Origin of the sequence: Thermomonas sp. (genome assembly GCF_046293095.1) — a bacterium.
In the GTDB taxonomy this organism is placed as follows: domain Bacteria; phylum Pseudomonadota; class Gammaproteobacteria; order Xanthomonadales; family Xanthomonadaceae; genus Thermomonas.
The window spans coordinates 334434-446592 of the sequence record NZ_JBKBPN010000002.1 but is presented as its reverse complement, the minus strand read 5'-3'; the positions used below and the strand labels follow the sequence as shown (position 1 = coordinate 446592).

The following is a 112159-nucleotide window of genomic DNA, read 5'->3' as shown; positions in this document are numbered from 1 at the left end:
GTGCCACCCCGCTGGTGGCGGGGTCCGGCCGCGCGCCCGACCAGTCCGGGGCCTTGCCAGGCACCCGGTCCAAAGTACGCACCACGCCCTCCACGATATCGTCCACGTAAGTGAAGCTGCGTTTGTGGCGACCGTGATTGAACACCCGGATCGGCTTGCCCTCCAGGATGGCACGGGTGAACAGGAACAGGGCCATGTCCGGGCGGCCCCATGGCCCATAGACGGTAAAGAAGCGCAGGCCAGTGCTGGGGATGCCGTACAGATGGCTGTAACTGTGCGCCATCTGCTCGTTGGCTTTCTTGGTGGCCGCGTACAGGGTCAGCGGGTGCTCGGCCGATGCATGCTCGGAGAACGGCATTGCCGTGTTGGCGCCGTAAACCGAACTGGTGGAGGCATACACAAGATGACCGACACCGTGATGGCGACACCCCTCCAGCACATGCAGGAAACCAACCACGTTGCTTTGCACGTACACATGCGGGTTTTCCGCCGCGTAACGCACTCCCGCCTGCGCAGCCAGATGCACTACCCGCTGCGGGCGATGCACCGCAAACACCTGTTCCACCGCTGAACGATCCGCCAGATCTGCGGTGACATGGGTATAACAGGGATTGCCCGTGAGCCTCGCCAGCCGCGCCTGCTTGAGGGTGACATCGTAGTAGTCGCTGAGGTTATCCAGACCGATGACCTCATCGCCACGGGACAGGAGCGCCTGCGCCACGTGTGACCCGATGAAGCCTGCAGTACCGGTGACAAGGATTTTCATGCTGGTTCCAGGAGTACGGGCGCTCAATACTATCGGCAAGCGTACCCGGCTTGGCGGCGATGCACGCAACGCCTTCATCACGCCGTGACCAACTGACTACAGTCAATTCCCGCATACTTGCATACGGCCTATTCCAACAACCCACCATGCCCCCCGAACACCCTCTCCGCATTGCCGTCATCGGCCTTGGTTACGTCGGGCTACCGCTGGCGGTGGAATTCGGCAAGCAATACGCCACCTTTGGCTTCGACATCAACGCCGCCCGCATCGCGGAGTTACGGCAAGGCCGGGACAGCACGCTGGAAGTGGAGCCTGAACTGCTGGCCCAGGCCACTCGTTTGCACTTCACGGACCAGTTGGAAGACATCGCCAACTGCGGCGTCTACATCGTGACCGTTCCTACACCCATCGACGCTGCAAAGCGCCCCGACCTGGCGCCCCTGATGAAAGCGACCGAGGCCATCGGGCAGGTGCTGAAGCCAGGCGACACGGTGATCTACGAATCCACGGTGTATCCCGGCTGCACAGAGGAAATCTGCGTGCCGATCCTGGAGCGCGTCTCGGGCCTGCGCTACGAAGGCACCACCGGCGCGGGAGACGGCACATTCGCCATCGGTTACAGCCCCGAGCGCATCAACCCTGGCGACAAGACCCACCGGGTCACCACGATCAAGAAAGTGACGTCCGGCTCCACCCCGGAGACAGCCAATTTTGTCGATCGACTCTACGCCAGCGTCATTACAGCAGGCACCCACAAGGCGCCCACCATCAAGGTGGCCGAAGCCGCCAAGGTCATCGAGAACACCCAGCGGGACCTCAACATCGCGCTGGTGAACGACCTGGCCATCCTGTTCAACAAGCTGGGCATTGACACCCTGGACGTACTGGAGGCCGCCGGCACCAAATGGAACTTCCTTCCATTCCGGCCCGGCCTGGTGGGCGGCCACTGCATCAGCGTGGACCCCTACTACCTCACCCACAAGGCGCAGGAAGTGGGACACCACCCGCAAGTAATCCTGGCCGGCCGTCGCACCAACGACGGCATGGGCCCCTATGTGGCCGACCAGGTCATCAAGTTGATGGTACGCAAGGGCATCAATCCGGTGAATGCCCGTGTGCTGATCCTGGGCTTGGCGTTCAAGGAGAACTGCCCGGACCTGCGCAACAGCCGCGTGCTGGACATCGTCCACGCACTGCAGGGTTACAACGCCCGGGTGGATGCCTTCGACCCCTGGGTGGACAGGACACAGGCCATCGAGGAATACGGAATCGACCCGTCCGCGATGCCCCCATCGGGCACCTACGACGCCGTCATCCTTGCTGTCGCTCACCAACAATTCGTGGCACTGGGGGGGGCAGGAGTACGCGCTTTCGGAAAGCCGGAGGGCTGCGTGGTCTATGACGTGAAGGGAGTGGTACCGCGGGAAGTCGTGGATGCGAGACTGTAGGAGGCAGCCACGCCCCGGCATCGAGGCGCCCGCACCCCACTAACGATGCAGATATTGCGGCCAGCCCAAGTTGCTGTAGAATGCGCGCCTGCTTCGGGCGGTTAGCTCAGCGGTAGAGCATTGCCTTCACACGGCAAGGGTCGCAGGTTCGAACCCTGCACCGCCCACCATACCAAGCGTGTCCAACGCAAACGCCGGCCATGGGCCGGCGTTTGTCTTTGTTGCCCGCACCGGCCGGCGGCGTTATCAGGACCCGGGGGCGCGCATGTCCAGCCAGAGCGCCGCGACCACCGCGTCGGCCAATGCCACTGGGTCAGCCTCGGTGGTTCGCAGATGCAATTCGGGTGCGACAGGTGCCTCATAGGGCGAATCGATGCCGGTGAAATTGCGCAGCTCGCCGCGCCTGGCCTTGGCATACAGGCCTTTCACGTCGCGTCGTTCCGCTTCCACCAGCGGGGTATCGACGTATACCTCCAGGAACTCGCCGGGATCGAACAGGCTGCGCGCCATCTCGCGCTCGGCGCGGAACGGGCTGATGAAGCTGACCAGCACGATCAGCCCGGCATCCGTCATCAGCTTCGCCACCTCGGCCACGCGGCGGATGTTCTCGACGCGATCCTCCGGCGTGAAGCCCAGATCCTTGTTGAGGCCGTGGCGGATGTTGTCGCCGTCCAGCAGATAGGTGTGCCGGCCCAGCGCCAGCAGCTTTTTCTCGACCAGATTGGCGATGGTGGACTTGCCCGCGCCGGACAGGCCGGTGAACCACAGGCAGCGCGGCACCTGGTGCTTGGCGGCGGCGCGCGCCGCCTTGTCCACGTCCAGATGCTGCCAGTGGATGTTGGCGGCGCGGCGCAGCGCGAAGTCCAAGGTGCCGGCAGCCACGGTGGCATTGGTCTGCCGGTCGATCAGGATGAACCCGCCCAGCGCGCGACTGTCCACGTAAGGCGCGAAGACCACCGGCTGGTCGAGGTGCAGGTTGCAGACACCGACTTCGTTCAGCTCCAGATGTTTGGCCGCCAACTCGTCCTGCGTGTTGACGTCCACCTTGTGCTTGATCTCGGTGACCGAGGCCCCCACGGTGCGCGTCCCGATCTTCAGCAGGTAGGGCCGGCCCGGCAGCAGCGGCTCATCGCCCATCCACAGGACGTGGGCGGCGAACTGGTCGGACACTTCCGGCGGGGCAGCCGCGGCGGCGATCACGTCGCCGCGACTGGCGTCGATCTCGTCCGCCAGGGTCAGCGTGACCGCCTGCCCGGCGACTGCCGCCGGCAGGTCGCCACCGGCGGTGACGATACGGGCCACGGTGGACCGGCGCCCGGAGGGCAGCACGACCACGCCATCGCCCGGCGCAACCGTGCCGGCCACGATCGTGCCGGCGAAGCCGCGGAAATCCTGGTGCGGGCGGCAGACCCACTGCACGGGCATGCGGAAGGCCTCCTGCGCGTCGGCGCGATCGACCGACACGGTCTCCAGCGCCTCCAGCAGCGCAGGGCCGCCGTACCACGGCATGGCCGCGGAACGTTCCACCATGTTGTCGCCGCGCAGCGCGGACAGCGGGATGCACTGGACGTGCGGAATGCCCAGCTGGGAGGCCAGCGCGCGGTAGTCGGCGGCGATGGCATCGAATACGGCCTGGTTGAAGTCCACCAGGTCCATCTTGTTGACCGCCAGCAGCACGTGCCGGATGCCCAGCAGCGACACGATGTAACTGTGCCGGCGGGTCTGGGTGAGCAGGCCCTTGCGGGCATCCACCAGCACCACCGCCACGTCGGCGGTGGACGCGCCGGTGGCCATGTTGCGGGTGTACTGCTCATGGCCCGGGCAGTCGGCGACGATGAACTTGCGCCGCTCGGTGTCGAAGAACCGGTAGGCGACATCGATGGTGATGCCCTGCTCCCGCTCGGCCTGCAACCCGTCGACCAGCAGGGCGAAGTCGATCGCCTCGCCCTGGGTGCCGTGCCTGCGGCTGTCGGCGGCCAGCGCGTCCAGCTGGTCGTCCATCAGTTGGCGGGTATCGTGCAGCAGCCGACCGATCAGGGTGCTCTTGCCGTCATCCACGCTGCCGCAGGTGATGAAGCGCAGCAGGCCCTTGGTTTCATGCTGTCGCAGGTAGGCGGCGACCTGCGCATCGGCAGCTTCCATGCGCATCAGAAGTAGCCCTCCTGCTTCTTCTTCTCCATCGAGTCGGCCGGATCATGGTCGATCACCCGGCCCTGCCGTTCGGATGTACGTGCGGCCAGCACCTCGGCGACCACCTCCGCCGTGGTCGCGGCCTGGGACTCGACGCCGCCGGTCAACGGATAGCAGCCCAAGGTGCGGAAGCGCACCATCCTGTCCTGCGGCACCTCGCCCGGCCGCAGCGGCATGCGGTCGTCATCCACCATGAGCAGCACGCCATCGCGCTCGACCACCGGCCGGCGCCGGGCAAAATACAGCGGCGGCAGCGCGATCTCCTCGCGCAGGATGTAGAGCCACACATCCAGCTCCGTCCAGTTGGAGATCGGGAATACGCGGACCGACTCGCCCTTGTGGATACGGGTGTTGTACAAGCTCCAGAGCTCGGGTCGCTGGTGCTTGGGTTCCCAGCGATGCCGGGCATTACGGAAACTGAAGATGCGCTCCTTCGCGCGCGATTTTTCCTCGTCGCGCCGCGCCCCCCCGATGGCGCAGTCGTAGCCCCCGGCTTCCAGTGCCTGGCGCAGGGCTTGCGTGCGCATCACGTCGGTGTAGACGCTGGCCCCATGATCGAACGGATTGATGCCGCGGCGCACACCCTCTTCATTGATGTGCACGCGCAGTTCCACGTCGCACCTTGCCGGCACCTGGTCGCGGAAAGCATAGGTCTCGCGGAACTCGAAGGTACTGTCGATGTGCAGCAGCGGGATCGGCGGCCGCGCCGGGAAGAACGCCTTGCGCATCAGGTGCAGCAGCACCGTGCTGTCCTTGCCAATGGAATACAGCAGCACCGGGTTGCGGAACTCGGCGGCGACTTCGCGCAGGATGTGGATGCTCTCGGCTTCGAGGCGGTCGAGGTGGGACACAGCGGCAGTCAAGGTCGCGGGAACCAGCTGGATAAAGCGCAAGGGTATCAGCTGGACTTGCTGGTCCGCAGGCGGGCGACGTGCAGTGGCGGCATGAAGGCATCGCTGCGCGCTTCGGCCCAGAAATCGCGGAAGACGGCATGCTCCGGCAAACGCCCATCCCGCAACTCACCCGGCTCCAGGTAGCGATAAAGCGCAGACAGCGAGCGCACCTCGGTCGGTGAGACCCGGCGCAGGATGTGCTCCGGCCCCAACTGCTCGGGATGCGACAACCCCGCCGCACAGAGCAGGTCGCGTAGCGCCACGAGCGTGTGCTGATGGAAGGCATGCACGCGCGCCGCCTTGTCGGTGACGTCCAGATGCTTCCAGCGCGCAGGATCCTGGGTGGCGATGCCGGTCGGGCAGCGGTTGGTGTGGCAACTCAATGACTGGATGCAGCCCAAGGCGAACATGAAGCCGCGCGCGGCATTGCACCAGTCGGCGCCCATCGCCAGCGTGCGGGCGATGTCGAACGCACTGGTGATCTTGCCGGCGGCGCCCACGCGGATGCGGTCCCGCAGGTCCAGCCCCACCAGGGTGTTGTGCACCAGCATCAGGCCTTCCTGCATCGGCACCCCCACATGGTCCACGAACTCGGCCGGTGCCGCGCCCGTGCCGCCCTCGGCGCCGTCCACCACGATGAAATCGGGCAGCAGCTCGGGATTGCGGTCGGCATGCTCGGCCATCGCCTTGGCGATCCCGAACCATTCCCAGGGATGACCAATGGCCAGCTTGAAGCCGACGGGCTTGCCGCCGGACAACCGGCGCAGTCGGGCGATGAACTGCAGCAGCTCCACCGGCGTGGAAAACGCCGAATGGCTGGCCGGAGAGATGCAGTCCTGCCCCATCGGCACGCCCCGAGTGGCGGCGATCTCGGCAGTCAGCTTCGCTGCAGGCAGCACGCCGCCGTGGCCGGGCTTGGCACCCTGCGAGAGCTTCACCTCGACCATCTTCACCTGCGGCTCGCGCGCCTGTGCGGCGAAGCGCTCCTCGCTGAAGTGCCCCTGGTCGTCGCGGCAGCCGAAGTAGCCCGAGCCCAGTTCCCAGACCAGATCGCCGCCGCCTTCGCGGTGGTAGGGCGAGATCGAGCCTTCGCCGGTGTCGTGGTAGAAGCCGCCGCGCGCCGCGCCCGCGTTCAACGCACGGATGGCCGCGGCGGACAGCGCGCCGAAGCTCATCGCGGAGATGTTGAACACGCTGACGGAATACGGCTGGGCGCAACCGGCGCCTATGGTGATGCGGAAGTCGTGATCGGCAATCTCCGTGGGCGCCAGCGAATGGTTGATCCATTCGTATTCAACGCCATACACATCGCGCAGCGTGCCGAACGGGCGCACATCGCTGGCATGCTTGGCCCGCTGGTAGACCAGCGCCCGCTGCTGGCGCGAGAACGGCACCTCGGCGGTATCGGACTGGATGAAGTACTGCCGCATCTCCGGGCCAATGGTCTCCAGCCCGTAGCGGAAGTGCGCCAGCAGCGGGTAGTTGCGGCGCAGCGTGCTCTTGCGCTGCAACAGGTCGACGGTGCCCAGTGCCGCCAACAGCCCGAACCCGGCCACGCCCCACCACCACTGCGGATGGACAGCCGCCAAGGCCACCGAAAGCGAAACCAGCGCGAGGCTGGCGAGGTACGGTGTGTAGCGGAGCACGGCATCTCCCCAAGGATGAGGTGGTGCCCGGAGTCGGGATCGAACCGACATGGCCTTGCGGCCGAGGGATTTTAAGTCCCTTGCGTTTACCAGTTTCGCCATCCGGGCCTGCACAGCAAGCTTAACGCGAAGGCTGCGGTGACCGTAATGCACGAAGCGACGGTGGCGGCCCACCGAGTTGGGAACAATCGGCGGCATGGATGCCCCGATCAGCCCACATGGACGTACTCGCGGCGTGCCCCCGGTTCGGCGGCCCGCCGCGGCCGCATGCGCTCGACTGCATCGAACAAAAAGAAAAGCCCCGCTTTCGCGGGGCTTTCGATTGGAGGCCGAGGTCGGAATTGAACCGGCGTACGCGGATTTGCAGTCCGCTGCATAACCACTCTGCCACCCGGCCGGATGACGCGTCTGGTTCCGGATTCTTCCACATCGTGCGCAGGCGCGCGAGAGGCTATGGGCCGGAACGCACCGGACCTGGGTCCGGAAAAAGCGAAGCCCCGCGAACGGGGCTTCGTGAACTTGCTCTGCAAAACTTGGAGCGGGAAACGAGACTCGAACTCGCGACCCCGACCTTGGCAAGGTCGTGCTCTACCAACTGAGCTATTCCCGCGTTGAGCCCGCCATTCTACGGGCTTTTTCTGGATCGTCAACAGGTTTTCAGCAACTTTTTTCATCGTCCGCGCGCAGGGCCGGCCAGGCCGCGCGGAGGTACTCGAACCCGGACCACAGGGTCAGGATCGCGGCCGCCGCGAGCAGCCATTCGCCGATCTGGAACACCGGCACGCCCAGCAGCGGCTCCCGGTACAGCAGGAAGCCCAGGGCGATCATCTGCACCGTGGTCTTGACCTTGCCGACCAGCGCCACGGCCACCTTCGCCCGCTGTCCCAGCTCGGCCATCCATTCGCGCAGCGCCGACACCGCGATCTCGCGGCCGATGATCACGCTGGCCCACAGCGCCATCCACACCGTGTGGTGGTGTTGCACGGTGATCACCAGCGCGGTGGAGATCATCAGCTTGTCCGCGACCGGGTCGAGGAAGGCACCAAACCTGGAGAACAGCCGGTAGCGGCGGGCGATCCAGCCATCCAGCCAGTCGGTCACTGCCGCCGCGACGAACACCGCCGCCGCGGCGATGTTCGACCAGCGGTGGTCGAGGTAGTACACCACCACCAGCACCGGGATCAGGGCGATCCGCGCCAGCGTCAGCCACGTCGGGACGGTCAGGTTCATGCGCGCATTCTACTTGCCGCCCTCGCCTGTGGCCGCATCCGTGGCCAGCCCGTGCAGGCTGTCCCAGAGGCGCTGCGCGAGGGGGCGGTTGATGCCCTCGACCTTGGCGATCTCGTCCACCGGGGCAGCCTTCAGCCCCTGCAGCCCGCCGAAGTGTTTGAGCAACGCGGCGCGGCGGCGCGGCCCGATCCCGGCGATATCCTCCAGCCGGCTGGTGCTGCGCGCCTTCTGCCGCTTGCCCCGATGGCCGGTAATGGCGAACCGGTGCGCCTCGTCGCGGACCTGCTGGACCAGCTGCAATGCAGGCGATGCCGCGCCGGGCTGCACCTCGCAGCCATCCGGCAGCAGCAGCGTCTCCGCCCCCGGCTTGCGCTCGGGGCCCTTGGCCACGCCGACCAGCGCCACGCCGGTCACCCCGGCCTCTGCCAGCACGGCGCGCGCCTGTGCCACCTGTCCCGCGCCGCCATCGATCAGCAGCACATCGGGCAGCACGGCATCGGGTTCGCCTTCCGCCGCGGGCCGGAAGCGCCGCTGCAGCGCCTGGTGCATGGCCGCGTAGTCGTCGCCCGGCGCGATGCCGGCGATGTTGTAGCGCCGGTACTGCTTGCGCACCGGGCCCTGCGCGTCGAACACCACGCAGGAGGCCACCGTGGCCTCGCCCATGGTGTGGCTGATGTCGAAGCACTCGATCCGCGCCGGCGCCTCGGGCAGGCCCAGCAGCTCGCGCAGCCCCTCCACGCGGGCCTGCTGGGCGCTGCTGCTGGCCAGCTCCGTGGCCAGCGTCAACTGGGCGTTGCGGCGCACCAGGTCGAGGTGCGCCGCGCGCTCGCCGCGCACGTTGACGCGCAGCTCGACCTTGCGGCCGGCGTGCTCGGTGAGCGCCAGTTCGATCAATTCGCGCTCGGGGATATCCCCGTCCAGCACGATCTCGGCCGGCGGCGGCTGTTCGGCGTAGTACTGCGAGACGAACGCCGCCAATACTTCACCCGGACTGTCCTCGCCGTTGGTCTTCGGGAAGAATGCCCGGGTGCCGAGGTTGCGTCCGTCGCGGAACGCCAGCAGCAGCACGCAGGCGGCGCCGCCCTGCATGGCCACGCCCAGCACGTCCAGATCAGCGTTGCGGCCGTCCATGGTCTGCCGGGCCTGCAGCTTGCGGATGGTGGCGATGAGGTCGCGCAGGCGCGCGGCTTCCTCGAACTCCAGCGCATCGCTGGCCGCCTGCATGGCGTCCGCCAGCTCTTCGCCCAGCGCCTGGCTGCGCCCCTCGAGGAACAGCGTGGCGCGGCGCACCGCATCGGCGTACTCACGAGGCTCGACGCGCGCCACGCACGGCGCGCTGCAGCGGCCGATCTGGTACTGCAGGCAGGGCCGGCTGCGGTTCTTGAACACGCTGTCCTCGCAGCTGCGCAGGCGGAACAGCTTGTGCATGAGGTTCAGCGTCTCGCGCACCGAGGCGGCACTGGGATACGGCCCGAAGTAGCGGCCCGGGATGGCCCGCGGGCCGCGGTGGAAGCCCAGCCGCGGCCATTCCTCCTTGGTCAGCAGCACGAAGGGATAGCTCTTGTCGTCCCGCAGCATCACGTTGTAGCGCGGCTGCAGGGACTTGATCAGCTGGTTCTCCAGCAGCAGGGCGTCGGCCTCGCTGCGAGTGACCGTGGTCTCGATGCGCGCCACCTGCGCCAGCATCGCCATGATGCGCGTGGCCTTGGGCGTGGCGTTGAAGTAGCTGCCCACCCGGTTGCGCAGCGCGCGCGCCTTGCCGACGTAGAGCAGGCCGCCCTCGGCATCGAACATGCGGTAGACGCCGGGCGCCAGCGGCAGCGCCGCGGCGAACGCGCGGCCATCGAAGTCGGGGGCGGGCGCCTTGCGCTTGGCCATCCGGTCAGAACCGGCCCTGGCGCACCCGCTCGACGATGCCCTGCGCGGCGGCGTCGATCAGCTTGAAGGCGTGCTCGAAGTCGCGGGCATTGCCGTAATACGGGTCCGGCACGTCCTTCTTGCCCACCCCGCCCCATTCCAGCAGCAGCTCCACCTGCGCGTGCGAGGTGCGCGGCTTGCGCATGCGCGCCTCGTGCAGGATCGTGCGGTCGGCGCAGAGGATGGTGTCGAAGGCGTCGAAGTCCTCCAGCGCCAGGCGGCGGGCACGCAGCGCGGCGATGTCGATGCCGTGCTTGGCGGCGCAGGCGATGGCGCGCTCGTCCGGCGGCTGGCCGATGTGCGAGCTGCCCGTCCCCGCGGAATCCACCCGCGCGCGCGTGCCCAGGCCCGCCTCCTCCAGCCGGGCGCGCAGCACGCCCTCGGCCGTCGGCGAACGGCAGATGTTGCCCAGGCACACCATGAGGATGCCGGTCGGTCTAGCCATGGTCATTCCCTGACGCTTGCTCCATGAAGATGCGCTCGGCGCGGGCGAGGTCCTCGGGCGTGTCCACGCCCGGCGGGAACGGCGATGGCGCCAGCGCCACCGCGACCCGCCAGCCCGCTTCCAGCGCGCGCAGCTGCTCCAGCGCTTCGACCTGCTCCAACCGCCCCGGCGGCAGCGCCGCGAACGCGCGCAGCGCGGCAACGCGGTAGCCGTAGATGCCGATGTGCCGCAGCCATTGCCCGGCGGGCATCGTGGCGCGGTCGCGGGCGAAGGCATCGCGCGGCCACGGCACCGGTGCACGGCTGAAATACAGGGCGTCGCCGCTGGCCGCGCGGACGACCTTGACGGCGTTGGGGTCCAGCAGGGTTTCCACGGCCTCGATGGGCGTGGCGAGCGTGGCGATGCCGGCGCCGCTGGCGGCCACTGTGCGCGCCACGCAGGCGATCCCATCGGCCGGTGCGAAGGGCTCATCGCCCTGCAGGTTCACCACGATGGCATCGTCCGCCCAGCCGGCGATCGCCGCGCACTCGGCCAGCCGATCGGTGCCGGAGGCATGGTCGGGCGAGGTCATCGCGATATGCACGCCGCTGCCCTGCAACGCCTCCGCGATGCGCGCATCGTCGGTGGCAACCCAGACCGCGTCGGCACCTGCCGCCAGCGCGCGGCGGGCGACGTGCAGCACCATCGGCGTACCGCCGATCAGGCGCAGCGGCTTGCCCGGCAGGCGCGATGCGGCATGGCGGGCGGGAATGGCGACGATGAAACGGGGCGTGTCCATGCGGGGATTATCGCCCCTCGCCGCCCGGAAGGTCAGCGGTTGGCGGACGCACGATCACGCCCCGCGTGCCGGCAACCGGGCCGCCAGCGCTTGCCAGAAGCCCTCCGGCAGACAGGCCCGCACCGGCACGCTGTGCCAGCCAGGCTGGGCGAACGCCATGCACTTCACCGCGTCCTTCTCGGTCATCAGTACCGGCAACGGGCTGGCGAAGGCGAAATCCTCCGCTGCGTAGGCATGGTGGTCCGGGAAGGCGTGCGGAACCACCGCGATGCCGGCGTCCCGCAACGTGGTGAAGAAGCGCTCCGGCTCGCCGATGCCGGCGACGGCATGTACGCGCTGGCCGGCAAAGGCGGCCAGAGGCAGCGGGCGCCCGCCCAGCAGCGGCTGCGCCGACTCCACCCGCAGCCGCATCGGCCACTCGCCCGCGCAGGATGCCTCGTCCGTGGCTGCCGTCACGCCGAGGTTCATCACCCGCAGCGTGCAGTCGGCGGCACGCTCCAGCGGCTCACGCAGCGGGCCCGCGGGCAGCAGCAGCCCGTTGCCATAGCGGCGGCGGATATCCAGCACCTCGATTTCCACGTCGCGGGCCAGACGGTAATGCTGCAGGCCATCATCGCAGACGACGATGTCACAGCCGGCCGCGGCCAGTGCCGCCGCCGCCGCCGCGCGATCGCGATCCACCCGCACCGGCGCGCCGGTGGCGCGTGCGATCAGTAGCGGCTCGTCGCCACAGAGCGCCGCCGACATGCCCGGCTCGACCCAGCGTGGCGTGGCCGGCTCCGCCCGGCCGTAGCCCCGGCTGGCCATGCCTGGCGTCCATCCGGCCGCCTGCAGGTGCGCGACGACGGCCAGGACCAGCGGCGTCTTGCCGCTACCGCCGGCCACCAGATTGCCCACCACCACCACCGGCACCCCGGGGTGCCGAGGCCGCAGCAAGCCGCGGGCGTAGGCGGCGCGTCGAACGGCGACTGCCGCGCCGTAGAGCGGCGCGACCACGCGGGTCCACGCCGGTGGCGGACTACCGTCAAACCACCAGGCGGGCGTCTGCGGCAACCGCGGACGGCTCAAGCGCCAGCCTCCCGGAACTGCATGGCATGCAGGTGCGCATACACGCCGCCGCGGGCCAGCAGTTCGGCGTGGGTGCCCTGCTCCACCAGCTTGCCATCGTCCAGCACCAGGATCTGGTCGGCGTGTTCCACCGTGGACAGCCGATGGGCGATGACCAGCGTGGTGCGGTCGGGAATCAGGTGCGCCAGTGCGTCCTGCACCAGCCGCTCGGAGGCGTTGTCCAACGCGGCGGTGGCTTCGTCGAGGATCAGGATCGGGGCGTCCTTCAGCATCGCCCGTGCGATCGCCAGGCGCTGGCGCTGGCCGCCGGAGAGCTTGCCGCCCTTCACCCCGATCTGCGCCTGCAGGCCCTCCGGCAGCTGCTCGACGAACTCCATCGCGTTGGCATGACGCAGGGCCCGCTCAACGTCGCTGGAGTGGGCGCCACGCAGTTCGCCATAGGCCACGTTGGCGGCCACGCTGCCGTCGAACAGCATCACCTGCTGCCCCACCATCGCCAACTGGCGGCGCAGATCCGCCAGCCGGTAATCCGTCAACGGGTGGCCGTCCAGCAGGATCTGGCCACCGCTGGGCTCGTAGAACCGGGGGAGCAGCTTGACCAGCGTGGACTTGCCGCTGCCGGAACGGCCCACGATGGCGGTGACGGTGCCTGGCCTTGCGGTGAAGCTGATCCCGTCCAGCGCCGGCCGCGCCTGCCCCGGATAGACCAGACGGACATCACGGAACTCGATCAACCCGCGCGCCCGTGCCAGCGGGCGGGTGCCGGCATCGATCTCGTCCTCGGCATCCAGCACGTGGAACAGGCGCTCGGCCGAGGCGACGCCGCGCTGCAGCATGCCCTGCACGTTGGTGAGCTGCTTCAGCGCCGGGATGATGGCCAGCATTGAAATCATCAACTGCACGAATCCGCCTGCGCTCAGGCGTCCTGCCATCGCTTCGCGACCGGCGAAGAACAGCAGCAGCGCCAGCCCCACGGCCCCGGTGAGTTGCACGACCGCGGAGGAAATGCTGCGCGTGGCCTCGACCTTCAGGCTGAGCCGCAGGTAGTGGTCGGCCAGCGCCGTGTAGCGCTCCATCTCCGCCGCGCGAGCACCATAGACCTTGACTTCCTGCTGGTTGGACAGGGCCTGGTCGGCCGCCAGCATCATCTGCGCCGAGGTCTCCTGCACGCGATGGCCAAACCGGCGGTAGCGGCGCCCCACCTTGTCCATCATCCAGGCGATCAGCGGCCCCAGCAGCAGCACGGCCAGCGTCACCCGCCAGCTGGCATAGAGCATCACGCCCAGCATCGCGACCACCTGCAGCGACTGCTGCAGCATGACCTTGGCAGAATCCACCACCGCCTGCGCCACCTGGTCGCTGTCCGAACCCAACCGCACCAGCATAGAGGGCACCGGCTCCGTATCGAAACGCAGGCCCGGCAGGCGCAGGTACTTATCCATGGCCTGCACGCGCATGTCGCGGGCGATGCCGCGGGCCGCCTTCGCCATGTACACGTCGGTGATGTAACCCGCGATACCGCGCACCACGAAGATGGCGACGATGGCCAGCGGCAGCAGCAGTCCGAACTGCTGGTTCTTGGCGACGAACGTCTCGTCCACCATGGGCTTGGTGAGCATGCCGAACGCGCCGGCGGCCGCCCCCTCCACCACCAGTCCCAGCAGCGCCACCAGCAGGACGGCCCGGTAGGGCTTGGCCAGCGCGGGCAGGCGCCGGTAGATGGCGCGTGGCGAGAGGTCAACGCTCATTGGCCGCTCCCGGCACCCGCGGCCGGCGCCGGCACGGTGGCGTTGGCGACCTTGCGGAAGCCCAGCTGGCCCAGGGCGTCGTAGGCGGTCACCACCGCCTGCCAGGGCGTGCGCGCATCCGCACGCACCAGCACGACCTGGCTGCGGTCGTCGCCGGCCACCTCCCGCAAGGCCTGCTTCAGTGCATCAACATCGGTCCGCAGCACTTCGCGATTCCCGACGAAATAGCGCCCGTCGGCGTTGATCAGGATGCCCAGCGGCTGGGAGCCCGCCTGGGCCGGCTGGCCGTCCGCGCGCGGCAGCTCGAGCTTGAGCACCGAGCGGGCGTCGAACGTGGTGGTCACGACGAAGAAGATCAGCAGGCACAGCACCACATCGATCAGCGGCACCAGGTTGATCTCGGGAATGTCGTCGTCGCGATGGTCGGCGATCCGCATGCGCACCAGGCCTCAGTCCTGCCCGGCCGGCGCCATGCCGGGCGGGACGTCCAGCACGTCCTGCAGCCGCATGGCCTCGTGTTCCATGTCGACGATATAGCCGGCGATGCGGCCGCGGAAATAGCGGTGGAAGGCCAGCGCGGGAATCGCCACCACCATGCCCGTGGCGGTGCAGACCAGCGCCTTGCCGATGCCGCCCGCCAGCTGATTGGCATCGCCGATGCCGTGGTCGAGGATGCCAAGGAACATCTGGATCATGCCGACCACGGTGCCGAACAGGCCCAGCAGCGGTCCGGCGGCGGCGATGGTACCCAGCGCATTGAGGAAGCGCTCCATGCGGTGGACGAGGTGGCGCCCCACGTCCTCGACGCGCTCGCGGATCACCTCGCGCCCGCGGTGGCGGACGTCGAGCTCGGCGGCCAGCAGCGCACCCAGCGGCGAGGTCGCGCGCAGGGATTCGATATGCGCGGGCTCCAGCGGCTTGCCGCGCGCCACCCAGGCGCGCACCTCGTCCCCCAGCCCTGGCGGCAGCACGCGCTCGCGGCGCAGGCTCCAGAAGCGCTCGACAATGATGGCGAGCGCCGCCACGGTCAGCAGCAGCAGCGGGATCATCGGCCAGCCACCGGCCTTGATCAGTTCCAGCACGGGTCGATCCTCCGGCCCTCATGGCCGCGAAAACTCCGGCGCGTAGCATAGCCCAGCCGTTTCCCCGCGCCTGCGCACCGCGTCCCAGGCCCGCGAATGGAACGCACGCTCCTCGCGCACGCGCAGCCTGCCACGCCCCAACCAGACCCGCACGGCGCCGGAACGGGCGGTATCCAGCACCTCCGCGCCGTTATCGCACCAGCGCCGCACCACCTGCGGGCGCGGATGCCGGAAGCGGTTGTCGGCACCGCTGGCCACCACCGCCAGGCGGGCACCGGTGGCGGCGACGAAGCCGGGGTCCGACGAGCCTGCGCTGCCGTGGTGGGGCACCAGCACGACATCGCTGCGCAACGCTGCGCGATCGATGGCCAGCAGCTTGCGCTCCACGTAATGGCCGATATCGCCCGCCAGCAGGGCACTGCCGTGATCGGTCTCGATGCGCAGCACGCACGCGGCCTCGTTGCCGAGGTACGGGAAATCCCGGCCCGGATGCAGCACGCGGAACCGCACGTCATCCCACGCCCAGCGCTGGCCGGCCTGGCAAAACGCGGAACCTTTTGCCGGGCTGCCCGCGGGCGCCAGCACCACCGGCAGTGGGAATGCGGCCGCCACCGCCTGGCGCCCACCCGCATGGTCGTTGTCGCCGTGGCTGATCATCGCCATGTCCAGGCGCGTCACGCCCAATGCGTGCAAGGCCGGCACCACGGCGCGCTCCCCGGCGTCGAACCCGTCCGGCAGCGCCGGCCCCATGTCGTACAACAGTGCGTGGTGGGCGGTGCGCACGAGGACGGACAGGCCCTGCCCGACATCGATGACGGTCAGCTCGACTTCGCCCAATGCCGGCCGCTCGCGCGGTGGAAACAGCAGCGGCAGCCACAGCAGCAAGGCCAAACCCCGGCCCGGCAGTCCGCGCGGCAACAACAGCCAGAACGCTGCCAGCAGGGCCAGCGGCAGGGCGTACCAGCGCGCCGCAGGCAGCCAGGCCATCGCCAGCGGGCTGTCCGCGATGCGGGCCAGCAGCGGCCACAGCGCGTCAAAGCACCATGCCGCCATGCGCCACAACGGATCGCCCGCACCCGCCTGCAGCGTGTCCGCCAGCACGCCGAGCAGGCCCAGCGGCACCACCACCAGGCTCCACCACGGCACTGCCGCCAGATTCGCAAGCGGACCGGCGAACGAGGCCTGCCCGAACAGCACCACGGTGAGCGGCAGCAGCCCCAGGCTGGCGACGGCCTGCGCTGCAAGGAAACCCCGCAGCATCGCCCCTACGCCCCGCTCCTCCCCACCAGGCAGGCACCACAGCAGCCACGCCACGCCAACGAAGCTGAGCCAGAACCCTGCCCCCAGCACCGCCAGCGGGTCCAGCAGGAGCAGCACCCCGCAGCCCAGCGCCAGCGCATCGGCCAACCGCAGCCGCCGACGCAGGCAGCGGGCCGCCACCAGCACGGCGATCATCACCGCGGTGCGCAGGGTCGGCACCGCCATGCCGGTCAGGAGTGCATAGCCGAACGCCCCCAGCACCGCCCCGGCACCGGCAGCGAACGGCCGCGGCCAACGCCGCCCCAGTGCAGGCCACAGCCACCACAGCGCCGCCAGCGGCAACGCACAGAAGCCGGCCACCAGCCCGACATGGAACCCCGAGATCGCCACCAGATGGGTCAGCCCGGCCGCCCGCAACCGCGCCCAGTCCAGGGCATCCAAGCCACGCGTATCGCCCAGCGCCAGCGCGCGCACGTAGCGCGAGGACGGCCCGGGCACCGCAACGCCGATGCGTGCACTCATCGCTTCCCGCCACGCGTCAAGACCGGACGGGGATGCCAACCGGCGAGCCAGGATTGGCGCCGCGATGAATCCTGTGCCCGCGGTGCGTGCGGCCAGCGCGAATTTCTCCGCATCTCCACCGCCCGGGTTGCGCAAACCACGCGGCGCACGCAGCCGCACCGGGAACGACCACCGGCTGCCGGCCTGCAGGCGCTCGCGTGGCCGCGGGTCGTCGTCGTACCAGGCCAGCTGTACGGTGCGTCCGCGTAACGCCTCCGGCTGCCCCGGCGCATCGTCGATGCGGAAGCGGAAGCGGGTCCGGCGCGGCTCATGCAGAGGTAATTCCACGATCTGCCCCTGCAGCTGCAGCAGGCGTCCCTGCAGTGCTGGCGGCAGCTGCTGCGCCAGCGCCACGGTGGCATGCGCACCCGCGAACGCGACCCCGAGCAGCAGCATGCCTGCCGGACGCCATGCCGGCAGCAGCAGGACCGCCAGCCCTGCCAGCGCCAGCAACACCAGCAGGCCAGCAGGCGGCAGCGCGGGCAGCAGCAGGCAGCAGGTGACGCCGGCCAGCAATGCTGCCGCGCAAGCGGGACCGAATAGCGGAAAGACAACGCCTGCGGGTCGGCGAGATGCGCCCCAGACGGGCCACCAGCAGCGAAATGCGGGAACGGCGAAGGCCATGCCCGCAGCCTCGGGCAGTGCCAGCGCGATGTGCATCGGCGCTCCGCCCGCGGGCGGCTCAGGCTTTGCCGCGTGCGGCGGGCCTGCAGCATCCCGGCGCGCGCATCGACAGCCTGCCGGCGGGCGGGCTGCTTCCGGCGAACGCACAACAGCTGTGATTCCCCCCGCGCCGCTGCACCGCTGCCGGACGGCCTCGTTTACCTTCGGCGCAACGGCCGGGCGATGGGCTCAGACGTCGGCAGCCGCCAGCGCATGCAGCCGGCCTTCGCGCAGCTCCAGCACGCGGTCCAGGCGCCGGGCCAGGCGACGATCATGGGTCACCAGCACCAGGCTGGTGCCCTGCGCGCGGTTGAGTTCCAGCATCTGCGCGAACACATGGCCGGCGGTCTTTTCGTCCAGGTTGCCGGTGGGCTCGTCGCCCAGCACGCAGGCCGGATTGTTGACCAGCGCGCGGGCGACGGCGGCGCGCTGGCGTTCACCGCCCGACAGTTCGCCCGGCTTGTGCGCCAGCCGATGCCCCAGCCCCACCGACTCCAGCAGCGCCTGCGCGCGCCGCTGCGCCTGGCCGGTGGACTCGCCGGCCAGCAGCACCGGCATCATCACGTTCTCCAGCGCGGTGAATTCCGGCAGCAGGTGGTGGAACTGGTAGACGAAGCCCAGCGCGCGGTTGCGCAGGCGGCCACGGGCGGCGTCGGACAACGCGCTCATCTTCTGGCCGGCGACGTACACCTCGCCCGCGCTCGGCACGTCCAGCCCGCCCAGCAGGTGCAGCAGGGTGCTCTTGCCGGCACCGGAGGCGCCAAGGATGGCCACGGTCTCGCCCGCCTGCACGGCGATATCCAGGCCATCGAACACCGGCGTGTGCAGCTTACCTTCGGCGTAGGTCTTGCCCAGGCCTTCGGCGCGGATCACGTCCCGCATCGGCTCATTCATAGCGAAGCGCCTCCGCCGGGGCCGTGCGCGATGCGCGCCAGGCGGGATACAGGGTGGCCAGGAAGGCCATCAACAGCGCCGCACAGACGATCGCAACCACATCGCCCGCCTGCATGTCGGTGGGCAGGCCAGTGATGTAGTAGACATCCTCGGGCAGCAGCTGCACGCCGAACACGCGCTCGATGGCCTGCAGCAGGTTGTTGAGGTTGAGGGTCAGCGCGACGCCGCCGATCACCCCGGCCACGGTGCCGATGAGGCCGATCAGGCCACCCTGCACCATGAACGTGCGCATCACCTGCCCGGGGGTCAGGCCCAGCGTGCGCAGGATGGCGATGTCGGCCTGCTTGTCGGTGACCAGCATCACCTGCGAGGACACCAGGTTGAACGCGCCCATTGCCACGATCAGCGACAGCAGGATGGCCATCACCGTCTTCTCCATCTTCAGCGCGCGGAACAGGTTGGCGTTGTCCTGGGTCCAGTCGCTGACCCGGTACGGGCCCTTGAGCTTCAGCGCCAAATCGCGCCCCACGTCGAAGGCGCGGTCCATGTCGTGCAGCTTCAGGCGCACGCCGGTGACGCCGTCGCCCATCCGCAGCACGCGCTGCAGATCGGCCAGGTTGACCACCGCCAAGCCCTTGTCGAACTCGTTGTAACCGACCTCGAAGATACCGCTGACCTTGAAGCGCTTCATGGTCTGGATGCCGCCCACCGGCGTGCTGCGGAACTCGGCCAGGGTGACAATGACGTCATCGCCCACGCCCACGCCCAGCCACAACGCCAGCTCCTTGCCCAGCACAATGCGGAAGCTGCCTGGCACCAGGTCGGCCAGCTTGCCCTGCACCATCCTGCCGGGCAGCACCGATACCCGGCCTTCCAGCGCCGGATCCACGCCGCGCAGCATCGCCGGCTGGTTGCTGGCACCGGATACCAGCGCCTCTTTCTCGATGTAGGGCGCGGCGCCCGCGACGCGCGGGTCGGCGGTGGCCACCTGGACCGCATGCCGCCAGTCCTGCAGCGGCTCGCCGTAGCCACTGACCGTGGCGTGCGCGGCCATGCCCAGCATGCGGTCGCGGATCTCCTTCTGGAAGCCGCTCATCACCGCCAGCGTGGTGATCAGCGCGGTAACGCCCAGCGCGATGCCGAGGATCGAGGCCAGCGAGATGAACGAGATGAAACCGTTGCGGCGTTTGGCGCGCAGGTAGCGCAGGCCGATAGCGACGGGGAGGGGTTTGAACATCGCAAGCCCTTTCGAGTGAGCGCCTATCCTGCCATCGAAGCCCCCTGGCCGGCAGTGGCGCCCCGCTGCAGGGCCAGCCACAGTTCACGCCGCGCCGGGGCAGGCAAGGTGTCGGGCCAGAACACCAGGCGCTCCGGGCGCCTGTCGGGTCCCCGCCAGTGCAGGAACAGCAGCGGCCCGCGCCGGTGCAGCCGGAACTGCCGCATGGGCACGCCATCGCACTGCGGCAGCCCACTCCCCGCGGGCACAGACAGCCGGCACGTCGCCCGGCGCCGATAGCGGCTGGCCTGGCGGGCACCCGCCAGCAGGGCGATACAGGCCAGAGACCAGGCCAGGGGCAGCGGCAGATCCGACGCCAATACCGACAGCGGGGCCAGCGTCGACAGCACCATCAGCGCGGCCAGGCCCAGCCTGGATGGCCGCCAGTCACACTGGAAGCTGGCGGATGCGCTGGACGAGCGATGCGATTTCGACATCGGGCGACACCTCATGGCCGAGGAACCAGCGCCAGAGTTTGTCGTCCTCGGTGTCCAGCAGCCGCAGGAACACCTCGCGTTCGTGGGTCGGACTTTGCCGCCACTGGCGTTCCAGCCAGCGCTCCAGCAACTGGTCCAGCTCGCGCATGCCGCGCCGGCAGCGCCAGCGCAGCTTCCTCAGTTCCGCTTCCTCGTCCATGGCGAAGATCCGTGGGTGGGGTCGCGCTGATTATCGCGCGGGGCGGGCCCGATCAGGCACGCGCCTCGGCGCGCTTGATGCGCTGGTGCACGACCAGCGCCACCACCGTGCTGATGGCACCCGACAGCAGATAGGCGCCGAGGAACGCCAGCCCGAATTTCGCGCATACCCACAGCGCCACCAGCGGCGCGAAAGCCGCGCCGATCAACCAGGCGAAGTCGGTGGTCAGCGCCGCGCCGGTGTAGCGGTAGCGCGAACCGAAATTGCGGGTCACCGCGCCGGAGGATTGGCCGTAGGACAGCCCCAGCAGCAGGAACCCGATCAGGATGAAAGCGTCCTGCGCCAGCTCGCCACCGCCCAGCAACGTCGGCGCAAAGCCGCTGAACATCGCGATGGCCAGCGCCAGCCCGCCCAGCGTGGGCACGCGCCCCACGCGGTCGGCAATCACGCCCGAGGCCAGCACGCCGCCGATGGCGATGAAACCGCCCAGCACCTGCACCCACAGCAAGCCGACGATCGGCTGCTTGTCGAACAGCAGCACCCAGGACAGCGGGAAGATGGTCACGATGTGGAACAGCGCGTAACTGGCCAGCGGCGCGAACGCCCCGATCAGCACATGACGGCCCTTGACCCTGAACAGCTCGCGCAGCGGCACCGGCTCCAGCTCGCGCTGGCCCATTTCCTGCTCATACTCGCGGGCCACCACCAGCCGCAGCCGGGCGAACAGTGCCACCACGTTGATGGCGAACGCGGCATAGAACGGGTAGCGCCAGCCCCAGTCGTAGAAATCCCGCTCGGACAGGTTGGCCATCAGGTAAGCAAACAGCGCAGCGGCGACGATGAACCCCACCGGCGCACCCAGCTGCCCCAGCATGGCGTACCAGCCGCGACGATGCTTGGGAGCATTGATGGCCAGGAGCGACGGCAGACCGTCCCACGAGCCGCCCATCGCCATGCCCTGGAGCATGCGCAGCAACGCCAGCAGCACGATGGCCGCGCCGCCCAGTGTCGCGTAGCCCGGCAGGAAGGCGATGCCGGCGGTCGCCGTGCCCAACAGGAACAACGCAACGGTCAGCTTGGCTTCGCGGCTCCAGCGCCGCTGCAGCTGCATGGAAAGTGCTGTCCCCAGCGGCCGCATCACGAAGGCCAGCGCGAAGATGGCGAAGGAGTACAGGGCACCGGTCAGCGCGTCCGCAAACGGAAAGAACACGCGCGGGAACACCAGCGCGGAGGCAATGCCGTAGACGAAGAAATCGAAGTTCTCGGATGCGCGGCCGATCACCACGCCCACCGCGATTTCGCCCGGAGCGACGTGCGGGTCGCTCTTGGCGTTGTGGTCGTGGGTGGAAGCCATGGCCTGGGGATGGACGGACATCGTGGGCAGATCCAGAGGCAGGGGGAAAGATGCGGCCAAAGGCCGCCCTGTAGCAGCTTAGGCCAACCCGACCAGCGGCGCGATAGGACAAAACGTCCAATCGCACCCGCCATGATCCGGGGCTACAGTGGCGCCCAGACTCCCCCAAGTCCCTTCCCCACCATGCCCAAGCTTCCACGCGCAACGTGGCTGCTGCCCGCGCTTTTGGCTCTTACCGGATGCGCGCGCACCGTAGTCCTGAATCCGTCCGGCGATGTCGCCCGCCAGCAAGGCGACCTGATCCTGGTTGCCACGGCGTTGATGCTGATCGTCATCGTGCCGGTCATCGGGCTGACGCTGTTCTTTGCCTGGCGCTACCGCGCCTCCAACCGCTCAGCGCCCTACACCCCGGACTGGGACCACTCCACCCAGCTGGAGCTGGTGATCTGGGGCGGCCCGCTGCTGATCATCCTCGCCCTGGGTGCCATCACCTGGATCACCACCCACACCCTGGACCCCTATCGCCCGCTCGACCGCATCGCCCCCGGCAAGCCGGTTCCGGCCGACGTCAAGCCACTGGAGGTGCAGGTGGTGTCACTGGACTGGAAGTGGCTGTTCATCTATCCCGAACAGGGCGTGGCCGCGGTCAACGAACTGGCGCTGCCGGTGGACCGCCCGGTGCGCTTCCTGCTCACGTCCTCGACCGTGATGAACGCGTTCTACATCCCGGAGCTGGCCGGGATGATCTACACCATGCCCTCCATGCAGACCCAGCTGAACGCGGTTGCCAACCAGCCCGGTGAGTTCGTCGGCTTTTCTTCCAATTACAGCGGCGCCGGTTTCTCGTGGATGCGCTTTGCCGTGCATGCCACCGACGAAGCCGGGTTCCAGGCCTGGGTGAGCAAGGCACGTGCTGCCGGCGAACGCCTGGACCGCGCGCGCTATCTGGCGCTGGAGAAGCCCAGCGAGCGCGAGCCTGCGCGCCTGTTCGCCGGAGTGGACCCGGGCCTGTACGACGCCGTCCTCAACCGCTGCGTGGATCCGGGCCGGATGTGCATGCACGAGATGATGGCCATTGACGCGACCGGCGGCCGTAGCGCCTCTGGCAGCGGCCTGGCCATGCTCCGCAACCGCAGCCGCGGCGACCTGCGCGGCCGCCCCTACGTGCCGGGCGAGGTCTGCACCGCCGACGCCGCCACCCCGGCCTGGACGCTGGCGCTGCGCGCCCCCTGATTCCGACTTCCGAACGCCATGATGACCTCCCCCACCCTCTCCCCCGGCGCCGCCGACGTCTCGCCCTGGCTGGGCAAGCTGAGCCTGGCGGCGATCCCGTATCACGAGCCCATCCTCATCGCGACCTTCATCGGTGCCGCGCTGGCGGGCCTGACCGTGCTTGGCCTGGTTACCCGGTACCGCCTGTGGGGCGTGTTCTGGCGCGAGTGGGCCACCAGCATCGACCACAAGAAGATCGGCATCATGTACATGGTGCTGGGCCTGGTGATGCTGCTGCGCGGCTTTGCCGACGCGCTGATGATGCGCGCCCAGCAGGCGATCGCCTTTGGCGACAACTTTGGCTATCTGCCGCCGCACCACTACGACCAGATCTTCACCGCCCACGGCGTGATCATGATCTTCTTCGTGGCCATGCCGTTCATCACCGGGCTGATGAACTACGTGGTGCCGCTGCAGATCGGTGCCCGCGACGTGGCGTTCCCGTTCCTCAACAACTTCAGCTTCTGGATGACCACCGCCGGCGCCGGGCTGGTGATGATCTCGCTGTTCGTCGGCGAGTTCGCCAAAACGGGCTGGCTGGCGATGGCGCCGCTGTCGGGGATCGACTACAGCCCTGACGTCGGGGTGGACTATTACATCTGGGCCCTGCAGATCGCAGGCGTCGGCACGACCCTGTCCGGCATCAACCTGGTAGTGACCATCCTGAAGATGCGTGCGCCGGGCATGGGCCTGATGAAGATGCCGGTGTTCACCTGGACGGCGCTGTGCTCCAACATCCTGATCGTGGTCACCTTCCCGGTGCTGACCGCGGTGCTGGCGATGCTGACCATGGACCGCTACCTGGGCACCAACTTCTTCACCAACGACCTCGGCGGCAACCCGATGTTGTACGTGAACCTGATCTGGATCTGGGGCCATCCGGAGGTCTACATCCTGATCCTGCCGCTGTTTGGCGTGTTCTCGGAGGTGGTGTCCACCTTCACCGGCAAGCGCCTGTTCGGCTACAGCTCGATGGTCTACGCCACGGTGTGCATCACCATCCTGTCGTACCTGGTGTGGCTGCACCACTTCTTCACCATGGGTTCGGGCGCCAGCGTGAACTCGTTCTTCGGGATCACCACCATGATCATCTCGATCCCAACTGGGGCGAAGATGTTCAACTGGCTGTTCACCATGTACCGCGGCCGCATCCGCTTCGAGGTGCCGATGCTGTGGACGATCGGCTTCATGGTGACTTTCACCGTGGGCGGTATGACCGGCGTGCTGCTGGCAGTGCCCCCGGCCGACTTCGTGCTGCACAACTCGCTGTTCCTGATCGCCCACTTCCATAACGTGATCATTGGCGGCGTGGTGTTCGGGGCATTCGCCGGCATGACGTACTGGTTCCCCAAGGCGTTCGGTTACCGGCTTGATCCGTTCTGGGGCAAGGTGTCGTTCTGGTTCTGGTTCTTCGGCTACTGGTTTGCCTTTACCCCGCTGTACGTGCTGGGGCTGATGGGCGTCACCCGCCGCATGAGCCATTTCGACGATCCCAGCCTGCAGCCGTGGTTTGTGATCGCTGCCTTCGGCGCCGCGCTGATCGCCATCGGCATCGCCGCCTTCCTGGTCAATCTGGTGGTCAGCTACCGCAAGCGCGAGCAGCTGCGCGACCTCACCGGCGATCCCTGGAATGGCCGCACCCTGGAGTGGTCCACCTCCTCGCCGCCGCCGGCATACAACTTTGCCTTCACCCCGGTGGTGCGCGACAACGACGCCTGGGCCGACATGAAGCAGCATGGCTTCACGCGTCCTGAGTCTGGCTTCCTGCCGATCCACATGCCCAGGAACACTGCGGCCGGTGTGGTGTTGGCCGGCCTCAGCCTGGTGCTTGGGTTTGCCCTGGTCTGGCATATCTGGTGGCTTGCGGTCACCGCCTTCGTGGCACTGGTGATCTCGGCCATCGTGCACACCTTCAACTATGACCGCGACTTCCACATCCCGGCCGAAGACGTGGCCGCGACTGAAGCCGCGCGCACCCAGCAACTGGCCCACACCCATGTCTGACGCGATGTCCCTGCCTGCCACCGGCCGTCCGGCCGACCCCACCGCGGCCTTCCTCGACCTGGAGGGCCACCACCATCCGGAGAACGGCTCTCTGCTGGGCTTCTGGATCTACCTGATGAGCGACCTGCTCATCTTCGCCTGCCTGTTTGCCACCTTCGGGGTGCTGGGCCGCAGCTATGCGGCCGGCCCGTCCGGCGCCGAGCTGTTCGACCTGAAGCTGGTGGCGGTCAACACCACCCTGCTCCTATTCTCCTCGCTGACGTACGGGCTGGCGATGATCGCCATGCAGGCTGGCAGCAAGCGTGGCGTGCTGGGCTGGCTGGCGATCACCGGCCTGCTGGGCGCGGCCTTCGTCAGCCTCGAGATCTATGAGTTCGTGCATCTGATCCACGAAGGCGCAGGCCCACAGCGCAGCGCGTTTTTGACCTCGTTTTTCGCTCTGGTTGGCACCCACGGACTGCATGTCAGCTTCGGTATCGTCTGGCTGCTCACGCTGATGCTGCAGGTCGGCCGGTTCGGCCTGACCGCGGCCAACCAGCGCCGGTTGCTGTGCCTGTCGATGTTCTGGCACTTTCTCGATCTGGTCTGGATCGGCGTGTTCACCTTCGTTTACCTGATGGGCGTGCTGCAATGAGCCAACACCCGCACTCTTCCGACTCCAACGGCCACGGCGCACACCATGGCCACGAGGCCACGCCGGGGATCCACTTCAGCCTGCGCGGCTACCTGACCGGGTTTTTCCTCTCGGTCGTGCTCACCGCCATCCCGTTCTGGCTGGTGATGGGCAAGGTGTTGCCCAGCGCCACCGTCACCGGCGTGGCGCTGATCGCCTTCGCGGTCGTACAGATCCTGGTTCACATGGTGTATTTCCTGCACCTGGATGCGCGCTCCGAGGGCGGCTGGAACCTGATCTCGATCCTCTTCACCCTGATCCTGCTGGTGATCGTACTGGCCGGCACGCTGTGGGTCATGCACCACATGAACACCAACATGATGCCGATGACCCCGCACGACGCGCGGATGGTGGACTGACGCCGGGAGTGCCCGGATGCCCGCGCCCCGCCGCCTGTCTCGCCTGTTGCTGCTGGCGCTGCTGGTGTGCGGCGTGGCGGGCTTCTCGGCACTGGGCGTGTGGCAACTTAAGCGGCTGCATTGGAAACGGGCGCTGATCGCCCGGGTGGAGGGCTACCTGCATGCTCCACCCATCCCGGCTCCACCGCCCGCCTTGTGGCCGACGCTGGACAGCGAACGCGAGGAATACCGGCGCGTTGTCGTGCATGGCCAGTATGTGCAGGGTGCAGAGACCCGCACCCAGGCCGTCACCGAACTCGGCGCAGGGTATTGGGTGCTCAGCCCGCTGCGGACAGCGCAAGGCTGGATGGTGCTGATCAACCGCGGCTTCGTCCCTGCGGATGCACAGGCCGCGCCACCGCCTGCCGGGCCGGTGACGGTGCCGGGCTTGCTGCGCCGTAGCGAGCCCGGTGGCGGTTTCCTGCGTACCAACCAGCCGGCACAGGAACGCTGGTACTCTCGCGATGTCGCGGCGATCGCCCGTGCACGCCGACTGCAGAACGTGGCGCCCTATTTCATCGACGCTGCGGCCAATCCCGCTGCGACCGGCTGGCCGCGCCCTGGCATGACGGTGGTGCGCTTCCGCAACCAGCATCTGCAATACGCGTTGACCTGGTTTGCACTGGCGCTGCTATCGGCATGGGGCCTGTGGCGGGTGCTGTCCGACGGGCGCCGGATGCGGCACCATGGGCCCGATGCCGACTTCCCCCCGCCCCCCGACCGGCATGCCTGACGACGGCCTTGACACCGGCTTCGGCTGGCAGCGCACCGCCCGCGGCAGGAACATGCAGCAGCTGGTGCTGCTGCGCTGGATCGCGGTGGCGGGCCAGCTGCTGGCCATCGTGGTGGTACACGCGGGCATGGGCATCCGCCTGCCGCTGCTGCCGATGCTGCTGGTGCTGGCCGGGCTGTGCGTGTTCAATCTGCTGGCCCCGGCTTATTGGCGTCGGCGCGGCCGCATCACCGATCGCCACCTCTTGCTGGCGCTGCTGCTGGACATGGCCGCCCTCACCGCCCTGCTCCACCTGTCCGGCGGCATTACCAACCCCTTCGTGTTCCTCTATGTCCTGCAGGTGGTGCTGGCCGCGGTGCTGCTGCGGCCGCGCTCGCGCTGGCTGGTGGTGGCACTGACCACCGGCTGCGTGGTGGCGCTGGCCGTATTCCCCGGGCCGGTTCGGCTGCCGGCCAACCCCGCTGCCGGGCTGGCTGACCGCTATGTGCAGGGCCTGCTGCTGTGCTTCGTGCTGGTGGCTATGCTGCTGGTGGTGTTCATCGGCCGCATTGGCGAGATCCTGCGCGCCCGCGATGCCCGCCTCGCGGCGCTGCGCCAGCGCGCCGCCGAGGAGGAACACATCGTGCGGATGGGCCTGCTGGCTTCCGGCGCGGCCCATGAGCTGGGTACGCCGCTGTCCACGCTGGCGGTGATCCTGGGCGACTGGCAGCACTTGCCGCATTTCACCTCCGACCCGGAACTGTTGCAGGACGTGGCCGAGATGCAGGCGCAGGTGTTGCGCTGCAAGGCGATCGTCGGCGGCATCCTGCAATCGGCTGGCGAACCGCGCGGTGAAGCGCCGCACCCGACCGACCTGCACGCCTTCATCGAGTCGCTGGCCGGGCATTGGCGCCAGCGCACCCAGGCCCCGTTGGCGCTGCACAACCAGATCATGCCGGGCATCGGCATCGTGGCCGATGACGGCATCCGGCAGATGCTGTTCAACGTATTGGACAATGCACAGGAGGCCTCGCCGGGCCAGGTGACGCTGGATGCGCGCCTGGAAGCCGACCAGCTGGTGATGGCCGTGGAGGACGCCGGCCCTGGCTTCAGCCCGGGCATGCTGGAACGGCTGGGCACCCCCTACCGCTCCAGCAAAGGTGCGCCCGGGCGTGGGCTCGGGCTTTTTCTCTCCGTTAATGTGGCGCGTACGCTGGGCGGTACCATTGCGGCCCGCAACCGGCCAGGCGGCGGCGCGGTGGTCACCGTACGAATCCCGCTGCAAGCCCTGGCCCCCTACAACCCCGAGGCTTCTTCAGACCCGCCATGATGGGCAACGCCCGCCGCCTGCTGCTGATCGAAGACGACGCCGCGTTCGCACGGACGCTGGCGCGTTCATTCGAACGCCGTGGCTATACGGTACATGTGCTGCCCGGGCTGGAAGCGCTGCAGGCGGCGCTGGACGCCGGCGAGTCCGCCACCCATGCGGTGGTGGACCTGAAACTGGCCGGCGGCGCGTCCGGACTGGCCTGCGTCAAGGCCCTGCACGCGCATGACCCGGACATGCTGATCGTGGTGCTGACCGGCTACGCCAGCATCGCCACCGCGGTGGAGGCGATCAAGCTGGGCGCCTGTCACTACCTCGCCAAGCCGTCGAACACCGACGATATCGAGGCCGCATTCACCCGCGCCGAAGGGGATACCGGCGTCGAACTCGGCGGACGTCCTTCCTCCATCAAGACGCTGGAGTGGGAGCACATCCACGAGACCCTGGCCGCGGCGGACTTCAACATCTCCGAGGCCGCCCGCCAGCTGGGCATGCACCGCCGCACGCTGGCGCGCAAGCTGGAAAAGCGGCGGGTCAAGTAACCCCCGGAAACGCGAAGACCGTCGCCCCGAGGGGCGACGGTCTGGCGATGGCGTTCCAGCTTGCGTGGATCAGGCCTTGCGGGCCAGCATCAGCTTCTTGATCTCGGCGATCGCCTTGGCCGGGTTCAGCCCCTTCGGGCAGGTCCGCGCGCAGTTCATGATGGTGTGGCAGCGATACAGCTTGAACGGGTCTTCCAGCTCGTCCAGACGCTCGCCGGTGTCCTCGTCGCGGCTGTCCACGATCCAGCGGTAGGCCTGCAGCAGGATCGCCGGGCCCAGATAGCGTTCGCCGTTCCACCAGTAGCTGGGGCAGGACGTGCTGCAGCAGGCGCACAGGATGCACTCGTACAGACCATCCAGCTTGGCGCGATCTTCCTTGCTCTGCAGGCGCTCACGGTCCGGCGGCGGCGGCGTCTGCGCGCGGAGCCACGGCCGGATGCTGGCGTGCTGGGCGTAGAAATGGGTCAGATCCGGCACCAGGTCTTTCACCACCGGCATGTGCGGCAGCGGATAGATGGCGATCTCGTTGCCCTTGACGTCCTCGACCGCGCAGATGCAGGCCAGCGTGTTGGTACCGCCGATGTTCATCGCGCACGAGCCGCAGATCCCCTCGCGGCAGGAGCGGCGGAAGGTCAGCGTGGGGTCGATCTCGTTTTTGATCTTGATCAGCGCGTCCAGCACCATGGGCCCGCACTGCGCCATGTCCACCTCGTAGGTGTCGGTGCGCGGGTTCATGCCGTCGTCGGGGTTCCAGCGGTAGACCTTGAAGGTCCGCGGCTGCTTGGCCCCCTTCGCCGGGAAGTGCTTGCCCTTCTGGATCTTGGAGTTCTTCGGGAGGGTGAATTCGGCCATGGTCAGATCTCCCGGATCAGTAGACGCGCTTCTTCGGCGGCACGACGTCGACTTCGCCGGTCAGCGTGTACATGTGCACCGGGCGGTAATCGATGCGGGTGTTGCCCGCCTCGTCGGCCCAGCAGATGGTGTGCTTGTGCCAGTTCTCGTCGTCACGCTCCGGGAAGTCCTCGCGGGCGTGGGCGCCGCGCGACTCCTTGCGGTTCTCGGCGGAGACGATCGTGGTGAGCGCCTGGCCCAGCAGGTTCTGCAGTTCCAGCGTCTCGATCAGGTCGGAGTTCCACACCAGCGAGCGGTCGGAAACCCGCACGTCAGCGAAGCTGGCATGGATGTCGCGGATCGCCTTGACGCCCTCGGCCAGGGTCTCCCCGGTGCGGAACACGGCCGCATCGCGCTGCATGGCGCGCTGCATGTTCAGGCGGATCTGCGCGGTCGGCGTGTCACCGTGGGCGTTGCGCAGCTTGTCCAGATTGGCCAGGGCCTTGTCGCAGGCGTCGCTTGCGAGCGGCTTGTGCGGCGCGCCGGGCTTGATGGTCTCGGCGCAGCGGTTGGCCACCGCACGGCCGAACACCACCAGATCCAGCAGCGAATTGGAGCCTAGGCGGTTGGCGCCATGCACCGACACGCAGGCCGCCTCGCCGATGGCGTACAGGCCCGGCACCACCGCATCGGGGTCGCCGTTCTTCAGCTGCACCACTTCGCCGTGGTAGTTGGTGGGGATGCCGCCCATGTTGTAGTGCACGGTCGGGATCACCGGGATCGGCTGCTTCGAGACGTCCACGCCCGCGAAGATCCGCGCGCTCTCGGCGATGCCGGGCAGCTTCTCGTGGATGTCCTTCGGGTCGAGATGGGTGAGGTCCAGGAAGATATGATCCTTGTGCTCGCCCACGCCGCGGCCTTCGCGGATCTCGATGGTCATCGAGCGCGACACCACATCGCGCGACGCCAGGTCCTTGGCGTTGGGCGCGTAGCGCTCCATGAAGCGCTCACCGTTGCTGTTGCGCAGGATGCCGCCTTCGCCGCGCACGCCCTCGGTGATCAGGCAGCCCGCGCCGTAGATGCCGGTGGGGTGGAACTGCACGAACTCCATGTCCTGCAGGCCCAACCCGGCGCGCAGCGCCATGCCGCCGCCGTCGCCGGTGCAGGTATGTGCCGACGTGGCCGAGAAATAGGCGCGGCCGTAGCCGCCGGTGGCCAGCACCACGCCCTGGGCGCGGAACAGGTGCAGGGTGCCCTCCGCCATGTCGAGCGCGAGCACGCCACGGCAGGCGCCTTCCTCGTCCATGATCAGATCAAGGGCGAAGTACTCGATGAAAAATTGCGCCTGGTGCGCCAGCGCCTGCTGATAGAGGGTGTGCAGGATGGCGTGGCCGGTGCGGTCGGCGGCAGCACAGGTGCGCTGGGCGGTGCCCTTGCCGTAGTGGGTGGTCATGCCGCCGAACGGGCGCTGGTAGATCTTGCCGTCTTCGGTGCGGCTGAACGGCACGCCCTGGTGCTCCAGCTCGATGATCGCCGGGATGGCCTCGCGGCACATGTACTCGATGGCGTCCTGGTCACCCAGCCAATCGGAGCCCTTGATGGTGTCGTAGAAGTGGAAGCGCCAGTCGTCCTCGCCCATGTTGCCCAGCGCGGCGGAGATGCCGCCCTGCGCCGCCACGGTGTGGCTGCGGGTGGGGAAGACCTTGCTGATGCAGGCGGTCTGCAGGCCCTTCTGGGCCAGGCCGAAGGTGGCGCGCAGGCCGGCGCCGCCGGCGCCGACCACGATCATGTCGAAGGTGTGTTCCTGGATCTTGTAGGCAGACATCGGAGATCAGCTCCCGAGCGCGATGCGCAGCACCGCGAGCACGCCGGCGATGGCCGCCAGGGCGCAGACGAAAAGAATGGCCAGCTGCGCCAGCGTGGCCGACAGCGGCGTGTGGACATAGTCCTCCACGATCACCTGCAGGCCCAGACGCGCGTGCCAGAACATGCCGAGCAGGAAAGCCACCAGCACCGTGGCATTGACGGGATCCGCCACCAGGCCGTGCACCACGGCGTAGTCGCCGCTGCGCAGGGTCAGCAGCATGCCCAGCAGCCACAGGCCGGACAGGCCGGTCGCAATGGCGGTAACGCGCTGCCAGATGAAGTGGTGGGTGCCGTCCTTCGCGGAACCCAGGCCGCGCGCACGCTTCAGCGGCGTGCGCAGATCATTCGCGTTGCCGTTCATGCCTGCCCCCAGTGCGACAGCACGATACCCCAGCCGACGGCTGTGAGGACGATGCTGCCGATGATCGAAATCCAGCTGCTGCGAACGAAATCCGGCACCGAGAAGCCCAGCCCGCCGTCCTGCAGCAGATGACGGACGCCGTTGATCAGGTGGTAGGCCAGCGCCCAGCTGAAGCCCAACAGCAACACCTTGCCCAGCGGGCCCTCTAGGCAGTCCGCAAACGCGGCCCAGCGCTGCGGGCCACCGGCCAGCGCCAGCAGGCCGTAGACGAACGCCAGCGCACCGACCGCAAGGATCGTGCCGGTGATGCGGTGGAGGATGGACGATGCCATCTGGACCTGCCAGCGATAGACCTGCAGGTGCGGCGACAGCGGGCGTTCGCGGACGCGTGGTTCGGAAGCAGCCATGATCGGTGCGTTCTCCGGGAGGGGCGGTCAAGACCGCGTGGCGAAAGATCAGAAGTCGATGCAGCGACCGTTTTTTTCCCAGTCCCCGTAACGCGTGGGGTCCGGGCCGTCGCGACCGCCGATTTCTGTACGCACGGACGGCGCGCATGGATCCGGCGACGGCGCCCCGGCCGGCGCGGGCGCGGTGGGCGCGGGCTCCGGCGTGACGGGGGTTTGGCCTATGATCGATGCATTCACGACCCCGCAAGTTTACGTCCGCAAGCCGATGCACGACAAGCCGCAAGCCGCACCAGCCCAAGAATTCGCCCTGCCCGGCCACGCCGCCCTCGCCCTGTCCGGACGGGATGCGGTGGGCTTCGCGCAGGCGCAATTCATGAACGACGTCACGGTACTGGCGGACGGCCAGTGGCAATGGAACGGTTGGCTGACGCCGAAAGGCCGCGTCATCGCGCTGTTTGCGCTGCTCCGGCTGGACGCGGAGACGCTGTGGCTGGTGCTGCTGCCCGAGGCTGATGCCGCGGGATTGGCTGCGCGGCTGCAACGCTTCGTGTTCCGCAGCAAGGTGACGCTGGCCCCGCTGGCCATGCCGGTGGCGGGCTGCTTTGCCGCGCTGCCCGCGGCCGCGGGGGCGCGGATGGGCCAGCTGGACGAGGGCCGCCTTGCGCTGGACGTCGGCGGCGATGGCGGCCCGCGCACGCTCCTGCTGGGTGGCGCCCCGGCACCAGCCGATCCCCGGGCGGAGGCAGCTTGGCTCCGTGCCGATCTGGCCCACGGCCTGCCGTGGCTGCCGGCCGCGCAGACCGAGCAGTGGACGCCACAGCAGCTCTCGCTGGATCGGCTGGCCGCCTTCAGCGTGAAGAAAGGCTGCTACCCCGGGCAGGAAATCGTGGCGCGCACCCATTTCCTGGGCCAGGCCAAGCGCGGGTTGGTCCTGCTGGAAGGCGACGTGCCGCTGGCCGCCGGTGCAGAGCTGCGTCGCAACGATCAGCCGCTTGGCAGCGTGGTCAGCAGCGCGGGGACGCTGTCGCTGGCGGTGCTGCCGCTGGGCCACGGCGACGGCATCCAGGGTCCGGGCGGCGTGCCGCTGCGCGAACAGTCGCTGCTGGCCGGCCTGGCACGCTGAGGGACGGCGCGCACGACTTGCGGCTATCGTGGGGCTGCGACGGGCGGCGTCATCGCGATGCGCGCCGGCCAAGACGGCGTTGAGGGGCACCGCATGGCAAGCCTGCAAACAGACGTGGTGGTTATCGGCGGCGGCCTCGCCGGCATCGTGACCGCGTTGGAAGCCCTGCGTGATGGCCAGCGCGTGGCGCTGGTGGATCGCGACACGCCCGAGCGCTTCGGCGGGCTGGCGCTGTGGGCGTTCGGCGGCATGGCGCTGGTGGACACGCCGCTGCAGCGCCGCCGCGGCATTGCCGACTCGCCCGAGCGCGCGCTGGCCGACTGGCTGCGCTTTGGCGAGCTTGATCCAAGTGACACCCATGCCGTGGCCTGGGCGCGCCACTATGTCGAGCGCTCGCGCACCGACGTGCATGACTGGCTGCAGGAACACGGCATCCGATTCATGCCGGCGGTGAACTGGGTGGAGCGCGGCCGCAACGGCGACGGCAACACCGTCCCGCGCTACCACATTGTCTGGGGCACATCGCGCGAACTGACGGGACGGATGATCGCCGCGTTGCGCGGGGCCGGCGCGGGCGGGAAGCTCACGCTGCTGCATCGCCATCGTGCCACCGCGCTGGAGACCACCGGTGGCCGCATGACCGGCGTGCTGGCCGTGGAGGACGGCACCGGTAAGGAGGTCCATATCGACGCGCCCGTCGTGGTGCTGGCCACCGGCGGCCTCAATGGCAGCCACGAAGCATTGCGCCGCCACTGGCCACCGGAGCGGCCGCTGCCGACCGAGCTGCTCAACGGCGCGCATCCGTTCGCCGATGGCCAGATGCACGACGAAGCAGCCCGGCTGGGCGCGCAGATCGTCCGTCCCGGCGAGATGTGGAACTACGCCGCCGGCATCCCCCACCCATTTCCGCATTTTCCCGGCCACGGGCTGTCGCTGATTCCCTGCAAATCGGCGCTGTGGCTGGATCACACGGGCCGCCGCATCGGCCCGGAACCGTTGGTCACCGGCTTCGACACCCATTGGCTGTGCCAGCGCGTGGCCGAACAGGCAACACCCTGGACCTGGCAGCTGCTCAACTGGCGCATCGCGATCAAGGAATTCGCCATCTCCGGCGCGGAACACAACCCCCGCATCCGCGACCGCCAGTTTGTGCGCTTCATGCTGGAAACACTTCTGGGCAATACCCGCCTGGTGCGGCAGATGCAGCAGGAAAGCCCGCATTTCCTGGTCGATGACACGCTGGCGGGCCTCGCCGCCAAAATGAACGCGCTGACCTGCTCGCACGACATCGACCCGGCGGTGCTGCAGGCCACGGTGGACGCCTTCGACGCGCACTTCGCCCCCGGCGCCAACCCACAGGACGACTGGCAGGTGCGGCGGATCCTGCACGCCCGCCAGTGGGGGCCAGACCGCCTGCGCACCTGCAAACCCGCCCCGCTGCAACTGCACGGCGCCGGCCCCTTCATCGCCATCCAGACCCGGTTGATCACCCGCAAGAGCCTGGGCGGGCTGCGTACCGACCTGTACAGCCGGGTGCTGGATGCCAATGACGCGCCGATCCCGGGCCTGTACTGCGTGGGCGAAGCCGCCGGTTTCGGCGGTGGCGGTGCCTGCGGCAAGCGCTCACTGGAAGGCACCTTCCTGCCCGGCTGCATCCTCACCGCGCAGGCCGCTGCCCGATCCATCACCGGAGTCTGATGCCATGAATGGAGCACACGCCCTGCTCAAAACCCTGGCCGATGCTGGCGTCGAGGTCTGCTTCACCAACCCCGGCACCAGCGAAATGCACTTCGTGGCCGCGCTGGACGCGGAGCCACGCATGCGCGCCGTGCTGTGCCTGTTCGAAGGCGTGGCCACCGGTGCCGCCGACGGCTATGCACGCATGGCCGGAAAACCCGCCGCGACCCTGCTGCACCTGGGGCCGGGCCTGGGCAACGGCCTGGCCAACCTGCACAACGCCCGCAAGGGCAAGGTGCCGGTGCTCAACATCGTCGGCGACCATGCCACCTACCACGTACCGCTGGATGCGCAGCTACAGTCCGACATCGAAACCGTGGCCCGCAACGTCTCGCCCGGCTTCGTGCGCACCGCGCAAGACACGGCAACGCTGTGCGCCGATGCGGTGGATGCAATCCGTGCGGCACGCGGCCTGCCCGGCCAGGTGGCCACGCTGATCCTGCCCGCCGATGTCAGTTGGAGCGAAGGCGGCACGCCCTGCCCACCCCCGCCGCCGCCCGCACCGCCGGCGGCGGACGACGCCACCGTGGCGAGCATCGCCAGCGCCATCCGCAGCGGCGGCAGCGCCGCACTGCTGCTGGGCGGTCAGGCCCTGCGCGAGCCGGGCCTGCTGGCCGCCGCACGCATCGCCGCCCACTGTGGCGTCAAGCTCTTCTGCGAAGTGTTTCCGACCCGGCTGGAGCGCGGCGCCGGCCTGCCGGCGCTAGAGCGGATCGCCTATCTGGCCGAACTGGCCACACTGCAGCTCACCGGCATCGAACACCTGGTGCTGGTCGATGCCAAGCCGCCGGTGTCCTTCTTCGCCTATCCCGGCAAGGCCAGCGAGTTGGTGCCCGCCGGCTGTACCGTGCATGCACTGGCAACCCCCGCCCAAGATGCCGTGGCCAGCTTGGAAAAGCTCGCCGCCGCGCTGGGCGCAACACAGGCCGCGCCCGCCTTGCAGTCCGCCTTCCGCCCCTCCCGCCCACGCGGCCGCCTCACCGCCGCCAAGGTCTGCAAAGCCGTCGGCCACCTGCTGCCGGAGCGCGCCATCGTCATCGACGAGGCCATCACCTCCGGCCTGCTGCTGGGCGCGATGACCGCCGGTTGTCCGCGCCATGACCTGCTCACCCTCACCGGCGGGGCGATCGGGCAAGGCCTGCCTAACGCCGTGGGCGCCGCCATCGCCTGTCCGGATCGCCCGCTGATCGCGCTGGTCGGCGACGGCAGCGCGATGTACACCCTTCAGGCGCTGTGGACGATGGCCCGCGAGCGCCTCGACGTCACCACGATCATTTTCAACAACGCCAGTTATTCGGTACTCAACGTCGAACTGGAGCGCGTGGGCGCCGACACCACCCCAGGCCCCAAGGCCCGCTCGCAGCTCGACCTCGACCAGCCACGGCTGGACTTCTGCCGGTTGGCGCAGGGCATGGGCGTGCACGCGGCCCGTGCCGACACCGCGGAAGCCTTCTGCAAGGCGCTGGAATACGCCCTCGCCCAGCCGGGTCCGCACCTCATCGAAGCCGTGGTGCCGGAGTCCCTGGGCGGCGCCAAGCGCCGCCTGCTGCCGTGGCTGCTGCGCTCGCTGCCGAACCTGCCGCTGCCCGTGGCGCGGGCGCTCAAGCGCAAGATCGCGCCCTGACCCGGCCGGCACCGTCACGCGCGGCCGCCGGGCCACGCGCCGGCGATTACAGCGTGGCCGCCGCCGCGATGATGTCCTCGTCCTTGGGAATCACCAGGAACGCCGCGCCGGCCAGCGGCGTGTAGGTGTCCGCACCCACGACGCGCCGGATCGGCTTGCCGCCGAAGCCGGCTTCGGTGATCGCGGTGATCACGCCCTCGCCGATGCCGGCGCTGAAGCGGCCTTCATCGACGACCAGGATGCGGTCGCACTCGCCCGCATGCTTCGCGATGGCCGCATGGTTCAGCGGCACCAGCCAGCGCAGGTCGACCACGCGCACCTTCCAGCCGTGCTTCTTCTCGATCTCACGCGCGGCGCGCAGGCTCATCGGCATGCCGTTGCCGAAGCTGAAGATCACGCAGTCGGTGGCCTCCGCGTTGTAGACGCGTTCCTCGCCCAGCACCAGCGCCCGGTCGGGCGTCGGGTATTCGGTCAGCCACTGGCCGTCGCCTGGCTCGTACAGGTCCTTGGTCATGTACAGCGCGATGGGCTCGAGCAAGGCCGTCACGCGACCGTCCACCCTCGCCAGCGCCGCCAGCGTGCGCAGCATCATCGCGGCGTCGTCGCCGCGCGACGGGCAGCCGACCACCAAGCCCGGGATGTCGCGCAGCGCGGTCACCGAGTTGTCGTTGTGGAAGTGCCCGCCGAAACCGCGCTGGTAGCCCAGGCCGGCGATGCGCACCACCATCGGGTTGCGGAACTGATCATTGCTGAAGAACTGCAGCGAGCACGCCTCGCCGCGCAGCTGGTCAATGGCGTTGTGCAGATAGGCCAGGTACTGGATCTCGGGGAACGGCAGCATCCCCATGTTGGCGAAGCCTTGGGCCAGCCCGAGGATCATGGTCTCGTCCAGCAGCGTGTTGAACACGCGCTTGCTGCCGAATGCCTTGTATAGGCCCTTAGTGACGGTGTACACGCCCCCCTTCTGGGCCACGTCCTCGCCGAACAGAAGGGTGTCCGGGTACTTGGCGAACAGGTCGTGCAGGGCCTGGTTGATCTGGATGGCCAGATGCCTGGCCGCCTGCTTCTCGGGCAGCTTGTCTTCGCCGCCGAACGCCTTCACGCGGGCATCGAAGGACGGCGCGCGGGTGGCCTCGGCCTGCACCTTGTCCGGCGTGTACGGCGCCAACGGGCGCATCACGTGCTCCAACGTTTCGATGCGCGGGCGGCGGTCGGCGTCCTCGGCGGCGGCGAAGCACTTGCGACGGGTGTCCTCGTACAGCGCCAGGATCTCGTCCTTGGTCATCAACCCGGACTCCAGCGCGATCGCGGCCGAGCGCAGCAGTGGATCACCCGCCTCCACCGCGCACAGCTCCTCGATGCTGCGCCACTCGATCTCGAAGTCGGTGCCGGCATGGCCCATGATGCGCTGGGTGCGCAGGTGCAGGAAGGTGGGCCGACGGGTGCGGCGGCAGTGCTCCACCGCACGCAGCACGTCGCCGTAGCCGGCGGCCAGGTCCAGGCCGTCAGCGAAGAAATAGTCGAGGTCGGGGCGGTTGCGGAAGCTTTCGCCGATCCAGCCCGTCGGCGTCTTCACCGAGATGCCGATGCCGTTGTCCTCGCAGACGAACAGCACCGGCGCCGGCAGCTTCTGGTAAGCGGTCCAGCTGGCCGCGTTGAACGCGGTCTGCGCGGTGGCGTGATTGGCGGACGCGTCGCCGAACGAGCAGATGACGATGGCATCATCCGGGATCGGCAGGCCCACACCAAGGCGCTTGCCAGCCTCGATCGCCACCGCGGTGCCCAGCGCCTTCGGCAGATGCGAGGCGATGGTCGAGGTCTGCGGCAGCACCCACAAGGGCTTGCTGCCCCAGACCTTGTGGCGGCCACCGCTGGCCGGGTCTTCCGCACTGGCGGCGAAGCTCAGCGCCGAATCCATGATCGGATCCATGCCCGGCAGCTTGCGGAAGCGCTCAGCCATGAAACCGCCGCTGCGGTAGTGCAGGAACGCCGGGTCGGTATGGCGCGCCGCGCGCGCGACCATCGCGTTGCCCTCATGGCCACTGGAGCCGATGGTGTAGAAGACCTTGTTCTGCACCCGCAGCACGCGGGCCATCAGGTCCAGGTGGCGCGAAATCAGCTGCGATTCGAACAGCTCGCGGAAGCCGCGGGCGTCCAGCGCGCTGCCGTCGAGGATTGCCTCATCCGGCGCCGGCTTGGGCTGCGTCTGCCCGTTCCAGCCGCGCACGAACTCCTGGAAGTTGACGTCGCAGATCTCGGCGCGGTTGAGGCCCTTCATGCGGGCCGGGATGGGGTTGGGGACGGTGGCGAACATACAGGTCTCCCCCGTCCATGAAGACGGGAAGGTCGAGGGAAAGGAAACTCAGGAGGACTGGTCGATCCGCGCCTGCGCCTCGGCATCTGGCGCCGGCAGCGGCACAAACCCCGGTGTTGCCGCGACGCGGGCCAACCAGTCGCGTACCGCCGGGTAGGCGTCGAGGGCGATGCCGCCGTGCGGGGCGACGCCGGTATAGGCGAACAGGGCGATGTCGGCGATGCCGTAATCGTCGCCAGTGAACCACGGCGTGGACGCGAGGTGCCGCTCCATCACCGCCAGCGCCGCATGCCCGCACTGGCGCAGCACCGGCAACCCGGCGCGACGCGGCGAGTCCAACGGGGTCCAGCCGCAGATGAAGCGGGCCACGGCGATGTAGGGTTCGTGGCTGTACTGCTCGAAGAACATCCACGACAGCGCCTGCGCCCGCTGCCACGGGTCGGCCGGCAGCAAGCCGCTGTCTTCCGCCAGCCAGCACAGGATGGCGTTCGATTCCACGAGGACGCGCCCGTCGTCGCGCTCGAGCATCGGCACCTTGCCATTGGGATTCTTGGCCAGGTACTCCGGCGTGCGCGTCTGGCCGCGGGAGCTATCGATCTCGACCCAGCGGTAATCACGGCCTTCCTGCCACCCCAGCTGGGCCAGCAGCAGGCGCACCTTGTGGCAGTTGCCGGACGCTGAGAAGCCGTGGACGCGCATCATGCGAAGCGCATCCGGTTGGCCATCCACTCCGCGCGGGTCTGGCCCCAAGCGTCGGAGGGTGCGGATTCATAGGGCGCCGGCAACACCACCGGACCGCGGTTGCAGGAACCCAGCCGACGGGCCAGCGCCTGCGAGGCCGCGTTGGCCGGATCGATGCAGTGGATGATGTCATCCCAGCCAAGCTGCGCGAATGCCCAGTCGATGGCGGCCACGGCCGCCTCGGTGGCGTAGCCGCAACCCCAGGCGTCCGGGTGGAAGGCCCAGCCGACCTCGTTGCCCGGCCAACCCTCCGGCTTCCACGGCCCCACTTGACCCAACCAGCGCCCGGTCGTCTTGTCGACGACCGAGAACATCGCGAAACCCTGCACCGCCCAGGCCCCGGGCATCTGCAGGAAGCGGCGCCAGGCCGCCGCGCGCGGCAATGCGCCGCCGATATGGCGGGTCGTCGCCTCGTCGGACAATGCCTCGGCGTAGCGGTCGAAGTCAGCCGCCTGCGGCACCCGCAACAGCAGGCGCGCGGTTTCGAGGACGGGCCCGGACATGCCGGCAGCTCCGGATCAGAACGCGTTGATGCCGGTCAGCTCGCGGCCCACCACCAGCTGGTGCACCGTCTCGGTGCCCTCGTAGGTGATGACCGACTCGAGGTTCAGCGCGTGGCGGATCGGGCAGTGCTCGGTGGTGATGCCGGCGCCGCCCAGCAGGTCGCGCGCCTCGCGGGCGATGTCGATGGCCATGCGCACGTTGTTCCACTTGGCCAGCGAGACCTGGGTAGGCTGCATGGTGCCGGCGTCCTTCAGCCGCCCCAGCTGCAGCGACAGCAGCTGCGCCGTGGTGATGCGGCGCGCCATGTCGGCCAGCTTCAGCTGCACGGCCTGGGTGGCGGCCACCGGGCGACCGAACAGGATGCGTTCCTTGGTGTACCGCAGTGCCTCGTCCAGGCACGCGACGGCGGCACCGATGGGGCCCCAGGTAATGCCATAGCGGGCCTGCGTGAGGCAGCCCAGCGGGCCTTTCAGGCCCTTCACATTCGGCAGGCGGTTGGAATCCGGCACGCGCACATTGTCGAAGAACAGCGCGCTGGTGACCGAGGCGCGCAGGCTCATCTTGTGCTTGACCTCCTGCGCCGTGAAGCCCGGCATGCCCTTCTCGACGAGGAAGCCCTGGATGCCCTCGTCGGTCATCGCCCAGACGATGGCGATGTCGGCCAAGTTGCCGTTGGTGATCCACATCTTGGAACCGTTGATCACCCAGTCGTCGCCGTCACGCTTGGCGTGGGTCTTCATGTTAGCCGGGTCCGAGCCGCCGTGCGGTTCGGTCAGGCCGAAGCAGCCGATGACCTTGCCCGCGGCCATGTCGGGCAGCCAGCGCTGGCGCTGCTCCTCGCTGCCGTAGGCGTAAATGGGATACATGCACAGCGAGCTCTGCACCGACACGAAGCTGCGGATGCCGGAATCACCGCGCTCCAGCTCCTGGCAGATCAGGCCGTAGCTGACGGAGTTCAGGCCGGCGCAGCCGTACTTTTCCGGCAGGGACGAGCCCAGCAGGCCCAGCCCGGCGATTTCGGGCACCAGTTCCTTCGGGAAACGCCCCTCGTCGAAGGCGTCGCCGATGATCGGCAGCACGCGTTCGTTGGTGAAGCGCGCCACGGTGTCCTGCACCGCGCGCTCTTCCTCGCTCAGCAGGGAACGGACGTCGTAGAGATCGTACGGATGCAGGGCCATGTGTTGACGGTCGAAATGGACGAACCGCCATTGTAATCGTGCAGGCCGCGCAATCGGTACGTACGAACCGCCCAATAAAGGCGGTCAATTTGCTGCGCTTTGCGCGAAAGCCGTGCGTTTCGACCGCCAGCCCCCTGCGGCGCCACGAATACAAGCGGGGCCGGATCGCTCCGGCCCCGCAGGGTGGCTCTGCATGGCGATATGAAGCCGAGGCTCAGCGCTGGGTCGTGGCGCCTTCGACCGCAGCAGTCTGAGTGACCACGCGACCGTCCACCACCGGCAGCTGGGCGCCCGGCTTTTCGTCCATGCGCACGGTGCGCTCCTCGCCGTTGTAGCGGTAGGTCACCTCGTAACCCACGGTCTTCTGGGCATCCCCCAGAGCGATGCGGCTGCCCGGCTTGGTCTCGGTGCGCATGCTGCCGGTGGTGCCGTCCGGGTTGCGGTAGGTCACCTTCCACGCCACGGTGCGGGCGCTGGTGGACGTGCTGTTGCCGGTCTCGCACTGGCGGTCGGTGCGCTCGACCACCTTGCCGCCCTCGTGGCGACGGTCGATCTCGCGGCCGGCATAGCCGCCGGCGACCGCACCGGCCACGGTGGCCAGCTTGCGGCCGTTGCCCTTGCCGACCTGGTTGCCGACGAGACCGCCGACCAGCGCACCCACCACGGTGCCGCCGACATCACCATCGCGCTCGGGCAGGCGCTCCTGCACGACCACATCCTTGCAGACCTGCTGCGGCGTGGTGGTAGTGCTGGACTCGCGGATCGGCTCGCTGCCGAGCACCGTGGCGTACTGCGCCTCGCGCTTGGTGATCGGCGTGACGGCGACGACCTCGGCGTAGTCCACCCGCGGCCCGGCCGGGATGGCGTTGTCCATCGGCGCACGCTGGTCGCCATTGGCCGCGGCTGGCGCCTGGACGGCCTGCGGCGCGGCGACCGGGGTGTCATGGCTGCGGCTGTTCATGTAGCCGGCGGTGGCGACGCCGCCAACCAGCAGCGCGGCAAGCGCGACGGCAAGGGTATTGTTCTTCGGCATCGGTGTTCTCCCGCAATGAAATTGAGTGGTGGGCCCCTGTCCCGGACGCGATTGCAGCACGGCGAATCTGAATTGTGCCCCAGCATCGCCGGCCGTGGACCGGCGGCATTCAGTTTGCTGACCGGAATGTTCAAGCGGCGTGCATGCTAGCGTTTCCGCCATGCCCAATCTCCTGATCGCCCCCCTGCTGCGCTGGCTTGGCCGGCTGAGCTTCCCCCGCCTGTTCCTGCTCAGCGCGGCGCTGTTCGTGCTGGACCTGCTGGTGCCGGACTTCATTCCGTTTGCGGACGAGCTGCTGCTGGGGCTGGGCACCCTGCTGCTGGCGCGCTGGAAGAAGCCGGCGCCCGGCAAGGGCAAGACTGTCCCCGCAGACGATACCCGGCGCTGAGATGCACCTGGTCGACAGCCACAGCCATTTCGACGCGGCCGAGTTCGACGCCGACCGCGGCGCCGCGCTTGTCCGCGCCCGCGCGGCGGGCGTGGTGGCACAGGTGGTGCCGGCGATCGACGCGGCCGGCTGGCCGACACTCAAGCAGGTCTGCGCACAGGCATCGGGGCTGCACCCCGCCTACGGCCTGCACCCGATGTTCATCGCCTCACATCGACCGGAGCATCTGGACGCCCTGCGCGGCTGGCTCGCGCGCGAGCGCCCGGTGGCCGTGGGCGAATGCGGGCTGGACTTCTTCGTCGAAGGTCTCGACCCGGAGGCGCAGCACGCCTGCTTCCTCGGCCAGCTGCGGCTGGCGCGGGAGTTCGATCTGCCCGTGATCGTGCATGCCCGTCGTGCCGTCGACGCGGTGATCGCCGCGATACGCAAGGTGGGCGGACTGCGCGGCGTGGTGCACAGTTTTTCCGGCAGCCCCGAGCAGGCAGCGCAGCTGCACGCGCAGGGCTTCCTGCTGGGGATCGGCGGGCCGGTCACCTATCCGCGCGCCAACCGCCTGCGCACGCTGGTGGCGACGATGCCGATCGAACAGCTGCTACTGGAAACCGACAGCCCCGACCAGCCAGGCGTCCGCCACCGCGGCCAGCGCAACGAGCCTGCCCACTTGCTGGACGTGCTGGACGAAGTGGCAACGCTGCGCGGCATCCCGCACGAGGCCGTGGCCGCGGCGACCACCGCCAACGCGGAACGGCTGTTCGGGATCACCGTGCGCTGAGCCGCGCAGCGCAGGCGCTCAGCCCCGTTTCTCCGGCTTGAGCAACATTTCAATCGCCTTGCCCACCGCGGCGAACGCGAACGCACCGGTGACGTGCGTCGCCGCGCCCAGGCCGGCGCCGCAGTCCAGCTTCAACGCCTCGTCCTTGCCCAGCTGCGGGCGCACGCCGCACACGCTGCCGTCGGCCTGCGGATAACGCACGTTCTCCAGCGAATACACCGCCGGCACGCCGAAGTAGCGGGCGTGGTTCCTGGGGAAGTTGAACTCGCCGCGCAGTTTCTTGCGAATCAGCGACAGCATCGCGTCGTGCTCGGTGCGCGAAAGATCCCGCACGCGGATCTGGGTGACGTCGCTGCGCCCACCGGCGGACCCCACGGTGATGATCGGCTGCTTGCTGCGGCGGCAGTACGCGATGGCTTCGACTTTGGTGCGGAAACTGTCGCAGGCGTCCAGCACCAGCTCGCCCGGGGCGTCCAGCAGCTCGGCCATGTTCGCCGGGGTGAGGAACTGCGGCACTAGGTCCAGCGCGATGCCGGGATGGATCGCGCGGCAGCGCTCGGCCATCGCCTCGATCTTGGCGCGCCCGTACTGGCCGTCCAGTGCCGGTAGCTGGCGGTTGGTGTTGGAGACGCACAGATCGTCGGCATCCACCAGGGTCAGCTTGCCCACGCCGCTGCGCGCCAGCGCTTCCACCGCCCACGAGCCCACGCCCCCGATCCCCACCACGGTGACGTGGCAGCGCGACAGCCGCGCCAATGCGCCGCTACCGTAGAGGCGGTCGATGCCGCCGAAACGTTCTTTCAGTGCCGTGTCCATGCCGCCAGTTTAATCGGCCGGGGCCCGCCGGCCTTCCGGCAAAGTGGCGAACGGCAGGACCGGTGGCGCCGCGCGACGCCTTCAAGCGCGTGCCGCGCGAACGGCGGCGTGCCACCCGGCGCGGCAGTTGCAAGCCGTGCTGCGCTGCGCCATGCTGCGGTCAGCGCCGTCCAGAGTTCCTGCTCCATGTCCGCGATCCGCGTCATCAAGAAGTACCCGAACCGCCGCCTCTACGACACCGAGATCTCGAGCTACATCACCATCGAGGACGTGCGCCAGCTGATCGTCGATGGCGAGTCCTTCGAAGTCCGCGACGCCAAGACCGGCGAAGACCTGACCCGGCAGGTACTGCTGCAGATCATCACCGAGCACGAACAGGACGGGCAGCCGATGCTGTCCACCCAGCTGCTCAGCCAGCTGATCCGCTTCTATGGCGACTCCCTGCAGGGCTTCATGGGCAACTATCTGGAGCGCTCCATGCAGCTGTTCCTGGAACAGCAGCAGCAGTTCCGTTCGCAGATGGGTGGCCTGCTCGGGCAGACGCCGTGGGCGGTGCTGAACCAGCTCACCGAACGCAACATGGCGCTGTGGAAGGATTTCCAGCAGCACCTTGGCAACGGGCTGGGCAGTGCCACCGCCACCCCACAGGCCAAGGACAAGCCGGAACGCAAGGCGCGCTGAGCGCGTCCCGCTCAATCCCCGTAGAGCAGCCAGCGGCGCGCGGCGTCCTCGCCGGAGAAGGTGCGGATGGTGATGCCGCGCTCGCGGCACAGGATCTCGCCGTACTCGCTGCCGGCGATGTCGTCCAGCAACTCCACGAACGCGATGCGGACACTGGCCATGCCGCCCTCCGCCATGACCTCGATGAGCGGGTGGATATCCGCGATATCGACGGTGGACTGCAGCTCCTCCAGCACCAGCAGCCGGGTGGCCCCGGTGGCCCGGCACTCGTCCCCCAACATCCGCCAGTAAGCCATCGAGACGGCCAGCGAATCGGTGCCGTCGAACACGAACGCACGCAGGTAGCCCGGCAACGACTCGAATCGGATCCGGAAGCCGGGTCCGTCGACGGTGCGTGGCGCGCTCAACCCAGCACCTCCAGCGGAATCCGGCCGATCCGGGCCTGCCACTCGCGCGGGCCGGTCTTGTGGACCGAGGTGCCGGCGGAATCCACCGCCACGGTCACCGGCATGTCCTTGACCTCGAACTCGTAGATCGCCTCCATGCCGAGGTCGGCGAAGCCGACCACGCGCGCGGCCTTGATCGCCTTCGAGACCAGGTAGGCCGCGCCGCCCACCGCCATCAGGTAGACCGACTTGTGCTTCTGGATGGCCTCGATCGCCGCCGGGCCGCGCTCGGCCTTGCCGATCATGCCCAGCAGGCCGGTCTGCGCCAGCACCTGCTCGGTGAACTTGTCCATCCGGGTGGCGGTGGTGGGGCCGGCCGGGCCCACCACCTCGTCGCGTACCGGATCAACCGGGCCGACGTAGTAGATGAAGCGGCCGTTGAAATCGACCGGCAGCGGCTCGCCCTTGTTCAGCATGTCGACCATGCGCTTGTGCGCGGCGTCGCGGCCGGTCAGCAGCTTGCCGTTGAGCAGCAGCACCTCGCCTGGCTTCCAGCTTGCAACGTCCTCGCGGGTCACGGTGTCGAGATCGACGCGACGGCCCTTCGAGGCGTCGTAGGTCAGCTTGGGCCAATGCTCCAGCGACGGCGCGTCCAGCATCACCGGGCCGGAGCCATCCAGGGTGAAGTGCGCGTGGCGGGTGGCCGCGCAGTTGGGGATCATCGCCACCGGCAGGTTGGCGGCGTGGGTCGGGTAGTCCTTGATCTTCACGTCCAGCACCGTGGTCAGCCCGCCCAGGCCCTGCGCGCCGATGCCCAGCGCATTGACCTTCTCGTACAGCTCGATGCGCAGCTCCTCGATGCGGTTGGATGGCCCGCGCGCGATCAGCGCCTGGATGTCGATGTGCTCCATCAGCGATTCCTTCGCCAGCAGCATCGCCTTCTCGGCGGTGCCGCCGATGCCGATGCCCAGCATGCCCGGCGGGCACCAGCCGGCGCCCATGGTGGGCACGGTCTTGAGCACCCAGTCGACGATGGAATCGGAAGGGTTGAGCATGGCGAACTTCGACTTCGCCTCGGACCCGCCGCCCTTGGCCGCCACGATCACGTCGAGTTTGTCGCCCGGCACGATCGAGACATTGATCACTGCCGGCGTGTTGTCCCTGGTGTTGCTGCGCTTGCCGGCGGGGTCGGCCAAGACGCTGGCCCGCAGCTTGTTGTCCGGGTGGTTGTAGGCGCGGCGAACGCCTTCGTTGACGGCGTCCTCCAGCGAGCCGGTGAAGCCCTCCCAGCGCACGTCCATGCCAACTTTCAGAAATACGGTGACGATGCCGGTGTCCTGGCACAGCGGGCGGTGGCCTTCGGCGGCCATGCGCGAGTTGATCAGGATCTGCGCCATCGCGTCCTTGGCCGCGGGCGACTCCTCGCGCTCGTAGGCGGCGGCGAGGCTGGTGATGTAGTCGACCGGATGGTAGTAGCTGATGTACTGCAGCGCATCGGCCACGGACTGGATCAGGTCTTCCTGCTTGATGGAGGTCACGGCAAACGGGGTTCCGGCGGGGGGACGGGAAGCGGGTATTTTAGACGCAGCCGTCGCCAACGCCTGAACGTCACGCGCCCCCACGATGTCACCGCCCCTGCCCCAGCCCCAACTGGACCTGCGCCAGCGCTTCGACGCGATCCGCAATATCGCGCCGTTCCTGCGCGGCATCTGGGCCACCAGCCCGAGCCTGACGCTGGCCTCGCTGGGGCTGCGGCTGGTGCGTGCCCTGCTGCCGGTCGCCACGCTGTACGTGGGCAAGCTGATCATCGACGAAGCGGTGCGGCTGGTCGGCCTGGGCACCGTGCACGCGCTGCTGCCGGCATGGCACGCCGGCCAGCTCGACCCGCTGCTGGCCCTGCTGGGGCTGGAGTTCGGCCTGGCCATCAGCTCCGACCTGCTGGGCCGGCTGGCGGGTTACGCGGACGCCCTGCTCTCCGAGCGCTTCACCAACGCCACCAGCATCCGGCTGATGGAGCACGCCGCCACGCTGGACCTCGAGGACTTCGAGGACGCCGACCTGCAGGACCGGCTGGACCGCGCGCGCCGGCAGACCATGGGCCGCATGAACCTGCTGGGCCAGCTGTTCGGCCAGGCCCAGGACGCCATCACCGTACTCAGTTTTGCCGTTGGCCTGCTGGCCTACGCGCCCTGGCTGATGGCGCTGCTGGCGGTGGCGCTGGTGCCCGCCTTCATCGGCGAATCGCATTTCAACGCGCTGAACTACTCGCTCAACTTCCAGTGGACGCCGGAGCGGCGCCAACTGGAATACCTCCGGCAGATGGGTGCCAGCGTGGAGACTGCGAAGGAGGTCAAGATCTTCGGCCTCAACCGCTTCTTCATCGAGCGCTTCCGCGCGCTTTCCGAGAAGTTCTACGAGGCCAACCGCCGGCTGGCGGGCCGGCGCGCGTTGTGGGGGACGCTGCTGGGGACGCTGGGCACGCTGGGCTACTACGTCGCTTACGCCTACCTCGCATGGCGGACGGTGCGCGGCGATTTCTCGATCGGCGACCTGACCTTCCTCGCCGGCAGCTTCCGGCGCCTGCGCCAGCTGCTGGAAAGCCTGCTCAGCGGGTTCTCGCAGGTGGCCGGGCAGGCCCTCTACCTGGAGGACCTGTATTCCTTCTTCGAACTGCAGCCGGAGATCACCAGCCGGCCCGGGGCGCTGCCGGTGCCCACACCAATCCGCCAGGGCTTCGTGTTCGAGAACGTGGGCTTCCGCTACGAAGGGTCGGAGCAGTGGGCGCTGCGCGGCCTGTCGTTCGAGCTGCGCGCCGGCGAGGTGCTGGCGCTGGTGGGCGAGAACGGCGCCGGCAAGACCACGCTGGTCAAGCTGCTGGCCCGCCTGTACGACCCGGACGAAGGCCGCATCCTGCTGGACGGCCGCGACCTGCGCGACTACGACCTGGACAGCCTGCGCGCCAGCATCGGCGTGATCTTCCAGGACTTCGTGCGCTACCACCTGACCGTGGCGGAGAACATCGGGGTGGGCCGCATCGAAGCCCTTGACGACCGCGCCCGGATCGAACGCGCCGCCCGCAAGGGCATGGCGGACGACGTCGTGGCCGGCCTGCCGCGGGGCTACGACCAGATCATCGGCCGGCGCTTCAAGGAAGGCGTGGACCTGTCTGGCGGCCAATGGCAGAAGATCGCGATCGCCCGCGCCTACATGCGCGAAGGCCAGGTGATGATCCTGGACGAACCCACCGCCGCACTGGACGCGCGCAGCGAATTCGAGGTGTTCGAGCGTTTCAAGGAGCTGTCCGCCGGGCGCACCGCCGTGCTGATCAGCCACCGCTTCAGCAGCGTGCGCATGGCCGACCGCATCCTGGTGCTGGCCGATGGCAAGGTGGAAGCCAGCGGCACCCACGAACAGCTGATGGCCCAGGGCGGCCGCTACGCCGAGCTGTTCGAACTGCAGGCCGCCGGCTACCGATGAAGGAGCTCCGCATGCCCGTCCTGCCCCGCCTTGCGCTCTGCCTCCTGCTTCCGCTGGCGCTGGATGCGTGCGCCCGCCCCGCACCGGGTACCGCCGGCGCCGAGCGCACGGAGGCCACGACCGCCGGCACGCTGCGGATCGACACCATCGCGACCGGCCTGGAGCATCCGTGGTCGGTCGCACTGCTGCCGGACGGCGGCTTCCTGGTCACCGAGCGCCCCGGCCGGCTGCGCCGTATCGACGCGCAGGGCCGGGTGTCGCCCCCGTTGGCCGGCGTGCCGGCGGTGTTCGCCGAAGGCCAGGGCGGGCTGCTGGACGTCGTGCTGGACCCGGGTTTCGCCGACAACCGGCGGCTCTGGCTGAGCTACGCCGAACCCGGCGATGGCGGCACCGCCGGTACCGCCGTGGCCACCGCCACCCTGGGCGATACCGGGCTGTCCGATCTGGGGGTGGTTTACCGCCAGCTGCCCAAGCTGGAAGGCCCCCACCATTTCGGCTCGCGCATCGCCTTCGACACCGTGAACGGCAAGCCCGGCGGCCATGTGTTCATCAGCCAGGGCGAGCGCAACCAGAAGGCGCTGGCGCAGGACCTGTCGGTGCTGCAGGGCAAGCTGGTGCGGCTGGACCTGGACGGCGGTATTCCGGCGGACAACCCCTTCGTGGGCCGCCCCGGTGCGCGCCCGGAGATCTGGAGCTACGGCCACCGCAACATGCAGGGGCTCGCCGTCGATCCGCGCACCGGCCGACTCTGGCAGAGCGAGCATGGTCCACGCGGCGGCGACGAGATCAACCGGCCCGAGGCCGGCAAGAACTACGGCTGGCCGGTGATCAGCGACGGCATGGACTACCTGACCAACCTGCCCTATCCCGAGACCCAGGGCCGCGCCACGCCCGGCATGGAGCGGCCGTACCACGTCTGGGCCAAGTCACCCGCGCTGTCCGGAATGGCGTTTCTTGTCGGCCATCCCGAGAGCGCCTGGAACAACAGCCTGCTGCTGGGGGCACTGGCCGGGCAGCGGCTGATCCGGCTGTCGCTGGACGGCGAGCGGATCGTCGGCGAGGAGCGCCTGCTGGGCGAGCTGCACAGCCGCATCCGCGACGTCCGCGTGGGCCCGGACGGGGCCGTCTACGTGCTGACCGACGAGGCGGATGGTCAGCTGCTGCGGGTGGTGCCACCGGCTGCCGCGAAACGCCAGGGAATCTCCGAAGAAAATGCCCGTCGGCCTCGGACGGACGGCCGATAACGTCAGGTGGCGCTGCTCAGACCATCTCCAGGCAAAGTCCAGTTTGCGCCGGATCAAACCCGATGCTGCAACGCACCGTAAAATAAGCGCTCCAATCTACCGACCCCCACCCGCATGGCCTCCCCCTTCGGCACCGAAACGGTGCTCGATGTCCGTCACTGGACCGACGCCTACTTCAGCTTCACCACCACCCGCGACGACGGCTTCCGGTTCGACAACGGCCAGTTCGTGATGATCGGGCTGGAAGTGGATGGCAAGCCAGTGATGCGCGCCTACTCCATCGCCAGCGCCAACTGGGAAGAGCAGCTGGAGTTCTTCAGCATCAAGGTACAGGACGGCCCGCTGACCTCGCGCCTGCAGCACATCCGGCCGGGCGACACGATCCTGATCGGCCGCAAACCCACTGGCACGCTGCTGGTCACCGACCTGCACCCCGGGCGCAACCTGTACCTGCTGGGCACCGGTACCGGCCTTGCACCGTGGCTGTCGGTGATCAAGGACCCGGAGACCTACGAACGCTTCGAGCGCGTGATCCTGTGCCACGGCGTGCGCGGCGCGGCCGACCTGGCCTACCGCGACTACATCGAGCGCGAGCTGCCCAACCACGCACTGCTGGGTGACATCCTCCGCGACCGCCTGCTGTACTACCCGGCGGTGTCGCGCGAGCCGTTCGAATTCCACGGCCGCGACCACCGCGGCCGCATCACCGACCACCTGGACCAGGGCCGGGTCGCCGAGGCGCTGGGGATCGAGGCGCTGGACCCGGCACACGACCGCGCGATGATCTGCGGCAGCCCGCAGATGCTGGCCGACTTCCGCGCCATCCTGGACCGCCGTGGCTTCACCGCCTCGCCGCGCATCGGCACGGCCGGCGAGTACGTGTTCGAGCGCGCGTTCGTCGAGAAATGAACCCGCGTGGCGGCTCAGCCGCCATGGCGCAGCCACAGCCGCGCATCCGGCTCGTTGGCGAACATGCGGATGCGGTAACCCCGCTCCAGCGCCAGCAGCTCCGCGTATTCGATGCGCGCCACCTGGTCCAGCCGCCCCTCGACATAGGCGATCCGCACAGCCTCCAGCCCCAGCCCGGCCACCCCGTCGAAGAAGCGCACCAGGTCCTCGTTGGACATCACCTCGCCCGGCAGCATGTCCAGCACCAGCAGATGGGTGGCGCCGCAGAGGGCGACCTCGCGGGCGATCTGCTGCCAATAACCGCGCGTCACTTCGAGGTTAGCCTCCGGCGCCACCTCGCCCTGCAACCGCACCGTCAGCAGTGGCGCCTGGTAATCGAACTCCAGATGCACGCCCCGGCTCATGCCAGTGCGGCCTCGATATCGCGCACCAGCGACTCCGGCTTGTCGGTGGGCGCATAGCGTTTGATCGGCAAGCCGTCGCGGCCGACCAGGAACTTGGTGAAGTTCCACTTGATGGCATCGATCCCCAGCAGCCCGCCCTTCTGCGCCTTCAGCCATTGCCACAGCGGATGCGCATTTGGACCGTTCACCTCGACCTTGGCGAACATCGGGAAGGTGACGTCGTAGGTCAGCGAACAGAACCTGCGGATCTCGTCGGCGCCGCCCGGCTCCTGGTGGCCGAACTGGTCGCAGGGGAAGCCCAGTACCACCAGCCCCTTGTCGCCGTATTTGCGCCAGAGCGCCTCCAGCCCGGCGTATTGCGGGGTGAAGCCGCATTTGCTGGCCACGTTGACGATCAACAGCGCCTTGCCACGCCACTGGGACAATGGCTGCCGGCTGCCATCCAGGGCGATGGCGTCGAAATCGTAGGCAGTCTTGGCGGCGGTCATGGCGGCACGGCGGGAAGCGGAAACGATTGATCCAGCCTATCCCCAAACTCCGCAAAATCAAATGCCGGCAGCGCCCCATCCTCTGGCACAGGGGCTTGACGCCGTATGCGGTACCCTTGGCCAGTCGTTCGTACCGGAAACCACACCCCATGACCCGACCCATTGCCTGCGTGCTCACGCTCGCCATCGCCGCCGCCCTGGGTGGCAACGCCGCCCACGCCGCGCAGAAGCAGGAGGCTTCTTCCTCGATGAGCAAGGCCAACGCCTACAGCGGCCCGTTCGCCGCGCCCAGCCCGCTGGACCTCAACTATCCGCAGTTCGACAGGATCAAGGACAGCGATTTCGCCCCCGCCTTCGACGCCGGCATGGCCCGGCAGCTGAAGGAAATAGAGGCGATCGCCAACAATCCGGAGGCCCCCACTTTCCAGAACACCATCGTGGCGATGGAGAAAAGCGGCCAGCTGCTCAACCGCGCCACCAGCGTGTTTTTCAACCTGGTCGGCACCGACAAGAACCCTGCCCGCGAGAAGCTCGAAACCGACTACGCGCCGAAGTTCTCCGCCCACAGCGACGCCATCGCGCTGAACCCCAAGCTGTTCGCGCGGATCAAGGCGCTGTACGACAGCCGCGACTCGCTGGGCCTGGACGCGGTGGACCGCAGACTGTTGGAAAAGCGCTACCAGGACTTCGTCCGCGCCGGCGCCGCGCTGACCGACGCGCAGAAGGCGCGGGTGCGCGAAATCAACACCGCGCTATCCAAGCTGGGCACCCAGTTCGACCAGAACGTACTGGCCGAGGTGAATGATTCCGCGGTTGTCGTCGACGACGCGGCCGCCCTGAAGGGCTTCAGCGACGAGCAGATCGCCGCCGCGGCCGAAGCTGCCAAGGCGCGATCCCTTCCCGGCAAGTACGTGATCGCCCTGCTCAACACCACCGGCCAGCCGGCCGAGGCGCAGCTGGAAGACCGCGCCCTGCGCCAACGCATCCACGAGGCCTCGGTGGCGCGCGGCAGCCGCGGCAACAAGTACGACAACACCGCGATCATCTCGCAGGTGCTGAAGCTGCGCGCCGAACGCGCCGCGCTGCTGGGCTACGACACCTACGCCAACTACGTGCTGGCCGACGAAACCGCCGCCAACCAGGACAACGTCAACGCGATGCTGCGCCAGCTGGCGCCCAAAGCGGTGGCCAACGCCCGCCGCGAGGGCGCCGAGCTGCAGGCGATGATCGACGCCGACCAGCAGGCCAAGGGCCAGCCGTCGTTCGCCCTGCAGCCGTGGGATTGGTCTTTCTACAGCGAGAAAGTGCGCGCGGCCAAGTACAGCTTCGATGAGAGCCAGCTCAAGCCGTACTTCGAGATGCGGAACGTGCTGGAGAACGGCGTGTTCTACGCAGCCAACCGCCTGTACGGGCTGACCTTCAAGGAGCGCACCGATCTGCCGAAGTATCACCCCGACACGTGGACCTACGACGTGTTCGACAAGGATGGCAAGCGCCTGGCCATTTTCATCTGGGACCCGTATGCGCGCGCGTCCAAGCGCGGCGGCGCCTGGATGAACACCTACGTGGCGCAGTCGGACCTGACCGGCGAGAAGCCGGTGGTCGCCAACCACCTGAACATCCCGAAACCCTCGGCCGGCAAGCCCACCCTGCTGACCTGGGACGAGGTGACCACCGCGTTCCACGAATTCGGCCACGCGCTGCACGGCTTCTTCCAGGCCGTGCGCTACCCGTATTTCTCGATGAACGTGCCGCGCGACTTCGTGGAATACCCGTCGCAGGTCAACGAGATGTGGGCCGACTGGCCGGAGGTGCTGGCCCACTACGCCAAGCACTACCAGACCGGCGAGGCGATGCCGCAGGCGCTGCTGGACAAGGTGATCGCGGCGTCGAAGTTCAACCAGGGCTTCGCCACCACCGAGTATCTGGAAGCGGCGATGCTGGACCAGCGTCTGCACCAGCTGCCGATGGACAAGATTCCCGCCGCCGACGGCGTGATGGCCTTCGAGGCGCAGGCGCTGAAGGCCGACGGCTTCGACTACCCGCCGGTGCCGCCGCGCTACCGCACGCCCTACTTCAGCCACATCATGGGCGGCTACGCGGCCGGCTACTACGCCTATATCTGGTCGGAGGTGCTGGCGGCGAACACCTCCAAGTACATCCGCGAGCATGGCGGCCTGAGCCTGGCCAACGGCGACCGCCTGCGCGCCAAGGTGCTGGCACCGGGCGGCGAGATCGAGCCGGGCAAGCTGTTCCCGAACTTCGCCGGCTACGAGGCCAGGATCGAGCCGCTGCTGGAGCAACGCGGGCTGGACAGCAAGTAAGCCCAGCTGCAGCACGGCTCTCGACGGCGCCCCTTCGGGGGCGTCGTTCGTTTCGGCCGCCGCGCGCCAGGCGGTTCTCGGCCACGAAAAAGCCCCGCCGGAGCGGGGCTTTTTCCTGTTCGCCTGTCGCCAGGGCTCACTCGCCCATCTGCTTCTGCAGGTGCTCCCAGCGCTCCTGGGCATCAATGGTGCGCTCCGCGGTCAGGCGGGCCTCCAGACGCTCCAGGCCGATCTCCTCGCCGGTGTCCACGCAGAACCCGTAGTCGCCGCTGTCCACGCGCTTGAGCGTGCTGTCGATCTTGCCGATCAGCTTGCGGTAACGGTCGCGGGTGCGCAGTTCCAGCGAGTTCTCGGTCTCGCGGGTGGCGCGCTCGGCCTCATCGCCGATATCGCGGACTTCCTCGCGCAGGTTCTCGATGGTCTGCTTGGACTCCTCGACCAGCTCTGCACGCCACTGCAGGAGGCGCTGGCGGAAATACTCCAGCTGCAGGGGATTCATGTATTCCTCGTCGGCCGATGGCTTGTAGCCGGCCGGCAGGATCGGCCGCCCGGTGGTTTCATCCACCTTGTAGGGCACGACTTTGTACTTTGGCGTCCTGGTCGAGGCAACCGGCCCCTCGGACGTCTTCTTCCTTGCAACCATTACTTTCCCTTCGGTCTTGACCGCAACCGGCGCCGGCTTGGGGGCTGACGGCGGGGTCACGGGCTTTTGTGCATCCTTCTTCGAAACGATCGGCTTGGCCGGCGCCTGCGGCGCGGGCTTGGGCGCAGACGCATTCGTCCTGGTGTCCTTTGCTGGCACCGGCGCCTTGACCGGTACAGGCTTCTTCGCCGGCGCCGGCTTGGCGGCGGTTTTGGCCGGCGCCTTGGGCGCAGGGGCCGCCTTCTTCGCGACCGGCTTCACCGCGGCCTTGGTCACGGCCTTCGCCACCGGCTTGGCCGCTTTCTTCGCGGCCACCTTGGGTACCGGCTTGGCCGGTGCCTTCTTCACTGGAGCCTGCTTGGCGGCAACTGCCGCCTTCTTTGCAGGCACCGCCTTCTTGGCGGGCGCTGCCTTCTTCGACGGTGCCGCCTTCTTGACAGGCGCGGTTTTCTTGGCAGCGGTCTTGGCTACCGGCTTTGCAGCCGCCTTCTTGGCGGGGGCCGGCTTCTTGGCCGGGGCGACCTTCTTGGCCGGTTTGACGGCCTTCTTGGCGGGTTTCTTCGCTGCCACGTCCGGACTTCCTTTCGTTTTCCCTTGAGGCGGGAAGGCGCGCTGTTATACCCTGCCCTGCGCTGGGCAGCAACCACGCAGGCCCTGCACAACCGCCCGCCGCGGGCGCCGCCGCCACTCCGTGATCGACAATCTCCTCATCGCGCTGCTGCGCGGCTACAAGCGCTGGATCAGCCCCCTGCTGGGGACGCGCTGCCGGTTCGTGCCCACCTGCTCGGAATACGCGATGGAAGCGATCGGCCGGTTTGGCGCGATCAAGGGCAGCTGGCTGGCGATCCGCCGCATCGGCCGCTGCCACCCGCTGCACCCCGGCGGACACGACCCGGTGCCGCCGCGCTGAGCCCTTACACGGCGGGCGCCAGCCTCACCCGTTGCGGCCGCTGACGCTGGCCACCGCGTCATGCGGGTGCAGGCTTTCGAAATGGGCCACGCGCGCGCTCCAAGCCGCGATGCGGGCGTCGCCCGCCAGCACCGCGGCCACGCGACGGGCGGCATCCTCGCAGAACATCAGGTTGGCGGCATTGGCCTGCGCGAACGCCTGCTCATCCTCGCGCTTGACCGCGGTCTGCACCGGCGTACCCAGCGCGGCTTCCACCGCATCCACCAGCGCAACCAGCGGAAGCGCGTCGAAGGCCGGCTTCAGCTCGACGCGGACCTCCGCACGGCTGCGCTGGGCGTGCGGCGTGGCGGCAAGGCCGCGCTCCCCCTCCAGCCAGGCGCGCACGGTCTCGACCGGCACCGCGTCGGCCTGCGCGAACTCATCCGCGAAGCGCCGCCCGTTGGCCTGCCGTGACAGCGCCGCGGAGGCCGGACAGGTGCTCGAATACTCCACGGAAAAACCGAGCACGAGGTGCAGATGGCCCTCGGTCAGCTCGGCCTCGACCTCCACCGGATAGCGCTTCCAGCCGGCATTGTCGCTGCGCAGTGCGCGGCGCAGGAGCAGCTGGTCGAAACGCAGCCGCAGACGCGCGCGGGTGGCCAGCCCCTGCTGCGAGGCGATACAGGCCTCCAGCAGACGGCGCAGCGCCGGCGCAGCCAGCGTCTCGTGGGCCAACCCCTGCTGCAGCTGCAGATAGAGGCGGGACATGTGGATGCCGCGGGTGTCCGGCGTGCCGAGGTTCACCGCCACGTCGACGCTGGCAGGGACCAGCAGTGGCGCATCGCCTTCAGCTGCCACCCGGATCGGCAGCGCCATGCCGTCCATGCCCACCCAGTCGAGCGCGCGGGCCTGGGCGGCGGCGTCGAAGGCGACATCGGGGAGGATCGGCGAAGTCACGGTCTTGTGCATTGCGACATTGTACCGGCGCCGGGCAGTGCGCCCCTGCAACGCTGTGGTTCAGCCGCGCGCCGCGCGCCACGCCGCCAGCAGGGCGACGGGCGCAGGTACCGGCCCCGGCCTGCCGCGTGCGCTGCGCTGCAGGCGGGCGCGCACCAGGCCCGCATGAATGCGCTCGGCGCGGGCACCGGTGCGCAGTGGTGGGGCCGCGAGCAGGCTCGGGATGTCGGTTCCCGCCGCGGGCACCCCGCGCTGGGGCAACAGCAGCACCCACTCGGCCAGCAGCGCATCCGCCATCGCCTCCGGGGTCGCCGCTGTTGCGGCATCGAACAGGCGCGCGGTCAGTGGCGCCAATGCCTGCGCCAGCGGTGCCAGCCCCTCCAGGGTGGTGGCGCGATCTTGTTCGGGGGCCCGCCGCGCGCGCAGTGCCGGCAATGCCGCGGCCAGCGCGGCCCAGTCCACAGGCTGCTTCTGCAAGGCCTGGCCCAGCGGATGCCGGCGCGCGCCGCGCGACCAGCCGCGCAGTTCCTCCTCCCACCAGCCCAGCTTGGCGGCGCCAGGCGTGGGATCGTCCCCGCCCCAGGCCGCCTCGGCCAGCTCGCCGCGCAGCGCCAGCCACGCCTGCGCCAGCGGGCGGTCACCGGCCGGCAGGAACACCTCGGCAATGGCCCACTCCGGCCAGCGCGCGCGCCACTTGCCCAGAAACTCGTCCAGCGCCACCTGGCCGCTCACCGCAGCGCGCTCCACAGCGTGGGCTGGAGCAGGTCGTGGACGGCTTCAGCAAGCGCATCGGCGCCCCAGGCCTGCGGATCGTCGCCGGGCAGCCGGTAACCCCACAGGGCCACCACCGACGGCATGCCGGCCGCGCGTGCCGCGTCAATGTCACGCTGGTCGTCGCCGACGTACGCGCAATCGCCGATACCGACGCCCAGCTCCGCAACGGCGTGCAGCAGCGGCAGCGGATGCGGCTTGCGCTGCGGCAGCGTGTCACCGCCGATCAAGATCGCGCAGCGGTCCTCCCACCCCAGTCCGGGCAACACCTGCCGGGCCAGGTATTCCGGCTTGTTGGTCACGATGCCCCAGCGACTGCCGGCAGCCTCGATGGCGTCCAGCAGGGCGGGCACGCCCTCGAACAGCACGCTGTGCCGCCCCAGCACCTGCGCGTAGACGTCGAGGAACTCCCGGATCATCTCCGGTGGCACCTCGCCGCCCAGTTCGGGAAAGGCCGCCGCGCTCATTGCCCGGGACCCCTTGGAGACATGCGGGCGCAGCGCTTCCAGCGCCATCGGCCCGTGGCCCCGGGCGGCACGCATGTGGTTGACGGTGGCCAGCATGTCCGGCGCGCTGTCCAGCAGCGTGCCGTCCAGGTCGAACAGCACGACCTTGGGGAACACGAGCGCGCTCATTCCGGCTTGCGCGCGCAGACAAGGTAGTTGACGTCGGTGCGGCGGACGATGCGCGCCGCATTGCGCCAGGGCTCGTACAGCAGGCCACTGACGTCCTCGACCGCCAGGCCGGCGTCGCGCAGCAGGCGCGCCAGCTCCGAGGGCTTGATGAAATCACGGTACTGGTGGGTGCCCTTCGGCAACAGCCGGGCGATGTACTCCGCGCCCACGATAGCCAGCGCGAACGCCGCCGGGGTGCGGTTCAAGGTGGACAGGAACAGGTGGCCACCCGGTTTCAGCAGCGTGGCGCAGGCGCGCACGATGGACGCCGGGTCCGGCACGTGCTCCAGCATCTCCATGCAGGTCACCACGTCGAACGCACCCGGCCGTTCCTCGGCCAGCGCCTCCACCGCGGTCTGGCGGTACTCGACCTTCACCCCGGACTCCAGTCCGTGCAGGCGGGCGACCTTGAGCAGGTTCGGGGCCAGGTCGATGGCGGTGACGCGGGCGCCGGCCCTGGCCATCGCCTCGCTGAGCAGGCCGCCACCGCAGCCGACATCCAGCACGGCCGCGTCACGCAGGGCGACACGCTGCGCCACATAGCCCAGCCGCGCGGGGTTCAGCGCATGCAGGGCCTTCTGCGGGCCAGCCGGGTCCCACCAGCGCTGGGCAAGCTCGTCGAACTTGTCGAGTTCGGCCTGGTGGAAATTGGACGGGGCGGAGGCAGTGGTCATGGGGAGCTCCTGAAGGGTTGGGCCAGTGCGCCGGAAGCACGCGCTGTCCGCGAAGAAAGCCTGTTCACTGCGGGGCAGCGGCTGACCGCAGCCGGGCTCAGCGGCCCAGCGCGGCAATCCGCTGCCGCCACTGACGCGCGTTGGCGAGAATGGCGTCGATGTCCATATCGAGCAGCACGCGCTCGCGCAGCTTCGCGCGGCCGGCGATCCAGACATCGCTGACCTGCTGGCGGCCGGCGGCGTACACCAGCTGCGAGGCCACATGGTGCAGCGGCTGGGTTTCCAGCGCGGACAGATCGACGCAGACCAGGTCGGCCTCCTTGCCGGGCTCGATCGAACCGATGCGGTCGCCGAAGCCCAGCGCCCTGGCCCCGCCCAGCGTCGCCGCGTGCAGCGCCTCGAAGGCCGAGAAGCCGGCGGCGTCGTTGGCCACCGCCTTGCCCAGCAGGGCGGCGGTGCGGGTCTCGCCGAACATGTCGAGGTCGTTGTTGCTGGCGCAGCCGTCGGTGCCGATGGCCAGGTTCACGCCCGCCTTCAGCAGCGCGCAGACCGGGCAGAAACCGGAGGCCAGCTTGAGGTTGGATTCCGGGCAGTGCACCACGCTGACGCCGCGCTCGGCGCACAGGTGGATCTCGGCCTCGGTGAGCTGGGTCATGTGCACGGCGATCAGACGGTCGTTGACCAGACCCAGCCGGTCCAGTCGCGCCAGCGGGCGCTGGCCGTGCAGCCTCACCGAGTCCGCCACTTCCTGCGCGGTCTCGTGGGTGTGCAGGTGCACCGGCACGTCCAGCTGGTCGGCCAGCATCCGCACGCGCTCGAAGTTGGCGTCGCTGACCGTGTACGGCGCGTGCGGCGCGAACGCGGTGCCGATCAGGGCATCGCCGCGCCAGGCGTCGTGAAGCTCGCAGGCGCGGTCGAAGTATTCGTCGTCGCTCGAGGCCCAGGCGCTGGGGAAGTCGATCACCACCGCGCCCACCAATGCGCGGAAGCCGTGCTTCTTGTAGACGGCGGCCTGCACGTCCGGGAAGAAGTAGTTCTCGTTGGCGCAGGTGGTGCCGCCGCGAAGCATCTCGGCGATTGACAAGGCCATGCCGTCGGCCACGAACTCGGGCCCGATCACCGCCGCCTCCACCGGCCAGATGTGCTCGCGCAGCCAGGTCATCAGCGGCAGATCGTCCGCGACCCCGCGCAGCAGCGTCATCGGGTTGTGGGTGTGGGCGTTGACGAGGCCAGGGATCAGCGCGGCCTCCGGCCGCGAGACGATTTCCGCCGGCGTAAAGCGCACGCGCGCCTCGGCGGCAGGCAGCACCGCCAGGATGCGCCCGCCGGACACGGCAACGGCGTGATCCGGAAGGACCACGCCGTGCGGGACGACCGGCACCACCCAGCCGGCTTCGATGAGAAGGTCGCAGGGCTGCGGCGCGGGCTCGGTCATGTCGTTCCTTTCAAAAGCGGCCCCCGCCCACGCCCGGCGTGGACGGGGCATGCCTCACTTCACGCGCGAGACGTACTCGCCGCTGCGGGTATCGACCTTGATGACCTCATCCTGGCCGACGAACAATGGCACGCGCACCACCGCGCCGGTTTCCAGGGTGGCGGGCTTGCCGCCGCCACCGGAGGTGTCACCGCGCACACCCGGGTCGGTCTCGACGATCTTCAGCTCGACGAAGTTCGGCGGAGTGACCTGGATCGGGCTGCCATTGAACAGGGTGACCACGCACAGCTCCTCGCCCTTCAACCACTTGGCGGCATCGCCGACGCCGGCCTTGTCGGCCTGCACCTGCTCGAAGGTCTCCTGGTTCATGAAGTGCCAGTACTCGCCGTCCGTGTACAGGTACTGCATGTCGGTATCCACCACGTCCGCGGCTTCCACCGAGTCGGTGGACTTCATGGTGATTTCCTGCACGCGCCCCGAGCGGATCATGCGATAGCGCACGCGGGTGAAGGCCTGTCCCTTGCCCGGCTTCACGTAATCGGTTTCGGTGATGATGCAGGGCTCGTTGTTGACGAGGATCTTCTGCCCGGACTTGACATCGTTCATGCCGAGAGAGGCCATGGGTGCTCCTTGGGGCCACCCGACCGGGCGGCTAAACTGTGGGTTTACGAGGATTCCGGCTTGGCCGGAACGGTACATTTGCAGCCCGATATGATACCCGCAGCCCCCATCCCGATGCAGCCGGGCACTCCCAAGCGTTGGCAGGCGCTTTGGCGCGAAGCCGTGCGCGACCCCCGCGAACTGCTGGCGCTGCTGGGGCTGGAAGCCCTGGCCGAAGGCCTGTCCGAGGCGGCAGCCCGCCAGTTCCCGCTGCGGGTGCCGCGCGGCTTCGTGGCCCGGATGCGCCTTGGCGATCCGCATGACCCGCTGCTGCGGCAGGTGCTGCCGGTGCTGGACGAGGAGCGGGTGGTTCCCGGCTTCGGCCTGGACGCGGTGGGTGATGCCGCGGCCCGGCGCGGCGGCGGAGTCATCCACAAATACGCGGGCCGCGCCCTGCTGATCGCCACCGGAAGTTGCGCGGTGAACTGCCGCTACTGCTTCCGTCGCCACTATCCCTATGCCGAGGACACCGCCGCTTCGGCGGGCTGGCGCGAGGCGGTGGCGCTGATCGCCGCGGACCCGTCGATCCACGAGGTGATCCTGTCGGGCGGCGACCCGCTGTCGCTGGCCGACCACAAGCTGGCCGAGCTGACCGACGCCCTGCGCGACGTTCCCCACCTCCGGCGCCTGCGCCTTCACACCCGCCTGCCGATCGTCCTGCCCGAGCGCGTCGACGCGGGCCTGCTGGCCTGGCTGCACAGCCTGCCCTGGCCGGTGGTGGTGGTGGTGCACGCCAACCATGCCAACGAATTCGACGCCTCCGTCAAGGCTGCGATGGCGGCGCTGCGCCAGACCGGTGCCAGCCTGCTCAACCAGGCCGTGCTGCTGCGGGGCGTCAACGATTCGGTGAAAGCGCTGGCCGATTTGTGCGAGCGCGGTCACGAAGCCGGCGTACTGCCGTATTACCTGCACCAGCTCGACCGCGTGGCGGGTGCCGCCCATTTCGAGGTGGACGACGCCACCGCACTGGCGCTGCATGCGGTGCTGGCGGCCCGCCTGCCCGGCTATCTGGTGCCCCGGCTGGTCCGCGAAATCGCAGGCCAGCCCGGCAAGACACCATTGGCACAGAGGGCTACAGCCACGGCGCAATGATGTAGCCTGTCCCCAACGCAACATTCAAATTCCCATGCGATGGCTACAGGCAACGACACCGCGCTGCGACTGATGCTGGTCGCCGATCTGGTCAACGAGGCGGAAGCGCTGGTCAGCCGGCTGCGCAACGCCGGTACCGCGGTCCGCCCGCTGCGGCCGGAATCGCTGGACGAGCTGACCCAGATGCTGAGCCAGCAGCCGGTGGACATGGTGCTGGCGGACTACGCCGCGACCCTGCTGCCGTTCGAGCAGGTTGCCAAGGCGGTGATGGGCTGCGGACGCGACGTGCCCCTGCTGGCCGCGCTGGACGGTATCAACGAAGACATCCTGGAAAACGTGGCGGTGCTGGGGGCGCAGGCGGTGGCGCTGCGTGATCGCCCGCAGCAGTTCCTGAAGGTGGTGCACGCCGAGTGGCAGGCACTGGAGTCGCGCCGCTCGCAGCGCCGGCTGGAAGCGCAGATGCGCGAGACCCAGCGCCGCTGCGACATGCTGATCGATTCCTCGCGGGAGCCGATCGCCTACATCCACGAGGGCATGCACATCCGCGCCAACCAGGCCTATCTGGAGATGTTCGGCTTCGACGCCTTCGAGGATATCGAAGGCATGTCGCTGCTGGACCTGGTGGCGCCGGGCGACGTTCCCGATTTCAAGGCCCTGCTGAAGCGCCTGTCGAAGGGCGAGGAAGCCCCCCCCCGCTACGAGCTGACCGCGCATGATGCCGATGGCAACGCATTCCCGGCGGTGATGGAGTTCACCGCCGCGCAGTACCAGGGCGAGGCCTGCCTGCAGGTCATCTTCCGCCACCAGGCCGCGGAGGTGGACCCCGAGCTGGCACGCGAGGTCGAGGCGCTGCGCCAGCGCGACCAGACCACCGGCCTGCTCAACCGTCCCACCTTCCTGCGCATCCTCGAGGACGCCGTGGGCGATGCCGGCCAGCACCGCGCCCAGTATGGCCTGCTGCTGCTGGAACCCGACAACTACCAGCGCATCCTCCAGGAAATCGGGCTGGACTGTGCCGACGACCTGCTGGCCGCCATGTCCGGGTGCCTGCAGGAGGCGCTGGGTGAACGCCTGGCCGACGGCAGCACGCAGGCCGCCCGGTTTGGCGAGCACAGCTTCGCGGTGCTGGCCCGTGGCGACCATGCCTCCACCACCGCGCTGGCCGAACGCCTGCGTCAGGCCTTCGCGGCACAGGTGTTCGAGGTTGGCGGCCGCTCCAGCACGCTCACCGTGAGCATCGGCGGCGTGCAGATCGGCGAGAAGATCGCCAGCGTCACCCAGGTGCTGGCCAAGGCCAGCCAGGGCGTGCAGTCGTCTGCCGGCGTGGGCGGCAACCATGTCGAACTCTTCGACCCCAGCGCGGTGGACCGCGCCGAGGAGGAGCGCGTCCAGGCCTGGGTGGAGCGTCTGCAAGACGCCCTGGCCAACGACCGCTTCCTGCTCCACTTCCAGCCGATCGTCCACCTGCTGGGCGAGCCTCGGGCCATGTACGAGACCTACCTGCGGCTGGACAGCGGCAATGGCGAAACCATCACCCCGGCCAGCTTCATCCAGATCGCCGAAGAACACGGCCTGCTGGGGCAGATCGATCGCTGGGTGATCGGCCGCGCCATCGCTACCCTGGGCGAACGCCTCCGCGCCGGCAAACCGGTGACGCTGCTGGTGAAGGTCACCCAGGCCTCGCTGCTGGACGGCCATCTGCCTGCTTTCGTGGGTGACCAGCTGGCCGCGCACGGCGTACCGGGCGACAGCCTGCTGCTGCAAGTGCCGGAATCGAAGGTGTTCACCAACCTGCGGGCCACCCAGGACTTCGCGTCGGCGATCGGCCAATACGGCTGCAAGCTGGTGCTGGAGCAGTTCGGTGCCGGGCTGGATTCGTTCCAGTTGCTGACCCATCTCACCCCCGGCTTCGTCAAGATCGATCGCAGCTTCATGGAGGATCTGGCGAAGAACCAGGCCAACCAGCACCGGGTCAAGGAACTGGCCCAAAAGGCCCGCGACCTCGGCATCCAGAGCATCGCCGAATTCGTGCAGGATGCCGCCAGCATGAGCATCCTGTTCTCGCAGGGGATCGACTACGTGGAAGGCAACTTCCTGGCCGTGGCCGGCCCCGACATGAACTACGAATTCGACGCCTGACACGCAGAGGCCCGCCAACCGGCGGGCTTCGCGCTTGGGGAGCCCCCTCGGTCAGGCGGCGTTGCGCAGCGCGGCGATGCGCTCCTCGATCGGCGGATGGCTCATCAGCAGGCGCTGCAGGCCGCTGCCGGCACTGCCACTGATGCCGAACGCCGCCACCTGCTTGGGCAGCGTGCTGGCGCCGTGCATCTGCGCCAGGCGCTCCAGCGCGGCCACCATCTTCCAGCGCCCGGCCAGCGCGGCGCCACCGGCATCCGCGCGGAACTCACGGTGGCGCGAGAACCACATCGCGATCATCGAGGCGAACAGCCCGAACACCATCTCCAGCACGAACACGATGATGTAGTAGCCGAACCCCGGCGCGTCGCTGTCGCGACTGCCGCTGATGGCGCCATCCACCACCCGTCCGACCACGCGTGCCAGCACGATCACGAAGGTGTTCAACACGCCCTGCAGCAGCGCCATGGTCACCATGTCGCCATTGGCGACGTGGCTGACTTCATGGCCCAGCACCGCTTCGGCCTCGTCGCGGCTCATCGCCCGCAGCAGGCCGGTGGAAACCGCGACCAGGGCGTTGTTGCGGTTGGCGCCGGTGGCGAACGCATTGATCTCGGGGGCGTCGTAGATCGCCACTTCCGGCATGCCGATGCCCGCCTGCTCGGCCTGGCGACGCACGGTGGACAGCAGCCACTGCTCGACCTCGTTGCGCGGCTGGGTGATCACCTGCGCGCCGGTGGTGCGCTTGGCGATCCACTTCGACATCAGCAGCGAGATGATCGACCCACCGAAGCCGAACAGCGCCGCCATCACCAGCAGACCGCTGGCCTGCTGCGGATTCACGCCCAAAATGGACATGACGATGCTGACCAGCGCCAGCACCGCCAGATTGGTGGCCAGGAACAGGAACATGCGCTTGAACATGGATAATCCCAGTCGGTTGTCCCGCGCCCGATGCGCGGTGTCTCAAAAACTATAGCCGCCCCGGCCTGAATTCAACGACCAACGCCAACCAGTCATGACCGATGCCCCCTACCGCGGCCGGTTCGCCCCCTCGCCCACCGGGCCGCTGCACGCGGGTTCCCTGCTGGCCGCACTGGGCAGCTGGCTGCTGGCGCGACAGGCCGGCGGCGAATGGCGGGTCCGGATCGAGGACATCGACCCGCCCCGCACCGTGGCCGGTGCGGCGGAGGCACAGCTGGCGACCCTTGCGGCCTTCGGCCTCCGCCACGACGGCCCCGTCGTCCGCCAGAGCGCGCGCGATGCACTCTACCGGGCCGCGCTGGACCACCTGCTCGCGTCGGGCCAGGCCTTCGAATGCCACTGCAGCCGCAGGGTGCTTGCCGACGCTGGCGGCATCCATCGCCGGTGCATCAGCCGCCAGCGCAGGCCCGATCCGGCGATCCGGCTGCGGGTGCCGGACGGCTGCGGCATCGCCTTCGAGGATGCGGTGTTCGGTCACCAGCACCAACGCGTGGACACGGCCGTCGGCGACTTCGTGCTGCGCCGCAGCGACGGGCTGTGGGCCTACCAGCTGGCGGTGGTGGTGGATGACGCCGAACAGGGCATCACCGACGTGGTGCGCGGCGCCGACCTGCTGGACTCTACCCCGCGCCAGATCCTGCTGCAGCGCGCACTGGGCCTGCCCACGCCGCGCCATGCCCACCTGCCGCTAGTGCTGGACGCGGCAGGCCGCAAGCTCTCCAAGTCCGACGCGGCACTGCCCGTCTCGACGGCGGCGCCGGTGGCCACTCTGGCAATGCTCTGGCGGCGCCTCGGGCAAGAGAACTTGCCGCCATCGGCCTTGACCGGTGTGGATGCATTCCTGCAAGCGGCGACGCAGGCCTTCCGGCTGGACCGCGTGCCGCGCGTCCCGCCGCCCGTGCCCTCCGCAATGCACAACGCAAATGCCATGCAACATGCCTAGAATCGAAGCATTCCCTTCATTCGCATCGGCAAGGAGCACGGCATGACGTCCAGAGTTGCACTGGTCACCGGCGGCACCGGCGGCATCGGCACCGCCATCGTGAAGCGACTGGCGGCGATGGGGCATCGCGTGGCCACCAACTACCGCAACCAGGAGAAGGCCCGCGCCTGGCAGGAGAAAATGCAGGCCGAGGGCATCGACGTCACCATCGTCAAGGGAGATGTCACCTCGCCGGAGGAAGCCGAGGCCATGGTGCGCGAAATCGAGGCGCGGCTGGGGCCAATCGACATCCTGGTCAACAACGCCGGCATCACCCGTGACGGCACCTTCCACCGGATGACGGCCGAGCAGTGGATGGACGTGATCAACACCAACCTCAACTCGTGCTTCAACGTCACCCGCCCGGTGATCGAGGGCATGCGCGAGCGCAAGTGGGGCCGCATCATCCAGATCAGCTCCATCAACGGCCTCAAGGGCCAGTACGGCCAGGCCAACTACGCGGCGTCCAAGGCCGGCATGCACGGGTTCACCATCTCGCTGGCGCGCGAAAACGCCCGCAACGGCATCACCGTGAACACGATTTCCCCCGGCTACATCGCCACCGACATGGTGATGGCGGTACCGGAGGAGGTACGCGCCAAAATCATCGCCGACATCCCCACCGGCCGCCTGGGCACGCCGGAGGAAATCGCCTATGGCGTGGGTTTCCTGGCCGACGAACAGGCAAGCTGGATCACCGGCTGCAACCTCGACATCAACGGTGGCCACCACATGGGCTGGTGACGCCGATGCGATGACGGCCACGCCGCCGTTGTGCCACCATCGCCCAGCGGCATTCCCCACCACCACCACGGAGACGCCATGTCCACGCCTGAGCCCACTTCCCCTGCCCGCGCCCGTACTTCCAATGCCGGCCGCTACCTGTTCCTGCTGATCCTCGGTCTGGTGGTGGGTGTTGTCGCCGCCGTGATGGTGCTGCGCGCGCTGGATGCTAGGAAAGATCACTTCCCCGAAGCGCTGATGGAAGTCCAGAGCTGGCACATGGGGCAGCTCAAGTCCGCGATGGAGCAGAACCGCTGCAGCGCCACCGACGTACTGCCGCACCTGCAGGCGCTGCGGACGCTGGGCAACGACCTGGAGCCGGCCTTCCCCGACCTGCGCGACGACGAGCGCTTCCGCACCGCCGCCGCGGGCATGCGCGCCGCCGCCGACAAGGCGATCGCCGCGCCTCCGCTGAGCTGCGAGAGCGTGGCAGCGGCGATGAAATCGCTGGGTGATGGCTGCAAGAGTTGCCACCGCGATTTCCGCAGCTGACCGACCGCCACGCCGCGTCCCTTTGAAGGCCGCCTCCGGGCGGCCTTCTTCATGCGGGGCCTCAACAGGCAGGACTGCGCACCGTGTTCACCTCCCGGCGACGTCGGTGAATCGCAGCTAAGCGCGTCGGCCCGCCAGCGGGCACGCGTCGGGCGCCGTTCATACCGGGCAGCACAGGATCGGCACGTCGTGGCAACACCGCGATCCCACCCTCCGCACTCACAAGGAGAACGCACATGGCCCTTCGCATCCCGCACCTTCTCGGCACTACCGCGACCGTCCTGGCGCTGGCCGCCAGCGTCGGCTGCGCCAGCACCGGCCCCGCCGGCTACGGCGGTGGCAACGGCTACGGCAATGGCTACGGCAACGCCGGCTACAACCGCTACGGCAACACCTGTGCGAACTGCGGCACCGTGACCAGGATCAGCGTCGGCGGGGCGTCGGGTACCACCGGCGCGCTGATCGGCGGCCTGATCGGCGCGGTCGCCGGCCACGAAGTCTCGGCCCATACCGGCGGCAGCAAAGGCAACCAGAACGTCTCCGCCGTGGCGGGTGCCGCCGCCGGCGCGACCGTGGGCAACGCCATCCAGAAGAGCCGCACGCCGGGCTACACGGTCGAGATCCGCATGGACGACGGCCGCACTGTGAAGGTCACCCAGGACAACGTGGCCGGCTTCCGCGAAGGCGCACGCGTCCGCGTGGAGAACGGCCAGGCCTACCTGCAGTAACGCCCCTCTCTCCCCCACCCCGAACGGCCCGCCCCGCGGGCCGTTTGCATGCATGGCTGGCACACTGCCTGCAAATCCCCCCTGTGCGAGGCGCCATGAACCCCAGCACGCTGTTGTATCTGATCGCCGTCCTGCTGGTGCTGGTAGGCCTCGCCGGCACCGTGCTGCCCGCGCTGCCCGGCGTGCCGCTGGTGTTCGCGGGGTTGCTGCTGGCCGCTTGGACCGGGAATTTCGCGCAGGTGGGATGGCCAACGCTGGCCATCCTGGCGGGCCTGACGCTGGTGTCGATCGGCGTGGATCTGTGGGCCACGGCCCACGGCGCCAAGCGGGTGGGCGCCAGCCGGCAGGCCATGCTGGGCGCGGCGATCGGCACTTTCGGCGGTCTCTTTCTCGGTCTGCCGGGCCTGCTGCTGGGGCCGTTCGCAGGCGCGGTGATCGGCGAACTGCTGCACCACCGCAGCCTCACCCACCGGACCGTCGGACACGCCACCAAGGTGGGGGCCGGCACCTGGGTGGGGCTGCTGCTGGGCACCGCGCTCAAGCTGGCGCTGGCCTTCGCCATGCTGGGCCTGTTCGCGCTGGCCTGGTGGCTGTAGCGATGCCGCGGGACAGCCTTGCCGGCCATCATATGGCAGGCACACCCGCTCAGCCGGCAGGCGTGGGGGCCTCGGGACAGAACTTCGCCCGGTAGGCCAGCGCCTTCGGCATCAGCGCCTCCAGCTGCTGGATGCGCGTCCCGGCGCTGGGGTGGGTGGAGGCGAACTCGGGCGGCGCGTTGCCTCCCGCGTTGCGGTCCATCCGCTCCCACAGGGGCACGGCTTCGCGGGGGTCGAAGCAGGCGGCGGCCGCCAACATCAGCCCCAGCTCGTCCGCCTGCGTTTCCTGGCTGCGGGCATAGGGCAAGGCACTACCGTAGCCGTAGGCGGACATCACGGTCTGCAACGTGCCCTGGTCCATGCCACTGGCGGCGCCAGCCATCTGCCCCAGCTGCTCCAGCTTGCCGCGCGTCATCCGCTGGGCGCCGTGGCGCAGCAGCGCATGGGCGATCTCGTGCCCCATCACCACCGCCACCGCATCAGCGTTCCGGGCCACCGGCAGCAGCCCCGTGTAAACCGCCATCTTGCCGCCCGGGAGACAGAACGCGTTGACCTGGTCGGACTGCAACACGGTGACCTTCCAGTCGAACGTCTTTTCGATGTGGCTGGCCTGCAAGCCGTGCTCCGCCGCTAGCGCATCGGACACTGGCGGAATGCGGTCGATCAGGCGCCCTGCGATGGCCGTGACCTGCCGCGACACCTCGGCATCGGCCGGCAGCGGACGCTCCTGCTGCAGGACCTGCTGGTAAGCCTGGAGTCCGAGCGCGGTCTCCTGCTCCGGCGAAATGCTCTTGTCGATCACCACCGTCTCGCCGGTCAGTGGATCGACGCTGCGGTTGGAGAACCAGTAGTACGCGGCGTAACCCGCGAACAGCACCAGCACCCAGAGGCGCAGTCCGCCCCTGCGGTTGCCCATTGGATTCGGGGTCATGCGATGCTCCTGGTGCGTGGCCGGTGGATCGGTGGCCCGATACTACAACTGCCGTACCAGCCGGAACCCGACCCGCGCGTTGGTGACATCCACCCCACCCGGCGCCCGCCATGCGGATCGCGTCTGCGCCGGCGCGCTCGCCCAGGAACCACCGCGGTACATGCGCACCCGGCAGCCCGGGTTCACCCAGGCGGCGCCGTTGGCCGGTGCGCGGCGGTACCCCTTGTGCCAGCAGTCGGCCACCCACTCGCTGACGTTGCCGGCCATGTCGAACAGGCCGAAGGCGTTGGCCGTAAAACGCGCGACCGGCGCCGGGCCCCACCAGCCATCGCCATAGCCGGGAAAGGCGTTGCTCCAATGCCGCCCGCGGCTGGACACATCGCGGCTGCCGGCAAGGTTCTCCACGCCGGGCGGTGGCGGCCCGTCGCCCCATGGGAAGCGGCCGGATCCACCGGCGCGCAGCGCATATTCGAACTCGGCCTCGCTGGGCAGGCGGTAATGCGCGCCGGTCTGTTCGGACAGCCATGCCGCATAGGCTTCCGCATCGCGGGCGGTGATATGGATCACGGGCAGGTCATCGCCGGCAGGACGGCCATCGTAGGCGGAGCGCCAATCGACGCCGCTGCCGCGCAGGAAGTTGCCGCTGCGCACGTCATACACGATGGAATGTCCGCGCTGGGTCGCGCGCGGCACGTAGCCGGTGGCCTCCACGAACCGTCGGAACTGGCCCACGGTGATCTCGTGCCGGGTCATCGCAAAGCCACGTTCAAAGCGGATTGCATGGCGCGGACGCTCGTCGGCCGTGGCGTCCGGCTCGCCCTCCGGCGCCCCCATGAAAAACGTGCCGCGCGGCAATACCACCAGCGCGGGCCCGCGATCGCCGTCGGGCAGCGCGTCGGTAAATACCTGGCCGGGCTTGAACAGGCCGTAATGGTCGACCTGCTCGATCCGTTGGCGCAGCGCCACACCCGCCGCCTCGCCCGGTCTGGCGATGCGCAGGATGTCGGCCAGCCGCTCACGGGCGAAACGTAGACCGGACGGATCGGCCAACGCCATCAGGCCTTGGTCGCCCAGCCGTCGTATGCGATCCCTGCGCAGCCACTCGATGCGGGCCTGGGCCGCAGGCAGCGCCGGGGACTGCGGGCGAACCCGCGCCGCCCGCGCCAATCCTGCATACGCCGCATCGAAATCACCGCTGACGGCCTGCGCCTCCGCGTCCGCCAGCAGCGCCGCCTCGACCGCCTCGATACCCTGCGACGCGCACGCACGCAACGGCCACAGCGCCTGCGCACGCCGGAACAGCGCCAGCGCCCCGCCCGGGGCATCGAGATCCCCCGCCCGCAGCGCCTGCTCGCCCGCCTGGCACAGCTCAAAGGACTGCCCGGCGCGGTCCACCGCGTCCAGATAGGCCCGCACTTCGGGCTGCTGCGGCCAAAGCGTCCGCAACACCGTGCCGTGCCGCTGGGCATAACGCAGCGCCGCCAGATCGTCGCCGGCGTCCAACGCTACCCAGGCCTGCGCCAGCAGCGCGGCCTGCGCCTTGTCCAGCAGCGCCGCATCCTGCGCGTTGTCGGGATCGCGCTGGCGCAACGCCAGCAGCAGCGGGATGGCCGACGCGGAGGTCTCGAACAGATCACCCTTGGCCAGCGCCCGCCGGGCCTGCGCGCGGGCGCGTGCAGGATGGTCGATGCGGACCTCCGGCAGCGTCCAGCTGAGGGCCTCGGCCAGGGCATCGTCCCCCTGGATGCGTACTTGCCCGGAACCCACGGCGGGCGCGGGCTGCGCGGGCAGCCGCTGCTGGGCCGGCACGGGGTGCAGGTCCAGCGCCGGCCGGGCCGGCTGCGGCTTGCAGCCGGCCAGCACGACCAGCCCCGCGATGAGGAAACCGCCTGCGCGCAAACCCTGCTCCATGAACGCCGGCACGCCACCGGCCGGGGGATGCACTGAACTTAGGCCATGGACCGGCCTCCGGCAACCGCATAATGGCGGGATGACACATTGGATCGAGACACCCGACGCGCTGCGCGCGCGCATCGCCAACCCGCCCGCCGCCATCGGCCTGGACACCGAATTCATCCGCGAACGCACCTACTGGCCTCAGCTGGCGCTGGTGCAGATCGCGCTGGGCGAATCCGACGACGACATCCTGCTGGTCGACCCCCTGCGGCCCGGCATGGCCAAGGCGCTGGCCCCCCTGCTGGCCGACCCGGGCGTATTGAAGCTGATGCACAGCCCCAGTGAGGACCTGGTGGCATTCAAGCACGCCTGCGGCGTGCTGCCGGCTCCTCTGTTCGACACCCAGGCCGCCGCCGCGCTGTGCGGGCTGGGTGCCGGGCTGGGCTACCAGAAGCTGGTACAGGCCGTGACCGGCGTGGAACTGGCCAAGGGCGAGACCCGCTCCGACTGGCTGCGCCGCCCGCTGTCGCCGGCCCAGCTGGACTACGCCGCCGCCGACGTGCGCCACCTGCATGCCCTGCATCGGGACCTGCAGGCGCGCCTGGCCGGGAACGGCCGCGCGGCGTGGCTGGCCGAGGACAGCGAACGCCAGCTGGCGAATGCCGCCAGCGACGACAGCGACCGTTGGCCGCACCTGGCCATCCGCAGCGCGCAGTTCCTCGACGTCGATGGCCAGCGTCGCCTGCTGCGGCTGCTGCGCTGGCGCGATGCGCAGGCCCGTGCCAGCGATCGCCCGCGCAGCTGGATCCTGGACAACGAACTTGCGGTCGCCCTCGCCCGGCAGAAGCTGGACAGCCGGCTGCGCTTCGACGCCCTGCTGGACGGCTTCCCCAAGGCTCCGCGCAGCCTGCGCACGCCGCTGTGGGAGGCCCTCACCACCCCGCTCCCCGACGAAGCCCAAGCCCCGGCGGTGCGCGGCGACGACCGCGACAAGAAACAGCTGCGGGCCCTGCAGGACGCGGTAGCGGCGGTCGCGGCGGAGCTCGGCCTTCCGGAAGGCGTGCTGGCCTCCCGCCGCCTGCTGGAGGGCCTGCAGGACGGCAACGGTTGGACCGGCCCGCTGGCGGGCTGGCGCCGGGGCGTGCTGGAACCGCGGCTGTCGCCCCTGCTGGGAGCTAGGACTGGGAGCTAGTTGGCATCGCCCGATGGCATCCGTATAATCGCGCTTCCCTTATGGGGCCATAGCTCAGCTGGGAGAGCGCGTCGTTCGCAATGACGAGGTCGGGAGTTCGATCCTCCCTGGCTCCACCATTTAACAATCCGTCACTGTCCGCTGGTGTACGTCAAGGGCTTGATTCTTAAGGGAAATCCCCAAGAATCAGGCCCTTTTTGTTTGCCCGCGTCCGCAGCTGGCCGTTGCAATCCGGGGGCATTTGGGGGCACGTTTGGGGGCATCGGCCGATTCTGGCCATTCCGGATGCCCCCAGATGCCCCTATCCGACACCGCCATCCGCAAGGCCAAACCGGCGGACAAGACGCAGCGCCTGTTCGACGGCGGCGGCCTGTACCTGGAGATCACCCCGGCAGGCGGCAAGCTCTGGCGCCAGAAGTACCGGTTCGGCGGGAAGGAGAAGCGCCTCGCGCACGGCACCTATCCGGAGGTGAGCCTGGCCGAGGCGCGGGACCGCCGCGACAACGCCCGCAAGCTGCTGGCTGCCGGCACCGACCCGGGCGAGCACAGGAAGGCCGAGAAGCAGGCCGGCGAGGATCGCGCCGCCAACAGCTTCGAGGCGGTCGCGCGGGAGTGGTTCGGCAAGTTCGCGCCCAACTGGGCGGCCTCGCACGCCGGCAAGATCATGGGCCGGCTGGAGAACGACCTGTTCCCGTGGATCGGCAGCCGCCCCGTTGCCGAGATCAAGGCGCCCGAGCTGCTGCGCTGCCTGCGCAGGATCGAGAGCCGCGGCGCCCTGGAGACCGCGCACCGCGTCCTGCAGAACGCCGGCCAAGTGTTCCGCTACGCCATCGCCACCGGCCGCGCCGACCGCGACCCGTCAACCGACCTGCGCGGCGCGCTCGCCCCGTGGAAGCCGCAGCACTACCCTGCGCCGACCGATCCGAAGGCCGTGGGCGAGCTGCTGCGCGCGATCGACGGCTACACCGGCGGCAACGTGGTGAAGGCCATGTTGCGCCTGGCGCCGCTGGTATTCGTCCGCCCCGGCGAGCTGCGGCAAGCCGAGTGGGCAGAGATCGATCTGGAGGCCGCGGAGTGGAACATCCCGGCGCACAAGATGAAGATGCGCGAGCCGCACATGGTGCCGCTGTCCCGGCAGGCCATCGAGATCCTGACCGACCTGCAGCCGCTCACGGGCAACCGCGCCCACGTCTTCCCCGGTGGCCACGATCCGCGCAAGCCGATGAGCGAGGCGGCGCTCAACGCCGCGCTGCGGCGCATGGGCTACGACAAGACCACGATGACCGCCCACGGTTTCCGGGCGATTGCGCGCACGCTGCTGGATGAGGAACTGGGCTTCCGCCCCGACTATATCGAGCACCAGCTCGCGCATGCCGTGCGCGACCCGAACGGCCGCGCCTACAACCGAACCGCCCACCTCGCCGCGCGTCGCAAGATGATGCAGGTATGGGCCGACTACCTGGATCGCCGGCGCACCGATACCGGCAAGATTCTGGAGTTCAAGAAATCCGGCAGCCGCCGGTAGCAAGCGGTGCGACGACGGTGCGCTATCACCGCCGCCGCACCTTCCACAACCGTTCAACAGGAGAACGATCATGGCAACCGAAATGGTAACCCTTCCCGCCGCGGCGATCCCCGACCTGCGCCGCATGCTGGCGATTGGCCTGTTTGCATATGGCGAGATCGAGCGCCTTCAGGATCAACACAAATTGCAGGGCGGCGCTGAGCCCATCCATCCGACCGGTGCGTTTGAGGCCAGCGCGTTTGCCGAGGCGCTGCTGTGGCTTGACCAAGCCGAGCCCGTCGCGGAGGCCGCAGCATGAGCATCATCGACCGCGACGAATACCTGCGCCGCGTCAACAGGGTTGCATCGGACCTGGTAGCGGCCACCAGCCGGCAGGGCATCGCGGCGAGTCCGCGGGATGATGCGCTTGCATCGGTTGTGAACCTGGCCGCTATCCAGATCGACGCCGCGCTGCCCACGATTCGCGCCGGCGCCGAAGCGCTCGGCAATACCGACCTGAGCCGCACCATGTGGATGGTCGCCCATCTGCTGGAAGGCTTGCACGAAAAGCTGGAAGCCGCAGAGATGGAAGGCTGAGAGATGACCGACAAGAAGCCCACGAAGCACCCCCCCGCTGAGGCGGGGGCTCCACCCAATGAGCTGGCCGACGCCTGGGGGGCTTGGCTTTCGCTGCGGTGGGGATTTGATCTGTGCGGCTGGGATGCTGCCGTTGCGCAGCTGCCGTCCAACATCGGGGCACGGATCACTATCCAGCGACATCGGGACGGGCTGCTGTCGGCGCTGGAGGCCCGAGATGATGCGGCCACTGCCGACAAGCTGGAACTCATGGTGAGAACGCTGAGCATGGCGAGCGCAAAGCCGCTGGCGATGGCTGGGCTGGCAGGCAAGCGTGGCGGCGAGAAAGGCGCTGCGGCCAGCCGAGAAGCGCGTCGCGCGGAAGGTTCAAAGCGCCACGCAATCATCGTTGAAGCGGGCGCCTATGAAGGCCCCGAGTCTGCACTTGTTGCCACCGTAGCGAAGCGCGCGAAGGCTCATCCTGCTTACGTCCGGCGCGTGCTGAAAGAAATTGGAACCTGAGGCTCCTACAGGTTCGCAGCCACGATGGAATCTGTCCTTACCGGCACGCATACGCCGGGACACCTGCAACCAAACCGCAGAGGACAGATCATGCAGAACAGCACCGCCGCGCCGCTGGCGCACACCGTGAACGATGCCTGCCGCCGGCTCGGCATTTCCCGCACCACCATCTACCAGCTCATCGCCGAAGGCCAGATTCGGACGTTCAAGGTCGGCACCCGCACGCTGGTGCCCGAAGCCGATCTGCGGCGCTTCATCGCCGACAAGCTGGGCGAGAACCTGGAGGCAGCCGCATGAGCATCGTGTTGCTTGCCGACTACCGCGCCATGCTGCGCGAGGCCCAGAGTGTCGAGCTGGATGCAGTGCTCCAGAGCCATCTGGATGCCGCCGAGCTGGAGGCATCGAAGTTCGTCGGGTTCGACGTCGAGGTCGAGTTCGATCCGAGCCCGGTACCGGCCGACATCAAGGCCGCGATCATGTTCCTGGCACAGACGATGACCGACCAGATGCCGCCGGAGGAAAGCAACATCCGCCGCGCGCGCGCCGAGTCCCTGCTGCGGCCGTACCGGCGCGAGACGGGGATCGCGGCATGAGGGCCATCACCTTGACCGAAGCGCAGTGGAATCGCCTGAAGGCAGCTGCTGGCCATGCCAGCGAATGCCTGTTCGACGTGTCGATGGCGCAGCCTGCAATCGCTGAGTTCGGGTCGCCTGCGCACGACATGCAGATCGCGATCGGCAAGGCAGAGAATGCCACGCGTGAGCTTTCGGCGCTGCTGGCCGAGGTCGAGTCGAACGGCGAATAAGCGAAAGCCCAACCGCGGCGAACGGCTGGGCTTTCTGAGAGCGCATCGAGGGCATCGAATGCGGGGCCAGTGTAGCACTGCCCCGCCAAGGAAACGGCATGGCAACAGACAAGCGATGGCGCAACAAGGGGCGGCAGCAAGGCCCGACGTTCGTCCGACTTCCGCATTTCGTCCTGCGCTCGCCCCAGTGGGCGGCGCTGAGTGGAACGGCAATCAAGCTGCTGCTGGAGCTGGCCGGGCAGTACAACGGCCGTAACAACGGCGACCTCAGCGCGACCTATCCCGACATGAAGGCGCGCGGGTGGGCGAGTAACGACACGCTGCAGAGGGCGCTGAGGGAGCTGGAGGCAGGCGCCTGGATCGTGCGGACAAGGCAAGGCGGGCGGCATATCGGCTGCAACCTGTATGCGCTGAGCTGGGAGCCCGTGGACTCATGCGACGGCAAGCATCAGCACCCGGTTTCAAACAAGGCTTCGCACGCATGGAAAAACGCAATTGGTCGGCCGGATTCCGGACAGCGAAAGGCCGGAAATCGGACAGCAAGGCCCGTCGGAATCCGAAAACCGGACAGCGAGATTGTCCGCCTGCGTCCGGCGGCGTAGGGTGACCGCCATTCTTGCTGTCCGAAATCCGGCCACCCTTATAGAATCTAGCCAGAGGCGGGGCTCTTCGCTGTTCGCTCTGCCTTGCTTCACATGCTCCAGCTCCACGGCGGCCCAATGCTCGGACAGAGAACCGCCGGCCTTCCGGTAAGCCCCTCGCAAGCCCCTCGCAAGCCCCTTGATCGTCGCGCCCACATCTACCGCGCGCCGGCATCAAAACCCACTGGGTTTCCGCTGGGTTTCTGTTTCGAACCCGCTGGGCTTCGCTGTAGCCGAATGCCCAGGCATGCCCACGTCTCGGCATCGAGCGCATTCGGCGAACGCTCGGCGAACGCTCGGCGAATCTGCCCCGCGGCACCCGGCGATGCTCATAGCATCGGAACCGGTGCTGGTAGCACGCGGAATCGGTGCTACTAGCACGCGGAACCGGTGCTGGTAGCACGCTTGCCGGCAAGCCTTGCGCGAACGTCACGTGCACGTCACGTTGAACGTTACGTCGAACGTTACGTTGAACGATTCGTGCGGTCACGCGTCCTGTCCGCGTCTTGTCCCCGTCTTGTCCCCGTCCCTTGTCCATCCCCGACGCGTGCCCGCCTTCGCGCATTTCCGCCCCTCACTGGCCGGGATTCGTGTCCGTGCCAGCCCGCCGCCGTCCAGTGTTTGCAGACCCTTGCGCGCGCGCGTAATTGGTCTATCCGGGAATCCCAACACCACACCCGGAGTTCATCGATGAACCTGCAAGCAATCCGCGAGGCCAAGGCGTCCAAGGTCGCCGCAGCCCGTGCCCTGGTCGCCAAGGCCGAGGGCGAAAAGCGTTCCCTCACGGCGGAAGAGTCCGCCAGCTTCGACACCATCAAGGGCGAGATCACCGCGCTGGAGGCCGACGAAGCCCGCGCCACGTTCCTGGCCGATGCCGAGCGCCGCATGGGCGGCGAGCGTGTCGGCGGCGGCGAGCGTTCGATGGCCGATCTGGAAAGCCGCGTTTCCATCCTGAGCGTGATTCGCGCGCAGATGGAGGGCCGCCAGCTGACCGGCGCCGAAGCCGAATACCACGCCGAAGCCGAGCGCCGCAGTGGCCGCAAGGCGCAGGGCATCCTGGTGCCGATGCGCGCCCTGGAGACCCGCGTCAACACCACCACCAGCGCCGGCCAGATCGTGCCGACCGACCACCGCCCGGCCGACTACATCCAGCCGCTGCGCAATCGTCTGCTGGCCCGCCAGCTGGGCGTGCGCGTCCTGTCCGGCCTGAGCGGCGACCTGAGCATCCCGAAGCACGGCAGTTCCACCACCACCGGCTGGGTTGCGGAAGGCAGCAACCTCAGCGCTTCGGACATGACCGTCGGCAGCGTCGGCCTGAGCCCGAAGCATGTCGGCGGCATCAGCGAGATGAGCCGCCAGCTCATCCAGCAGAGCAGCCCGGACATCGAGCAGCTGCTGCGCGATGACATGGCGTTCCAGATCGCTCAGGCGATCGATGGTGCGCTGATCGACGGCGGCGGCACCAATGAGCCGGTCGGCCTGCTGAGCACCGTCGGCATCCAGACCGCCAACCTGGCCACCCTGAGCTGGGCGAACGTGCTGGAGATGCTGGAAAAGCTGGAGATCGCCAACGCGGAGGCAGCTCATTGGCTGACCTCGCCGCAGGTCAAGACCAAGCTCGCCAGCACGCTCAAGGCCACCGGCATCGCGGGCTACCTCATGGAAGCCGGCAAGATGGCCGACCTGCCGGTCCATGTGACCAACCAGGTTCCCGTGGTGACCGGTACGCCGGACACCGGCCAGCTGATCCTGGGCGACTGGTCGCAGGTGCTGCTGGGCATCTGGAGCGAGCTGGACATCCTGGTCAACCCGTTCGACTCCGTGGCCTATGCCCGCGGCGGCGTGCTGGTCCGGGCGATGGCCACGGTGGATACCGCGGTGCGCCACCCCAAGGCGTTCGTGGTGGCGAGCGATGTCGCGCTCTGACATCGAGCGCCGGCAGGCCGCTGAGCTTCGCGCCAGCGGCCGGAAGCTGGTCGGGTACGTCGCCAAGTTCGACAGCGAGACCCGCATCGGCAGCTTCCGGGAAAAGATCGCACGCGGGGCCTTCACGGCCTCGCTTGCGTCTGGGGCCGACATTCTCGCGCTGGCCGACCACGACCCCGCCGCAGTCCTGGGCCGCACCCGTTCCGGCACGCTCGCGCTGCGGGAGGATGCCGACGGCCTGGCCTTCGAGCTGACCCTGCCGGACACGCAAAAGGGCCGCGACCTGGCTGCGCTTGCCGAGCGTGGCGACTTGGGCGGCATGTCTTTCGGCTTCCGTGTCCACGACGGCGGCGACACCTGGAACGGTGACCTGCGCGAGCTGCGCAACGTCGAGCTGCGGGAAATCAGCGTGGTGCAGAGCTGGCCGGCCTACAGCGAAACCGAAGTGAGCGTCCGCAGCCGCCAGCCTGAAAGCCAGCTGGCGCTGCTGCACTACTGGCTGGAGACCGTGCGATGAAGTGGCCCTGGAGCCGAAACACCGAAACCCGCAGCAGCATCGCCGACCCGGCGACCGCCCAGCTGTTCGGCATCGCCACCACCGCCACCGGCGACACGATCACGCCGGAGACCGCAGAGAGCATTTCGGCATGCTTCGCCAGTGTGCAGGCCATCGCCGAAACCATCGGCACGCTGCCGCTGCACCTGTACCGCCGCAAGGGCGAGGATCGGGAAAAGGCGGTCGATCATCCGCTGTATGGCGTGCTCCACCACCAGCCGAACGAGCTGCAGACAGCGCTGGAGTTCCGGGAGCAGATGACCGCCGCGGTCCTGCTGCGCGGCAATGCCTATGCGGAAATCCATTGGGACGGCGCCGGCAACGTCGAGGCGCTGACCCCGATCCACCCCGGCCGCGTCACGGTGCTCAAGCTGCCCAGCGGGCGCATCGCCTATGACGTGGACGAAGACAATGGCCGCGTGCGCCGGCTGCTGCAGGATGAGGTGCTGCACCTCAAGGACCGCAGCGAGAACGGGATCACCGGCCGCAGCCGGATCCAGATCGCACGCGAGACCATCGGCCTGGCCAATGCTCAGCAGCAGCATGGCGGCAAGACGTTCGCCAATGGCGCGCGCCTGTCCGGCGTACTCCAGACCCCGCACCAGATGACAGCGGAGAGCCTGCAGCGCCTGGCCACGTCCTGGCGCTCACAGTTCACGGGCACCGACAACGCCGGCAAGACCGCCATCCTGGAGAACGGGCTGACCTACCAGCAGGTGGGCATGAGCCTGGAGGATGCCCAGTGGATCGCGGCCCAGCAGTTCAGCGTTGAGCAGGTGGCCCGCATCTACCGCGTGCCGCCCACGATGATCGGCGACCTGCGACACGGCAACTTCTCCAACAGCGTGGAGATGAGCCGCGTGTTCGTGACCATGACCCTGCGCCGTTGGCTGGTCATGTGGGAGCAAGCCATTTCCCGCGCTCTGCTGCCGCCGCTGGCCCGCAAGCAACTGTTCGCCGAGCACAGCGTCGAGGGCCTGCTGCGGGGCGATGCCAAGAGCCGCGCCGACTTTTACGCCAGCGGCATCGATGCCGGATGGCTGCTGCCCAGTGAGGCCCGCCGCCTGGAGAACCTGCCCACCGTTGAGGGAATTGACCATGCCCGCCAAGCTGCCGACGCATCGCCCGCGGCGACCGTCTGACGCCACCGCCCGCGACCAGGGGAACCAGCGCCAGCGTGGCCGGTTCCTGCATACCGGGTCGGCGCAGTGGCGCGCCATCCGCAAGGCACAGCTGGAGCGCTTCCCGCTGTGCGAGGACTGCGGCGCGCCGGCGATGGAGGTGGACCACAACACCGACGACACCAGCCGGAACGTCATCGGCGAAGAGCTGTCCAGCCTGTGCAAGCCGTGCCACTCCATGCGCACCAGGGAGCGCCAGAGCGGGCGCGCGCGGCGCATGAAGGGGTGCGACGCCAACGGCATGCCGCTCGACCCCAGTCACCCGTGGAACCGCGAGGAAAAATCGCTGGAGGGTGAATCGCCACGGCACGCCCGCCCCCCTTCACACGCACGGCCGCGCATTGCCGGTCTCAGGGAGCGCTGAGATGGCGACCCGAGGGCAGCGCCCGAAGCCTGCCGCGCTGCGGCTGTTGAACGGGAACGCCGGCAAGCGTCCTGTAAATACGCAGGAGCCCGACACGGGCCCGGCTGATACGTCACCGCCGGAATGGCTGAGCCAAGCCGCCACGCCTCACTGGGCGCGCCTGGCGCCGATGCTGGCAACGGCCGGCGTCTTGAAGCAATCCGACCGCGACCTGCTGGCGACCTACTGCGAGACGTTCGCGGCCTACCTGGAGGCGGTGAAGGCCGGCGGCGCTTCGATGAGCATGGTGGGGCAGCTGCGCCAGCTCATGGGCGAGCTGGGCATGACCCCGAGCGCGCGGGCGCGGATCACCGCCGACAAGGCCCCGGAGGTCGAGCGTGGCAAAGCCCGATTCTTCGCCGCGTAAGCGCCGCGCATGCGGTCGCAATGCGAACGCATCGGGCTACTGGTATGACGAAGCCGCTGCGGAGCGCGCCGTTGCGTTCTTCGCCGAGTGCCTGACCCACACCACCGGCGAATGGCGCGGGCAGCCTTTCGTCCTGGCCGACTGGCAGGCCGACCGCATCGTCCGGCCGCTGTTTGGCTGGAAGCGTGCTGACGGAACGCGCCGCTACCGCACCGCCTTCATCGCGGTTCCACGGAAGGCGGGCAAGACCACGCTCGCCGCCGGCCTGGCGCTGTATGCCGCATTCGCCGATGGCGAGCCGGGCGCGCAGGTCATCAACGCCGCGGCCGATCGGGAGCAAGCGCGGCTGTGCTTCGACATCGCCCGCCAGATGGTGGAGGCCGAGCCCGAGCTGCTGAGCAGGGCCGACGTGTTCAAGAACGCGATCACGCTGCCCGAGATGGGCAGCAGCTACCGCGTGCTGTCTTCCGACGCCTACACGAAGCACGGCCTAAATTGCCACTACATCGGCGCGGATGAGCTGCACTGCTGGCCTGGGCGCGAGCTGTGGGACACGCTGGTCACCAGCACCGGCGCACGCCGGCAACCGCTGACCGTGGTCACCACGACCGCGGGCTATGACCGGCATTCGCTCTGCTATGAGCTGTGGGAGCACGCGCGCAAGGTCCGCGACGGCATCATCGAAGACCCCAGCTTCCTGCCGGTGCTGTTCGCCGCAGACGAGGATGACGACTGGAAGGATCCGGCCACCTGGGCGAAGGCGCATCCGGGCTACGGGATCACCGTGCAACGCGACTACTTCGAGCAGGAATGCGCCAAGGCGCAGGCGACGCCGGCCTACGAAAACAGCTTCCGTCGGCTGCTGCTGAATCAGTGGACTGAGCAGGATTCCCGCTGGCTGGCGATGGATGCCTGGGACGGCTGCCGCGGCGAACTGCCAGAGCTGCAGGGGCGCGAGTGCTGGGCCGGCCTGGACTTGGCCAGCACGACCGACCTGTCCGCGTTCGTGCTCGCTTTCCACGTCGGCGACAAGCTCATCCTGAAGCCGCATTTCTGGATTCCCGAAGACACCATCCGCGAGCGCGTGCGGCGCGACCGCGTGCCCTACGACCAATGGGTCGCGCAGGGCCTGATCACCGCCACGCCGGGCGCGGTGACCGACTACGACTACATCCGCCGCGACATCGGCGAGCTGGCCGAGCGCTACCAGCTGCGCGAGGTGGCATTCGACCGATGGAACGCCACGCAGCTGACCACGCAGCTGGCCGGCGATGGCCTCGCCCTGGTCGGCTTCGGGCAGGGCTTCGCATCGATGGCAGGGCCTTCGCGCGAGCTGGAGCGCCGCATCGTCGGGCGCGAGCTGCTGCATGACGGCAACCCGGTGCTGCGCTGGATGGTCTCCAACGTGACCGTCGAGATGGACCCCGCCGGCAACCTCAAGCCGAGCAAGGCGAAGAGCACCGAGCGCATCGATGGCGTGGTCGCCGCGTGCATGGCCATCGGCCGCTGGCAGCAAGCCGAAGCCGCCCCTGTTGACCCCTACGCCAGCCGCGGGCTGGCCTTTGTCTGAGGAACGCACATGGCATTCACCGCCCAAGAGCTGAACACGAAAATCCAGCTGCAGAGCCTGACCACGACGCGGGGCCCGGACGGCGAGACCGTGACCGCCTGGACCACCTATGCCGAAGCGTTCGCCAAGGTCGAGCCGCTGCTGGGCCGCGAGTTCATCGCCGCGGCTGAGGCGCAGAGCGAGATCGCCGCCAAGGTCACCATGCGCTGGCGTGACGGCGTGAGCGCGCGCCACCGGGTGCTGGTCGATGGCGAGGCGTTCGAGATCGTGAGCGCGCAGAACATCCGCACCCGGAATCGGGAGCTGCTGTTGTACGTCAAGCGATTGCAATAGGACGCGGGGAGTTGCCGGCTCGGGCCCGCGTGGGTTCTCTTCCCGACCGGTGGCGGATTGGCTGCGAGTGCCGCCTTCATGAAAAACCGCAGCAGCAGGGGCGCGGTCATCCGCGTTGCGGACGCCTACGGGTGAATCCTCCCGCGTGACCCTGCATCGCCGCCGTAGCGGCATCGGCGCCCCGCTGCTGGGATGGTAGCGGGGCGCTTTCTTTCCCCTGCCGGTCACCACCACCAGCTGGGGGCATCATTGGGGGCATCGGGAAATTTCGGTTCGCGCAAATCCGCGCATTTCAGGGGGTTACGGCCGTTGTTCCGGCGTCCCTGGCCCACCACCCTTCCAAGGCCAGCCGGCAACGGCTGGCCTTTTTGTTTTTCCCGCCCATGCGTGACACGTGCCAGGCCCATGCGCGAGCGGACGAATCGTCGCATTTCCCTGCGTGAACAACGGGTTAGGCCCGGTTGACGCCCCCCATCGCCCCCCCGTGCCGGCAGAGCAGGCCGGGTCGTTCTCCCGGGCCGGAACCACCCCGGGTAATCCCTGCGCCTGCGCCAATCATCGAGATCTGGCCCTTGCTGACGATACCGTTGACAAGGCTTGTTCTCCGGGCAGCCATGCCGCGCCTGCTCCAGCCACGCCCACGAACCAGCGCACCTGAGGAATGACCAATGCGTAAAGAGATCGGGACGGGCATGCACTCCATCGTGGCGCGTACCGCGCTGGTGCTGGGCATCGTGGCGACCCTGTGCTTCACCGGCGCGGCGTGGTTGATCCAGAGAAAGGCGGCGGAGGTGCAGGAAGCCACCGCCATGGACGAACTGGAGCAGCTGGCTCGCGCGGAAGCCGCCAAGGTACGCGGTTCCACCACCGAAACGCTGTCCCGCGTGCGCGGCCTGGCCGACGCCACACTGGTGATGATGGCCCGCGGCGGCGCCCAGCGCGCCGAAGCCTCCGCCCTGGTGCGCCGCTTCTCCGAAACCGATCCCAACGTGCTGGGTTACTGGCTGGAACTGGAACCCAATGGGTTCGACGGCCGTGACGCCGAGTTCGCCCGCGCATGGAAGAAAGGCGAACCGGACGCGGAGGCCCTGAAGACCTTCGCCGCCGGGCTGACGCCCAGCCAGCAGGTCAGCAACGACGATGGCCGGATGTCGGTGTACTGGACGCGCTCGGCCTCCGGTGAAGTATCGCTGCAGAGCGTGGTGGGCAGCGAGAACAACATCGTCGTGACTGGCGAAGGGGCAGAGAAATACTACGCTGCGGTACGCCAGCGCGGCGACGAGCTCATGTTCGAGCCGTATTCCGACAAGGTGGACGGCAAGCAGGTGCTGATGACCAGCCTGATGGTGCCGCTCAAGATGGACGGCCAGTTCCGCGGCGTGGCGGGCGCCGACATCACCCTGGACGCAATCCAGGCCAATCTGGCCAGGATCCGCCCCTACCAGCGCGGCGTGGTGCGCCTGTTGTCACCCACTGGGATGGTGCTGGCAGCGCCGGAGAAGGAGCTGCTGGGCAAGCCGTGGAAGCAGGACCTGCGCGATGTGCTGGCGGCGCTGGCCAGGGGCGAGGTGGTGCGTCGCCGCGAGACCGGCTCGCTGGTGCAGGGCGAAGTGTTCCGCGTCTACGTGCCGGTGACCGTCGGCCATTCGCCGGACGCCTTCGCGCTGATGGTCACGGCGCCGGCCGATGCCGTCATGGCGGGTGTCGTGGAAATCCGCAACCGGGTCATCCTGGTAGGTGTGGTGAGCGTGCTGCTGCTGGTCGTGGTCGTGGTCGTCCTGCTGCGCACACTGATTGGCAAACCGCTGCGCGGCATCGTGCAGGGCGTGGACGCGGTGGCGGCCGGCCAGCTGGATTACCCCATCGCAGCGGGCGGCAATGACGAAGTCGGGAAGGTTTCACGGGCGCTGCGCAAGATGCAGGCCGACCTGAAGGCGCGGCTGGATGCCGAGCGCAGGATCGCCGCCGAGAACCAGCGCGTCCGCATCGCGCTGGATAACGCCGGCACCGCGATGCTGATCGCGGATGCGGACGGCGCGGTCGCCTATGCCAATCCGGCGATGCGCAACCTGCTGGGCCAGTACCGGCCCACCCTTGCCCGCCACCTGCCGCAGGCCGATCTGGTCGAGCTCGAAGGCCAACCGCTGGCCCAACTGCAGCCGAGCGGCGCCGACACCTCGCGTATCGACGCCCTCCAGCAGCGCGAGCTGGTGTTCGGCAGCGCCGTGTTCGTGCAGACCGCGGCGCCGGTGGTGTCCGCGGACGGCGAGCGGCTGGGCGTGGTGGTCGAGTGGCGCGACCGCAGCCAGGAAGTCGCGGTGGAAGCCGAAGTGGGCGAGGTCATCGAAGCCGCCGCTGCTGGCGATCTGTCCAAACGCATCGAGGTGGAGGGCAAGACCGGGTTCTTCCGCCGTCTGGCCGAGGGTGTGGACGGCATGCTGGACGCCAACGCCAGCACCATCGCCGACGTGCAGCGCGTCCTGGGCGCGCTGGCCCAGGGCGACCTGACCCAGCGCATTACCGCCGACTACCGCGGCGTGTTCGGCCGCATGCGCGACGACACCAACACCACCGTCGAACGGCTGACCGAGACGATGGAACGCGTCCACGCGGCGGTGGACGCCATCCGTACCGCGGCGCGCGAGATCGCCGCCGGCAACAGCGACCTGTCCGCGCGCTCCGAACAGCAGGCGGCCAGCCTGGAGGAAGCCGCGGCCTCGATGGAGGAACTGACTTCCACGGTGAAAAACAACGCCGAGTCGTCCTACCAGGCGCGGCAGCTGGCAACCGGCGCGGCCGACGTGGCATCGCGCGGCGGTGCAGTGGTCGAGCAGGTGGTCGAGCAGATGGACGGCATCACCGCCGCCTCCAAGCAGATCGAGAACATCATCGGCGTGATCGACGGCATCGCCTTCCAGACCAACATCCTGGCGCTCAATGCCGCGGTCGAGGCGGCGCGCGCGGGCGAGCAGGGCCGCGGCTTCGCGGTGGTCGCGGGTGAAGTACGCGCACTGGCGCAACGCTCCGCGGAAGCTGCCAAGGAGATCAAGGGCCTGATCGGCAGCTCCGTGCAGCGGGTGGACCAGGGCGCGGCGCTGGTCGCGCAGGCCGGCGGTACGATGCAGGAGATCGTGGACGCGGTGCGCCGCGTCAGCGACCTGATGGCGGAGATCTCGGCCGCCTCGCAGGAGCAGAGCACCGGCATCGAGCAGGTCAACCAGACCATCACCCACATGGACGGCGTCACCCAGCAGAACGCCGCCATGGTGGAACAGGCCACTGCGGCGGCGCATTCGCTGCAGGAGCAGGCCGACGAGCTGGCGGAGTTGGTGGCGGTTTTCCGTATGCGGTAAAGACCGCCGGCGGAGAGGTGGCTCGGCCATCACCTCAATGTCCGCTCTCAGCAGAGTCGCCCGCGTCAGCGTGACTCACACCAAACAGTCTTCGGAGAACCCGGGGCGGTTCACAGACTCGCCTGGCGTCACTCTGGATCCAATGCCCATTTTTGCCGGGTTGCTTCGACCTCACTCCGGGATCTGTTGCCGCGCGCTGGGAGCTGCATCTCCGATGCGCTCCGTCGGTCGTTGTATCTGACGCAGTCGGGACGCCAACCACGCATTCAGGATGTTTCAGACAACGGTGTCCGTTTCCTGACACATGCTGCGTTTACTCTTTTGTGGGTTCGAATGCTGGAGCTGTGCGGCATGGAGAGGGACAAGGGCACGATTGCATCCGTCAATGGCGAAAAGTGCTGTGTCATCTGGTTCGGCCATCCGGACGCACGCGAGCGGATGGCACTGGCAGCCGAGGGGTGGCAAGTGCGCGCCATCGCAGGTCATGGGCCGGAGCAGATCAGGTTTCGTGGCACTGATCGCGAGGTTCTATTGTTCGATCTGCGACACGCCTCGCCACTTGAAATCCGATGGATGGCAGGCCATGCATCCAGACATCCGGCATCTGACGCAGTGGCGCTAGGCAGGCCAGGGCCCGATGCCCCGGCTGAGGCCGCCAGGTTGCTGTTCACATGCAGCCAGCACATCGAGCACAACGACCTGAACCCATTGCTGGCTTACCTGCGCGCGCGCAGCGCTGGCGCACACGCCTGCCATGCTTCGCTCTCAAATGATCTGATGGGCGAGAGCAAGGCGATGCTGTATATGCGCAAGCTGCTCCACAAATACGCAGTCATCGAACTACCGGTACTGATCTGCGGGGAAACCGGCACCGGCAAGGAACTGGCCGCCAATGCCTTGCATCGCCTCTCGCCACGCGCCAGCCGCCCGATTCTGGCGGTCAATTGCGGTGCGATTTCCTCATCACTGCTGCAATCGGAACTTTTCGGCCATGAAAAAGGCGCGTTCACCGGCGCTGTGAGTCGCCGTCAAGGCCTGTTCGAGTCCGCCGACAGCGGCACCGTTTTCCTTGACGAGGTGGGCGATCTTCCAGCGGAAGCACAAACCAGCCTTTTGCGTGTCCTTCAGGAGGGTACGGTGGAGCGATTGGGCAGCAACCACCCAATTCAGGTGAATGTCCGCATCATCGCAGCCACCCATGTGGATCTTGAGGAGGCGGTGCGCACTGGCCGCTTCCGGCGAGACCTCTATTACCGCCTCAATGTCCTGCATCTTCCCATGCCGGCCCTGCGCGACCGTGGGCAGGATGTCCTCCTGCTTGCAGCGCATTTTCTGGCCAGCTTCCGCACCCGCTACGGCACCCGTGCGGTCGGCTTCACCGAAATGGCCAAGCGGGCGCTTCTCCACCACCCCTGGCCCGGAAACGTACGCGAGTTGCTCAATCGCATCCAGCGCGCAGCGGTGACCGCCGAATCGGAGCTGATCGACTGCGAGGATCTTGGACTTGCTGCGATCGAGGTGGCGGCCAACAGCCCTGTAGGCGACGGCCTAGACGAGCGCGACTACCTGCTTGATTGCCTGGCCCGCACCGACTACAACGTCAGCGCCTGCGCAAGGCTGATGCGGGTATCGCGTGTGACCATCTATCGCATGTGCAATCGGCATGGCATTGCGCTTGAACGTCTGCGCGCCGCGATCGCGTGAACCAGTCTCACCACCCTCCACGGCCGGGTGGAGAACCATCACAGCATGTAGGGTATTTTCACCAAGAGGCTGAAATCCGGCGCATCCGGCGTGACACCAATGCCCAGCACACCGACGAAGGTTGCCTTCGGTGACAACGCGTGGGTCACGCCGAAGTTCAGCGTACCGGCGTTGGCATCGCTGCCGACGATCTTGATCCAGTCTGATCCCGCATAGCGCGTACGTGCGCGCGCGGCCATCCTGTCGCTGAACGAAATGCTCAGGCTGGTCCGTTCATTGAAGGCAAACGCCACTCCGGCACCGAAATAGAAAGCGTTACCCAGCGCGACGCGCCCCGGATTGGTGGTTTCAGGATCGGAGTCGATATCGTCGAAACTGCGCTGGAAAGAATGGGTGAACCCGATGTTGCCAAAAAGAATCGCCGGGTCGGTGGCCTTGACCATCGACAACCCCAGCCCGGCCTGCCAGACCCCGTTTCCAGTCGGTTGCTCCGCAGGCACGGCGAAGCGGATGAAGTCGTCGTTATCGCGCTCGATCACTCGCCAGTCCATGCCATACGGCTCTCGTCCGGTAGGCGCGGTAATGCTGGCAGTCAAGACGGTTTCCGGCCTCCAGCCCGACTCCGCAAACAGCCGGTAATTGGCACCTAAAGTGATGTCACCAATTCCGCCACCAGTAGTCTCTTCCTGCGCGACTGCCGCGGCCGATCCACCGGCGCCACCTTTCTGGTAGATGGTTTTTCGCAGTATGTAGGGCACATCGGCACTCAGCGTGAGGCGTGGACTAACGCCCCAGCGCGCCGCGAAGTTGTAGGTCAGCGAATCGGACTCGACATTTTCGATGGCGATGTTGCCAAGGAAAATTGCATCCAGCGCCAGAAAGCCGTTCAGGGTCAGCTGCTTGCGGTCATATCGGGCATAGGTCACTCCATTTTCGATGGTCAACTTGCCATTGAACAATGCGGACTGCTGCTGCTTGACGTCATCCACGCTGCGACGCACGTTGGCCTGTGCCTGCTCCGCCTCCGTCGCCGTGCTGGCATAGCCCTCCTGGGCGACGCCGGAAGCCACCTGCCCGGATTGCCCATCAAGCGTGGCGGGCGAAGGGTTCCCTTGGGTGGGAGTGCCAGCAATCCGTCCTTGCAGGGCCTGCACCTGGGCGTCCAACTCGCGCAGCTTGCGAACTTCCACGGCATAACTGGCCTTCAATGCCTCCAGCTGCGCCAGCAATGTCCTGATCTCGGCCTGGGTAGCTGCGGCGGGCGCATCCTGCGCTGCTGCTGCCGTCGGCCACAGCCCTCCTGCCGCCAACGCCGCCAAGTAGAGGAACCGGGCGGACGACGCACCACCTTGCCGGATCATCGGCCTACTCCACGCGCAAGCGCAATGGCTTGGGCGACGCTTTGACTGAGCTGCGCGTTCATCGCCAAGGGTTGCCGAACCAGCTCGATATTCATGCTGTTACTGGCTCGCTGACCATCTCCGGCAAGCTGGATGCTTTGCCCGATGCTGCCACCGCGCATCCATTGCTCGACCAAGCCCTGCCCTTCGATGCGAAGTTGGACACGAGCGCCGTTAGCTTCCATCCCCGCAAGGACAGAAGCCGAACCCGACTGCGCAGCGTTGACGTCACCGCCTGCCATCATGGCTCCAGGCCCCTGCTCTGCCCCTGTGGCATCACGCACCGTCAAGCGCATCCCATTGAGCGCGGTATTGCCATCTCCCGCAACCTGCACGGCCTGTGTAATGCCAGTGATGTTGGCCAGACCGCTGGCATCCACCGTGCGCGTCACACCCTCCTTGGGGCCTTCCTCATCCACCATATCCAGAGTCACGCTGGGCACCAGTACCAGCCGCGGCTGGCCGCTGGAGAAATCAAGGCCCACCATGAGCGTCCCCGTAAGGCTCTGCCCGGTCGCCGTGACCCAGCTCGACACCATACTGACGCCAAACCAGGCCACCCCGTAACCGGCAACTGTGTAACGCCCGCGCAAGTTACCCAGCTCGGCATCCGGCAACTCCTGGATGCCCCTGTCAGCACCGCGCGGCGCATTGGCTGCGGTTGCCGGAAGCAATGCCGACAACAGCCATGCAGCCGCAAAAATTCTGTATCTGTCCATGGAACACCTCGTTCAGAAGAGATCCGAATGGGTAAAGCCGAAATCCATCAATTCGGCATCCGTCAACGGGCCTTGTCGGTCAAACAACGACTTTGCATCCGCCCGCTCAACGGGCGAGAGGAGCGCGGTATTCCGATCAAAGTCGTTTCCTATCACGATGAACACGGCGCGCAACGGCCAAGAGGCCAGAAAGTCCTGGAAAGGCACCGTGCGGTTACCCAGAATGGGATCCGCCAACTCCACGTAGTCCCCGCGCACCTGTTTGAGCACGACGAAATGGCGAAACCCCTTGACGTCCATCAGGACGATGCCGGGCACCCGCAGCGTGCGCAATCGGGACTCGTCGATGCGATAGCCCCGCCCGCGCATGCCCAGCCGCTCGACGTAACGCTTGATATCCAGAAGGGAGAATCCACGCTGGCGTACCACCTCGGGGTCGGCAACACCCAGCATGCCCTGGATCACTGTCGATTCATCCACGTCCACGTGGTAGGCATAGCGGAGAATGGTGGCGAGCGCTGCAGCACCGCAACTGAAGTCAGTCTGCTGCCGCACCAGAGTCCTGAAGCGTCGCTCCTGCATGCTCTCGACACGGCGGGTATACAGCACACCGTCAGGTGAGACTGCACCAAAGCCTACGTCCGCGCCCGCGGCGTGACCGGCTATGCCGGCAAGCATGGGTAGCCACATCAACTGCAACACACCGCTTACACATCGACGCATCTTCGTGCCCCTTACGACAAACCACCCCGTTTAAGCTCTTAGCTGGTTTGCCGGTAAAGAACGCAATTCCCGAAATGATCCGGCCACCACCCGGTGGCCGGATCATGGTTCCGCGGTTACCGATCACACGGCCGCGACGGGAAGATCACTCACCGCCGCCGCTACCGCCACCGCCACCGCCCGAGGAGCTAGGCTGCGCAACCGCCAGCGACAGGCTGTTGGCCTGCATGTTGCCGGTTCCCGCTGCTACATTGACGCCGATATTGCCCGAGGCGGCACTGAATGCGGAGCCGCTCAGACTGGCCGTATTGGTCGCGTCGACTGCGACGTAGCTGACGTTGACGATCTGCCCGCTCAGGCTTGCCGTCAAATCGGCATAGCTCAGCTCACTGAACGTACCGGCCTCGTCGGTATCGAACGCGATGCCACCATTTCCAGGGTTATAGGGGTTCTCGACGGCGCCCTGTGTCTCGTTGTCAAAGTCCGCATGACCCCATTGCGGATTCGGCGTCGGATGCGGCCCACTGCCGGGCCAGATATCGGGATAGAAGTTCTGCATCTGGTAGGCGTTGCCGGTACCACTGTAACTCCCACTGCCAGCGATGCTGCCGGAGACCGTTCCGCCGAGGCTGATGTCGATCGTATCCACGATGCGCTCGTAGTGGCCGTAGTTCGCCACCATGTTGCCGGACGATGCCTGATTGGAAGCAACCGTGGCCGTCGCATAGGCGCTGGTGGCCACCGAGCCGGCCAGGGCGTTCTTCTGCATGTTGTTGTTCCCGGATGCCACGTTCACCCCGATGTTGCCGGAGGCATTGGCGAAGGCATTTCCGGAAACACCGGCCGTGTTGGTGACCCCGGAGTTCCAGGTCATGTTATCGACCCCGGTCTGGCCAACGAACACTTCCGAATCGGCCATGCCAAAAGCGAATGAGGCATCGGTAGCGGACAGCGCGGCGGCATTGTCCTGGATGTTGTTATCACCCGCCGCCACGTTGAACCCGAGGTTACCGGAAGCATCCGAAGCGACGTCATCGCCGATCGATGCATCGTTGGTCAACAGCGAGTTGAGCCCCAGGTTGCCGGAAGCCGACTGCCGATTGTCGATCACGGAAATGGCAGCCGAGTCGATGTTCAGATCGCCCGAAACCGTCGGTGAGCCGGTGAAGCTGATGTCAGAGCTCAGCCGAAGATCCTTTTCCAGATTGACGTCGACACCGTGGTTGTTCTTCTCACGGCGCTCGTCTTCACTCACGCTGGTGGTCTCCACCGTGGTCTTGGTCGAGCTTTCGTTGCTGACATCATTGCGGATGTTGTTGCGGACTTCGGTGACCACATGGTTGTGGTTGATGTCCGCGGACTTGTTCTTGTTGTCGGCCGCGTTGGCCGCCATGCTTGCGGTCAGTGCGGCAACAGCGACCACAAGGGCTTTCGTCTTGCAAGATTTCATCACACTCTCCTCGTCTTCACTTGGTTGTGGAACGAACTTTCACGGTCCGCCGGATACGGAGATTTCCAATGTGTTCCCCGTTGCATTCGCGGAACCCGCGACCTGGTTGAGTTGCATCACGCCGCGAAACCCTTGCATCGCAGTAGCAGCAACTGCCACTTCCCGCGACGTTCCAGGCTGATCCAGCGGCGACGGCGTCCCCCCCGCTGGCATTGCTCCACTGGCGGCCATGACTGCGTCATCCGCCTCTTCGATGCCGTACCCCGCAAGCGCGGCGGCCACTACGTTGAACTGGGCGTTACCGGAGCCGGCAACCTGATTGATCGCGTACATGCCGCTGGCGTTGGCCAGGGCACCATCGGAGATGGCAACCGAGGCGTGCACAGGCGCAGTAGCCACATCGTTCTCACTGCGCTGCCAGACCCTGCCCGCGGCAGACGCGAACCCGCCTACGGCCATGGCCTGCAGGTTGGCTTGTAAATTGAGATCCCCGGCGGCCTGATTGATACGCACCGCGCCGCTGCTCGACGCCAATGCGTGGCCATCGATTCGTGCGTTCGCACCCAGGTACTGCAGCATGGCGTCGTACGAATCCGGCGCCTGTTGCGCCAAGGCGACGGGCAGAACCTGGCCGCACGCCAGCAGCAGCCAGACGATGCAATGCATGGGCAGCTTGGCGCGCATCATTTCCCTCCCAGCGGAAACCGGGCGAGCGTGCCGCGCACCTGCTCATCGATACCGCGGGTTGCCGCACCCACTGCCCCACCGACGGAACCAGCCAGATGGCCGCCAGGAACCGGTTCTGAGGAATGCGTGAGAGACCCGAGGGCCGCACCCAGCGCCCCCTCACCCCGGTCACTGCCAATGCGCTCGGCGATACTCTGCACGGATTGGGCCCGCCCTGAGTTGACCGCGCCATATTCGTCATCACTCATCTCGCCCAATGCCGCGCGGATCTCCCTGCGCGGTGAGGGATCCACCAGCAGCGCCATCCCCGGTGGATGCATGCGCACCGCGGGGCGAGCGGATACGGTGCGGAGCAGGACGATCTCGCCGGGCTGGGTCTTGTCGCTCTTGCGTACCCCCGCGGCATGCGCCGGCATAGCCATGCAGACCACTGCCGCCACCAATACCGATCGCCACATACGCTCCATGACCTTCTCCCCGCTCTGCTGCCCTCCTACTAAGCAGATTGCGTGCCAAACAGGAAAATCTTTAAATTCAGTTACTTACAAAAAAAATCAAAAACACTCCCTGTATCACCTGTTACACCTGCAAGACGATGGAAAGCCTGTCTGACTGGCCGCAGAGCGCATCAGTGCTTCGTTCAAGGCAACACAGCGACCTGTTACACCCGACTGCTACACGGTGACAGTCGATACCTGCCAGAACCGGCAGGCCAGGTGGCGCGGCTGCGGGCTGGCCAGACCGCGGTGAATGCGGCATTGCAGCAAAATGGGCTATCATCGCGCCGCTGCCGCGGTGTGGATGTCCCCCAAGCACTGCAGTGGATCGCTTCGCGCAAGCCCGCGCTGCCGGCACTGCGCCGGGCCGGACCAGGAGCCATTCCGCGCAGCCGGGATGTGGCGAAACCGCCAGCCTTCCCACGCCGCCCCGGGCGCCTCGTCCATGGCGCAACACGCCACATGCCGCCCGCACCGCGGGCACGCGCCCCCTCTCCCACTCGCCGGCGGCTGCAGGCCGGCCGCATCGCAGGAATACCCAGGAATGCTGAAATCGATTCGTCAGGATTGGCTGTCCAACGTCCGCAACGATCTGCTGGCGGGCATCGTGGTGGCGCTGGCGCTGATCCCGGAAGCCATCGCCTTCTCGATCATTGCGGGGGTGGATCCCAAGGTCGGCCTGTACGCATCGTTCAGCATTGCCACCATCATCGCTTTCACCGGTGGGCGACCGGGCATGATCTCGGCGGCGACGGGCGCGATGGCCCTGCTGATGGTCACGCTGGTGAAAGACCACGGCCTGCAATACCTGCTGGCAGCGACCGTATTGACCGGCCTGCTGCAGGTCCTGGCGGGTTGGTTGCGGTTGGGCTCGCTGATCCGCTTCGTGTCGCGCTCGGTCATCACCGGCTTCGTCAATGCGCTGGCGATCCTGATTTTCCTGGCGCAGTTGCCCGAGCTGACGGGCGTGACGTGGCAGGTCTATGCGATGACGGCGGCGGGGCTGGCCATCATCTATGGCTTCCCATACCTCACCAGGGCCGTGCCGTCACCGCTGGTGGCGATCGTGGCGTTGACCGCGGTTACGATCTTCCTGGGTCTGGATATCCGGACCGTGGGGGACATGGGCAAGCTGCCCGACAGCCTGCCTGCCTTCCTGCTGCCCGATGTGCCGCTGAACCTGGAAACGCTTGGGATCATCTTCCCGATTTCCGCCACCATGGCCGTGGTCGGCCTGCTGGAGTCGATGATGACGGCCTCCATCGTCGATGATCTGACCGATACCGGCAGCAACAAGAACCGGGAATGCGTGGGCCAGGGCATCGCCAATATCGCCACAGGCTTCCTGGGCGGCATGGCGGGCTGCGCGATGATCGGCCAGTCGGTCATCAACATCAAATCCGGCGGCCGCGGCCGGCTGTCCACGCTTGCGGCTGGCGTGTTCCTGCTGCTGATGGTGGTGTTTGCCGGCGACTGGGTGTCACGCATCCCGATGGCGGCCTTGGTCGCGGTCATGATCATGGTGTCCATCGGCACCTTCAACTGGGCGTCGATCCGCAACCTGCGCCAGCACCCGAAACGCTCCAGCATGGTGATGCTGGCCACCGTGGTGGTCACCGTGGGCACCCACGACCTAGCCAAGGGCGTACTGACGGGCGTGCTGCTATCCAGTCTGTTCTTCGCTTACAAGGTAGGGCACTTCCTCCGCATTTCCTCGCGCACCGAGGAGGAAGGCCGCGTCCGCGCCTATACGGTCACCGGCCAGGTGTTTTTCGCCTCTGCGGAGCGTTTCATCAATGCCTTCGACTACAAGGAAGTGATCGAGAAGGTGCGCATCGACGTCAGTCGCGCCCATTTCTGGGATCTCACGGCGGTCGGCGCACTCGACAAGGTGGTCCTCAAGTTCCGTCGCGAAGCCACCGAGGTGGAGGTCATCGGCTTGAATGAAGCCAGCGCCACGCTGGTGGACAGATTCGCGGTGCACGACAAGGAAGGGGCCGACGACATTTTGATGGGCCACTGAGTTGGAGATCAGGACGATGAAGAACGAGAACAAGGTGTTGGCCTGCGTGGACCAGTCCCGCTACGCCGACCATGTCGCCGACTATGCGGCCTGGGCCGCCCGCCGCCTGGATGCCCCGCTGGAGCTGTTGCACGTGATCGACCGTCACCCCGGGCAAGGCACGGCCGATGACCACAGTGGCGCGATCGGCATCGACGCGCAGGAAAACCTGTTGAGCAGACTCTCCACCGAGGACGCGATGCGCACCCGGAGCGCGCGCGAGCAAGGGCGCGTTTTCCTGAACCGGCTGCGGGAACGGGCACTGGCCGCAGGGGCACAGCAGGTCGACGTACGGCAACGCTACGGTGAGCTGGAGCAGACCCTGACCGAACAGGAGGCCGATCTGCGCCTGCTGGTGCTGGGCCGCCGGGGCGAAGCCGCGGAAATGACCCAGCGCGACCTGGGGCGCAACGTCGAGCGCGTGGTGCGCGCCCTGCACAAGCCGATCCTGACGGTGACCGAAGGTTTTACCGAGCCCCGCCGGGTGATGATTGCCTACGATGGCGGAGCGGTGACCCGGCGCGGCGTGGACATGGTCGCCGGCAGTCCGCTGTTCCGTGGCCTGCCGATCCATCTGCTGATGTCCGGCAGGCATGATGCTTCCGCGGAAAAGCAGCTGGAATCGGCCAAGACCACGCTGGCATCCGCCGGCTTCGACGTCACGGCCGCGCTGGTTCCCGGCGACGCCGAGAGCGTCATTGCCCGCACCACCAAGGAGCAGGCCATTGACCTGCTCATCATGGGCGCATTCAGCCATTCGCCCCTGCGCAGCCTGCTGTTCGGCAGCAAGACCGCCGACCTGCTGCGCTCGTCGCGGATCCCCACCCTGCTGCTCCGCTGAGTTGCACCTGCCCGATGCCCCCTCCCACTGATCCCCGCCAGTTGCGCCTGCAATCCGCATTGCGGGACACCATTGCGGCCATCGCCCGGGCGCAGCAGGCAACCGCGACGGTTGCGTTGGACCCATCGAGCATCGGCAGGCTCTCGCGGATCGACGCGCTGCAGCAACAGGCCATGGCGCAAGGACTCATGGCGCGGCTGCAGATGGAAAAGCGCCGGCTCGAAGCAGCACTCGACCGCTTTGACGCCGGCACGTACGGGGCCTGCTGCGCCTGCCACGATGCGATCGAGTCGGCGCGCCTGCTGTCGGATCCAGCCGTGGTGTTCTGCCAGGCCTGCGCGGCAACCCGCTGACAGCCTACATCCGCAGCACTCCAGACAGCCGCGATGGCGGCCCACCCGTGCGCCGGCCCTGCGTATGTCCACCCCGCGGCGTCTGCTCACGTCCTGCACCGCAGGCCGGGATGGCGCCCGCCTGATCAGCACGGGCAGGACGTCGCCGGGCAGCAGCGCCTCAGCGGTCCAGAAACAGCGCGCCAATGGCCAGCGCCGTCGGGTAGGGTTCGGGATCGTTGCGATTTGTGAGCAGCACCACGGTCAGCCGGCGCGCCGGCCAGCGCACGATGACGTTGCGGAAGCCGATGGTCTCGCCGGAATGCCACAGCGTTTCGCCGGTGATGCGCCAGCCGAAGCCGTAGAAGGCTTCGTACCCCTCGCCCGCCACGGGAACGTGCGGCGCGAATGCCAGCGCGCGTGACGCCGCCGACAGCAGGCGGTCGTCGTACAGCGCAGCGTCCCAGCGCGCAAGGTCCTCGATGGTCGAATAGATGCCGCCGTCGCCCAGCACCGCGCTGGTCGCACTCTGATCCGTGCGCTGCCAGTGGCCGTCCATCTTGCTGTGGCCAAACGCCCGGTGCGGCACCTCGGGCCCGCCGGCGACATATGCCAGCGAATCGCGCATGCCCAGCGGCTCGAAGATGCGGGCATGCAGGAACGCCGGATAGTCCATGCCGGAGACCCGCTCCACCACCAGCGCCAGCAGCGCATAGCCGCTGTTGCTGTAGCGGTAGGCACTGCCCGGCGCAAAATACAGGCGGTGTTCGCGCTCCAGCAGGGCCAGCACGCCGGCATCGCGGATCTGCCCGGCGTACGGCACCGGCATCAGGTCCTCGTAGTCCAGCAGGCCCGAGGTGTGGGTCAGCAGATGGCGCAGGGTCATGGCCTGGGCCTCGGGGGGCAGCGAGGGCAACCACTTGCGGACCGGATCATCGATGGTCAGCCGGCCATCCTGCGCCAACAGCAGGATGGCGGCTGCGGTGAACTGCTTGCTGAGCGAGGCCAGCCGGTATGCCGTGGCCGGGCCGGCTTCGACGCCTTGCGTCAGGTCGGAGCGGCCATAACCGCGCGCCACCACCGGCACGCCATCGCGCATGACCAGCAGCGATGCGCCGGGCACCTCGCCATCGTAGCGCTGCATCAGCTGGTCGATGCCGCCATCGAGGCTGTGCGGATTGGGGCCGGTTATGGGCACGTCGTAGTAACTCCCTGGCGCAGGTTCCGGGTCGAGGCGGTAGTGCCACCACTCTTCGGGCAGGTTCAAGAACCCCTCCGCCGCCATCGCCGTCCGCAGGCGGTGGCGGTTGGCGCGCTGCCGTGCGGTGACCTCGGGGCTGTCAGTGTGGGCACGGGTCCCGAAGAAATCGAACGGCGTCCCCATGTCCAACGGCAGGCAGCCGGCATCACGGCCATCGCATTGCAGCAAGGTCAGATCCACCGTGGCGCCACGGCTATGGCCGGAAACCGGGGCGATATAGGTGCCGCGCAGTTGGGCCTTGTCGAGGCCCGGGTAAAACCGGTCCCGGGTGCGGGTGTCGGCAGCATCGTCCAGCCAGCGCACGAACCGGGCCACGGCGCGGGCCGGGCGGTAGCAGTCATAGACGCGCAGCCGCAGATGCTCCCTCCGCAGCGTCGCCTCCACCCGCGCCAGCGCCTGGGCAGCCTCGCGCTTCAGCCAACAGCGCGGAGCTTCGTAGCCATCCACGCGCGCACCGACGAAGTTGTCGCTGCCGAAATAACGGATGTCCTGCGACAGGTCCGGGACCAGCGTGCGGATATCCACCAGCCCTGCCTCCCCCATCGTGCGCGCGGGCGACAGGACCGGTGGCTCGCCAGCGCACAGGGACGCGCTGCAGGCCAACAGCACCACCGCCCACAGGGCCCTAGTCACAGCCGCGCTCCCACGCGAATGCCAGGTCCTCGTAATCCGAGCTGAAGTCGCCGTCGGGATTCAGCTTCGCCATGTGCAGCTGCCTGCGCGCACCGTCGCGGGAAAATGTGAGCCAGGCGTTTTCGTCCACAGCCTCATCGTCCCAGACGAGCAGGTAGCGCCCATCGAGGCGCGCCACCCGGCCGTGCATCTTCGGCGACTTGAGTGAGCGCCATTCCACCGCCTCCCCCACCGGGCACAGCCGCACCTCACCGAACCACGGGTCGCGCCAGACGCCCAGCCACTCGCGCAGGGCATCCGGCCGTATCGGCGTGCGTCGGGCGATATCGGGCAGCGGCGGTTTGGCCGCGGCGGTCGCGGCCGGTGCCGCCGGACGCTCCAGATCCTCCGCGTAACCGGCAACGCCCTTCGAGGTTGCCGGCGCGGTGAACAGCTTCAACAGCGCCGTGCCCAGCACCGTGCGCGCCCGCCCCCCATCGCCGTTGATCATGAACACGAAGCCGGACTTGCGGTCCGGCAACAGCATCAGCATCGAATACATGCCGCCCAGCGTGCCGGTGTGCGACACCGTCCATTCGCCGTCCACATCGGCCAGGCGGAAGCCATAGGCATAGGCGTAGTAATGCGTGTTGTCCCACTCGCGCTTGAGCCGGGAAATCGGCATCGGGGTGCGCGCCTTCCACAGTTCGGCGCGCTGGGCCGGGCCCAGCCAGGCCAGCTGGGCGGGCGTGGGAGCCAGCCAGACGTTCGCCCAAGTCAGCATGTCGCGCAGGGTGCAGCGGATGCCGCCGGCAGGCGCCGAGGCGATAGCCGGAACGATGTCCGCATCGCCGCGGGTGCGCACGATGCGGTCGCCGTCGCGGCCGTGCGGCTGGGCCACGCTGCCGGCCTCCTTCAGCGCGAACTGGCCAACGCGGCAGCCGGTCAAGCCCAGCGGCTCGAACACTTCGCGCCGCAGCAGTTCCTCGTACGACGCACCACCCGCCGCTGCAGCCACCTGTCCCGCCACCACGTACAGCAGATTGTCGTAGGCATAGCCGGCGCGGAACCCGTAGGCGGGCTTGATGTGGCGCAGGCCGCGGACGATGTCGTCGCGGGTGAACAGATTGGGCTCCGGCCACAGCATGAGATCGCCGCCACCTTCCGGCAGCCCGCTGTTGTGCACCAGCAGGTCGCTCACCGTCATGTGCGCGGTCACCCACGGGTCGTGCATGGCGAACGCCGGCAGGTGCTTCACCACCGGGTCGTCCCACGCCAGCTTGCCTTGCTGGACCAGCCGCGCCAGCAGCGCGGCGGTCATCGCCTTGCTGTTGGAGGCGATCTTGAACAGGGTGTCCCCGGTCACCGGGTCGCCGCTGCCGTACACGGTCTCACCAAAGCCTTTGGCGAACGTGACCCGGCCGTCCTCGATCACGCCCACCGCGATACCGGGCAGGTGGTAGCGCGCGATGGCGGCCTGCACGGTGGCCTCCACGGCCTCGGGCGTGGGGCCCTGCGGCGCGGCTGCCAGTGCCGCGCCCGCGGCCAGCCACGCCAACACCACCGCGATTACCCGCTTCATGCCGTCCTCCAGTCGTCCGCCGGCCGTTCGTCGGCGATCATCGCATCGAAGGTCTGCCGCATGCGGATCACCGCGTAGCGCCCCTCCTCGACCAGTACCTCCGCAGCCAGCGGGCGCGCATTGTAGGTGGACGCCATCGACGCGCCGTAGGCACCCGCACCGAGGATGGCGACCAGATCGCCGGCGGCGCAGCGCGGCATCTCGCGCTGCCGGGCGAAGGTGTCGCCGGTCTCGCACACCGGGCCGACGACGTCGTAGGCGACACGGTCGCGGCCGGCCGCATCGCCAACCCGCACGATGTCGTGCCAGGCGTCGTACAGGCTGGGGCGCAGCAGGTCGTTCATGCCGGCATCCAGCATCAGGAAGCGGCGTTCGCGCCCCTGCTTTTCCAGCACCACGCGGGTGAGCAGCAGGCCCGCTTCGGCCACCAGCCAGCGGCCGGGCTCCACCAGGATGCGGCCATTGAAGCCGGCCAGCGCCGCGCGGATCGCGTCGGCGTATTCGTTCGCATCCGGCGCCACCTCGCCGTCGCGGTAGCGCACGCCCAATCCACCGCCAACGTCGATGCTGGTGATGGCGTGGCCGGCGGCCTCCAGCGCGCGCCAGAACGCGGCCATGCGCCCCAGCGCCTCGCGCACCGGGTCGAGGCTGAGCAGCTGCGAGCCGATGTGCATGTGCAAGCCGTCCAGGCGCACGTTGGGCCGCTCGGCGGCAGCCTCGAACCACGCGCGCGCTTCGTCCATCGGCACGCCGAACTTGTTCTCCGCCTTGCCGGTGGAGATCTTGGCGTGGGTGCGCGCGTCCACGTCCGGATTGATGCGGACCGCCGCGACGGCCACGGTGCCGCGCGCGGCCGCGAGGCGCTGCAAGGCGTCGAGCTCGGCGCGGGATTCGATGTTGAACCGGCCGATGCCCACCGCCAGCGCGGCGTCGATCTCGGCATCGGTCTTGCCCACGCCGGAGAACACGATGGCCTCGGGCGCGATGCCGGCACGCAGTGCGCGCAGCAGCTCGCCGCCCGACACGATGTCCGCCCCGGCACCCTCCGCCGCCAGCAGCCTCAGCACCGCAAGATTGCCGTTGGCTTTCACTGCATAGCGGATGCCAGCATCCAATCCGGCCAGCGCCTGACGCAAGGCGCGGATGCGCTCGCGGATCGCGGGCGCGGAATAGACGTACAGCGGCGTGCCCTCGCGCGCGGCCAGCGCGGCAAGATCGACGCCTTCGAAACTCCCGGGAAACCCACCCACCATTGCCTCCGGTACACGTCCCAAAAAAGGGCGGCCCGACAAGGGGCCGCCACCAGGGGGAACTGCAATCGCGACGACCGCTCCGGACGTGGCCGGGTCAGTATTCGTAGGTCAGTACCAGCTGCATGTAGCGCGGAGACTGCCACCCCTTGGCCTCCCCGAAATACGGCATCTTGTTGCCCGGGGTGCTCTCGTAGCGGGTATGCACGTTGACGGTGGTCTGGCTGTTGAAGAGGTTGTAGACGGCGAAGCGCGCCTTCAGCGAGCCGACCGGCACCGGGATCGTCCAGGTCACGTTCGCACTCACGTCGGTGACCCACGGCATGCGGCCGAACGCACCCAGCGGCGTGAACACCAGCTGGCGCGTCGTCCAGTCCGAACAGCCGGACTGGCACAACCAGCCGGAGCCACCGCCGCTGTACTCGCTGGGACCGCCCGCGCTGCGGTTGTCATTGGGCCAGCGCACGCCGAACGCGGAAATCGGCCCACCGGAATACGTGGAGAGGGTCGCCCCGAACAGGAAATAGTCGTTGAGTTTGTAACTGCCGCGCAGCTTGATCTGATGGCGGTGATCGTTGAACAGCACCCCGTAGCGCTCGTTGACCGCAGGGTGATCGTAGTACTGCACCAGGTTGGTATCGGCGTAACCGGTATCCGAGTTCACCGGGCCTTCGATGTTGCCTTCGGTCTTGGACCAGATGTAACTGGCATTGAACGACCAGTGCTCGTCCCAGGCGCGATCTAGCTGGAATTCGACCGACTTGTATGTGCGGCGCGGCTTCTTGTAGCCCATGATCAACCCGCTGCCCAGCGCTTTGTAACCATCCTGGGAGCTATCGAAGGTGACCCAGTCCCCGGTGGTCGGACACCACAGGGTGTTGGTATCGCCCGGGTTGAGGATCGGCCAGTCCCCCGAGTACCACGGGCAACCCTCGACATGGTTGATGCGTACGTCCTCCACCGCGCGGGTGACTTTGCGGTAGGTGGCGTTGACGCCGTAGGACCATGTCTGGTTGATCGCGCGCTGGAACCCCAGGATGTATTCGTCCTGGAACACCTGCTTCAGGTCGCGCGCCACCTCGGTGCGCACATCGTCCGGGGCCGCCACGTTGCCCTCGGTATCGACCGGGCCGAGTTGCGCGCCCAGGCGGGGAAACAGATAGGGCATGCCGGTGACGGGATCGGACTTCTCCACCCAGCCGTCCAGCACGTAATAGGTGTGCTCATCGGTCGTGCCGCCGCCGAAATAGTCGGTCAGCTTGTTGGTCAGCGGGATGTAGTAGCGGCCGGCATTACCGAAGACCTTGGTGCTGCCGTCGCCCTTCACGTCCCAGCTGAAACCCAGACGCGGTGAGATCATGTCGCTGAAGCTGGCCTTGGCGAAGGTGGCGCCAGAGGCCAGCGTGTTCTCGAACTTGTCGGCGCGCACGCCGAGGTTCAGCAGCAGGTTGGGCGTGATGTTCCAGTTGTCCTCGATGTAGAACGCCTCCGCCTTGGTGGAAACCGGCGCGCCCGTGATGTAACGACGTGCATCGACGATCGCGGTGACGCCGGACGGAATCACTGCGCCGTTGGGCAGCACCCCGCCTGCGCTGGCCGCCTGCACGAGATAGCTGCTGCCGTCGCCGGGATAGAACCGGCTGCTGTCGGAATCCATGACCTCGCGGTCCATGCCGAAACGCAGCAGGTGATCGCCCAAAGCCCATTCGAAATCAAGCCGCATCGCGGTGCGCTTGTCGAAACGGCTGCTGACGCTGCTGTTGGTGGGGTGGCAACCTTCCTGCTCGGTCGCCGGGCCGAATTGCGCCGTGTAGCTGCCGGAGCGGGTGACGATGCTGCATCCCGCATCCCACGGGCTGCCTCCCGTGGCGCTGCGCTTGTTGATGCCGTACATCGCCTTGGCGGTGAAATTCTCGGTGAAATGCCCGGTGTACGTCAGGGAATAATTGTCGCCACCGGACCCCGAGTACGACTCGCCATTCTTGTCACCAAAGACCCCTGAATCCCAGTCGTATTCATAGTTGCTGGTGGTGGACTTGGCCTTGTCGGAGAACGCCAGCAGTTCCAGCAGGTGGTCGTCGTTGATCCGCCAGTCGAACTTGGCGCCCCAGAAATCGTTGTTGCTGGTGGTCCGGAATGCCTCGATCGTATCGATGTCGCGCGGATTGCTGTCGCGCTGTTCATACATGGCGAAGAAGAACAGCCGGTCCTTCACGATCGGGCCGGACGCCCAGACGTTGGCCTTGTAGAACGAGCCGCCGTCGCGGCTGGTGCGGTCCCGCTCGTCCAGCGTGCCATCACTGTGGAAATGGTCCTTCAGGGTGGAGGCCCAGGCGAACGGCTCGAATGTCGCCTCGGCGCCGGCGTGGAATTCATTGCCACCCGACCGGGTGATGGCGTTGATGACGCCGCCGGTGCTGCGTCCGAACTCCGCCGAATAGCCACCGGTCTTGATCTGGAACTCCTGGTAGAAGGCAAACGGCACGGTCGAGAATCCCTGGCGCCGGTAGGGGTCGGTCACATCCAGGCCATTGATGTAGACCACGTTCTCCGCCACGGACGCGCCCCCGAACGTCAGGCCTCCAAAGCTGGCGCCCGAGGCAATGACGCCCGGCGCCAGCAAGGCCACCGAGGTCAGGGATTGGTCCACCGGCAAGCGGGCGATTTCCTGGCGGGTGACGTTGGTGGACGATTCGGTGGAGTGCACGTCGACGCGGTTGACCACCCGCGACCCCAACACCTGCACGGCATCCAGGTTCACCGCGCCGTCCTTGAGCAGATTGAGCGTGGTGGTCCCGCCCAGCGAGACGCTGACCGAAACCGCCGCCCCGCTACCCGCAGCCACGCTGTAGTTGCCCGGGGGAAGCTGGGCAATGCGATAGTTGCCTTCCTTGCCCACGGTGATCGTACGGACCAGTCCGGTGTCGCTGTTCTTGACGGTGATGGTTTCACCGGCGTTGGCGCGCCCGGCGATGGCGCCAGTGACCGACTGCGCCAATGCCGGGCCGGCCACCAGCGACGACAGGCACAACCCCATGGCGAAACTCAATGCGGACTTGCGAATGGTGCTGACGTTGCGCATGACCTCTCCCCCGGCGATGTTCGTGATGAAGACGCACCCGATGCGCCAGGACATCCACCCCTGCGGCGCCGTTGGCATCGGCTGTCGCGGTGGTGTAACACGCCGGGCACGCATGGTCAATAATTTATTCTTGGTGTATAACCAGTGCGAATCATCTATTCCGCAATGCAGCATCCATCCGGCGCATTGCCCAGCGAAGGAGGCGATGGAATGAAAGGCCCGCCCTTGTCGCACCTCCGCCTGACGACCGCCGGCCTGCTGGCGTTGGCCTTGGCATGGCCGCCGTGCATGGCGCGCACGCCGCAGCCCGCCCCTTCCTTGCCGGTTCCCGTGCACGGGGTCATCGGCGTGGCGGACGCCTATCTCTCACCCGAGTTCTGGGTGGCCCGCACCGCGGCGGCGGACACCCCGCGCATGACCCGCGCGGCCATCGACGCCCGCAACGCGCGCCTGCTGCGCGAAGATGCGTCGATGCACGACCTGGCGGCATTGCCAGCGACGCTGGACCGGGCCCGGGTGGCCAGCTGGATCGAGGCGCTGGCCTCGCCCCCGACCCGGCCGCTGTGGGACGAAACCGGCACGCCGGTGGCGAAGGAAGCGCTGGAGGCGATCGCGGCCAACCGCGCCCTTGCCGCCATCCCGGCCAGCCAGCCCACGCGCTTTGGCATGGCCGTCCGGCGCGCGCCGTTGCGCGCTTTCCCCACTGCACTGCGCGTGTTCAACAGGGATGACGATACCGACATCGACCGCTTCCAGGAAAGCGCCCTGTTCCCGGGCGACGCGGTGGTCATCGCGCATGCCAGCGCGGACGGCCGCTGGCTGTTCGTCGTCAGCACGCGCTATGCCGCCTGGACCGAGGCCGATGCCATCGCACAGGGCACGCGCGACGAGGTGCTGGCCTACGCCCGGCGCACGCCGTACCGGGTGATCACCGGCGCCAAGCCGCGCACCGTGTTCACCCGCGAGGCCCCGCGCGTGTCGGAGCTGCAGCTGGACATGGGCACGCGCGTGCCGCTGGCGGCGGTGGCCCCCGACCAGCCCGTCAACGGGCAACACCCCTACACCGCCTGGCCCCTGGACCTGCCGGTGCGCAATGCCGACGGCCGCCTGGCATTCTCACCCGCGTTGCTGCCTAAGATCGCCGACAGCAGCGCCGACTATCTGCCGCTGACCCGCGCCAATATCCTGCGCCAGGCCTTCAAGTTCCTCGGCGAACGCTACGGCTGGGGCCACGCCTACAACGCCCGGGATTGCAGCGGCTTCGTCTCCGACGTGTACCGCAGCATGGGCGTGCAACTGCCGCGCAACACCAGCGCGCAGGCGGTGAGTCCGGTTTTCCCGCGCGTGCGGTTTTCGCCCGGGGACAGCCGCGAGGCCCGGATGGCGGCCATCCGCGCCCTCGACGTGGGCGACCTGATCTACATCCCCGGCCACGTCATGCTGTACATCGGCGACATCGATGGGATGCCCTACGTGATCCACGACACCAACGGCGGCAGCTATCTCGGCGCGGACGGCGCACTGCGCACGATGCACCTCAATGGCGTGTCGGTGACGCCGCTGCTGCCGCTGCGTTTCGACAGGAGCCACGACTACGTCGACCGCATCACCAACATCGTCCGGGTGGCCGCCGCCCAATGAAGGCTCTCGCATGAAGATCAACGACATCCGCTTTGGCATGCTGCGCGTGCCGCTGAAAACCCCTTTCAAGACCGCGCTGCGCACCGTCGAGCAGGTCGAGGACGTGGTGGTCATGGTGCACACCGACAGCGGCCACGTGGGTTACGGCAGTGCGCCGGCCACCGCGGTCATCACCGGCGACACCCACGGCTCCATCGTCGAAGCGGTGCGGCACTACATCGCCCCGCGCCTGATCGGCCAGGACATCGCCAACCTCAACCACCTGACCCACCTGGTGCAGGGCGCGATGGAGAAGAACACCAGCGCCAAGGCGGCGGTGGAGATCGCGCTGTACGACCTGTGGGGCCAGCTGTACCGCGCCCCGATCTACCAGCTGCTGGGCGGCGGCGAGCCGGCCATCACCACCGACATCACCATCAGCGTGGACTACATCGACAAGATGGTGGCCGACGCGCTGGCGGCGGTGGACCGTGGCTTCGAGTCGCTGAAGATCAAGGTGGGCAAGGACATCGGCCTGGACATCGAACGCACCAAGGCGATCCACGCCGCGGTGGAGGGCCGCGCCCTGCTGCGGCTGGACGCCAACCAGGGCTGGACCGCCAAGCAGGCGGTGTACGCGCTGCAGACGCTGGAGGACGCCGGCGTGAAGCTGGAACTGGTGGAACAGCCGGTGAAGGCGCACGACCTGGCCGGGCTGCGCTACGTCACCGAGCGCGTGCATACGCCGGTGATGGCGGACGAAAGCGTGTTCGGCCCGCGCGAGGTGGTGGAACTGATCCGCATGCGCGCTGCCGACATCGTCAACATCAAGCTGATGAAGACCGGCGGCATCTCCAATGCCATCAAGATCGCCGACATCTGCGGCCTGTACGGCATCGACTGCATGATCGGCTGCATGCTGGAATCCAGCATCGGCGTTGCCGCCGCCGTGCACCTGGCAGTGGCCAAGTCCGACGTGATCAGCAAGGTGGACCTGGACGGACCGTCGCTGTGCCAGTTCGACCCGGTGCAGGGCGGCGTGGTGTTCAACGAATCGGAGATCAGCGTGACCGACGCACCGGGCCTTGGCATCCGCCACATCGAGGGCCTTGCGCCCGCGCACGAGCTGGCGGCCTGAGACGACGCCGATGGGAACGGCGCTGGTCAAGATCCGCTCCGAGCGGGACCGCATGTCGGCGATCGAGCGCCGCATTGCCGACTTCATCGTCGAGAACGCCCAGCTGCTGCGCGACTATTCCTCGCAGCAGCTCGCCAACGCGCTGGGCATCAGCCAGTCCAGCGTGGTCAAGTTCTGCCAGAAGCTGGGCTTCAAGGGCTATCCGGACCTGAAGCTGGCGATCAGCGAGGCGGTGATCCGCGCCGACAGCAACGGCGGGTCTGCGCCCTCCCCGCAGCACGCCCCCGCTGCCGCGGCGCAGGGCCACGACCTGTGGCTGCGCAAGTCCGAAGCCGAGGAAGCCACCCGCCTGATCAACCCACCAGGCACGCTGACCGCGGTGGCCGAGGCGATCGGCCGCGCCGGCACGGTGTTCATCATCGGCCTGGGCGAGGATGACCTGCACGCGCGCACGCTGGCGCTGCGGCTGGCGCAACTGGGCGTGCTGACGGTGCACAATTTCGACCCCGCCCACATGACCGCCAGCCTGTCGGCAGCACGGCCCGACGACGTGCTGCTGGCGTTCTCCGAACACGGTCTGCACCCGGCGCTGTGCCAGCTGGCGCGCCACATGCGCAGCCAGCGCGGCAAGGTGGTCACCATCACCCGCCACAGCGCGAACGCACTGCGCGCGCTGGCCGATCTGGCGCTGCTGGTGTCCGCGCACGACGAGCGCGCGCACATCGAGCCGCTCCTCTACCACTCGGCACTGCAGCACCTGCTGGACCGGCTGTTCATCCGCCTGTACGAATCCGACGGCGGCCGGCGCGCGCACCTGCAGCAAACGCTGGAGCGCATCCAGCCCCTGCTGGAACCATGATGTCCCGGGCTTGTCCCTGGTCCTTCCGTTCTTCATTTCCGCGCAGACCTGCATCCAGCGCTCGATCTGCCCGCCAACCCAAAGCCCGACGCTCCCGCCTACACGGGAATGACAAGCAAAAGCCCGCTACGATTCACCCATTTCCCGGAACCCGTCCCATGCCGCTTCGCCGGATCACCGCCATGCTCCTCGCGCTGTCGCTTGCCGCCTGCGCCCACCGCGTTGCCGAACCCGATTTCGCCCGCTGGGCCGATGCGCGGCAGCTGGTGCTGGTCACCTCCGCCGACTGGAGCGCCACCGACGGCGAACTGCGTCGCTTCGAGCGCGAAGGCGACGGCTGGACGCAGGTCGGCGAGGCGGTGCCGGTAACGCTGGGCCGCAACGGCAGCGGCTGGGGCCTGGGGTTGAACCCGCAGCGCGGTGACGGCCCGGTCAAGCGCGAGGGCGACGGCAAGGCACCGGCCGGCGTGTTCGCCATCGGCACGGCGTTCGGCTATGCCGACCGCGTGAACACCGGCCTGCATTACCGGGCGATGACCGCCAACGACTGGTGTATCGACGTCCCCGCATCGAACTACTACAACCGCATCGTCGACCGCAGCGTGGTGAAGGCGCCTTATCTCGACCAGTCCAGCGAGCCGATGCGCCGGGACATCCACGCCGACGGCGACCAGCGCTACCGCGAAGGCTTCGTCATCGAACACAACGCCGGCGGCGCGGCGCGCCAAGGCGGCAGCTGCATCTTCGCCCATCTGTGGAAGGCGCCCGGCGAGACCACCGCCGGCTGCACCGCGATGGCACCGGCCAGCATGGACGCGCTGCTGGCATGGCTGGACGTGCGTCGCAAGCCGGTGTTCGTGCTCCTGCCGAAGGCGCAGTACATCGCGCTGAAACAACGCTGGATGCTGCCGGAGGTGGCCCTGTGAGCCAGACCGCCCGCGTCCTGGCCGGCCTGGTGGCCGGCATCCTGATTGGCATGCTGCTGGCCTGGCAGGCACCCGACCTGGGGCTGCGCATTGCCGCCATCGTCGAGCCGTTCGGCAAGCTCTGGCTCAACGCCCTGCAGATGACCGTGGTGCCGCTGGTGTTCGCGCTGGTGGTGGTGGGCATCAACCAGGCCAGCGACGCCGCCCACTCCGGGCGGGTGGCGCGGCAGGCGATCACCAGCTTCGTCATCCTGCTGGCGGGTGCCGGTGCGATGACCGCGCTGCTGGCGCCGCTGGCGCTGTCGATGCTGCAGCCCGACCCGGCCGTCGCCGCTGCCCTGCGCGGCCACGGCGAGGCGGTCGCAACCTCCGGCGGCGGCTGGGCCGACGCGCTGGTGGCGCTGGTGCCCAGCAACGCGGTTGCCGCCGCCGCCGCCAGCGCGATGCTGCCGCTGGTGAGCTTCGCCCTGTTCTTCGGCTTCGCCCTGACCCGGCTGGACGCCGCGCCGCGCGCGCAGGTGGTCGGCCTGCTGAAGGCGATCAGCGACGCCATGATCGTGATCGTCCACTGGGTGCTGTGGGCGGCGCCGCTGGGCATCTTCGCGCTGGTGCTGGCGCTGACCGCTCGCGCCGGCCTGGGCATGCTGCAGGCGCTGGGCATCTATATCCTGCTGGAGTGCGCGCTGTACGTGCTGGCGGTGGTGTTGCTGATTGCGGTGGCGGTCACCGTCGGCAAGCAGCGGTTCCGCCACTTCATGGCCGGGCTGGTGCCGGTGCAGGCGGTGGCCGCCAGCACGCAGTCCTCGCTGGCCACGCTGCCGGCGATGCTGGACAGCGCGCAGAACCGGCTGGGCATCCCCGCCCGCGTGTCCGGGCTGGTGCTGCCGATGGCGGTGTCGCTGTTCCGCATCACCTCGCCGATCCAGTACCTCGCCACCGCCAGCTTCATCGCCTGGGCGCTGGGCGTGGACCTGACCGCCGCGCAGCTGGCCACCGGCGTGGCGCTCAGCGTGCTGGTCAGCATGGGCTCGGTGGGCCTGCCGGGTCAGGCTATCTTCCTGGCCACCAATTTACCCATCACCTCCACGATGGGCCTGCCGATCGCCCCGCTGCCGGTGCTGATGGCGGTGGATGCCATCCCGGATGTGCTGGCCACGGTCGGCAACGTCACCGGCGACATGGCGGCCACGGCGGTGGTGGAGGCGCGCAGCGGTAACCCGGAGGGCACCCTCTCGGCCACGGCTTGACACGCCTTGCCGTGCTGCAGCAGAGTCGTTCCATGTCCAACCGCATGACCACCACCACGACCACCACCGGTACCCCGCCGGTGCGGTCGGTCATGCCTGGATAATCCACCATCCCAGCACACGACCCCGCAGCGAGAGAGGCGGGGCGCGCTTCCCGACTCGATACGACGCGGGGCTTCCATCGGAGGCTCCATGGCGACGTTACCTTCAGCATCCCCGTCCTGCCGCGCGCACAAGTTCGGCGGCAGTTCCCTGGCCGATGCCTCGTGCATCCGGCATGTCGCAGACCTGGTGCTGGCCGATGATGCCGAGCGCCAGATCGTGATCACCTCGGCCATGCAGGGCACCACCGATGCACTGGTGGCCCTGGCCAAGACCGCCGCCAGCGGTGGCCACTGGCACGAGCCCCTGACGCGCCTGCGCCAGCGCCACCTGGACACCGCTCAGGCATTGCTGGCCCGACCCGAGGCAGTGCTGGCCCAGATCGACCGGCACTGCGACGAACTGGCCGCACTGCTGCACGCCGTCGCCCTGCTGCGCCAACCGGGCCAGGCGGCACTGGATCGCATCCACGGCATGGGCGAAGTGCTATCGACATTGCTGCTGCACGCGCATCTGCGCGAACGCGGTGGTGACTACGCCCTGCTGGACGCTCGCGACGTGCTGGTCATCCGGCAGACCGATCTGGGTGCCCTGGTGGACTGGGATGCCAGCGCACGCCTTCTGGCCGACTGGCGACGTGCGCATCCACAACGCCGGGTCAACATCACCGGCTTCATCGCCCGCGATCCGGATGGATTTCCCACCACGCTGGGACGCAATGGCAGCGACTACTCCGCCGCGATTTTCGCCAGCCTGTTCGATGCCGACGAGCTGCACCTCTGGAGCGATGTGGACGGGGTGCTGTCGGCCGACCCGCGCATCGTGCCGGAAGCCGTGCCGCTGCCGGCCTTGAGCTACTGCGAAGCCTGCGAACTTGCCTACTTTGGCGCCAAGGTCATCCATCCGCAGACGCTGACCCCGGCCATCGCGCGCAACCTGCCGATCCTGATGCGCAACACCTTCAACCCGGCCTTCCCGGGTACCCGGATCGACGCCGACGGCGACCATGCCGGCCGCGGCCCGGTCAAGGGCCTGACACTGTGCAGCCAGCTTGCCCTGGTATGCCTGGAAGGCACGGGCCTCATCGGCGTGCCCGGCACGGCTGAACGGGTGTTTGCCGCCCTGCATGCGGCACGCATATCGGTGGTGATGATCTCGCAAGGCAGCTCCGAGCACTCGATCTGCTGCGTGGTCCGCGATGCCGACGCGCAGGCGGCATGCGATGCCCTTAAAGACGCCTTCGCACGGGAACTGGCCACTGCGCAGGTCCAGGGCGTGACCGTGCAGACCGGAATCAGCGTCCTGGCCGCCGTCGGCGACGGCATGGCCGGCACCCCGGGCGTGGCCGCGCGTATGTTCGAGGCACTGGCACGCGCCCGCGTCAACATCCGCGCAATCGCGCAGGGCGCCTCGGAGCGCAAC

General features: G+C 68.1%; 106 protein-coding genes, 5 tRNA genes and 1 pseudogene (2 of these 112 only partly in view). 56 read left to right on the top strand and 56 right to left on the bottom strand.

Annotated features, from left to right (window positions below; all coding sequences use genetic code 11):
* On the bottom strand, positions 1-766 hold the 5' portion of the coding sequence (locus ACK4SG_RS05530; protein ID WP_409600502.1) for an NAD-dependent epimerase. Its footprint begins 245 nt before the window's first position; the window shows 766 of its 1011 coding nt (coding positions 1-766); the start codon lies at positions 764-766; its stop codon lies off the left edge, out of view.
* A gap of 146 nt (positions 767-912) precedes the next feature.
* Here ACK4SG_RS05530 and ACK4SG_RS05525 point away from each other — a divergent pair, with 146 nt between their 5' ends.
* Positions 913-2214, top strand: a complete 1302-nt coding sequence (locus ACK4SG_RS05525) for a nucleotide sugar dehydrogenase (protein WP_409600500.1) — start codon at positions 913-915, stop codon at positions 2212-2214.
* 95 nt (positions 2215-2309) lie between these two features.
* Positions 2310-2384, top strand: a tRNA-Val gene (locus ACK4SG_RS05520).
* Between the two features lie 76 nt (positions 2385-2460).
* Here ACK4SG_RS05520 and cysN read toward each other — a convergent pair.
* The 20 genes from cysN to ACK4SG_RS05420 form a co-directional block, all read right to left on the bottom strand.
* A complete protein-coding gene (cysN, locus tag ACK4SG_RS05515; RefSeq protein ID WP_409600498.1) occupies positions 2461-4362 on the bottom strand; it encodes a sulfate adenylyltransferase subunit CysN in 1902 nt (633 codons plus the stop codon).
* Entirely contained in the window at positions 4362-5255 is an 894-nt protein-coding gene (gene cysD / locus ACK4SG_RS05510) for a sulfate adenylyltransferase subunit CysD (RefSeq protein ID WP_409600496.1), read from the bottom strand. Before cysD ends, cysN begins: the two co-directional genes overlap by 1 nt.
* Positions 5256-5302: 47 nt before the next feature.
* On the bottom strand, positions 5303-6943 hold the full coding sequence (locus ACK4SG_RS05505) for an FMN-binding glutamate synthase family protein (protein ID WP_409600494.1): 1641 nt from the start codon (positions 6941-6943) through the stop codon (positions 5303-5305).
* Positions 6944-6964: 21 nt separating this feature from the next.
* Positions 6965-7051 (bottom strand) — tRNA-Leu (locus tag ACK4SG_RS05500).
* A gap of 215 nt (positions 7052-7266) precedes the next feature.
* A tRNA-Cys gene (locus tag ACK4SG_RS05495) sits at positions 7267-7340 on the bottom strand.
* A 137-nt stretch (positions 7341-7477) separates the two neighbouring features.
* Positions 7478-7553, bottom strand: a tRNA-Gly gene (locus ACK4SG_RS05490).
* 47 nt (positions 7554-7600) lie between these two features.
* Positions 7601-8173 carry a CDP-diacylglycerol--glycerol-3-phosphate 3-phosphatidyltransferase gene (pgsA, locus tag ACK4SG_RS05485; RefSeq protein WP_409600492.1) on the bottom strand — a complete coding sequence of 191 codons (573 nt, stop codon included), beginning with the start codon at positions 8171-8173 and terminating at the stop codon, positions 7601-7603.
* 9 nt (positions 8174-8182) lie between these two features.
* On the bottom strand, positions 8183-10051 hold the full coding sequence (gene uvrC, locus ACK4SG_RS05480) for an excinuclease ABC subunit UvrC (RefSeq protein WP_409600490.1): 1869 nt from the start codon (positions 10049-10051) through the stop codon (positions 8183-8185).
* Positions 10052-10055: 4 nt separating this feature from the next.
* Complete coding sequence (locus ACK4SG_RS05475) at positions 10056-10535, bottom strand: low molecular weight protein-tyrosine-phosphatase (protein WP_409600488.1); 480 nt, start codon at positions 10533-10535, stop codon at positions 10056-10058.
* Positions 10528-11313 carry a 3-deoxy-manno-octulosonate cytidylyltransferase gene (gene kdsB, locus ACK4SG_RS05470; RefSeq protein WP_409600486.1) on the bottom strand — a complete coding sequence of 262 codons (786 nt, stop codon included), beginning with the start codon at positions 11311-11313 and terminating at the stop codon, positions 10528-10530. The genes ACK4SG_RS05475 and kdsB overlap by 8 nt, the downstream gene beginning before the upstream one ends.
* Positions 11314-11367: 54 nt before the next feature.
* Positions 11368-12381 carry a tetraacyldisaccharide 4'-kinase gene (lpxK, locus tag ACK4SG_RS05465; RefSeq protein ID WP_409600484.1) on the bottom strand — a complete coding sequence of 338 codons (1014 nt, stop codon included), beginning with the start codon at positions 12379-12381 and terminating at the stop codon, positions 11368-11370.
* The gene (gene msbA / locus ACK4SG_RS05460; RefSeq protein ID WP_409600482.1) at positions 12378-14129 is read right to left on the bottom strand and encodes a lipid A export permease/ATP-binding protein MsbA; all 1752 of its coding nucleotides are present in this window, start codon (positions 14127-14129) and stop codon (positions 12378-12380) included. The genes lpxK and msbA overlap by 4 nt, the downstream gene beginning before the upstream one ends.
* On the bottom strand, positions 14126-14566 hold the full coding sequence (locus tag ACK4SG_RS05455; RefSeq protein WP_409600731.1) for an ExbD/TolR family protein: 441 nt from the start codon (positions 14564-14566) through the stop codon (positions 14126-14128). Before ACK4SG_RS05455 ends, msbA begins: the two co-directional genes overlap by 4 nt.
* 12 nt (positions 14567-14578) lie before the next feature.
* Positions 14579-15211 carry a MotA/TolQ/ExbB proton channel family protein gene (locus ACK4SG_RS05450; RefSeq protein WP_409600480.1) on the bottom strand — a complete coding sequence of 211 codons (633 nt, stop codon included), beginning with the start codon at positions 15209-15211 and terminating at the stop codon, positions 14579-14581.
* 18 nt (positions 15212-15229) lie between these two features.
* Positions 15230-17548 (bottom strand): DNA internalization-related competence protein ComEC/Rec2, encoded by a 2319-nt coding sequence (locus tag ACK4SG_RS05445; RefSeq protein ID WP_409600478.1) that lies wholly within the window; start codon positions 17546-17548, stop codon positions 15230-15232.
* A gap of 336 nt (positions 17549-17884) precedes the next feature.
* The gene (gene lolD / locus ACK4SG_RS05440; protein ID WP_409600476.1) at positions 17885-18589 is read right to left on the bottom strand and encodes a lipoprotein-releasing ABC transporter ATP-binding protein LolD; all 705 of its coding nucleotides are present in this window, start codon (positions 18587-18589) and stop codon (positions 17885-17887) included.
* The gene (locus ACK4SG_RS05435) at positions 18582-19826 is read right to left on the bottom strand and encodes a lipoprotein-releasing ABC transporter permease subunit (RefSeq protein ID WP_409600474.1); all 1245 of its coding nucleotides are present in this window, start codon (positions 19824-19826) and stop codon (positions 18582-18584) included. Before ACK4SG_RS05435 ends, lolD begins: the two co-directional genes overlap by 8 nt.
* A gap of 23 nt (positions 19827-19849) precedes the next feature.
* Positions 19850-20302, bottom strand: coding sequence for a hypothetical protein (locus tag ACK4SG_RS05430; RefSeq protein ID WP_409600472.1), 453 nt, complete (start codon positions 20300-20302; stop codon positions 19850-19852).
* The gene (locus ACK4SG_RS05425) at positions 20253-20501 is read right to left on the bottom strand and encodes a succinate dehydrogenase assembly factor 2 (RefSeq protein ID WP_409600470.1); all 249 of its coding nucleotides are present in this window, start codon (positions 20499-20501) and stop codon (positions 20253-20255) included. The genes ACK4SG_RS05430 and ACK4SG_RS05425 overlap by 50 nt, the downstream gene beginning before the upstream one ends.
* A 52-nt stretch (positions 20502-20553) precedes the next feature.
* The gene (locus ACK4SG_RS05420) at positions 20554-21876 is read right to left on the bottom strand and encodes an MFS transporter (RefSeq protein ID WP_409600468.1); all 1323 of its coding nucleotides are present in this window, start codon (positions 21874-21876) and stop codon (positions 20554-20556) included.
* A 162-nt stretch (positions 21877-22038) separates the two neighbouring features.
* Here ACK4SG_RS05420 and cyoA point away from each other — a divergent pair, with 162 nt between their 5' ends.
* Genes cyoA through ACK4SG_RS05385 form a run of 7 tightly spaced genes read left to right on the top strand, consistent with a single transcriptional unit; the run spans position 22039 to position 28783 of the window.
* Positions 22039-23088: a ubiquinol oxidase subunit II gene (gene cyoA / locus ACK4SG_RS05415; RefSeq protein WP_409600466.1), complete on the top strand. Its 1050-nt coding sequence runs from the start codon at positions 22039-22041 to the stop codon at positions 23086-23088.
* A 21-nt stretch (positions 23089-23109) separates the two neighbouring features.
* Positions 23110-25131, top strand: coding sequence for a cytochrome o ubiquinol oxidase subunit I (gene cyoB, locus ACK4SG_RS05410; RefSeq protein WP_409600464.1), 2022 nt, complete (start codon positions 23110-23112; stop codon positions 25129-25131).
* A 4-nt stretch (positions 25132-25135) separates the two neighbouring features.
* A complete protein-coding gene (gene cyoC / locus ACK4SG_RS05405; protein ID WP_409600463.1) occupies positions 25136-25765 on the top strand; it encodes a cytochrome o ubiquinol oxidase subunit III in 630 nt (209 codons plus the stop codon).
* The gene (cyoD, locus tag ACK4SG_RS05400; RefSeq protein ID WP_409600461.1) at positions 25762-26163 is read left to right on the top strand and encodes a cytochrome o ubiquinol oxidase subunit IV; all 402 of its coding nucleotides are present in this window, start codon (positions 25762-25764) and stop codon (positions 26161-26163) included. The genes cyoC and cyoD overlap by 4 nt, the downstream gene beginning before the upstream one ends.
* A gap of 16 nt (positions 26164-26179) precedes the next feature.
* Complete coding sequence (locus ACK4SG_RS05395; protein ID WP_409600459.1) at positions 26180-26935, top strand: SURF1 family protein; 756 nt, start codon at positions 26180-26182, stop codon at positions 26933-26935.
* A complete protein-coding gene (locus ACK4SG_RS05390; RefSeq protein WP_409600457.1) occupies positions 26898-28244 on the top strand; it encodes an ATP-binding protein in 1347 nt (448 codons plus the stop codon). Before ACK4SG_RS05395 ends, ACK4SG_RS05390 begins: the two co-directional genes overlap by 38 nt.
* The gene (locus ACK4SG_RS05385) at positions 28241-28783 is read left to right on the top strand and encodes a response regulator transcription factor (RefSeq protein WP_409600455.1); all 543 of its coding nucleotides are present in this window, start codon (positions 28241-28243) and stop codon (positions 28781-28783) included. Before ACK4SG_RS05390 ends, ACK4SG_RS05385 begins: the two co-directional genes overlap by 4 nt.
* Before the next feature lie 69 nt (positions 28784-28852).
* Here the strand turns inward: ACK4SG_RS05385 and ACK4SG_RS05380 are convergent, their stop codons facing one another.
* Genes ACK4SG_RS05380 through ACK4SG_RS05360 form a run of 5 tightly spaced genes read right to left on the bottom strand, consistent with a single transcriptional unit; the run spans position 28853 to position 32383 of the window.
* On the bottom strand, positions 28853-29635 hold the full coding sequence (locus ACK4SG_RS05380; protein WP_409600453.1) for a succinate dehydrogenase iron-sulfur subunit: 783 nt from the start codon (positions 29633-29635) through the stop codon (positions 28853-28855).
* Positions 29636-29651: 16 nt separating this feature from the next.
* The gene (gene sdhA, locus ACK4SG_RS05375; RefSeq protein WP_409600451.1) at positions 29652-31439 is read right to left on the bottom strand and encodes a succinate dehydrogenase flavoprotein subunit; all 1788 of its coding nucleotides are present in this window, start codon (positions 31437-31439) and stop codon (positions 29652-29654) included.
* Positions 31440-31445: 6 nt separating this feature from the next.
* Positions 31446-31841 carry a succinate dehydrogenase, hydrophobic membrane anchor protein gene (gene sdhD / locus ACK4SG_RS05370; protein ID WP_409600449.1) on the bottom strand — a complete coding sequence of 132 codons (396 nt, stop codon included), beginning with the start codon at positions 31839-31841 and terminating at the stop codon, positions 31446-31448.
* Positions 31838-32248 (bottom strand): succinate dehydrogenase, cytochrome b556 subunit, encoded by a 411-nt coding sequence (sdhC, locus tag ACK4SG_RS05365; protein WP_409600447.1) that lies wholly within the window; start codon positions 32246-32248, stop codon positions 31838-31840. The genes sdhD and sdhC overlap by 4 nt, the downstream gene beginning before the upstream one ends.
* Before the next feature lie 48 nt (positions 32249-32296).
* A complete protein-coding gene (locus ACK4SG_RS05360) occupies positions 32297-32383 on the bottom strand; it encodes a DUF1674 domain-containing protein (RefSeq protein WP_409600729.1) in 87 nt (28 codons plus the stop codon).
* Between the two features lie 130 nt (positions 32384-32513).
* On the opposite strand from ACK4SG_RS05360, the gene ACK4SG_RS05355 reads away from it, so the two are divergent.
* The 3 genes from ACK4SG_RS05355 (at position 32514) to ACK4SG_RS05345 (ending at position 36732) form a co-directional block, all read left to right on the top strand.
* Positions 32514-33371 (top strand): YgfZ/GcvT domain-containing protein, encoded by an 858-nt coding sequence (locus ACK4SG_RS05355; RefSeq protein WP_409600727.1) that lies wholly within the window; start codon positions 32514-32516, stop codon positions 33369-33371.
* Between the two features lie 93 nt (positions 33372-33464).
* A complete protein-coding gene (locus ACK4SG_RS05350; protein WP_409600445.1) occupies positions 33465-35069 on the top strand; it encodes an FAD-dependent oxidoreductase in 1605 nt (534 codons plus the stop codon).
* A 4-nt stretch (positions 35070-35073) separates the two neighbouring features.
* On the top strand, positions 35074-36732 hold the full coding sequence (locus ACK4SG_RS05345; RefSeq protein WP_409600443.1) for an acetolactate synthase large subunit: 1659 nt from the start codon (positions 35074-35076) through the stop codon (positions 36730-36732).
* A gap of 46 nt (positions 36733-36778) precedes the next feature.
* On the opposite strand, the gene ACK4SG_RS05340 is transcribed toward ACK4SG_RS05345, so the two are convergent.
* The 5 genes from ACK4SG_RS05340 to ACK4SG_RS05320 form a co-directional block, all read right to left on the bottom strand.
* Positions 36779-39046: a thiamine pyrophosphate-dependent enzyme gene (locus ACK4SG_RS05340; protein WP_409600441.1), complete on the bottom strand. Its 2268-nt coding sequence runs from the start codon at positions 39044-39046 to the stop codon at positions 36779-36781.
* Between the two features lie 48 nt (positions 39047-39094).
* Positions 39095-39745: a glutathione S-transferase family protein gene (locus ACK4SG_RS05335; protein ID WP_409600725.1), complete on the bottom strand. Its 651-nt coding sequence runs from the start codon at positions 39743-39745 to the stop codon at positions 39095-39097.
* A complete protein-coding gene (locus tag ACK4SG_RS05330) occupies positions 39745-40290 on the bottom strand; it encodes a GNAT family N-acetyltransferase (RefSeq protein ID WP_409600439.1) in 546 nt (181 codons plus the stop codon). The genes ACK4SG_RS05335 and ACK4SG_RS05330 overlap by 1 nt, the downstream gene beginning before the upstream one ends.
* A 15-nt stretch (positions 40291-40305) precedes the next feature.
* The gene (locus tag ACK4SG_RS05325; RefSeq protein WP_409600437.1) at positions 40306-41469 is read right to left on the bottom strand and encodes an acyl-CoA dehydrogenase family protein; all 1164 of its coding nucleotides are present in this window, start codon (positions 41467-41469) and stop codon (positions 40306-40308) included.
* Positions 41470-41683: 214 nt separating this feature from the next.
* Positions 41684-42502, bottom strand: a complete 819-nt coding sequence (locus ACK4SG_RS05320; RefSeq protein ID WP_409600435.1) for a glycine zipper 2TM domain-containing protein — start codon at positions 42500-42502, stop codon at positions 41684-41686.
* A 160-nt stretch (positions 42503-42662) separates the two neighbouring features.
* Here ACK4SG_RS05320 and ACK4SG_RS05315 point away from each other — a divergent pair, with 160 nt between their 5' ends.
* Both ACK4SG_RS05315 and ACK4SG_RS05310 read left to right on the top strand, forming a co-directional pair.
* Complete coding sequence (locus ACK4SG_RS05315) at positions 42663-42890, top strand: DUF6116 family protein (protein ID WP_409600433.1); 228 nt, start codon at positions 42663-42665, stop codon at positions 42888-42890.
* A 1-nt stretch (position 42891) separates the two neighbouring features.
* Positions 42892-43662, top strand: a complete 771-nt coding sequence (locus ACK4SG_RS05310; protein ID WP_409600431.1) for a TatD family hydrolase — start codon at positions 42892-42894, stop codon at positions 43660-43662.
* Positions 43663-43680: 18 nt separating this feature from the next.
* Here ACK4SG_RS05310 and ACK4SG_RS05305 read toward each other — a convergent pair whose 3' ends face one another.
* Entirely contained in the window at positions 43681-44478 is a 798-nt protein-coding gene (locus ACK4SG_RS05305; RefSeq protein ID WP_409600429.1) for a ThiF family adenylyltransferase, read from the bottom strand.
* 186 nt (positions 44479-44664) lie between these two features.
* Here ACK4SG_RS05305 and phaR point away from each other — a divergent pair, with 186 nt between their 5' ends.
* A complete protein-coding gene (gene phaR, locus ACK4SG_RS05300) occupies positions 44665-45159 on the top strand; it encodes a polyhydroxyalkanoate synthesis repressor PhaR (protein ID WP_409600427.1) in 495 nt (164 codons plus the stop codon).
* Positions 45160-45170: 11 nt separating this feature from the next.
* Here phaR and ACK4SG_RS05295 read toward each other — a convergent pair whose 3' ends face one another.
* Together ACK4SG_RS05295 and ACK4SG_RS05290 are read right to left on the bottom strand one after the other, a co-directional pair.
* Positions 45171-45566 carry a hypothetical protein gene (locus ACK4SG_RS05295; RefSeq protein ID WP_409600425.1) on the bottom strand — a complete coding sequence of 132 codons (396 nt, stop codon included), beginning with the start codon at positions 45564-45566 and terminating at the stop codon, positions 45171-45173.
* Positions 45563-47083 carry a fumarate hydratase gene (locus tag ACK4SG_RS05290; protein ID WP_409600423.1) on the bottom strand — a complete coding sequence of 507 codons (1521 nt, stop codon included), beginning with the start codon at positions 47081-47083 and terminating at the stop codon, positions 45563-45565. Before ACK4SG_RS05290 ends, ACK4SG_RS05295 begins: the two co-directional genes overlap by 4 nt.
* 85 nt (positions 47084-47168) lie before the next feature.
* Between ACK4SG_RS05290 and ACK4SG_RS05285 the strand changes: the two genes are divergently transcribed.
* From ACK4SG_RS05285 to ACK4SG_RS05275, 3 genes are all read left to right on the top strand, one after another.
* Positions 47169-49022: an ABC transporter ATP-binding protein gene (locus ACK4SG_RS05285; RefSeq protein ID WP_409600421.1), complete on the top strand. Its 1854-nt coding sequence runs from the start codon at positions 47169-47171 to the stop codon at positions 49020-49022.
* An 11-nt stretch (positions 49023-49033) separates the two neighbouring features.
* A complete protein-coding gene (locus ACK4SG_RS05280) occupies positions 49034-50266 on the top strand; it encodes a PQQ-dependent sugar dehydrogenase (RefSeq protein ID WP_409600419.1) in 1233 nt (410 codons plus the stop codon).
* Positions 50267-50380: 114 nt separating this feature from the next.
* Entirely contained in the window at positions 50381-51175 is a 795-nt protein-coding gene (locus tag ACK4SG_RS05275; RefSeq protein WP_409600417.1) for a ferredoxin--NADP reductase, read from the top strand.
* A gap of 14 nt (positions 51176-51189) precedes the next feature.
* On the opposite strand, the gene ACK4SG_RS05270 is transcribed toward ACK4SG_RS05275, so the two are convergent.
* Together ACK4SG_RS05270 and ACK4SG_RS05265 are read right to left on the bottom strand one after the other, a co-directional pair.
* Positions 51190-51579, bottom strand: coding sequence for a hypothetical protein (locus ACK4SG_RS05270; RefSeq protein WP_409600415.1), 390 nt, complete (start codon positions 51577-51579; stop codon positions 51190-51192).
* Entirely contained in the window at positions 51576-52067 is a 492-nt protein-coding gene (locus ACK4SG_RS05265; protein WP_409600413.1) for a glutathione peroxidase, read from the bottom strand. Before ACK4SG_RS05265 ends, ACK4SG_RS05270 begins: the two co-directional genes overlap by 4 nt.
* Before the next feature lie 149 nt (positions 52068-52216).
* Between ACK4SG_RS05265 and ACK4SG_RS05260 the strand changes: the two genes are divergently transcribed.
* A complete protein-coding gene (locus ACK4SG_RS05260; RefSeq protein ID WP_409600411.1) occupies positions 52217-54391 on the top strand; it encodes a M3 family metallopeptidase in 2175 nt (724 codons plus the stop codon).
* Positions 54392-54527: 136 nt separating this feature from the next.
* Here ACK4SG_RS05260 and dksA read toward each other — a convergent pair whose 3' ends face one another.
* The gene (dksA, locus tag ACK4SG_RS05255) at positions 54528-55604 is read right to left on the bottom strand and encodes an RNA polymerase-binding protein DksA (RefSeq protein WP_409600409.1); all 1077 of its coding nucleotides are present in this window, start codon (positions 55602-55604) and stop codon (positions 54528-54530) included.
* Positions 55605-55725: 121 nt separating this feature from the next.
* On the opposite strand from dksA, the gene yidD reads away from it, so the two are divergent.
* On the top strand, positions 55726-55944 hold the full coding sequence (gene yidD, locus ACK4SG_RS05250; RefSeq protein ID WP_409600407.1) for a membrane protein insertion efficiency factor YidD: 219 nt from the start codon (positions 55726-55728) through the stop codon (positions 55942-55944).
* A 24-nt stretch (positions 55945-55968) separates the two neighbouring features.
* On the opposite strand, the gene folE2 is transcribed toward yidD, so the two are convergent.
* The 6 genes from folE2 to efp all read right to left on the bottom strand — a co-directional run bounded on the left by folE2 (position 55969) and on the right by efp (position 61055).
* Positions 55969-56892 (bottom strand): GTP cyclohydrolase FolE2, encoded by a 924-nt coding sequence (folE2, locus tag ACK4SG_RS05245; protein ID WP_409600405.1) that lies wholly within the window; start codon positions 56890-56892, stop codon positions 55969-55971.
* Between the two features lie 48 nt (positions 56893-56940).
* Complete coding sequence (locus ACK4SG_RS05240) at positions 56941-57612, bottom strand: phytoene/squalene synthase family protein (protein ID WP_409600403.1); 672 nt, start codon at positions 57610-57612, stop codon at positions 56941-56943.
* Positions 57609-58304 carry a phosphoglycolate phosphatase gene (gene gph, locus ACK4SG_RS05235; RefSeq protein ID WP_409600723.1) on the bottom strand — a complete coding sequence of 232 codons (696 nt, stop codon included), beginning with the start codon at positions 58302-58304 and terminating at the stop codon, positions 57609-57611. Before gph ends, ACK4SG_RS05240 begins: the two co-directional genes overlap by 4 nt.
* Positions 58283-58999 (bottom strand): bifunctional 2-polyprenyl-6-hydroxyphenol methylase/3-demethylubiquinol 3-O-methyltransferase UbiG, encoded by a 717-nt coding sequence (gene ubiG, locus ACK4SG_RS05230; protein WP_409600401.1) that lies wholly within the window; start codon positions 58997-58999, stop codon positions 58283-58285. The genes gph and ubiG overlap by 22 nt, the downstream gene beginning before the upstream one ends.
* Positions 59000-59096: 97 nt before the next feature.
* Entirely contained in the window at positions 59097-60434 is a 1338-nt protein-coding gene (locus tag ACK4SG_RS05225) for a TRZ/ATZ family hydrolase (protein ID WP_409600399.1), read from the bottom strand.
* A 54-nt stretch (positions 60435-60488) separates the two neighbouring features.
* Positions 60489-61055 (bottom strand): elongation factor P, encoded by a 567-nt coding sequence (efp, locus tag ACK4SG_RS05220; protein ID WP_409600397.1) that lies wholly within the window; start codon positions 61053-61055, stop codon positions 60489-60491.
* A gap of 90 nt (positions 61056-61145) precedes the next feature.
* Here efp and epmB point away from each other — a divergent pair, with 90 nt between their 5' ends.
* Positions 61146-62186: an EF-P beta-lysylation protein EpmB gene (epmB, locus tag ACK4SG_RS05215; protein ID WP_409600395.1), complete on the top strand. Its 1041-nt coding sequence runs from the start codon at positions 61146-61148 to the stop codon at positions 62184-62186.
* A gap of 39 nt (positions 62187-62225) precedes the next feature.
* A complete protein-coding gene (locus tag ACK4SG_RS05210) occupies positions 62226-64325 on the top strand; it encodes an EAL domain-containing protein (protein WP_409600393.1) in 2100 nt (699 codons plus the stop codon).
* Between the two features lie 51 nt (positions 64326-64376).
* Here the strand turns inward: ACK4SG_RS05210 and htpX are convergent, their stop codons facing one another.
* Positions 64377-65246, bottom strand: coding sequence for a protease HtpX (htpX, locus tag ACK4SG_RS05205; protein WP_409600391.1), 870 nt, complete (start codon positions 65244-65246; stop codon positions 64377-64379).
* A 94-nt stretch (positions 65247-65340) separates the two neighbouring features.
* On the opposite strand from htpX, the gene gluQRS reads away from it, so the two are divergent.
* From gluQRS to ACK4SG_RS05180, 5 genes are all read left to right on the top strand, one after another.
* Positions 65341-66249 (top strand): tRNA glutamyl-Q(34) synthetase GluQRS, encoded by a 909-nt coding sequence (gluQRS, locus tag ACK4SG_RS05200; RefSeq protein ID WP_409600389.1) that lies wholly within the window; start codon positions 65341-65343, stop codon positions 66247-66249.
* A gap of 42 nt (positions 66250-66291) precedes the next feature.
* Positions 66292-67032 (top strand): acetoacetyl-CoA reductase, encoded by a 741-nt coding sequence (phbB, locus tag ACK4SG_RS05195; protein WP_409600387.1) that lies wholly within the window; start codon positions 66292-66294, stop codon positions 67030-67032.
* Positions 67033-67110: 78 nt separating this feature from the next.
* Positions 67111-67563 (top strand): cytochrome c, encoded by a 453-nt coding sequence (locus ACK4SG_RS05190; protein ID WP_409600385.1) that lies wholly within the window; start codon positions 67111-67113, stop codon positions 67561-67563.
* Positions 67564-67799: 236 nt separating this feature from the next.
* Entirely contained in the window at positions 67800-68291 is a 492-nt protein-coding gene (locus tag ACK4SG_RS05185) for a peptidoglycan-associated outer membrane lipoprotein precursor (RefSeq protein WP_409600383.1), read from the top strand.
* Positions 68292-68386: 95 nt separating this feature from the next.
* Positions 68387-68887, top strand: coding sequence for a DUF456 domain-containing protein (locus ACK4SG_RS05180; RefSeq protein WP_409600381.1), 501 nt, complete (start codon positions 68387-68389; stop codon positions 68885-68887).
* 49 nt (positions 68888-68936) lie between these two features.
* Here the strand turns inward: ACK4SG_RS05180 and ACK4SG_RS05175 are convergent, their stop codons facing one another.
* Both ACK4SG_RS05175 and ACK4SG_RS05170 read right to left on the bottom strand, forming a co-directional pair.
* Positions 68937-69818 carry a M48 family metallopeptidase gene (locus ACK4SG_RS05175; protein WP_409600379.1) on the bottom strand — a complete coding sequence of 294 codons (882 nt, stop codon included), beginning with the start codon at positions 69816-69818 and terminating at the stop codon, positions 68937-68939.
* 42 nt (positions 69819-69860) lie between these two features.
* A complete protein-coding gene (locus tag ACK4SG_RS05170) occupies positions 69861-71729 on the bottom strand; it encodes a formylglycine-generating enzyme family protein (protein ID WP_409600377.1) in 1869 nt (622 codons plus the stop codon).
* Between the two features lie 79 nt (positions 71730-71808).
* Between ACK4SG_RS05170 and rnd the strand changes: the two genes are divergently transcribed.
* From rnd to ACK4SG_RS05075, 19 genes and pseudogenes are all read left to right on the top strand, one after another.
* Positions 71809-72906 carry a ribonuclease D gene (rnd, locus tag ACK4SG_RS05165; protein ID WP_409600375.1) on the top strand — a complete coding sequence of 366 codons (1098 nt, stop codon included), beginning with the start codon at positions 71809-71811 and terminating at the stop codon, positions 72904-72906.
* Between the two features lie 43 nt (positions 72907-72949).
* Positions 72950-73025: transfer RNA gene (locus ACK4SG_RS05160), tRNA-Ala, on the top strand.
* Between the two features lie 176 nt (positions 73026-73201).
* A complete protein-coding gene (locus tag ACK4SG_RS05155) occupies positions 73202-74431 on the top strand; it encodes a tyrosine-type recombinase/integrase (protein WP_409600373.1) in 1230 nt (409 codons plus the stop codon).
* A gap of 70 nt (positions 74432-74501) precedes the next feature.
* Positions 74502-74729 (top strand): hypothetical protein, encoded by a 228-nt coding sequence (locus tag ACK4SG_RS05150; protein ID WP_409600371.1) that lies wholly within the window; start codon positions 74502-74504, stop codon positions 74727-74729.
* The gene (locus tag ACK4SG_RS05145) at positions 74726-75007 is read left to right on the top strand and encodes a hypothetical protein (RefSeq protein WP_409600369.1); all 282 of its coding nucleotides are present in this window, start codon (positions 74726-74728) and stop codon (positions 75005-75007) included. The genes ACK4SG_RS05150 and ACK4SG_RS05145 overlap by 4 nt, the downstream gene beginning before the upstream one ends.
* A gap of 3 nt (positions 75008-75010) precedes the next feature.
* The gene (locus ACK4SG_RS05140) at positions 75011-75508 is read left to right on the top strand and encodes a hypothetical protein (protein WP_409600367.1); all 498 of its coding nucleotides are present in this window, start codon (positions 75011-75013) and stop codon (positions 75506-75508) included.
* A gap of 90 nt (positions 75509-75598) precedes the next feature.
* Positions 75599-75805 (top strand): helix-turn-helix domain-containing protein, encoded by a 207-nt coding sequence (locus tag ACK4SG_RS05135; protein ID WP_409600365.1) that lies wholly within the window; start codon positions 75599-75601, stop codon positions 75803-75805.
* Positions 75802-76101: a head-tail connector protein gene (locus tag ACK4SG_RS05130; RefSeq protein ID WP_190281385.1), complete on the top strand. Its 300-nt coding sequence runs from the start codon at positions 75802-75804 to the stop codon at positions 76099-76101. Before ACK4SG_RS05135 ends, ACK4SG_RS05130 begins: the two co-directional genes overlap by 4 nt.
* Entirely contained in the window at positions 76098-76313 is a 216-nt protein-coding gene (locus ACK4SG_RS05125; protein ID WP_409600363.1) for a hypothetical protein, read from the top strand. The genes ACK4SG_RS05130 and ACK4SG_RS05125 overlap by 4 nt, the downstream gene beginning before the upstream one ends.
* A gap of 98 nt (positions 76314-76411) precedes the next feature.
* Complete coding sequence (locus tag ACK4SG_RS05120) at positions 76412-76915, top strand: hypothetical protein (RefSeq protein ID WP_409600361.1); 504 nt, start codon at positions 76412-76414, stop codon at positions 76913-76915.
* A 729-nt stretch (positions 76916-77644) separates the two neighbouring features.
* Positions 77645-78880, top strand: coding sequence for a phage major capsid protein (locus ACK4SG_RS05115; RefSeq protein WP_409600359.1), 1236 nt, complete (start codon positions 77645-77647; stop codon positions 78878-78880).
* Complete coding sequence (locus tag ACK4SG_RS05110; RefSeq protein ID WP_409600357.1) at positions 78867-79397, top strand: HK97 family phage prohead protease; 531 nt, start codon at positions 78867-78869, stop codon at positions 79395-79397. The genes ACK4SG_RS05115 and ACK4SG_RS05110 overlap by 14 nt, the downstream gene beginning before the upstream one ends.
* Positions 79394-80578, top strand: coding sequence for a phage portal protein (locus ACK4SG_RS05105; protein WP_409600355.1), 1185 nt, complete (start codon positions 79394-79396; stop codon positions 80576-80578). The genes ACK4SG_RS05110 and ACK4SG_RS05105 overlap by 4 nt, the downstream gene beginning before the upstream one ends.
* Entirely contained in the window at positions 80535-80981 is a 447-nt protein-coding gene (locus ACK4SG_RS05100) for an HNH endonuclease (RefSeq protein WP_409600353.1), read from the top strand. The genes ACK4SG_RS05105 and ACK4SG_RS05100 overlap by 44 nt, the downstream gene beginning before the upstream one ends.
* A 1-nt stretch (position 80982) precedes the next feature.
* Positions 80983-81387, top strand: coding sequence for a P27 family phage terminase small subunit (locus ACK4SG_RS05095; RefSeq protein ID WP_409600351.1), 405 nt, complete (start codon positions 80983-80985; stop codon positions 81385-81387).
* Positions 81359-82957: a terminase large subunit gene (locus tag ACK4SG_RS05090; protein WP_409600349.1), complete on the top strand. Its 1599-nt coding sequence runs from the start codon at positions 81359-81361 to the stop codon at positions 82955-82957. Before ACK4SG_RS05095 ends, ACK4SG_RS05090 begins: the two co-directional genes overlap by 29 nt.
* Positions 82958-82966: 9 nt before the next feature.
* On the top strand, positions 82967-83290 hold the full coding sequence (locus ACK4SG_RS05085; protein ID WP_190281368.1) for a phage head closure protein: 324 nt from the start codon (positions 82967-82969) through the stop codon (positions 83288-83290).
* Positions 83291-83958: 668 nt separating this feature from the next.
* Positions 83959-86637 (top strand): annotated as a pseudogene (locus ACK4SG_RS05080) (methyl-accepting chemotaxis protein); the annotation flags it as partial.
* A gap of 357 nt (positions 86638-86994) precedes the next feature.
* Complete coding sequence (locus tag ACK4SG_RS05075; RefSeq protein ID WP_409600347.1) at positions 86995-88347, top strand: sigma-54 interaction domain-containing protein; 1353 nt, start codon at positions 86995-86997, stop codon at positions 88345-88347.
* A gap of 38 nt (positions 88348-88385) precedes the next feature.
* Here ACK4SG_RS05075 and ACK4SG_RS05070 read toward each other — a convergent pair whose 3' ends face one another.
* The 6 genes from ACK4SG_RS05070 to ACK4SG_RS05045 all read right to left on the bottom strand — a co-directional run bounded on the left by ACK4SG_RS05070 (position 88386) and on the right by ACK4SG_RS05045 (position 93793).
* Positions 88386-89708 carry a hypothetical protein gene (locus ACK4SG_RS05070; protein ID WP_409600345.1) on the bottom strand — a complete coding sequence of 441 codons (1323 nt, stop codon included), beginning with the start codon at positions 89706-89708 and terminating at the stop codon, positions 88386-88388.
* Complete coding sequence (locus ACK4SG_RS05065) at positions 89705-90466, bottom strand: hypothetical protein (protein WP_409600343.1); 762 nt, start codon at positions 90464-90466, stop codon at positions 89705-89707. The genes ACK4SG_RS05070 and ACK4SG_RS05065 overlap by 4 nt, the downstream gene beginning before the upstream one ends.
* 12 nt (positions 90467-90478) lie before the next feature.
* Positions 90479-91189 carry a C39 family peptidase gene (locus tag ACK4SG_RS05060; RefSeq protein ID WP_409600341.1) on the bottom strand — a complete coding sequence of 237 codons (711 nt, stop codon included), beginning with the start codon at positions 91187-91189 and terminating at the stop codon, positions 90479-90481.
* A 145-nt stretch (positions 91190-91334) separates the two neighbouring features.
* On the bottom strand, positions 91335-92639 hold the full coding sequence (locus ACK4SG_RS05055) for an adhesin (RefSeq protein ID WP_409600339.1): 1305 nt from the start codon (positions 92637-92639) through the stop codon (positions 91335-91337).
* Positions 92640-92678: 39 nt separating this feature from the next.
* Positions 92679-93323, bottom strand: a complete 645-nt coding sequence (locus ACK4SG_RS05050) for a hypothetical protein (RefSeq protein ID WP_409600337.1) — start codon at positions 93321-93323, stop codon at positions 92679-92681.
* Positions 93323-93793: a hypothetical protein gene (locus tag ACK4SG_RS05045; RefSeq protein WP_409600335.1), complete on the bottom strand. Its 471-nt coding sequence runs from the start codon at positions 93791-93793 to the stop codon at positions 93323-93325. The genes ACK4SG_RS05050 and ACK4SG_RS05045 overlap by 1 nt, the downstream gene beginning before the upstream one ends.
* Positions 93794-94367: 574 nt before the next feature.
* Here ACK4SG_RS05045 and ACK4SG_RS05040 point away from each other — a divergent pair.
* From ACK4SG_RS05040 to ACK4SG_RS05030, 3 genes are read left to right on the top strand one after another with little or no spacing between them, the layout of a single operon-like run.
* A complete protein-coding gene (locus tag ACK4SG_RS05040; protein WP_409600333.1) occupies positions 94368-95846 on the top strand; it encodes a SulP family inorganic anion transporter in 1479 nt (492 codons plus the stop codon).
* Positions 95847-95862: 16 nt separating this feature from the next.
* A complete protein-coding gene (locus tag ACK4SG_RS05035) occupies positions 95863-96726 on the top strand; it encodes a universal stress protein (protein ID WP_409600331.1) in 864 nt (287 codons plus the stop codon).
* A gap of 41 nt (positions 96727-96767) precedes the next feature.
* On the top strand, positions 96768-97079 hold the full coding sequence (locus ACK4SG_RS05030) for a TraR/DksA family transcriptional regulator (protein ID WP_409600329.1): 312 nt from the start codon (positions 96768-96770) through the stop codon (positions 97077-97079).
* 160 nt (positions 97080-97239) lie between these two features.
* On the opposite strand, the gene ACK4SG_RS05025 is transcribed toward ACK4SG_RS05030, so the two are convergent.
* The 4 genes from ACK4SG_RS05025 to ACK4SG_RS05010 all read right to left on the bottom strand — a co-directional run bounded on the left by ACK4SG_RS05025 (position 97240) and on the right by ACK4SG_RS05010 (position 104845).
* Positions 97240-98862, bottom strand: a complete 1623-nt coding sequence (locus tag ACK4SG_RS05025; RefSeq protein WP_409600721.1) for a serine hydrolase — start codon at positions 98860-98862, stop codon at positions 97240-97242.
* 82 nt (positions 98863-98944) lie between these two features.
* Positions 98945-100513 carry a serine hydrolase domain-containing protein gene (locus ACK4SG_RS05020; protein ID WP_409600327.1) on the bottom strand — a complete coding sequence of 523 codons (1569 nt, stop codon included), beginning with the start codon at positions 100511-100513 and terminating at the stop codon, positions 98945-98947.
* Entirely contained in the window at positions 100510-101763 is a 1254-nt protein-coding gene (lysA, locus tag ACK4SG_RS05015; RefSeq protein ID WP_409600325.1) for a diaminopimelate decarboxylase, read from the bottom strand. Before lysA ends, ACK4SG_RS05020 begins: the two co-directional genes overlap by 4 nt.
* Positions 101764-101860: 97 nt before the next feature.
* On the bottom strand, positions 101861-104845 hold the full coding sequence (locus tag ACK4SG_RS05010) for a carboxypeptidase regulatory-like domain-containing protein (RefSeq protein WP_409600323.1): 2985 nt from the start codon (positions 104843-104845) through the stop codon (positions 101861-101863).
* Between ACK4SG_RS05010 and ACK4SG_RS05005 the strand changes: the two genes are divergently transcribed.
* The 7 genes from ACK4SG_RS05005 to thrA all read left to right on the top strand — a co-directional run.
* A complete protein-coding gene (locus ACK4SG_RS05005) occupies positions 104826-105059 on the top strand; it encodes a hypothetical protein (RefSeq protein ID WP_409600321.1) in 234 nt (77 codons plus the stop codon). The genes ACK4SG_RS05010 and ACK4SG_RS05005 overlap by 20 nt on opposite strands.
* The gene (locus ACK4SG_RS05000; RefSeq protein WP_409600319.1) at positions 105056-106486 is read left to right on the top strand and encodes an SH3 domain-containing protein; all 1431 of its coding nucleotides are present in this window, start codon (positions 105056-105058) and stop codon (positions 106484-106486) included. Before ACK4SG_RS05005 ends, ACK4SG_RS05000 begins: the two co-directional genes overlap by 4 nt.
* Before the next feature lie 10 nt (positions 106487-106496).
* Positions 106497-107603 (top strand): dipeptide epimerase, encoded by a 1107-nt coding sequence (locus tag ACK4SG_RS04995; protein WP_409600317.1) that lies wholly within the window; start codon positions 106497-106499, stop codon positions 107601-107603.
* Positions 107604-107613: 10 nt separating this feature from the next.
* The gene (locus ACK4SG_RS04990) at positions 107614-108462 is read left to right on the top strand and encodes a MurR/RpiR family transcriptional regulator (protein WP_409600315.1); all 849 of its coding nucleotides are present in this window, start codon (positions 107614-107616) and stop codon (positions 108460-108462) included.
* Positions 108463-108620: 158 nt separating this feature from the next.
* On the top strand, positions 108621-109388 hold the full coding sequence (locus ACK4SG_RS04985; RefSeq protein WP_409600313.1) for a L,D-transpeptidase: 768 nt from the start codon (positions 108621-108623) through the stop codon (positions 109386-109388).
* Entirely contained in the window at positions 109385-110635 is a 1251-nt protein-coding gene (locus ACK4SG_RS04980; RefSeq protein ID WP_409600311.1) for a dicarboxylate/amino acid:cation symporter, read from the top strand. The genes ACK4SG_RS04985 and ACK4SG_RS04980 overlap by 4 nt, the downstream gene beginning before the upstream one ends.
* Positions 110636-110827: 192 nt before the next feature.
* On the top strand, positions 110828-112159 hold the 5' portion of the coding sequence (gene thrA / locus ACK4SG_RS04975; protein ID WP_409600309.1) for a bifunctional aspartate kinase/homoserine dehydrogenase I. 1149 nt of this gene lie beyond the right edge of the window; the window shows 1332 of its 2481 coding nt (coding positions 1-1332); it begins with the start codon at positions 110828-110830; the stop codon falls past the right edge of the window.

Bases quoted from the DNA above. Each gene is read 5' to 3' on its own strand.
- ACK4SG_RS05525 (WP_409600500.1), top strand. From the start codon at position 913: ATGCCCCCCGAACACCCTCTCCGCATTGCCGTCATCGGCCTTGGTTAC.
- cysN (WP_409600498.1), bottom strand. From the start codon at position 4,362: ATGCGCATGGAAGCTGCCGATGCGCAGGTCGCCGCCTACCTGCGACAG.
- pgsA (WP_409600492.1), bottom strand. From the start codon at position 8,173: ATGAACCTGACCGTCCCGACGTGGCTGACGCTGGCGCGGATCGCCCTG.
- uvrC (WP_409600490.1), bottom strand. From the start codon at position 10,051: ATGGCCAAGCGCAAGGCGCCCGCCCCCGACTTCGATGGCCGCGCGTTC.
- ACK4SG_RS05475 (WP_409600488.1), bottom strand. From the start codon at position 10,535: ATGGCTAGACCGACCGGCATCCTCATGGTGTGCCTGGGCAACATCTGC.
- kdsB (WP_409600486.1), bottom strand. From the start codon at position 11,313: ATGGACACGCCCCGTTTCATCGTCGCCATTCCCGCCCGCCATGCCGCA.
- msbA (WP_409600482.1), bottom strand. From the start codon at position 14,129: ATGAGCGTTGACCTCTCGCCACGCGCCATCTACCGGCGCCTGCCCGCG.
- ACK4SG_RS05455 (WP_409600731.1), bottom strand. From the start codon at position 14,566: ATGCGGATCGCCGACCATCGCGACGACGACATTCCCGAGATCAACCTG.
- lolD (WP_409600476.1), bottom strand. From the start codon at position 18,589: ATGAATGAGCCGATGCGGGACGTGATCCGCGCCGAAGGCCTGGGCAAG.
- ACK4SG_RS05435 (WP_409600474.1), bottom strand. From the start codon at position 19,826: ATGTTCAAACCCCTCCCCGTCGCTATCGGCCTGCGCTACCTGCGCGCC.
- ACK4SG_RS05430 (WP_409600472.1), bottom strand. From the start codon at position 20,302: ATGTCGAAATCGCATCGCTCGTCCAGCGCATCCGCCAGCTTCCAGTGT.
- ACK4SG_RS05425 (WP_409600470.1), bottom strand. From the start codon at position 20,501: ATGGACGAGGAAGCGGAACTGAGGAAGCTGCGCTGGCGCTGCCGGCGC.
- ACK4SG_RS05420 (WP_409600468.1), bottom strand. From the start codon at position 21,876: ATGTCCGTCCATCCCCAGGCCATGGCTTCCACCCACGACCACAACGCC.
- cyoA (WP_409600466.1), top strand. From the start codon at position 22,039: ATGCCCAAGCTTCCACGCGCAACGTGGCTGCTGCCCGCGCTTTTGGCT.
- cyoB (WP_409600464.1), top strand. From the start codon at position 23,110: ATGACCTCCCCCACCCTCTCCCCCGGCGCCGCCGACGTCTCGCCCTGG.
- cyoC (WP_409600463.1), top strand. From the start codon at position 25,136: ATGTCCCTGCCTGCCACCGGCCGTCCGGCCGACCCCACCGCGGCCTTC.
- cyoD (WP_409600461.1), top strand. From the start codon at position 25,762: ATGAGCCAACACCCGCACTCTTCCGACTCCAACGGCCACGGCGCACAC.
- ACK4SG_RS05395 (WP_409600459.1), top strand. From the start codon at position 26,180: ATGCCCGCGCCCCGCCGCCTGTCTCGCCTGTTGCTGCTGGCGCTGCTG.
- ACK4SG_RS05390 (WP_409600457.1), top strand. From the start codon at position 26,898: ATGCCGACTTCCCCCCGCCCCCCGACCGGCATGCCTGACGACGGCCTT.
- ACK4SG_RS05385 (WP_409600455.1), top strand. From the start codon at position 28,241: ATGATGGGCAACGCCCGCCGCCTGCTGCTGATCGAAGACGACGCCGCG.
- ACK4SG_RS05380 (WP_409600453.1), bottom strand. From the start codon at position 29,635: ATGGCCGAATTCACCCTCCCGAAGAACTCCAAGATCCAGAAGGGCAAG.
- sdhA (WP_409600451.1), bottom strand. From the start codon at position 31,439: ATGTCTGCCTACAAGATCCAGGAACACACCTTCGACATGATCGTGGTC.
- sdhD (WP_409600449.1), bottom strand. From the start codon at position 31,841: ATGAACGGCAACGCGAATGATCTGCGCACGCCGCTGAAGCGTGCGCGC.
- sdhC (WP_409600447.1), bottom strand. From the start codon at position 32,248: ATGGCTGCTTCCGAACCACGCGTCCGCGAACGCCCGCTGTCGCCGCAC.
- ACK4SG_RS05355 (WP_409600727.1), top strand. From the start codon at position 32,514: ATGCACGACAAGCCGCAAGCCGCACCAGCCCAAGAATTCGCCCTGCCC.
- ACK4SG_RS05350 (WP_409600445.1), top strand. From the start codon at position 33,465: ATGGCAAGCCTGCAAACAGACGTGGTGGTTATCGGCGGCGGCCTCGCC.
- ACK4SG_RS05345 (WP_409600443.1), top strand. From the start codon at position 35,074: ATGAATGGAGCACACGCCCTGCTCAAAACCCTGGCCGATGCTGGCGTC.
- ACK4SG_RS05340 (WP_409600441.1), bottom strand. From the start codon at position 39,046: ATGTTCGCCACCGTCCCCAACCCCATCCCGGCCCGCATGAAGGGCCTC.
- ACK4SG_RS05335 (WP_409600725.1), bottom strand. From the start codon at position 39,745: ATGCGCGTCCACGGCTTCTCAGCGTCCGGCAACTGCCACAAGGTGCGC.
- ACK4SG_RS05330 (WP_409600439.1), bottom strand. From the start codon at position 40,290: ATGTCCGGGCCCGTCCTCGAAACCGCGCGCCTGCTGTTGCGGGTGCCG.
- ACK4SG_RS05325 (WP_409600437.1), bottom strand. From the start codon at position 41,469: ATGGCCCTGCATCCGTACGATCTCTACGACGTCCGTTCCCTGCTGAGC.
- ACK4SG_RS05320 (WP_409600435.1), bottom strand. From the start codon at position 42,502: ATGCCGAAGAACAATACCCTTGCCGTCGCGCTTGCCGCGCTGCTGGTT.
- ACK4SG_RS05315 (WP_409600433.1), top strand. From the start codon at position 42,663: ATGCCCAATCTCCTGATCGCCCCCCTGCTGCGCTGGCTTGGCCGGCTG.
- ACK4SG_RS05310 (WP_409600431.1), top strand. From the start codon at position 42,892: ATGCACCTGGTCGACAGCCACAGCCATTTCGACGCGGCCGAGTTCGAC.
- ACK4SG_RS05305 (WP_409600429.1), bottom strand. From the start codon at position 44,478: ATGGACACGGCACTGAAAGAACGTTTCGGCGGCATCGACCGCCTCTAC.
- phaR (WP_409600427.1), top strand. From the start codon at position 44,665: ATGTCCGCGATCCGCGTCATCAAGAAGTACCCGAACCGCCGCCTCTAC.
- ACK4SG_RS05285 (WP_409600421.1), top strand. From the start codon at position 47,169: ATGTCACCGCCCCTGCCCCAGCCCCAACTGGACCTGCGCCAGCGCTTC.
- ACK4SG_RS05280 (WP_409600419.1), top strand. From the start codon at position 49,034: ATGCCCGTCCTGCCCCGCCTTGCGCTCTGCCTCCTGCTTCCGCTGGCG.
- ACK4SG_RS05275 (WP_409600417.1), top strand. From the start codon at position 50,381: ATGGCCTCCCCCTTCGGCACCGAAACGGTGCTCGATGTCCGTCACTGG.
- ACK4SG_RS05270 (WP_409600415.1), bottom strand. From the start codon at position 51,579: ATGAGCCGGGGCGTGCATCTGGAGTTCGATTACCAGGCGCCACTGCTG.
- ACK4SG_RS05265 (WP_409600413.1), bottom strand. From the start codon at position 52,067: ATGACCGCCGCCAAGACTGCCTACGATTTCGACGCCATCGCCCTGGAT.
- ACK4SG_RS05260 (WP_409600411.1), top strand. From the start codon at position 52,217: ATGACCCGACCCATTGCCTGCGTGCTCACGCTCGCCATCGCCGCCGCC.
- folE2 (WP_409600405.1), bottom strand. From the start codon at position 56,892: ATGCACAAGACCGTGACTTCGCCGATCCTCCCCGATGTCGCCTTCGAC.
- ubiG (WP_409600401.1), bottom strand. From the start codon at position 58,999: ATGACCACTGCCTCCGCCCCGTCCAATTTCCACCAGGCCGAACTCGAC.
- ACK4SG_RS05225 (WP_409600399.1), bottom strand. From the start codon at position 60,434: ATGACCGAGCCCGCGCCGCAGCCCTGCGACCTTCTCATCGAAGCCGGC.
- efp (WP_409600397.1), bottom strand. From the start codon at position 61,055: ATGGCCTCTCTCGGCATGAACGATGTCAAGTCCGGGCAGAAGATCCTC.
- epmB (WP_409600395.1), top strand. From the start codon at position 61,146: ATGATACCCGCAGCCCCCATCCCGATGCAGCCGGGCACTCCCAAGCGT.
- ACK4SG_RS05210 (WP_409600393.1), top strand. From the start codon at position 62,226: ATGGCTACAGGCAACGACACCGCGCTGCGACTGATGCTGGTCGCCGAT.
- htpX (WP_409600391.1), bottom strand. From the start codon at position 65,246: ATGTTCAAGCGCATGTTCCTGTTCCTGGCCACCAATCTGGCGGTGCTG.
- gluQRS (WP_409600389.1), top strand. From the start codon at position 65,341: ATGACCGATGCCCCCTACCGCGGCCGGTTCGCCCCCTCGCCCACCGGG.
- phbB (WP_409600387.1), top strand. From the start codon at position 66,292: ATGACGTCCAGAGTTGCACTGGTCACCGGCGGCACCGGCGGCATCGGC.
- ACK4SG_RS05190 (WP_409600385.1), top strand. From the start codon at position 67,111: ATGTCCACGCCTGAGCCCACTTCCCCTGCCCGCGCCCGTACTTCCAAT.
- ACK4SG_RS05185 (WP_409600383.1), top strand. From the start codon at position 67,800: ATGGCCCTTCGCATCCCGCACCTTCTCGGCACTACCGCGACCGTCCTG.
- ACK4SG_RS05180 (WP_409600381.1), top strand. From the start codon at position 68,387: ATGAACCCCAGCACGCTGTTGTATCTGATCGCCGTCCTGCTGGTGCTG.
- ACK4SG_RS05175 (WP_409600379.1), bottom strand. From the start codon at position 69,818: ATGACCCCGAATCCAATGGGCAACCGCAGGGGCGGACTGCGCCTCTGG.
- ACK4SG_RS05170 (WP_409600377.1), bottom strand. From the start codon at position 71,729: ATGGAGCAGGGTTTGCGCGCAGGCGGTTTCCTCATCGCGGGGCTGGTC.
- rnd (WP_409600375.1), top strand. From the start codon at position 71,809: ATGACACATTGGATCGAGACACCCGACGCGCTGCGCGCGCGCATCGCC.
- ACK4SG_RS05155 (WP_409600373.1), top strand. From the start codon at position 73,202: ATGCCCCTATCCGACACCGCCATCCGCAAGGCCAAACCGGCGGACAAG.
- ACK4SG_RS05150 (WP_409600371.1), top strand. From the start codon at position 74,502: ATGGCAACCGAAATGGTAACCCTTCCCGCCGCGGCGATCCCCGACCTG.
- ACK4SG_RS05145 (WP_409600369.1), top strand. From the start codon at position 74,726: ATGAGCATCATCGACCGCGACGAATACCTGCGCCGCGTCAACAGGGTT.
- ACK4SG_RS05140 (WP_409600367.1), top strand. From the start codon at position 75,011: ATGACCGACAAGAAGCCCACGAAGCACCCCCCCGCTGAGGCGGGGGCT.
- ACK4SG_RS05135 (WP_409600365.1), top strand. From the start codon at position 75,599: ATGCAGAACAGCACCGCCGCGCCGCTGGCGCACACCGTGAACGATGCC.
- ACK4SG_RS05130 (WP_190281385.1), top strand. From the start codon at position 75,802: ATGAGCATCGTGTTGCTTGCCGACTACCGCGCCATGCTGCGCGAGGCC.
- ACK4SG_RS05125 (WP_409600363.1), top strand. From the start codon at position 76,098: ATGAGGGCCATCACCTTGACCGAAGCGCAGTGGAATCGCCTGAAGGCA.
- ACK4SG_RS05120 (WP_409600361.1), top strand. From the start codon at position 76,412: ATGGCAACAGACAAGCGATGGCGCAACAAGGGGCGGCAGCAAGGCCCG.
- ACK4SG_RS05115 (WP_409600359.1), top strand. From the start codon at position 77,645: ATGAACCTGCAAGCAATCCGCGAGGCCAAGGCGTCCAAGGTCGCCGCA.
- ACK4SG_RS05110 (WP_409600357.1), top strand. From the start codon at position 78,867: ATGTCGCGCTCTGACATCGAGCGCCGGCAGGCCGCTGAGCTTCGCGCC.
- ACK4SG_RS05105 (WP_409600355.1), top strand. From the start codon at position 79,394: ATGAAGTGGCCCTGGAGCCGAAACACCGAAACCCGCAGCAGCATCGCC.
- ACK4SG_RS05100 (WP_409600353.1), top strand. From the start codon at position 80,535: ATGCCCGCCAAGCTGCCGACGCATCGCCCGCGGCGACCGTCTGACGCC.
- ACK4SG_RS05095 (WP_409600351.1), top strand. From the start codon at position 80,983: ATGGCGACCCGAGGGCAGCGCCCGAAGCCTGCCGCGCTGCGGCTGTTG.
- ACK4SG_RS05085 (WP_190281368.1), top strand. From the start codon at position 82,967: ATGGCATTCACCGCCCAAGAGCTGAACACGAAAATCCAGCTGCAGAGC.
- ACK4SG_RS05075 (WP_409600347.1), top strand. From the start codon at position 86,995: ATGGAGAGGGACAAGGGCACGATTGCATCCGTCAATGGCGAAAAGTGC.
- ACK4SG_RS05070 (WP_409600345.1), bottom strand. From the start codon at position 89,708: ATGATCCGGCAAGGTGGTGCGTCGTCCGCCCGGTTCCTCTACTTGGCG.
- ACK4SG_RS05065 (WP_409600343.1), bottom strand. From the start codon at position 90,466: ATGGACAGATACAGAATTTTTGCGGCTGCATGGCTGTTGTCGGCATTG.
- ACK4SG_RS05060 (WP_409600341.1), bottom strand. From the start codon at position 91,189: ATGCGTCGATGTGTAAGCGGTGTGTTGCAGTTGATGTGGCTACCCATG.
- ACK4SG_RS05055 (WP_409600339.1), bottom strand. From the start codon at position 92,639: ATGAAATCTTGCAAGACGAAAGCCCTTGTGGTCGCTGTTGCCGCACTG.
- ACK4SG_RS05050 (WP_409600337.1), bottom strand. From the start codon at position 93,323: ATGCGCGCCAAGCTGCCCATGCATTGCATCGTCTGGCTGCTGCTGGCG.
- ACK4SG_RS05045 (WP_409600335.1), bottom strand. From the start codon at position 93,793: ATGGAGCGTATGTGGCGATCGGTATTGGTGGCGGCAGTGGTCTGCATG.
- ACK4SG_RS05040 (WP_409600333.1), top strand. From the start codon at position 94,368: ATGCTGAAATCGATTCGTCAGGATTGGCTGTCCAACGTCCGCAACGAT.
- ACK4SG_RS05035 (WP_409600331.1), top strand. From the start codon at position 95,863: ATGAAGAACGAGAACAAGGTGTTGGCCTGCGTGGACCAGTCCCGCTAC.
- ACK4SG_RS05025 (WP_409600721.1), bottom strand. From the start codon at position 98,862: ATGGGGGAGGCAGGGCTGGTGGATATCCGCACGCTGGTCCCGGACCTG.
- ACK4SG_RS05020 (WP_409600327.1), bottom strand. From the start codon at position 100,513: ATGAAGCGGGTAATCGCGGTGGTGTTGGCGTGGCTGGCCGCGGGCGCG.
- ACK4SG_RS05005 (WP_409600321.1), top strand. From the start codon at position 104,826: ATGGTGCTGACGTTGCGCATGACCTCTCCCCCGGCGATGTTCGTGATG.
- ACK4SG_RS05010 (WP_409600323.1), bottom strand. From the start codon at position 104,845: ATGCGCAACGTCAGCACCATTCGCAAGTCCGCATTGAGTTTCGCCATG.
- ACK4SG_RS05000 (WP_409600319.1), top strand. From the start codon at position 105,056: ATGAAAGGCCCGCCCTTGTCGCACCTCCGCCTGACGACCGCCGGCCTG.
- ACK4SG_RS04995 (WP_409600317.1), top strand. From the start codon at position 106,497: ATGAAGATCAACGACATCCGCTTTGGCATGCTGCGCGTGCCGCTGAAA.
- ACK4SG_RS04990 (WP_409600315.1), top strand. From the start codon at position 107,614: ATGGGAACGGCGCTGGTCAAGATCCGCTCCGAGCGGGACCGCATGTCG.
- ACK4SG_RS04985 (WP_409600313.1), top strand. From the start codon at position 108,621: ATGCCGCTTCGCCGGATCACCGCCATGCTCCTCGCGCTGTCGCTTGCC.